This window comes from Azonexus caeni (assembly GCF_048146105.1).
GTDB classification, from domain to species: Bacteria; Pseudomonadota; Gammaproteobacteria; order Burkholderiales; family Rhodocyclaceae; genus Azonexus; species Azonexus aromaticus_B.
In genome coordinates, this window is record NZ_JBKJAD010000013.1 from 1 (window position 1) to 111,358 (window position 111,358).

Annotated in this window: 102 protein-coding genes and 1 pseudogene; 49 read left to right on the forward strand and 54 right to left on the reverse strand. The window is 65.7% G+C overall.

The genetic code is table 11. The features are described from left to right. Positions 1-963 (reverse strand): type VI secretion system Vgr family protein (locus ACLIIZ_RS12890; RefSeq protein WP_416692690.1); only part of this gene is annotated, 963 nt, incomplete at its 3' end. 184 nt (positions 964-1,147) lie between these two features. Between ACLIIZ_RS12890 and ACLIIZ_RS12895 the strand changes: the two genes are divergently transcribed. The 4 genes from ACLIIZ_RS12895 to ACLIIZ_RS12910 all read left to right on the forward strand — a co-directional run bounded on the left by ACLIIZ_RS12895 (position 1,148) and on the right by ACLIIZ_RS12910 (position 7,141). After that, entirely contained in the window at positions 1,148-2,263 is a 1,116-nt protein-coding gene (locus ACLIIZ_RS12895; protein WP_416692692.1) for an efflux RND transporter periplasmic adaptor subunit, read from the forward strand. Then, a complete protein-coding gene (locus tag ACLIIZ_RS12900) occupies positions 2,260-5,331 on the forward strand; it encodes an efflux RND transporter permease subunit (protein ID WP_416692694.1) in 3,072 nt (1,023 codons plus the stop codon). The genes ACLIIZ_RS12895 and ACLIIZ_RS12900 overlap by 4 nt, the downstream gene beginning before the upstream one ends. Then, positions 5,328-6,551: a cation:proton antiporter domain-containing protein gene (locus ACLIIZ_RS12905; RefSeq protein ID WP_416692696.1), complete on the forward strand. Its 1,224-nt coding sequence runs from the start codon at positions 5,328-5,330 to the stop codon at positions 6,549-6,551. Before ACLIIZ_RS12900 ends, ACLIIZ_RS12905 begins: the two co-directional genes overlap by 4 nt. A 107-nt stretch (positions 6,552-6,658) precedes the next feature. Next, positions 6,659-7,141 carry a DUF488 domain-containing protein gene (locus tag ACLIIZ_RS12910; RefSeq protein WP_416692698.1) on the forward strand — a complete coding sequence of 161 codons (483 nt, stop codon included), beginning with the start codon at positions 6,659-6,661 and terminating at the stop codon, positions 7,139-7,141. Here the strand turns inward: ACLIIZ_RS12910 and ACLIIZ_RS12915 are convergent. The 4 genes from ACLIIZ_RS12915 to ACLIIZ_RS12930 all read right to left on the reverse strand — a co-directional run bounded on the left by ACLIIZ_RS12915 (position 7,098) and on the right by ACLIIZ_RS12930 (position 15,445). Further along, a complete protein-coding gene (locus ACLIIZ_RS12915; protein WP_416692700.1) occupies positions 7,098-7,922 on the reverse strand; it encodes a hypothetical protein in 825 nt (274 codons plus the stop codon). The genes ACLIIZ_RS12910 and ACLIIZ_RS12915 overlap by 44 nt on opposite strands. A 99-nt stretch (positions 7,923-8,021) precedes the next feature. Next, positions 8,022-11,660 carry a translocation/assembly module TamB domain-containing protein gene (locus ACLIIZ_RS12920; RefSeq protein ID WP_416692702.1) on the reverse strand — a complete coding sequence of 1,213 codons (3,639 nt, stop codon included), beginning with the start codon at positions 11,658-11,660 and terminating at the stop codon, positions 8,022-8,024. Between the two features lie 2 nt (positions 11,661-11,662). Continuing rightward, a complete protein-coding gene (locus tag ACLIIZ_RS12925) occupies positions 11,663-13,336 on the reverse strand; it encodes an autotransporter assembly complex protein TamA (protein ID WP_416692704.1) in 1,674 nt (557 codons plus the stop codon). A 3-nt stretch (positions 13,337-13,339) separates the two neighbouring features. Next, positions 13,340-15,445 carry a site-specific recombinase gene (locus tag ACLIIZ_RS12930; RefSeq protein ID WP_416692706.1) on the reverse strand — a complete coding sequence of 702 codons (2,106 nt, stop codon included), beginning with the start codon at positions 15,443-15,445 and terminating at the stop codon, positions 13,340-13,342. A 95-nt stretch (positions 15,446-15,540) separates the two neighbouring features. Between ACLIIZ_RS12930 and ACLIIZ_RS12935 the strand changes: the two genes are divergently transcribed. The 5 genes from ACLIIZ_RS12935 to ACLIIZ_RS12955 all read left to right on the forward strand — a co-directional run bounded on the left by ACLIIZ_RS12935 (position 15,541) and on the right by ACLIIZ_RS12955 (position 24,734). Next, positions 15,541-16,203 (forward strand): OmpA family protein, encoded by a 663-nt coding sequence (locus ACLIIZ_RS12935; RefSeq protein WP_416692709.1) that lies wholly within the window; start codon positions 15,541-15,543, stop codon positions 16,201-16,203. Positions 16,204-16,267: 64 nt separating this feature from the next. Continuing rightward, positions 16,268-18,436 carry a patatin-like phospholipase family protein gene (locus tag ACLIIZ_RS12940; protein ID WP_416692711.1) on the forward strand — a complete coding sequence of 723 codons (2,169 nt, stop codon included), beginning with the start codon at positions 16,268-16,270 and terminating at the stop codon, positions 18,434-18,436. After that, positions 18,433-21,093: a PD-(D/E)XK nuclease family protein gene (locus ACLIIZ_RS12945; protein WP_416692713.1), complete on the forward strand. Its 2,661-nt coding sequence runs from the start codon at positions 18,433-18,435 to the stop codon at positions 21,091-21,093. Before ACLIIZ_RS12940 ends, ACLIIZ_RS12945 begins: the two co-directional genes overlap by 4 nt. A gap of 33 nt (positions 21,094-21,126) precedes the next feature. Then, on the forward strand, positions 21,127-22,413 hold the full coding sequence (locus tag ACLIIZ_RS12950) for an ABC transporter substrate-binding protein (RefSeq protein ID WP_416692714.1): 1,287 nt from the start codon (positions 21,127-21,129) through the stop codon (positions 22,411-22,413). Further along, a complete protein-coding gene (locus tag ACLIIZ_RS12955; protein WP_416692716.1) occupies positions 22,410-24,734 on the forward strand; it encodes an ATP-binding protein in 2,325 nt (774 codons plus the stop codon). The genes ACLIIZ_RS12950 and ACLIIZ_RS12955 overlap by 4 nt, the downstream gene beginning before the upstream one ends. Before the next feature lie 56 nt (positions 24,735-24,790). Here the strand turns inward: ACLIIZ_RS12955 and ACLIIZ_RS12960 are convergent, their stop codons facing one another. Both ACLIIZ_RS12960 and ACLIIZ_RS12965 read right to left on the reverse strand, forming a co-directional pair. Beyond that, entirely contained in the window at positions 24,791-25,231 is a 441-nt protein-coding gene (locus ACLIIZ_RS12960) for a hypothetical protein (RefSeq protein WP_416692717.1), read from the reverse strand. After that, a complete protein-coding gene (locus ACLIIZ_RS12965; protein WP_416692719.1) occupies positions 25,232-26,149 on the reverse strand; it encodes a LysR family transcriptional regulator in 918 nt (305 codons plus the stop codon). A gap of 130 nt (positions 26,150-26,279) precedes the next feature. Here ACLIIZ_RS12965 and ACLIIZ_RS12970 point away from each other — a divergent pair, with 130 nt between their 5' ends. Continuing rightward, positions 26,280-26,831: a flavodoxin family protein gene (locus tag ACLIIZ_RS12970; protein ID WP_416692721.1), complete on the forward strand. Its 552-nt coding sequence runs from the start codon at positions 26,280-26,282 to the stop codon at positions 26,829-26,831. 49 nt (positions 26,832-26,880) lie between these two features. Next, complete coding sequence (locus ACLIIZ_RS12975; RefSeq protein ID WP_416692723.1) at positions 26,881-27,681, forward strand: response regulator; 801 nt, start codon at positions 26,881-26,883, stop codon at positions 27,679-27,681. An 18-nt stretch (positions 27,682-27,699) separates the two neighbouring features. Here ACLIIZ_RS12975 and ACLIIZ_RS12980 read toward each other — a convergent pair whose 3' ends face one another. From ACLIIZ_RS12980 to ACLIIZ_RS12995, 4 genes are all read right to left on the reverse strand, one after another. Beyond that, complete coding sequence (locus tag ACLIIZ_RS12980) at positions 27,700-28,221, reverse strand: hypothetical protein (RefSeq protein WP_416692725.1); 522 nt, start codon at positions 28,219-28,221, stop codon at positions 27,700-27,702. A 9-nt stretch (positions 28,222-28,230) separates the two neighbouring features. After that, positions 28,231-28,839, reverse strand: coding sequence for a hypothetical protein (locus ACLIIZ_RS12985; RefSeq protein ID WP_416692727.1), 609 nt, complete (start codon positions 28,837-28,839; stop codon positions 28,231-28,233). A 122-nt stretch (positions 28,840-28,961) separates the two neighbouring features. Then, positions 28,962-29,510 carry a hypothetical protein gene (locus ACLIIZ_RS12990; protein ID WP_416692729.1) on the reverse strand — a complete coding sequence of 183 codons (549 nt, stop codon included), beginning with the start codon at positions 29,508-29,510 and terminating at the stop codon, positions 28,962-28,964. Beyond that, on the reverse strand, positions 29,507-30,640 hold the full coding sequence (locus ACLIIZ_RS12995) for an exo-alpha-sialidase (protein ID WP_416692731.1): 1,134 nt from the start codon (positions 30,638-30,640) through the stop codon (positions 29,507-29,509). The genes ACLIIZ_RS12990 and ACLIIZ_RS12995 overlap by 4 nt, the downstream gene beginning before the upstream one ends. 116 nt (positions 30,641-30,756) lie before the next feature. Between ACLIIZ_RS12995 and ACLIIZ_RS13000 the strand changes: the two genes are divergently transcribed. Further along, positions 30,757-33,315: a putative bifunctional diguanylate cyclase/phosphodiesterase gene (locus ACLIIZ_RS13000; RefSeq protein ID WP_416692733.1), complete on the forward strand. Its 2,559-nt coding sequence runs from the start codon at positions 30,757-30,759 to the stop codon at positions 33,313-33,315. Here the strand turns inward: ACLIIZ_RS13000 and ACLIIZ_RS13005 are convergent, their stop codons facing one another. Further along, the gene (locus tag ACLIIZ_RS13005) at positions 33,316-34,101 is read right to left on the reverse strand and encodes an enoyl-CoA hydratase (protein ID WP_416692736.1); all 786 of its coding nucleotides are present in this window, start codon (positions 34,099-34,101) and stop codon (positions 33,316-33,318) included. A 116-nt stretch (positions 34,102-34,217) separates the two neighbouring features. Here ACLIIZ_RS13005 and ACLIIZ_RS13010 point away from each other — a divergent pair, with 116 nt between their 5' ends. From ACLIIZ_RS13010 to ACLIIZ_RS13020, 3 genes are read left to right on the forward strand one after another with little or no spacing between them, the layout of a single operon-like run. Continuing rightward, the gene (locus ACLIIZ_RS13010; RefSeq protein ID WP_416692737.1) at positions 34,218-35,372 is read left to right on the forward strand and encodes a benzoate/H(+) symporter BenE family transporter; all 1,155 of its coding nucleotides are present in this window, start codon (positions 34,218-34,220) and stop codon (positions 35,370-35,372) included. Positions 35,373-35,397: 25 nt separating this feature from the next. After that, a complete protein-coding gene (gene dnaE / locus ACLIIZ_RS13015; protein WP_416692739.1) occupies positions 35,398-38,844 on the forward strand; it encodes a DNA polymerase III subunit alpha in 3,447 nt (1,148 codons plus the stop codon). After that, entirely contained in the window at positions 38,841-39,323 is a 483-nt protein-coding gene (locus ACLIIZ_RS13020; protein ID WP_416692741.1) for a WbuC family cupin fold metalloprotein, read from the forward strand. The genes dnaE and ACLIIZ_RS13020 overlap by 4 nt, the downstream gene beginning before the upstream one ends. On the opposite strand, the gene ACLIIZ_RS13025 is transcribed toward ACLIIZ_RS13020, so the two are convergent. Next, positions 39,320-40,837, reverse strand: a complete 1,518-nt coding sequence (locus ACLIIZ_RS13025; RefSeq protein WP_416692743.1) for a methyl-accepting chemotaxis protein — start codon at positions 40,835-40,837, stop codon at positions 39,320-39,322. The genes ACLIIZ_RS13020 and ACLIIZ_RS13025 overlap by 4 nt on opposite strands. A gap of 102 nt (positions 40,838-40,939) precedes the next feature. Next, complete coding sequence (locus ACLIIZ_RS13030) at positions 40,940-41,524, reverse strand: response regulator (protein ID WP_416692745.1); 585 nt, start codon at positions 41,522-41,524, stop codon at positions 40,940-40,942. Between the two features lie 161 nt (positions 41,525-41,685). On the opposite strand from ACLIIZ_RS13030, the gene ACLIIZ_RS13035 reads away from it, so the two are divergent. From ACLIIZ_RS13035 to ACLIIZ_RS13060, 6 genes are read left to right on the forward strand one after another with little or no spacing between them, the layout of a single operon-like run. Beyond that, a complete protein-coding gene (locus ACLIIZ_RS13035; RefSeq protein WP_416692746.1) occupies positions 41,686-43,134 on the forward strand; it encodes a complex I subunit 4 family protein in 1,449 nt (482 codons plus the stop codon). 1 nt (position 43,135) lies between these two features. Continuing rightward, positions 43,136-46,108, forward strand: a complete 2,973-nt coding sequence (locus ACLIIZ_RS13040; RefSeq protein WP_416692749.1) for a DUF2309 domain-containing protein — start codon at positions 43,136-43,138, stop codon at positions 46,106-46,108. Continuing rightward, positions 46,105-47,628, forward strand: coding sequence for a proton-conducting transporter transmembrane domain-containing protein (locus ACLIIZ_RS13045; RefSeq protein ID WP_416692750.1), 1,524 nt, complete (start codon positions 46,105-46,107; stop codon positions 47,626-47,628). The genes ACLIIZ_RS13040 and ACLIIZ_RS13045 overlap by 4 nt, the downstream gene beginning before the upstream one ends. Further along, positions 47,628-49,121, forward strand: a complete 1,494-nt coding sequence (locus ACLIIZ_RS13050) for a complex I subunit 4 family protein (RefSeq protein ID WP_416692752.1) — start codon at positions 47,628-47,630, stop codon at positions 49,119-49,121. Before ACLIIZ_RS13045 ends, ACLIIZ_RS13050 begins: the two co-directional genes overlap by 1 nt. Beyond that, entirely contained in the window at positions 49,118-50,587 is a 1,470-nt protein-coding gene (locus tag ACLIIZ_RS13055; protein ID WP_416692754.1) for a complex I subunit 4 family protein, read from the forward strand. Before ACLIIZ_RS13050 ends, ACLIIZ_RS13055 begins: the two co-directional genes overlap by 4 nt. 3 nt (positions 50,588-50,590) lie before the next feature. Continuing rightward, positions 50,591-50,791: a hypothetical protein gene (locus tag ACLIIZ_RS13060; protein ID WP_416692755.1), complete on the forward strand. Its 201-nt coding sequence runs from the start codon at positions 50,591-50,593 to the stop codon at positions 50,789-50,791. Here ACLIIZ_RS13060 and ACLIIZ_RS13065 read toward each other — a convergent pair whose 3' ends face one another. Both ACLIIZ_RS13065 and ACLIIZ_RS13070 read right to left on the reverse strand, forming a co-directional pair. Further along, positions 50,792-51,133, reverse strand: coding sequence for a zinc ribbon domain-containing protein YjdM (locus ACLIIZ_RS13065; RefSeq protein ID WP_416692757.1), 342 nt, complete (start codon positions 51,131-51,133; stop codon positions 50,792-50,794). A 3-nt stretch (positions 51,134-51,136) separates the two neighbouring features. Then, the gene (locus ACLIIZ_RS13070; protein ID WP_416692902.1) at positions 51,137-52,828 is read right to left on the reverse strand and encodes a SulP family inorganic anion transporter; all 1,692 of its coding nucleotides are present in this window, start codon (positions 52,826-52,828) and stop codon (positions 51,137-51,139) included. Positions 52,829-52,938: 110 nt separating this feature from the next. Between ACLIIZ_RS13070 and ACLIIZ_RS13075 the strand changes: the two genes are divergently transcribed. Then, positions 52,939-53,130: a CopG family transcriptional regulator gene (locus ACLIIZ_RS13075; RefSeq protein WP_416692759.1), complete on the forward strand. Its 192-nt coding sequence runs from the start codon at positions 52,939-52,941 to the stop codon at positions 53,128-53,130. Here the strand turns inward: ACLIIZ_RS13075 and ACLIIZ_RS13080 are convergent. Both ACLIIZ_RS13080 and metG read right to left on the reverse strand, forming a co-directional pair. After that, on the reverse strand, positions 53,127-53,381 hold the full coding sequence (locus ACLIIZ_RS13080; protein ID WP_416692761.1) for a hypothetical protein: 255 nt from the start codon (positions 53,379-53,381) through the stop codon (positions 53,127-53,129). The genes ACLIIZ_RS13075 and ACLIIZ_RS13080 overlap by 4 nt on opposite strands. Before the next feature lie 396 nt (positions 53,382-53,777). Further along, the gene (metG, locus tag ACLIIZ_RS13085) at positions 53,778-55,859 is read right to left on the reverse strand and encodes a methionine--tRNA ligase (protein WP_416692762.1); all 2,082 of its coding nucleotides are present in this window, start codon (positions 55,857-55,859) and stop codon (positions 53,778-53,780) included. A gap of 170 nt (positions 55,860-56,029) precedes the next feature. Here metG and ACLIIZ_RS13090 point away from each other — a divergent pair, with 170 nt between their 5' ends. The 4 genes from ACLIIZ_RS13090 (at position 56,030) to ACLIIZ_RS13105 (ending at position 60,817) form a co-directional block, all read left to right on the forward strand. Further along, positions 56,030-56,713, forward strand: a complete 684-nt coding sequence (locus ACLIIZ_RS13090) for a response regulator transcription factor (protein WP_416692764.1) — start codon at positions 56,030-56,032, stop codon at positions 56,711-56,713. Positions 56,714-56,788: 75 nt separating this feature from the next. Beyond that, positions 56,789-57,880 (forward strand): iron-sulfur cluster carrier protein ApbC, encoded by a 1,092-nt coding sequence (gene apbC / locus ACLIIZ_RS13095; protein ID WP_416692766.1) that lies wholly within the window; start codon positions 56,789-56,791, stop codon positions 57,878-57,880. A 74-nt stretch (positions 57,881-57,954) separates the two neighbouring features. Then, positions 57,955-58,521, forward strand: coding sequence for a dCTP deaminase (dcd, locus tag ACLIIZ_RS13100; RefSeq protein ID WP_416692768.1), 567 nt, complete (start codon positions 57,955-57,957; stop codon positions 58,519-58,521). Positions 58,522-58,591: 70 nt separating this feature from the next. Then, the gene (locus ACLIIZ_RS13105) at positions 58,592-60,817 is read left to right on the forward strand and encodes an Orn/Lys/Arg family decarboxylase (protein WP_416692769.1); all 2,226 of its coding nucleotides are present in this window, start codon (positions 58,592-58,594) and stop codon (positions 60,815-60,817) included. Positions 60,818-60,835: 18 nt separating this feature from the next. Here the strand turns inward: ACLIIZ_RS13105 and ACLIIZ_RS13110 are convergent, their stop codons facing one another. From ACLIIZ_RS13110 to ACLIIZ_RS13120, 3 genes are read right to left on the reverse strand one after another with little or no spacing between them, the layout of a single operon-like run. Further along, on the reverse strand, positions 60,836-61,312 hold the full coding sequence (locus tag ACLIIZ_RS13110) for a dihydrofolate reductase (protein WP_416692770.1): 477 nt from the start codon (positions 61,310-61,312) through the stop codon (positions 60,836-60,838). A 1-nt stretch (position 61,313) separates the two neighbouring features. Continuing rightward, the gene (gene pgi / locus ACLIIZ_RS13115; RefSeq protein WP_416692773.1) at positions 61,314-62,906 is read right to left on the reverse strand and encodes a glucose-6-phosphate isomerase; all 1,593 of its coding nucleotides are present in this window, start codon (positions 62,904-62,906) and stop codon (positions 61,314-61,316) included. A 2-nt stretch (positions 62,907-62,908) separates the two neighbouring features. Further along, positions 62,909-63,703, reverse strand: a complete 795-nt coding sequence (locus tag ACLIIZ_RS13120) for a thymidylate synthase (protein WP_416692774.1) — start codon at positions 63,701-63,703, stop codon at positions 62,909-62,911. Between the two features lie 133 nt (positions 63,704-63,836). On the opposite strand from ACLIIZ_RS13120, the gene ACLIIZ_RS13125 reads away from it, so the two are divergent. Beyond that, a complete protein-coding gene (locus tag ACLIIZ_RS13125; RefSeq protein WP_416692776.1) occupies positions 63,837-65,378 on the forward strand; it encodes a hypothetical protein in 1,542 nt (513 codons plus the stop codon). Positions 65,379-65,381: 3 nt separating this feature from the next. Here the strand turns inward: ACLIIZ_RS13125 and mog are convergent, their stop codons facing one another. Both mog and yjgA read right to left on the reverse strand, forming a co-directional pair. Beyond that, positions 65,382-65,972: a molybdopterin adenylyltransferase gene (gene mog / locus ACLIIZ_RS13130; protein WP_416692777.1), complete on the reverse strand. Its 591-nt coding sequence runs from the start codon at positions 65,970-65,972 to the stop codon at positions 65,382-65,384. Continuing rightward, positions 65,959-66,498, reverse strand: a complete 540-nt coding sequence (gene yjgA, locus ACLIIZ_RS13135) for a ribosome biogenesis factor YjgA (protein WP_416692780.1) — start codon at positions 66,496-66,498, stop codon at positions 65,959-65,961. The genes mog and yjgA overlap by 14 nt, the downstream gene beginning before the upstream one ends. A 68-nt stretch (positions 66,499-66,566) precedes the next feature. On the opposite strand from yjgA, the gene pmbA reads away from it, so the two are divergent. Continuing rightward, a complete protein-coding gene (pmbA, locus tag ACLIIZ_RS13140) occupies positions 66,567-67,910 on the forward strand; it encodes a metalloprotease PmbA (RefSeq protein WP_416692782.1) in 1,344 nt (447 codons plus the stop codon). A 77-nt stretch (positions 67,911-67,987) separates the two neighbouring features. Here pmbA and ACLIIZ_RS13145 read toward each other — a convergent pair whose 3' ends face one another. Both ACLIIZ_RS13145 and ACLIIZ_RS13150 read right to left on the reverse strand, forming a co-directional pair. Continuing rightward, entirely contained in the window at positions 67,988-68,416 is a 429-nt protein-coding gene (locus tag ACLIIZ_RS13145; RefSeq protein ID WP_416692784.1) for a group II truncated hemoglobin, read from the reverse strand. A gap of 309 nt (positions 68,417-68,725) precedes the next feature. Next, on the reverse strand, positions 68,726-69,754 hold the full coding sequence (locus ACLIIZ_RS13150; protein ID WP_416692787.1) for a DUF294 nucleotidyltransferase-like domain-containing protein: 1,029 nt from the start codon (positions 69,752-69,754) through the stop codon (positions 68,726-68,728). A gap of 155 nt (positions 69,755-69,909) precedes the next feature. Between ACLIIZ_RS13150 and ACLIIZ_RS13155 the strand changes: the two genes are divergently transcribed. Genes ACLIIZ_RS13155 through ribD form a run of 5 tightly spaced genes read left to right on the forward strand, consistent with a single transcriptional unit; the run spans position 69,910 to position 74,599 of the window. Further along, the gene (locus ACLIIZ_RS13155; protein WP_416692790.1) at positions 69,910-71,085 is read left to right on the forward strand and encodes a TRAP transporter substrate-binding protein; all 1,176 of its coding nucleotides are present in this window, start codon (positions 69,910-69,912) and stop codon (positions 71,083-71,085) included. Position 71,086: 1 nt separating this feature from the next. Next, a complete protein-coding gene (locus tag ACLIIZ_RS13160) occupies positions 71,087-71,746 on the forward strand; it encodes a histidine phosphatase family protein (protein WP_416692791.1) in 660 nt (219 codons plus the stop codon). Between the two features lie 37 nt (positions 71,747-71,783). Next, entirely contained in the window at positions 71,784-73,034 is a 1,251-nt protein-coding gene (gene glyA / locus ACLIIZ_RS13165) for a serine hydroxymethyltransferase (protein ID WP_416692793.1), read from the forward strand. Positions 73,035-73,040: 6 nt separating this feature from the next. Continuing rightward, the gene (nrdR, locus tag ACLIIZ_RS13170; protein ID WP_374327046.1) at positions 73,041-73,505 is read left to right on the forward strand and encodes a transcriptional regulator NrdR; all 465 of its coding nucleotides are present in this window, start codon (positions 73,041-73,043) and stop codon (positions 73,503-73,505) included. Continuing rightward, positions 73,502-74,599, forward strand: a complete 1,098-nt coding sequence (ribD, locus tag ACLIIZ_RS13175) for a bifunctional diaminohydroxyphosphoribosylaminopyrimidine deaminase/5-amino-6-(5-phosphoribosylamino)uracil reductase RibD (RefSeq protein ID WP_416692795.1) — start codon at positions 73,502-73,504, stop codon at positions 74,597-74,599. Before nrdR ends, ribD begins: the two co-directional genes overlap by 4 nt. Before the next feature lie 7 nt (positions 74,600-74,606). On the opposite strand, the gene ACLIIZ_RS13180 is transcribed toward ribD, so the two are convergent. Genes ACLIIZ_RS13180 through ACLIIZ_RS13195 form a run of 4 tightly spaced genes read right to left on the reverse strand, consistent with a single transcriptional unit; the run spans position 74,607 to position 78,465 of the window. After that, positions 74,607-75,362 (reverse strand): HesA/MoeB/ThiF family protein, encoded by a 756-nt coding sequence (locus ACLIIZ_RS13180; RefSeq protein WP_416692797.1) that lies wholly within the window; start codon positions 75,360-75,362, stop codon positions 74,607-74,609. Further along, positions 75,359-75,760, reverse strand: coding sequence for a hypothetical protein (locus ACLIIZ_RS13185; protein ID WP_416692800.1), 402 nt, complete (start codon positions 75,758-75,760; stop codon positions 75,359-75,361). The genes ACLIIZ_RS13180 and ACLIIZ_RS13185 overlap by 4 nt, the downstream gene beginning before the upstream one ends. A 24-nt stretch (positions 75,761-75,784) precedes the next feature. Next, positions 75,785-77,167 (reverse strand): S41 family peptidase, encoded by a 1,383-nt coding sequence (locus ACLIIZ_RS13190; protein WP_416692802.1) that lies wholly within the window; start codon positions 77,165-77,167, stop codon positions 75,785-75,787. Next, complete coding sequence (locus ACLIIZ_RS13195) at positions 77,164-78,465, reverse strand: murein hydrolase activator EnvC family protein (RefSeq protein ID WP_416692804.1); 1,302 nt, start codon at positions 78,463-78,465, stop codon at positions 77,164-77,166. The genes ACLIIZ_RS13190 and ACLIIZ_RS13195 overlap by 4 nt, the downstream gene beginning before the upstream one ends. Before the next feature lie 79 nt (positions 78,466-78,544). Here ACLIIZ_RS13195 and ACLIIZ_RS13200 point away from each other — a divergent pair, with 79 nt between their 5' ends. The 6 genes from ACLIIZ_RS13200 to ACLIIZ_RS13225 are packed head-to-tail and all read left to right on the forward strand — an operon-like array spanning position 78,545 to position 81,468. Then, positions 78,545-78,862 carry an ArsR/SmtB family transcription factor gene (locus ACLIIZ_RS13200; RefSeq protein WP_416692807.1) on the forward strand — a complete coding sequence of 106 codons (318 nt, stop codon included), beginning with the start codon at positions 78,545-78,547 and terminating at the stop codon, positions 78,860-78,862. A 3-nt stretch (positions 78,863-78,865) separates the two neighbouring features. Further along, positions 78,866-79,291, forward strand: coding sequence for a rhodanese-like domain-containing protein (locus tag ACLIIZ_RS13205; protein WP_416692809.1), 426 nt, complete (start codon positions 78,866-78,868; stop codon positions 79,289-79,291). Beyond that, positions 79,288-79,554, forward strand: a complete 267-nt coding sequence (gene grxC / locus ACLIIZ_RS13210) for a glutaredoxin 3 (RefSeq protein WP_416692811.1) — start codon at positions 79,288-79,290, stop codon at positions 79,552-79,554. The genes ACLIIZ_RS13205 and grxC overlap by 4 nt, the downstream gene beginning before the upstream one ends. A 26-nt stretch (positions 79,555-79,580) precedes the next feature. Continuing rightward, a complete protein-coding gene (gene secB, locus ACLIIZ_RS13215) occupies positions 79,581-80,036 on the forward strand; it encodes a protein-export chaperone SecB (protein ID WP_416692813.1) in 456 nt (151 codons plus the stop codon). 8 nt (positions 80,037-80,044) lie between these two features. Further along, positions 80,045-80,482, forward strand: coding sequence for an SH3 domain-containing protein (locus tag ACLIIZ_RS13220; RefSeq protein WP_416692815.1), 438 nt, complete (start codon positions 80,045-80,047; stop codon positions 80,480-80,482). Next, entirely contained in the window at positions 80,479-81,468 is a 990-nt protein-coding gene (locus ACLIIZ_RS13225) for an NAD(P)H-dependent glycerol-3-phosphate dehydrogenase (RefSeq protein WP_416692817.1), read from the forward strand. The genes ACLIIZ_RS13220 and ACLIIZ_RS13225 overlap by 4 nt, the downstream gene beginning before the upstream one ends. A 3-nt stretch (positions 81,469-81,471) precedes the next feature. Here the strand turns inward: ACLIIZ_RS13225 and trmL are convergent, their stop codons facing one another. After that, the gene (trmL, locus tag ACLIIZ_RS13230; protein WP_416692818.1) at positions 81,472-81,936 is read right to left on the reverse strand and encodes a tRNA (uridine(34)/cytosine(34)/5-carboxymethylaminomethyluridine(34)-2'-O)-methyltransferase TrmL; all 465 of its coding nucleotides are present in this window, start codon (positions 81,934-81,936) and stop codon (positions 81,472-81,474) included. Between the two features lie 43 nt (positions 81,937-81,979). Next, positions 81,980-82,792 carry a ComF family protein gene (locus tag ACLIIZ_RS13235; RefSeq protein WP_416692821.1) on the reverse strand — a complete coding sequence of 271 codons (813 nt, stop codon included), beginning with the start codon at positions 82,790-82,792 and terminating at the stop codon, positions 81,980-81,982. On the opposite strand from ACLIIZ_RS13235, the gene bioB reads away from it, so the two are divergent. Further along, on the forward strand, positions 82,776-83,759 hold the full coding sequence (gene bioB / locus ACLIIZ_RS13240) for a biotin synthase BioB (RefSeq protein ID WP_416692823.1): 984 nt from the start codon (positions 82,776-82,778) through the stop codon (positions 83,757-83,759). The two genes, ACLIIZ_RS13235 and bioB, sit on opposite strands and share 17 nt — an antisense overlap. After that, positions 83,756-84,643, forward strand: coding sequence for a methyltransferase domain-containing protein (locus ACLIIZ_RS13245; protein ID WP_416692825.1), 888 nt, complete (start codon positions 83,756-83,758; stop codon positions 84,641-84,643). Before bioB ends, ACLIIZ_RS13245 begins: the two co-directional genes overlap by 4 nt. A gap of 4 nt (positions 84,644-84,647) precedes the next feature. On the opposite strand, the gene ACLIIZ_RS13250 is transcribed toward ACLIIZ_RS13245, so the two are convergent. The 4 genes from ACLIIZ_RS13250 to ACLIIZ_RS13265 form a co-directional block, all read right to left on the reverse strand. Then, on the reverse strand, positions 84,648-85,310 hold the full coding sequence (locus ACLIIZ_RS13250; protein WP_416692828.1) for a protein-methionine-sulfoxide reductase heme-binding subunit MsrQ: 663 nt from the start codon (positions 85,308-85,310) through the stop codon (positions 84,648-84,650). A gap of 18 nt (positions 85,311-85,328) precedes the next feature. Beyond that, entirely contained in the window at positions 85,329-86,177 is an 849-nt protein-coding gene (locus tag ACLIIZ_RS13255; RefSeq protein WP_416692831.1) for an HDOD domain-containing protein, read from the reverse strand. Positions 86,178-86,180: 3 nt separating this feature from the next. Continuing rightward, on the reverse strand, positions 86,181-86,612 hold the full coding sequence (locus ACLIIZ_RS13260; RefSeq protein WP_416692833.1) for a CBS domain-containing protein: 432 nt from the start codon (positions 86,610-86,612) through the stop codon (positions 86,181-86,183). Positions 86,613-86,744: 132 nt separating this feature from the next. Continuing rightward, a complete protein-coding gene (locus ACLIIZ_RS13265) occupies positions 86,745-87,380 on the reverse strand; it encodes a c-type cytochrome (RefSeq protein ID WP_416692836.1) in 636 nt (211 codons plus the stop codon). A gap of 108 nt (positions 87,381-87,488) precedes the next feature. On the opposite strand from ACLIIZ_RS13265, the gene yihA reads away from it, so the two are divergent. Continuing rightward, complete coding sequence (gene yihA / locus ACLIIZ_RS13270) at positions 87,489-88,187, forward strand: ribosome biogenesis GTP-binding protein YihA/YsxC (protein WP_416692839.1); 699 nt, start codon at positions 87,489-87,491, stop codon at positions 88,185-88,187. Positions 88,188-88,291: 104 nt separating this feature from the next. Further along, positions 88,292-89,287: a porphobilinogen synthase gene (gene hemB, locus ACLIIZ_RS13275; protein WP_416692841.1), complete on the forward strand. Its 996-nt coding sequence runs from the start codon at positions 88,292-88,294 to the stop codon at positions 89,285-89,287. Between the two features lie 52 nt (positions 89,288-89,339). Here hemB and slmA read toward each other — a convergent pair whose 3' ends face one another. The 15 genes from slmA to ACLIIZ_RS13350 form a co-directional block, all read right to left on the reverse strand. Further along, entirely contained in the window at positions 89,340-89,942 is a 603-nt protein-coding gene (slmA, locus tag ACLIIZ_RS13280; RefSeq protein WP_416692843.1) for a nucleoid occlusion factor SlmA, read from the reverse strand. A gap of 34 nt (positions 89,943-89,976) precedes the next feature. Further along, on the reverse strand, positions 89,977-90,618 hold the full coding sequence (locus ACLIIZ_RS13285) for a pyrimidine 5'-nucleotidase (RefSeq protein ID WP_416692846.1): 642 nt from the start codon (positions 90,616-90,618) through the stop codon (positions 89,977-89,979). A gap of 3 nt (positions 90,619-90,621) precedes the next feature. Continuing rightward, positions 90,622-91,509 carry an acetylglutamate kinase gene (gene argB, locus ACLIIZ_RS13290; protein ID WP_416692849.1) on the reverse strand — a complete coding sequence of 296 codons (888 nt, stop codon included), beginning with the start codon at positions 91,507-91,509 and terminating at the stop codon, positions 90,622-90,624. A gap of 83 nt (positions 91,510-91,592) precedes the next feature. Then, positions 91,593-92,009: an Hsp20/alpha crystallin family protein gene (locus ACLIIZ_RS13295; protein WP_416692851.1), complete on the reverse strand. Its 417-nt coding sequence runs from the start codon at positions 92,007-92,009 to the stop codon at positions 91,593-91,595. Positions 92,010-92,070: 61 nt separating this feature from the next. Then, positions 92,071-92,532: a dihydroneopterin triphosphate diphosphatase gene (gene nudB / locus ACLIIZ_RS13300; protein ID WP_416692853.1), complete on the reverse strand. Its 462-nt coding sequence runs from the start codon at positions 92,530-92,532 to the stop codon at positions 92,071-92,073. After that, entirely contained in the window at positions 92,517-92,900 is a 384-nt protein-coding gene (locus tag ACLIIZ_RS13305) for a barstar family protein (protein ID WP_416692856.1), read from the reverse strand. Before ACLIIZ_RS13305 ends, nudB begins: the two co-directional genes overlap by 16 nt. Before the next feature lie 3 nt (positions 92,901-92,903). Next, the gene (locus ACLIIZ_RS13310) at positions 92,904-93,260 is read right to left on the reverse strand and encodes a guanyl-specific ribonuclease (protein ID WP_416692858.1); all 357 of its coding nucleotides are present in this window, start codon (positions 93,258-93,260) and stop codon (positions 92,904-92,906) included. Positions 93,261-93,263: 3 nt separating this feature from the next. Next, a complete protein-coding gene (gene aspS / locus ACLIIZ_RS13315) occupies positions 93,264-95,063 on the reverse strand; it encodes an aspartate--tRNA ligase (RefSeq protein ID WP_416692861.1) in 1,800 nt (599 codons plus the stop codon). Positions 95,064-95,082: 19 nt separating this feature from the next. Further along, positions 95,083-95,697, reverse strand: coding sequence for a DUF502 domain-containing protein (locus ACLIIZ_RS13320; protein WP_374327112.1), 615 nt, complete (start codon positions 95,695-95,697; stop codon positions 95,083-95,085). Beyond that, on the reverse strand, positions 95,697-95,945 hold the full coding sequence (locus tag ACLIIZ_RS13325; protein WP_416692864.1) for an FmdB family zinc ribbon protein: 249 nt from the start codon (positions 95,943-95,945) through the stop codon (positions 95,697-95,699). The genes ACLIIZ_RS13320 and ACLIIZ_RS13325 overlap by 1 nt, the downstream gene beginning before the upstream one ends. 70 nt (positions 95,946-96,015) lie before the next feature. After that, on the reverse strand, positions 96,016-96,870 hold the full coding sequence (locus ACLIIZ_RS13330) for a prepilin peptidase (protein ID WP_416692867.1): 855 nt from the start codon (positions 96,868-96,870) through the stop codon (positions 96,016-96,018). Then, positions 96,867-98,099: a type II secretion system F family protein gene (locus ACLIIZ_RS13335; RefSeq protein ID WP_416692870.1), complete on the reverse strand. Its 1,233-nt coding sequence runs from the start codon at positions 98,097-98,099 to the stop codon at positions 96,867-96,869. The genes ACLIIZ_RS13330 and ACLIIZ_RS13335 overlap by 4 nt, the downstream gene beginning before the upstream one ends. Before the next feature lie 16 nt (positions 98,100-98,115). After that, complete coding sequence (pilB, locus tag ACLIIZ_RS13340; RefSeq protein ID WP_416692873.1) at positions 98,116-99,831, reverse strand: type IV-A pilus assembly ATPase PilB; 1,716 nt, start codon at positions 99,829-99,831, stop codon at positions 98,116-98,118. Positions 99,832-99,882: 51 nt separating this feature from the next. Next, a complete protein-coding gene (locus ACLIIZ_RS13345) occupies positions 99,883-101,190 on the reverse strand; it encodes an HlyC/CorC family transporter (RefSeq protein WP_416692875.1) in 1,308 nt (435 codons plus the stop codon). Next, a complete protein-coding gene (locus tag ACLIIZ_RS13350) occupies positions 101,191-102,030 on the reverse strand; it encodes a cytochrome C assembly family protein (RefSeq protein WP_416692877.1) in 840 nt (279 codons plus the stop codon). A gap of 29 nt (positions 102,031-102,059) precedes the next feature. Between ACLIIZ_RS13350 and ffh the strand changes: the two genes are divergently transcribed. Next, a complete protein-coding gene (gene ffh, locus ACLIIZ_RS13355) occupies positions 102,060-103,430 on the forward strand; it encodes a signal recognition particle protein (RefSeq protein WP_416692880.1) in 1,371 nt (456 codons plus the stop codon). Here ffh and ACLIIZ_RS13360 read toward each other — a convergent pair whose 3' ends face one another. Both ACLIIZ_RS13360 and ACLIIZ_RS13365 read right to left on the reverse strand, forming a co-directional pair. Continuing rightward, positions 103,431-104,042, reverse strand: coding sequence for a lytic transglycosylase domain-containing protein (locus tag ACLIIZ_RS13360; RefSeq protein WP_416692882.1), 612 nt, complete (start codon positions 104,040-104,042; stop codon positions 103,431-103,433). Continuing rightward, positions 104,030-105,760, reverse strand: a complete 1,731-nt coding sequence (locus tag ACLIIZ_RS13365) for a proline--tRNA ligase (RefSeq protein WP_416692884.1) — start codon at positions 105,758-105,760, stop codon at positions 104,030-104,032. Before ACLIIZ_RS13365 ends, ACLIIZ_RS13360 begins: the two co-directional genes overlap by 13 nt. 124 nt (positions 105,761-105,884) lie before the next feature. On the opposite strand from ACLIIZ_RS13365, the gene ACLIIZ_RS13370 reads away from it, so the two are divergent. Genes ACLIIZ_RS13370 through coq7 form a run of 3 tightly spaced genes read left to right on the forward strand, consistent with a single transcriptional unit; the run spans position 105,885 to position 107,582 of the window. After that, positions 105,885-106,424: an RNA pyrophosphohydrolase gene (locus ACLIIZ_RS13370; protein WP_416692885.1), complete on the forward strand. Its 540-nt coding sequence runs from the start codon at positions 105,885-105,887 to the stop codon at positions 106,422-106,424. Continuing rightward, positions 106,421-106,954 (forward strand): CNP1-like family protein, encoded by a 534-nt coding sequence (locus ACLIIZ_RS13375; protein WP_416692887.1) that lies wholly within the window; start codon positions 106,421-106,423, stop codon positions 106,952-106,954. Before ACLIIZ_RS13370 ends, ACLIIZ_RS13375 begins: the two co-directional genes overlap by 4 nt. 4 nt (positions 106,955-106,958) lie before the next feature. Beyond that, the gene (gene coq7, locus ACLIIZ_RS13380) at positions 106,959-107,582 is read left to right on the forward strand and encodes a 2-polyprenyl-3-methyl-6-methoxy-1,4-benzoquinone monooxygenase (protein ID WP_416692890.1); all 624 of its coding nucleotides are present in this window, start codon (positions 106,959-106,961) and stop codon (positions 107,580-107,582) included. A 13-nt stretch (positions 107,583-107,595) separates the two neighbouring features. Here the strand turns inward: coq7 and ACLIIZ_RS13385 are convergent, their stop codons facing one another. Then, positions 107,596-108,039: an OsmC family protein gene (locus ACLIIZ_RS13385; RefSeq protein ID WP_416692891.1), complete on the reverse strand. Its 444-nt coding sequence runs from the start codon at positions 108,037-108,039 to the stop codon at positions 107,596-107,598. 546 nt (positions 108,040-108,585) lie between these two features. Continuing rightward, positions 108,586-108,748 (reverse strand): annotated as a pseudogene (locus ACLIIZ_RS13390) (IS3-like element ISAzo10 family transposase); the annotation flags it as partial. 751 nt (positions 108,749-109,499) lie between these two features. Between ACLIIZ_RS13390 and rplM the strand changes: the two are divergent. Beyond that, the gene (gene rplM / locus ACLIIZ_RS13395; protein WP_416692892.1) at positions 109,500-109,928 is read left to right on the forward strand and encodes a 50S ribosomal protein L13; all 429 of its coding nucleotides are present in this window, start codon (positions 109,500-109,502) and stop codon (positions 109,926-109,928) included. Positions 109,929-109,937: 9 nt separating this feature from the next. Then, positions 109,938-110,330, forward strand: coding sequence for a 30S ribosomal protein S9 (gene rpsI, locus ACLIIZ_RS13400; RefSeq protein ID WP_416692894.1), 393 nt, complete (start codon positions 109,938-109,940; stop codon positions 110,328-110,330). Positions 110,331-111,358: the final 1,028 nt, after the last annotated feature.

The following is a 111,358-nucleotide window of genomic DNA, read 5'->3' on the forward strand; positions in this document are numbered from 1 at the left end:
GTTCTGCCCGGCGGCGGCCTGGCGCACCGTGCTGTCGCCGGCGAAGCGGCGGTAGGCGGCTTCCCAGGCGGCCAGGCGCAGATCGGCATGGCGGCGGGCGGCGGCGCCGTCGGTGTAGCGGTAGGGGAGCGACGCGTCATGCACTTCCATGCGCGGCACTTCGCCATTGTCCTGGGTCGATTCGACTTCGGCGCCGGTGGCGAGCAGCGTCTTGTAGTCCCAGCCGGCGATGGTGACGGCGTTGGGCAGGGCGTTGCGGATTTCCTGCCAGGTCTGGACGGTGTCGCTCGCCTCGGTCGCGTTGTTGCGATGAAAACGCAGGACGGGCTGCGCCAGCTCGGGCAGTTCGGTCTCGCGGTCGAAGATTTCCAGGCGGTGACGGGCGTGCGTGGCTTCGTCGCCGGCCACCGCGTTCTGGTCGTGGCTGAAGCGGAAGGACAGGCCTTCCTCGGCGAGCAGGCGGCGGCAGTAGTCGAGGTCGGATTCGCGGTACTGGATGGACAGGCTGTAGCGGCGCAGTTCCTGGGTGACGCCCTGCGCCCAGTTGGCCTGCGGGTGATCGGCGAAGAGCTGGCCGAGGATCTCGAGCACCGTCTTGTCCTGGAACACGTAGCTGTCGCGACGCTCGCGCAGCAGGGCGAGCCAGGGCTCCATGATCAGCCGGTAGCGGGCGAAACCGCCGTCGGCGCCGAGTTGCAGCGATTCGGTGACGTAGCCGTGCCAGGCGCGCTTGCTGCCGTCGGCCTGCAGCAGGCGCAGGGTGATTTCCTCGCCGGTCAGCGCCAGCAGGTCGAGGCCGGCGCTGGTGGAAATGCAGTCGATCTCGAAGCGGAACAGCGCGTTGACCGCTTCCCGCCCGGAGAAACGCTCGACGACCAGCGCCGCTTCCGGCAGTGCCGTGGTGATCTCCAGCAGTCGGGCGTGTTGCGAGAGAAAGGCGGCAAACGGCGACGGGAGGGACATCGGGCTGGGGGGCATGACGAGGGAATGGCGATTGCATCATGACAACGTCACCGTGGTCAATAGAGGTTCTGCATTGATATCTGATGCGTAATATCGCCAGTGGGCGGTCATCGAGGCGTAGTCGAAACGGCTTGTGCTGCAACGCGGTATCATCCGCAAGTTTTCCAGCCCGGGCAGGTTCGGCATGATCGACAGGCAGACTCAGTTTGTATCCCGTTTGGCAGGTTGCCGGCGCGTCGGCGCGCTGGCGCTCGTCTTGCTGCTTGCCGCTTGCGGCAAGGAAGCGGCGCCGCCGCAAGCCGCCGCCAAGCCGGCCTTGAGCGTTGCCGTGGTGGCGCCGCAGACGGTCGATTGGCCGCGCACCCTGAGCGCCAACGGCGACGTCGTCGCCTGGCAGGAAGCGGTGATCGGCGCCGAGCTGTCCGGCCTGCGTATCGTCGAAGTGGCGGTCGATGTCGGTCAGACCGTGCGCAAGGGCCAGGTGCTGGCGCGTCTCGATGCGGCGACGGCGGCCAGCGAGCAGGCCGAGGCGCAGGCGGCGGTGGCCGAGCTTGAGGCCAGTGTCGCCGAGGCGCGCGGCAATGCGGCGCGGGCCAAGGAACTGCAGGCGAAAGGTTTCTACAGCCAGCAGATGAATACCCAGTACCAGACCGCTGAGCAGGCAACGGCCGCCCGCCTGGCAGCAGCACGGGCGCGGCTGGATGCGGCGGCGCTGCGGCTGGCGCGCACCGAGATCAAGGCGCCGGACGACGGCATCGTCTCGGCACGCAGCGCTGCCGTCGGTTCGCTGACGACGGCCGGCCAGGAATTGTTCCGGCTGATCCGCGGCGGCCGTCTCGAATGGCGGGCGGCGGTGCCGTCGGCCGACCTCGGGCGGATCGTCGGCGGCGGCCCGGTGCGCATCACCGGCCCGGGCGGTGCGACGGTCGACGGCAAGGTGCGCCAGGTGGCGCCGGCGGTCGATCCGGCGACCCGCAACGGCACCGTCTTCGTCGATCTGCCGGCTGCCGGCACGATTCGCGCCGGCATGTTCGCGCGCGGCGAGTTCGAACTCGGCAAGGCGCCGGCGCTCAGCGTGCCGCAGGCGGCGGTGGTGCTGCGCGAGGGTTTCGCCTACGTCTTCACGCTGCAGGGCGCCGACCGCGTCGCCCAGACCAAGGTCGGCCTCGGCCGCCGCCAGGGCGAACGGGTCGAGATCGTCGATGGCCTGCCGGCGGCGGCGCGCATCGTCGCCAGCGGCGCCGGCTTCCTGGCCGATGGTGATCTGGTGCAGGTGCTGGCCGCGGGTGGCGGTCAATGAACGTTTCCGCCTGGTCGATCCGCAACCCGATCCCGGCGATCCTGCTCTTCCTGCTGCTGACGCTGGCCGGGCTGGTCGCTTTCAAGGCCATGAAGGTGCAGCAGTTCATGGACGTAGACCTGCCGACGGTGACGGTCAGCGCCAGCCTGCCCGGCGCCGCGCCGGCGCAGATGGAAACCGAGGTGGCGCGCAAGATCGAGAATTCGGTGGCGACGCTGCAGGGCGTCAAGCACATCTATACCAAGGTGCAGGACGGGACGGCGACGATCACCGTCGAGTTCCGCCTGGAAAAGCCCACCCAGGAGGCGGTCGACGACGTGCGCGACGCGCTGTCGCGGATCCGCTCCGACCTCCCGGGCGACCTCAAGGATCCGGTGGTGAGCAAGGTGTCGGTGGCCGGTGCGCCGATCCTGACCTATACCGTCGCCTCGTCGCGGATGGACGAGGAGGCGCTCTCCTGGTTCGTCGACAACACCGTCGCCAAGGCCATCCTCAGCGCCCGCGGCGTCGGCGCCGTGGCCCGCGTCGGCGGCGTCAGCCGCGAACTGCGTGTCGAACTCGACCCGGCCCGCCTGCTCGCGCTCGGCGCCTCGGCCGCCGACATCTCCCGGCAGCTGCGGCAGATCCAGCAGGAAGCCTCGGGCGGGCGCAGCGACATCGGCGGCGTCGAACAGTCGGTGCGCACCATCGGCACCGTGCGCTCGGCGGCGGAACTGGCAGCGATCGACATCCTCCTCGGCGACGGCCGTCATGTCCGGCTCGACCAGATCGCCACGGTCAGCGACGACATCGCCGAACGGCGCAGCGCGGCGCTGCTCAACGGCAAGCCGGTGGTCGGGTTCGAAATCTCGCGCAGCAAGGGCGCCGGCGAAGTCGAGGTGGCGGACTCGGTGGCCGTCGTCCTCGCCCGCCTGCGTGCCGAACACCCGGACATCGAGATCACCGAGGCCTTCAACTTCGTCGACCCGGTGATCGAGAACTACGAAGGTTCGATGTGGCTGCTGATCGAAGGCGCCATCCTCGCCGTCATCGTCGTCTGGCTGTTCCTGCGCGACGGCCGCGCCACCTTCGTCGCCGCCACCGCGCTGCCGCTGTCGATCATTCCGACCTTCGCCGCGATGTACCTGATGGGCTTCACGATCAACGTCGTCAGCCTGCTCTCGCTGTCGCTGGTGGTCGGCATCCTGGTCGACGACGCCATCGTCGAGATCGAGAACATCATGCGCCACCTGGCGATGGGCAAGACGCCTTACCAGGCAGCCATGGAAGCAGCCGACGAGATCGGCCTGGCGGTCATCGCCACCACCTTCACGCTGATCGCGGTGTTCCTGCCGACCGCCTTCATGAGCGGCGTCGCCGGCAAGTTCTTCATCGAGTTCGGGTGGACGGCGGCGATCGCCGTCTTTTTCTCGCTGGTCGTCGCCCGCATGCTGACACCGATGATGGCCGCCTACCTGCTGCGCCCCACTACCGCCCATGCCGAGCCGCGCTGGCTGCGCATCTATGCGGGCTGGGCCGGCTGGTGCCTGCGCCACCGCGTGCTGACGCTGGTCGCCGCCGGCGCCTTCTTCTTCGGCTCCTTCGCGCTGGTGCCGCTGCTGCCGACCGGTTTCCTGCCGCCGGACGACCTGTCGCAGACCCAGGTTCATGTCGAGCTGCCGCCCGGCGCCCGCTTCGCCGAGACGCTGGCGGTGGCCGAGCAGGCGCGGCAGGTGGTGGCCGCCCATCCGCAGGTCCGCCTGGTCTATACCGCGCTCGGCGGCGGTGCCGCCGGCAAGGACCCGTTCATGCCGGGCGGCGCCGCCGAGGTGCGCAAGGCGACGCTGACCGTGAACATGACGCCGCGCGGCGAGCGTTCGGGGATCAGCAAGCAGCAGATCGAGGGCGAACTACGCCAGGCGCTGGCGGCGGTGCCGGGGGCGCGGATCAAGGTCGGCCTCGCCTCGGCCAACGAGAAGTACGTCATCGTCCTGGCCGGCGAGGACGGCGAACTGCTGGCCAGCCACGCCCGCCAGGTCGAGCGCGAGTTGCGCGGCATACCCGGCATCGGCAGCGTCACCACGACGGCCAGCCTGACCCGGCCGGAACTGGTGATCCGCCCCGACTTCGCGCGCATGGCCGACCTCGGCGTGACCTCGGCGGCGATCGCCGATACCCTGCGCATCGCCACCGCTGGCGACTACGACCAGGGGCTGGCCAAGCTCAACCTGCAGCAGCGCCAGGTGCCGATCGTCGTCAAGCTGCCGCCCGCCGCCCGCGCCGACCTCGACCTGCTGCGCCAGCTCACCGTGCCCGGCCGCCACGGCCCGGTGCTGCTGGCCAATGTCGCCAGCGTGGACATCGCCGGCGGACCGGCCGAGATCGACCGCTACGACCGCCTGCGCAACATCAACTTCGAGGTCGAACTGAACGGCCGTGCGCTCGGCGACGTCGAAAAGGCGGCGCTCGCCTTGCCCAGCCTGCAGCAACTGCCGCCTGGCATCATCCAGTCGACGATCGGCGACGCCGAGGCGATGGGCGAGCTGTTCGCCAGCTTCGGCCTGGCGATGGCCACCGGCGTGCTCTGCATCTACATCGTGCTGGTCCTGCTGTTCAAGGATTTCGTGCAGCCGGTGACCATCCTGGCAGCGCTGGTGCTGTCGGTGCCGGGCGCCTTCCTGGCGCTGTTCATCGCCCAGAAGGCGCTGTCGATGCCGTCGATGATCGGCCTCATCATGCTGATGGGGATCGCCACCAAGAACTCGATCCTGCTCATCGACTACGTCATCCTCGCCCGCCGCGAGCACGGGCTCGACCGCTGGCACGCGCTGCTCGACGCCTGCCGCAAGCGGGCGCGGCCGATCGTCATGACGACCATCGCGATGGGCGCCGGCATGCTGCCGATTGCCCTCGGCATCGGCGCCGATCCCAGTTTCCGGGCACCGATGGCGATCGTCGTCATCGGCGGCCTGATCACTTCGACCTTCCTCAGCCTGCTGGTGATCCCGGTCGTCTTCACCTATGTGGACGACGCCATCGCCTGGCTCGGTCGTCGCCGCGCACAACCAGCTTCGGGAGGGACGGCATGAACGTTCATGTTTCGATCCTGTTCGCCTCGGCGATCCTCCTTGTGGCCTTTGCCATCGAACGCGCCGGCCGGCACTACCGGATTCCGCCGGTGATCCTGCTGATCGCTGCCGGCATGCTGACCAAGCCGCTGCTGCACGTCGCCGGCTGGACGCTGGCCGGCCTCGACATGGTGGTGCCGATCATCGGCACCATCGGCCTGGTGCTGATCGTCCTCGAAGGCTCGCTCGACATCTCGCTGTCGCGCGAACGCCTGTACTCGGCGCGGGCGGCGATGTGGATGGCCTGGCTCGGCTTCCTCGCCTGCTTCGTCGTCCTGACGCCACTGATCGAGCTCTACTTCGCCTTCGGTTACTTCAAGGCGGCGGTGATCGCCGTCCCTTTCGCGCTGATCTCCAGCGCTGTCGCCATCCCCAACAGCCAGTTCCTGCCGGCGCACGGGCGCGAATTCGTCGTCTATGAAAGCGCGCTATCCGACATCATCGGCGTCATCGTCTTCTTCGCCCTGGTCCATTCCGACGGCTCCTTCCTTGGCATTGTTCAGGGATTGCTCGGCGGCGGCCTGGTGTCGCTGGTGCTTTCGGTGATCTGTGCCATCGGCCTGGCCCTGATCCTGATGCACAGCCGCGGGCCGATCCGCTTCCTGCCGCTGCTCGCCGGCCTGCTCGGCCTCTACGCGGCGGGCAAGCTGCTCTACCTGTCGCCGCTGATCATGGTCCTGCTGTTCGGCCTGACCATCAACAATCCGCTGTTGATCACCCGGGTGCCGTTGTTCGAGCACTGGATGAGCGACCACTACGACACGACACTCAACGAATTCAAGGCGATCGCCTTCGAACTGACCTTCGCCGTGCGCGGTTTCTTCTTCATCCTGCTCGGCTACTGGACCGATCTCGGCACGCTGGCGATGCCGAAGGCCTGGTTTGGCGCGCTGGTCGTGCTGTTCATCATCTACCTGTCGCGCGCCGCGCTGCTGCGCAGCTTCGGCGGCTCCCTGGCGCCGTCGCTGCTATGGCTGGCGCCGCGCGGCCTGATCACCGTGCTGCTCTACCTCACCGCGCGCATGGTGGTGCCGGTGCCGGAATGGGTTGGCGGCAGCGTGCTGATCGTCGTCATCGTCTCCGCCCTGCTCATCCTGGTCGCCCAGCGCCGCCACGAGATGCCGCCGTTCAAGGCGCCGCTTCCCGCCGCCCCCGGAGCGCCGGCGGAAGACTCCAGGTGAGGGTGTAGAAGAGATCGACCGCGTTGTCGCTGCCGGCACGGCTGTCAGTTGGTGAATTGAGACGGAGAAATTAAACTGACCATCGATCCTTCACTTGGCAAGTATTAATGTCCGTTCCTCTTTATACCTTCGGCTATGAGGGCCTTGATATCGACGCTTTCATCAGTCGGCTGCAAGTGGTTGGGGTCAAGACCATTGTCGATGTTCGTGAATTGCCGTTGTCGAGGAAAAAAGGCTTCTCCAAAACCGCGCTGGCAGAGAGCCTGAAACGTCATGGGATTGCGTATTTCCACGCACCTGCGCTGGGATGTCCCAAGCAGATCCGTAACCGTTATCGGATGGATGGCGACTGGCAGACCTATGCTCGAGATTTTCAGCGCTATCTTGCCACTCAGGACAACATGGTCAGCCAACTGGCAGGAATGGCCCGTAGTTCAATCGTATGCCTGATCTGTTTCGAAGCTGATTTCAACTTCTGTCATCGCAGCTATGTCGCCCGTGCGGCGATGCGCCTTGGCAGCGGGCTATCGGTCAGTCACCTGACCGCTAAAACAGTTCTCCCTGACCAGCCTGTGCGGCTAGTGGCTTAGGCGGATAGATCACGCCGACGATCAGCCATTGCTTCGGAAAGCGATGAATTGTTCCCATCAGAAAAAGCAGGTCCTTGGTCGAGAATTCGACAAGGTACTTTTGCCGGAACAGCTTTTGCCAGTCCTGCTTACGATGAACATTCCAGAACAGCGCGCCGGCTTCCCAGTCGACGAGCTTGTGTTTGTGCGTCGTGACGATGCCATCGGATTCGCAGGCATAGACGTAATGGAAGTCGAACGGTAATTTTTTGAGCAACTTCAGCGATTTCTGTTCGTCATGCTGATCGAAAAGCGACCCTTGGGTCTGCGCTTGCATCAGTTTTGCTTTTTCTTCTGGCGTCCATTCGGGGGTGTCGGCGCTCGTGATTAGCAAGTCGATCAGACGTTGCGGGCGTAGCAAGCCAAGGGAGATTCCCCTTGTCTCCCGGGCCGCATCAAGTGCAGCGAAACTGGTGAAAATTTGGAGCGGGGCAATGGCCTGCCGTCTTTCGCCCCATTCGTTGCGGGGCGACAAGGGTTCGCCGAGAAGTTCGATGGTGTCGACGGAAATGCGGTGGCTTTCCGGACGATTATCTTCCCTGGTCTTGCGGACCCTGGCGGTGATCCACTGCCATTTCCTGAATTGCTGCTCGTCGCTGACCAGTCGAAAAGGAACAGGGAACAGCCGGATCAGTTTTCCCGTATGTTCCATGCCTGCCACACAGGATGTCTCGACGTAGCTTGCGCTGGGCGAAGGGTAGGTCTTGCACAGAATCAGGACTGTTTTACGCTCGGCAAGCATGGCTGATCGCGGAAGCAGCAAGATGGGAGTTTTGAATTATGCCATCGGGCTAATTTTGCTTGGTGCGGTTTTCAACCCGGCGCCGCCACGACCTGGCGCTCAGGGCGCCGCTTCCCGCCGCCCCCGGCGCGCCGGCGGAAGACCCCAGGTGAGGGTGTAGAAGATATCGACGGCGTTGTCGCTACCGGCGCGGCCGATCAGCGTGATGTCGCGGGTCAGCGCCACCGACAGGCGGACCAGGCTGTCGGCGGTGCCCAGCGACTGCTCGTAGCCGAGCGTCGCCTTCTCGGTCAGGCGCTTGCCGATGCTGAGAATCTGCTGGCCGGTGCTGCCGCTGGTGTCCACGCTGCCGCCGGCGATCCGGCTGCCGGCCTGGCGGCCGCTGCCGTCGAGGCTGCCCTGGCGGACGCCGAACTCGTCGATGCCGAAGCTGCGCTTGATCTGCTGCACCAGTTTGCCTGAATCGTTGCCGAGCAGGCCGGCGGCGGCCGAGAGCAGGACGCTGGCGTCGCCGCTGCCGGTGCCTTCCGGGCCGTGGCCGAGGATCAGCCAGGAGAGCTTTTCGGCGTCCGGCAGTTCGGGGTCGGAGACCAGGCGCAGCACCGGTTTCTGCGCCGTGCCGGAAATCTGCACGCCGGCTTCGACGGCCAGCCCCTTGCGCACCGCGCGCACGTCGAGCGCCGGGTTCTCCGGCAGGCCCTGGAAGCGCAGTTCGCCGCGCTCGATCTCAAGTTGCTGGCCGTAGGCGTCGAAACGGCCGTCGCGGGTGCGGATGGTGCCGCTGGCGCGCGGCAGGTCGCGGCCGCTGGCGGTCAGGCGCAGGCTGCCGGCCAGCCGGGTGGACAGCCCGCTGCCGTCGAACAGGAAGTGGCGGCCGAGGCTGATTTCCAGGTCGAGGTCGAGACGCGGCCGGCTGCCGGTGGCGGCTTTCTGCCCCGGGCGCTGGACGATGACGTCGTCCGACAGGCGCGGCGCGCCGGCCGGCGCCATCTGCCACCAGGCGGCATCGACGGCAAGCTGGCCGCGCAGGCCGAGCGCCGCCTGCTGCCAGCTCAGCTTGCCCTGGCCGGAAAGGTTCAGCCACTGGTCCGGACGCTGGCGGACGCCGACGCGCTCCAGATTGACGTCGAGATTGGCCTGGCCGTCGCTGCTCGCCGGGTCGATGGCGATGCTGCCGGTGACTTCCAGCTTGCCCGGCGCGCTCTGGGCCGCCGCCGCGTCGCCCAGGCGCTGGCGCAGCGGGCGCGGCAGCGGCTGGTGCGGGCTGACGAAAACGAAGCGGCGCAGTTGCAGGCGGTTGTCGGCGATGTCGGCGGCGAGTTCGCCCTGTTCGAGGCGCATGCCGCTCTCGCTATCGCTCACCGCCAGCCGGCTGCCGTGCACCGTGCCCGAGAGTTGCGGCTTGGCCGGCGTGCCGGCCAGGCGCAGCGTTGCCGTCAGTTCGCCGGCGCTGCGCCACTGCTCGCCGAGCAGTTCGCCGAGCCAGGCGAGGTCGTTGACGGCGGCCTCGAAGCGGCCCTGCCAGGGGCGGTCGGTGGCAAGCTGCCAGGGGCTGACGAGCATCGCCTCGAGCTGGGCGTCGACCTTGCCGACGCGGCTGCCGCTGGCCTGCAGTTCGCCTTTCAGCCGGCTACCGTCGGCGCTGGCGCTGAGCGTCGCCTGCCAGTCGAGGGGGGCGCCGGCCAGGCGCAGCGGACCGAGCGACCAGGCGTCGCCGGAGAGTTGCACGGCGGCCGGGGCGAGCAGGCGCAGGTTGCGCGCCGCTTCCCCGGCGGCCAGCGTCAGCTTGTCGAGCTGGCCCTGCCAGCGCTTGTCGCCGAGGCCGCCGCTGGCTGCCAGTTGCAGGCGTTCGCCGCCGGCCAGGCGGCTGGTCAGGCGTAGCCGGTGGCTGCGCCGGCTGCCGTCGACGTCGAGTTGCAGGGCTTGCGCCCAGGTCGCGGCGTGGCCGTCGCCGATTGCGTCAAGGCCGAGCCGGATCTTCAGCGGCGCTTCGTCGGCGGCGCCGAGCTGGCCGTCGAGCTTGAGGCCGTGCAGGCGGAAGCTGCCCGGCAGACCGAGCGTCGCCGCCTGCAGGCTGGCGCTCAGGCTGGGCCGGTCGAGCGTGCCGCCGAGTTCGAGGCGGCCGGCGATGCCGCCTTCGCCGCCGAGCGCGGCGAGCTGCGGGGCGTCGATGACGACGTTCAGGCGGTCGTCGGCGCGGCCGAAGGCGCCGTTCGCCTGCAGCCGGTTGCCGGCCAGCGCCAGTTGCAGGTCGACGTTGCTGAGCAGCGGCCAGGCCAGGCGCAGCTTGCCCTGGCCGCTCACCGGCTGGTCGCGGAAGCGGCTGTCGCGCAGCGCGAATTCGCCGTCCACCACTGGTTTGGAGCCGAGGCGGCCGCTCGCCTGCAGCGTCGCGTTCAGCGTCGCCGCCGGCAGCGCGGCGAAACGCGCCGGGTCGAAACGGTCGAGGCGGGCGTCGGCGCGAAAGCTGAGGTCGCCGGTGTGCAGCTCGCCGCTTGCCTGCAAGCGGGCGTCGCCGGCCGCCAGTTCGAGTTGTTCGACGCGCACCGTCGCCGCCGCGTGCTCGACCGCGGCGCGCAGGCGAAAGCGCGGGTCGGCCAGGTCGACGCGGACCTGCTGGGCGTTGGCGCCCAGTTCGGCCTTGATCGTCCCGGCCAGCCGGGTCGGCCGCAATGCGGCGAGCAGGCGGCCGGCGTCGAGGCGGCTGGCGCTCAGTTCGAGCTGCAGGCTGCCGTCCTGTTCGCCCTGCCAGTCGCCGCGCCCTTGCAGTTCGCCGCCGCCAGCGAGCGTCAGGCGCAGTGCCGGCAGTTGCAGGCGGCCGGCCTGCCAGCTGGCGTCGCCGGCCAGCTCGGTGAACGGCAGTGCCTGGCGGTCGAGCGGCCCGGGGCGGGCGTTGCTGAGCTGGAAGCGGGCGCTCACCCCGTCGTCGGTCGGCGCGATATCGATGCGGGCGGCGAGTCGGGCGCTGGGTAGCGAGGCCTGCCAGGCGGCCGGGTCGATCTCCTTGAGGTCGACGTGGGCGCTGGCGAAAGGCTGTTCGGCGAACGGCGTCAGCAGCGCTTCGCCGGCGCCGGCGATGCCGCTTTTCGCCTGCAGGCGCAGCGGCAGTTGGGCGAGCGGGCCGGCGGCGTGAAGGTCGAGGGCGAGCGGGCGCTCGGCCAGTTGGCCGTGCACGGCGAGGTCGGCGCGCAGGGGGAAGGGGGCGAGGCCGTCGATTTCGCCGTCGCCGGCGATGACGACGTCGCCGCTACGCAGGCTGAGCGCGCTCAGGCGATGCTGGCGGCCGTCGCTGGCCAGGCGGGCGCGCAGCTCGCTGGCCAGGGCGCTGCCGTTGTAGTGCACGGCAGCGATTTCCAGCCGGTCGACGGCAAGCGCCAGCGGCAGGCGCAGGTCGGCGGGCGCTGGCGTCGGCGTCTGCTGTGCCGGGCTGTCGATGCGCAGTTCGCCGATTGTCAGCGCGTCGATCTGCAGCCGGCCGTCGCTCAGCGCAGCTGGCGTCCAGGCGAGTTGCAGTTGGCCGATGGTGATGTGTTGCTCGCCGTCCAGCCATTGCACTTCGGCGATCTGTAGCGGGCCGGCGAGGCGGCCGTCGACGCCGGCGAACTGCAGGCGACCGCCGCTGGCCGTGCTGGCGAGGCCGGTCAGCGTGCGCAGGCCGCTGCCGGTGCCGGCCAGCCAGGCGAGACCGGCCAGTGGCAGGGCAATAAGCAAGGCGAGGGCGGCAAGGCGGCGTTTCATGATCAGAACGGGATCGCCAGCGAGAAATGCAGTTGCACGGCGCGCTCGCGTTCGCCGTAGCCGAGGTCGGCGCCGATCGGCCCGGCCGGGCTGCGCCAGCGCACGCCGAGCCCGTAGCCGACGGCGAGGCGGGCGTCGGCGAGGGCATCGACGGCGTCGCCGGCGTCGATGAAGGCGGCGACGCCCCAGTCGTCGTTCAGCCAGTGCGTGTACTCGGCGCTGGCGACGGCCATGTAGCGGCCGCCGACGGTCGCCGTGCCTTCGCGGATGCCGAGGCTCTGGTAGGCGTAGCCGCGTACCGAGCCGGTGCCGCCGGTGCGGAACAGGTAATCCTGCGGCACGTGCAGGCGGCTGTCGGCGAAGGTGCGGCCAAGTTCGCCGCGTAGCGCCAGGGTGTCGCGCCTGCCGACGGGCAGGTAGTACTGGACGCGACCGTGCGTGCGCACGAAATTGGCGTCGGAAAACAGGGCGCGGGCGGCACCGCCGAGGCTCAACTGGACTACCAGGCCGGCGCGCGGGTCGAGCGGGTTGTCGACGGCGCGCCAGGTCCACGTGGCGTTGGCGACCAGCGCCCGGCTGGTGACGCTGTCGGCGCCGTCCGGCGAGCGCCGCTCGCGCTGCCAGTTGAGCGACAGCCGCTGCTCGACGCTGCCGCGCTGCTGGATGCTCTGCACGCCGAAGGCGTGACGTTCGGTGCGCAGGTCCTCGATGTCGCTGGTTTCCTGCGCGAAGCCGAAGCCGTGCCGGCGCTGGCTGGCGTCCGGCGGCAGGAAGACGTCGCCGTAGAGGGTCTGCCGCTTTTGTTCGAGGCGCAGGCCGCCGGTGAATTCCCAGGCCTGGTTGAGGAAGTTCGGCGTCTGGTAGTTGGCTTCGACGCGGGCGCCGGTGTTCGAACTGAAACCGGCGCCGAAACCGGCGCGGTGACCGGGCCGTTCGCGCAGCCGCAGGTCGACCGGGACCGTCGCGTTGCCGTCGCCGTCGATGCTGGCGGCGTCCATGTCGAGTTCGGCGCGGGCGCTGGCGAAGTAGGGCGTCGCCTGCAACTGGCTGGCGAGCAGGTGCAGGTCCTCGGCGCGGTAGGGGCGGCCGACCCGCACCTGGCGGTTGTAGCGGGCGACCAGTTCGGGTGGGAAGCGGTGCAGGCCGTCGATGCGCAGTTCGCCGTAGCGGTAGCGCGGGCCGGCGTCGTAATGGGCGCGCAGCGTCGCCCGTTGCGTCGCGGCGTCGATCGTCGCCGCGCTGTCGTCGAGGCGGGCGGCGGCGTGGTCGACGGCGAGCAGTTCGGCCAGCACCTGCTGCTTGGCGTCGTTCCAGTCGGCCTGGCGGAAGGGCTGGCCGACCGGCAGCCGCCAGCCGGCGAGCAGCGCTTCGCGGCGTGCCGGGTCGAGCGGGCCGGCGATGGCGAGGTCGACTTCGGCAATGTGGGTGCGCGGGCCGGGGTCGATCTTCAGTGTCAGCCCGTCATCGCCGTCGGCGATTTCGATCTGCGGCGTGAAATAACCTTCGGTGGCGAGGATTTCCTCGCCCAGCGCGCGTGCCCCCTGGCGCCCGGTGTGTTCGGTGAGGAAGGGCGAGATGCGGCCGGCCAGCTCGTCGGGCGCCGCAACCTGCCACTCGGCGGCGGCGGGCAGCGCGCAGCAGAGGAACAGGGCGGGCAGGCCGGCGCGGCGCCGCATCGTTCAGGCGGCGGGCGGCCGCGGCGGGCGCAGGAAGCTGCCCGGCTGGCTGCGCAGGCGGCGGCCGATGGCGCCAAGCAGCGGCCCCCAGTGGGCGAACTCGATGCGCCGGGCGCGCATCGCCGTGCGTAGCGCCAGCGCGAAGCTGACGCCGAGGTTGGTGAGGCCGATCAGGGCGACGCCGAGGACGCCGAGCAGCAGCGCCTGCCAGGCGATCGCGTAATCGAGGCCGCCCAGCGCGTAGCCGAGGTTGGCCGAGGAGAAGGCGATGTGGCGGATGTCGAGCGGCAGGCCGAGCATGGCGCCGAGCATGCCGGTCGAGCCGAGCATGCAGCCGAACAGGAAATTCCCCATGATGCCGCCCAGGCGGTCCTCGATGTAACAGCCGATGCGCTCGGCGCGGGCGCGCCCGGCGAGGGCGCGCAGCCAGCGCAGGTGGCCGATGCGGCGGCCGATGTCGGCGTAGGCGGCGCGGTTGTCGAAGTAGCCGCTGATCAGTCCGGACAGGAAGAGGTAGAAACCGGCGATGGCGGCGTGCGGGATCGCCCACGACAGCGGGTCGAGGTCGCCCAGCAGGTGGAGCGCCTTGTCCGGGCCGACCGCCTCGCCGCCGAGCAGGGTGAAGGCGAGGCCGACCAGCAGGGCGACCGGGAAAGCGACCACGACGTTGCCGAAGATCGCCGCCAACTGGCTGCGGCTGACCGCGGCGGCGACGTCGGCGACGCGTTCGAGTTCGGCGCTGCGGTTCGGTTTCAGTTCGCCGAGCAGGCCGGCCAGCGTCTGCGCGGTCATCGCCGGCTGCTTGGTGGCGACGGTGAGGCCGAGCAGGTAGATGAGCACGAAGCCGAGCCCGTAGATCATGCTGAACAGGAAAGCCTCGACGAAGGGGGGCGCGTGCAGCGTCGCCGCCTTGATCTTGAGCAGCGCCATGACGCCGATCAGGGCGCCGGCGCCGGCCGCCGAACGCCACATCTTGCGGTAGTCGGCCGGCGTGTCGCAGATGTAATGTTCGCCGGAGCGGGCGGCGTTCTCGGTGACGCGCACGGCAAGCACGCCGGACAGTTGGCCGAGGTAGTGGCGCAGGCTGTGGCGGCGGTTTTCGGCGAGGAAGACGGCGCGCGCGAAGGCCGCCCACTGGCTGATTGCCGCCTCGTGCGGCACCTGGCGCAGGCCGGCGGTGAGGATGGCGACGAGTTCCGCCAGGCGCTGCAGGCTTTGCTCGCCGCGCGTCAGCAGGTAGGAAAGGTGCAGGCTGGTGCCGATGGTGAGCGCTCGCTTGCGGATGCGCTTCAGGGTGTCCTGACACTGGTCGACGATGACCTGCAACTGGTCGCCGTTGTCGAAGCGCTCGGCGTCGCCGTCGAGACCGGCGCGGAAGGCGCTGACGAATTCCAGCGCTTCCGCCGAAAGGGCGATGAAGCGCGGCGCGTCGTCGTCGAGGTTGGGCGAGGCGCGCATCAGCTCGTCCTCGACGCCGAGGCCGCTGACGCGGTGGGCGAGGAGCAGGATGGCGTCGAGCATCTGTTCCTGGACGCCGCGCCGGTCGAGGTCGCGGAAATCCTCGGCCGGCGCCAGCACCGTCCAGAAGCGCTGCGCCAGCGGTGCCGGGATGGCTTCCAGCCAGCGCCAGTCGTCGCGCCGTTCGAAGATCAGTTGCAGGCAATCGCGCATCCGCCGTTCGTCCGGCGCCTCCGGCAGCAGTCGGTTGCCGAGGATGCGCCACCATTCGGAGAAGAAGCCGGTGCCGGGCAGGATGCCGCTGTCGGTGAAGAAGGTCAGCAGCCGGCGGCTGCCGATGAAGGTGAGGACGTGGTGACGGAAGGCGGCGGCGAGCGTGGCGTCCTGTTCGAGGCATTCGAGGAGCAGCGCGTAGCGCGCCGGTGTCCCTTCGTCGCCGGCATGCGCCGGGCGTAGCGCGGCGATCAGGCGGCGCAGCAGGCTGAGTGCGTCGGCCTGTTCGTTGCGGAAAGCCGCCAGGGTATCGAGCAGGCGCTGGTCGGAGGCGGCGGCGCGCGGACGCAGGCGACGGAGCAGTTGGGTCAGCGATTTGAGCAAAGGCAGATGGCGGGGCGACCGCAGCGTTGCAAGAATGCCATGATATCGCGTCAAGTCGGTTTATCCCGTGCTTCCCGCTTGGCGCCTTGGTGACGATTCGTAATAGAATGTCCCGCACCTCCTAACAACAACTTTTCCTCGGGAAAATCATGAACCTCGTTAAGAAATCCATCGCTGTTGCCCTGCTCGCGGGTATCGGTTTCTCGGCTGTCGCCCAGGAACGTGTCTATGTCATCGACCAGCGCGACGTCGTCGCCAAGAGCGGTTTCGGCCTCTGCTGGCGCACCGGCTACTGGACGCCGGCCGCCGCCGCCGCCGACAAGGCCGGTTGCGAATGCGACCGCGACCTGCTGCCGAAGGCCGCCTGCGAAGGCAAGCCGGTCGCGCCGGCCGCTGCTGCCGCAGCCGCCGTCGCCGGCGTCAAGCCGACTGGCGAAAAGGTCACCGTCGCCGCTGACGCGCTGTTCGACTTCAACAAGGCCGTGCTGCGTCCGGAAGGCAAGGCCAAGCTCGACGAACTGGTTGCCAAGGCCGGTCAGATCAAGCTCGAAGTGATCCTCGCCGTCGGCCACACCGACCGCATCGGCGGTGCCGCCTACAACCAGAAGCTGTCCGAGAAGCGCGCTGCCGCGGTCAAGGAATACCTGGTTGCCAAGGGTATCGAAGCCAACCGCGTCTACACCGAAGGCAAGGGCGAAACCCAGCCGGTCACCGGCGACAAGTGCGGCAAGAGCGAGAAGAAGTCGAAGTCGCTGATCGAGTGCCTGCAGGCCGATCGCCGCGTCGACATCGAAGTCATCGGCACCAAGTAATCCTGCCGCTCTTGCGGTAAAAGAAAGGCCCTGCCCCGGCAGGGCTTTTTCACATCTGGACAACATGAACCGTCGCCTGCTTTCCTGTTGCTTGCTCCTCCTTGCCCTGGGCGCTGTTCCTGCCCAGGCGGCGGAACGGCCGCGGGTCGGGCTGGTGCTCGGCGGCGGCGGGGCGCGCGGCGCCGCCCACCTGGGCATCCTGGAGGCGCTCGAAGAACAGCGCATCGCGGTCGATTGCGTTGCCGGCACCAGCATGGGGGCCCTCTTCGCCGGTGCCTGGGCGGCCGGCGTGACGCCGGCGGCGATGCGCCGCGAACTGGAGCGGGTCGATTGGCGCGACATCTTCATCGACAACCCGGAATACGCCGAGATGAGTTACCGCAACCGGCTGATCGCTCGCACCTACCCGCCGGGCTCAGAGGGCGGCGTCGGCGACAAGGGGGTGCGTTACCAGGGCGGCGTCGTCGCCGGCCAGAAGATCAAGCTCTTCCTCAACCGCCTGGTCGGCACCGTGCGCCAGATTGAAAGCCTGCCGCTGCCGCTGTCGATCGTCGCCACCGACATCGGCAACGGCCAGCGGGTGGTCTTCCGCGACGGCACGCTGAGCACGGCGATGCGCGCCAGCATGTCGGTGCCCGGTCTGCTGGCGCCGGTCGAGACGGGCGGGCGCAAGCTGGTCGATGGCGGCCTGGTCGACAACCTGCCGGTCGCCGAGGTGCGCGAGCGCTGCCGGGCCGACGTCGTGATCGCCGTCGATGTCGGGACGCCCCTGCTGAAAAGCGAGGAGATCGGTTCGCTGCTGACCGTCTCGGCGCAGATGATCGGCATCCTCACCCAGCAGAACGTCGAGCGCTCACTGGCCCTGCTCGGGCCGCGCGACATCCTGATCCGCCCCGACCTCGGCGACATCACGGCGGTCGATTTCCCGCGTCACGAGGAGGCCGCCGAACGCGGACGGCGCGCCGCGCAGGCGCTGGCCGAACGCCTGGCGGGGCTGCGCCTGAGCCCGGCGGACTATGCCGCGTGGCAGCAGGCGATGACGGTCGAGCCGCAGCCGCAACTGCGCGTTGATGCGGTCGAAGTGGCCGGTCTGCACCGGGTCAACCCGCAGGCGGTCGAGCGCCTGCTCGACATCGCGCCGGGCGAGGAAGTCGACGCGCTGCGTATCGACAACAACCTGCTGCGCATCTATGGCGACGGCCACTACGAGAGCGTCGATTACGCGCTGAGCAACGAAGCCGGGCGCAACCTGCTGCGCGTGATGCCGGTCGAGAAGTCCTGGGGGCCGGACTACCTGCGTTTCGGCCTGACGCTGCAGGCGGACGACGGCGACGGCGCCTCCTTCGGCCTGCGCGGCGCCTATCATCAGACCTGGCTCAACGCCTTGGGCGGCGAACTGCTCTATCACGCCGAACTGGGCTCGCGCGACCGCCTCGGCGTCAATTACTACCAGCCGCTCGATCCCGGGCAGCGCGTTTTCTTCGAGGCGCTGGCCGGCGTCGAACAGGAGGACATCAACATTTACCGGGACGATCGGCGCCTCGCCCAGTACCGGGCCAGGCAGGGACTGCTCGGGGTCTGGCTGGGACACAACCTCGGGGTCTATGGCAGCGTCCGTCTCGGCTGGTTGCATCGCGACCGCCGTTACCGCCTGGATACCGGTCAACCGGTGATTCCCAGCGCCAATACCGAATTCGGCGGCTGGCAGGCCGGGATCGATCTCGATCGCTTCGACCGGATGTACTTCCCGACCCGGGGCTGGGCCGCGAAAGTCGACTACTTCAACTCGCCGAAGCTTGACTACGCCCGCCTCGATGTCGATCTGCGGGCGGCGTTCTCGGTTGCCGACAACGTGTTCAATGCCCGTCTCGCCTACACCGGTTCGCCGCGCGGCGAACTGCCCGCGTTCGATGCGGCGCGCCTGGGCGGTTTTCTCAACATGACCGCGTTCAGCCGCGACCAGTTGCAGGGCGACAGCGCGCGCTACGTCGGCTTGCGCACCGAACACATCATCAGTCGCATGCCGCTCGGCCTGCGCGGCGACCTGCGCCTCGGCCTGGCCGTCGAAGCGGCGCGCCTGGGCGGCCAACTGAGCGGGACGCGGCGCCGCGACTGGATCGATTCGACCGCCCTCTACCTGGGCGGCGAGACGCCGCTCGGTCCCGCCTATCTCGGCCTGGGCCGCTCTTCCACCGGCGCGGCGAACCTCTTCCTGTTCATCGGCACGCCATGAGTCAGACGCTTTACCTGTGCGCCACTTCGCGCCTCGCCCAGACGCTGCGCCAGGCGGTGCCGGCGGCGGGCGCCGTGTGGCGGACGCCGCAGGCGCTGACGCTCGGCCAGTGGCTGGCGCAATTGGCCGACGCCGCGCTGCTCGCCGGCGAGGCGGTGCCGATCGCGCTCGACGCCGACGCCGAGCGCCTGCTCTGGGAACAAGTGGTCGCCGAAGCGCTCGCCGGCGGGGTCGCCGGCGCCGCCCTGTTCGATCTCGCCGGCCTCGCCGCCAGCGCCCAGGAAGCGCACGCGCTGTGCCGGGAATGGGAGCTGACGGCGGGCGGCGATGGCGACGAGTCGCGCCTGTTCGCCGACTGGCAGGCGCGTTTCGTGAAGCGCTGCCGCAACGCCGGCTGGATCGACGGTGGCGGCCTGCAGCGCTGGCTGATCGAGCGCCTGAATGAAGGCGCCTGCGCCTTGCCCGAGCGCGTCGTGGTCGCCGGTTTCGACCGGCCGACGCCGCTTGAGCGCCAGTTGTTCGCAGCGCTGGCCGGGCGCGGCGTGGTCGTCGAGATGCAGCCGCTGGCGGCCGTGGCCAGCCAGATCGAGGTACGCAGCGGTGCCGATGCCGCCGCCGAATGCCACGCCGTCGCCGCCTGGGTCGGCGAACGCCTGGCGGCCGATCCGCAGGCCCGCCTCGGCATCGTTGCCCCCGACCTGGCCGGCGTCCGCGATCGCCTCGCCGGCCTGCTCGACGAAGTCCTGCTGCCGGCGGCGCTACGTCCCGACGCCGCCGGCCTGCCACGGCCCTACAACATCTCGCTCGGCCGGCCGCTCGCCGAGCAGCCGCCGGTGCGCAGCGCGCTCGAACTGCTGGCGGTCGCCGGCAGCCGCGGCAGCGTCGAGCAGACCCGGCTGTCGGCGCTGCTCCTCGGCGGCTTCTGGGCCGGTGCCGACAGTGAGGCCGACGCGCGCGCCCGGCTCGACGCCGCGCAGCGCCGCCGCCTCGGCTTCCTGACCACGCCGACGGCCCTGCTGCGCCTCGGCGAACGGCTGGAGCTGCCTTGTCCGGGCACGCTCGCCGCGCTCGCCGAGGGCAGCGGACTGGCCGCGGCGGCGCCGCGCAGCCAGCGCCCGGCGGCCTGGGGCCGGCATTTCCGGCAGATGCTGGCGGCGCTCGGCTGGCCCGGCGAACGCTCGCTGTCCAGCCACGAATTCCAGGCCCGGCGCGCCTTCCTCGAACTGCTCGACGGTTTCGGCCGGCTCGACGGCGTGCTCGGCAGCATCGGTGCGTCTACCGCCCTGGCTCGCCTGCGCGATCTCTGCCGGCACCGCGTGTTCCAGCCGGAAACCCGCGGCCGGCCGGCGGTGCAGGTGCTCGGCGTGCTGGAGAGTGCCGGCCTCGAGTTCGACGCGCTGTGGGTGATGGGGATGAACGACGACCGCTGGCCGCCGCCGCCGCGTCCCAACCCGCTGCTGCCGGCCGCCGCGCAGCGGGCGGCGGGCAGCGCCCACGCCAGCGCCGAGGTCGAACTCGACTTCGCCCGCCGCGTCCAGGCCCGCCTGCTGCGCTCGGCGCCGCAACTGATCTTTTCCTTCGCCCAGGCCGACGGCAACCGCCTGCTGCGGCCGAGCCCGCTGCTCGCCGAACTGCCGCCGGCGCAGCCCTTGACGGCGCGGGTGGCGACGCTGGCCAGCCGGCTGGCGCTGGCCGATCAGCGCGTCGCGCTGGCCGACGCCCTGGCGCCGCCGCTGGCCCCGGGCGAAGCGGTGCCCGGCGGTAGCTGGCTGCTGCGCGCCCAGGCGATCTGCCCGGCCTGGGCCTTCTACCGTTTCCGGCTCGCCGCCCAGGCGCTCGAAGCGCCGGTCGACGGGCTCGATCCGGCCGCCCGTGGCACCCTGGTGCACGCCGCGCTCGAAGCCTTCTGGCGCGCTTGCGGCGGCAGTGCGGCGCTCGCCGCGCAGGACGCCGCTGCCCGGACGGCGGCCATCGCCGCCGCCGTCGCTACGGCGCTGGCGCGCTTCGAACAGACGCTGGGCGGCAGCCTGCCGGCGCGCTTCCGGCAACTCGAAGGCGGCCGCCTGATGCGCCTGCTCGAGCGCTGGCTGGCGCTCGAGGCGAGCCGGCCGCAGCCATTCACGGTCGCCGCCTGCGAGCAGGCGCAGGAAGTCGCGATCGAAGGCATCCGGGTCAAGGTGGTGGCCGACCGCATCGACCGCCTGGAAGATGGCCGCCAACTGATCATCGACTACAAGACCGGTGCCAGCATCGACGTCCGCAACTGGGCGAGCGAGCGCTTGAGCGAGCCGCAACTGCCGATCTACGCGGCGCTGGTGGCGGACGAGGTGGCCGGCGTCGCCTTCGCCAAGGTGCTCGCCGACAAGCCCGCGTTCACCGGCGTCGCCGACGGCGGCGACCTGCTCCCCGGCGTTGCCGGACTGGCCGACGGCCGCCAGAAGCTGTTCGACCCGGCGCGCTTCCCGGACTGGCAGGCGGTGCTCGAACACTGGCGTGGGCGGCTGCAGGCAGTCGCCCGCGAGGTCGGCGCCGGCGTCGCTGGCGTCGTCTTCGCCGACGAGGCGGAACTGCGTTATTGCGAGGTGCTGCCGCTGCTCCGTCTACCCGAGCGGCGACGCCTGCTGGCGGCTGCGCCGCCGGAGGGTGAGTCGGGATAAGATGGAGACTGGCATGCAACGGGGAGAGAGGCGATGACGGTCAAGGGCTGGCGGTTGCTCGGCGCTCTCGTCCTCGCTTTGCTTGCGGCCTGCGGCAAGGAACCAGCGCCGGCTGCGCCGCCGCGCAGCACGGTGACCTTCCTGCATTACTTCACGGATTCCCTGAGTGGCGGCGTCGGCGAGACCGCCCAGGCGTTCAATGCGCAGAACGCCAGCCATGAGCTGAAGGCGGTTTCCCTCGATCACGAGGCCTTCAAGAGCAGCATCCGCGACACCCTGCAGGCGGGCAATCCGCCCGACCTCTATTCCAACTGGGCGGGCGCCCGCACGGCGGCGATCGTCGATCAGTTGCAGCCGATCGACGACGTCTGGGCGAGCGCCGGACTAGATCGCGTCTTCCCGCCGGCGGTGACCCAGGCGGCGAGCGAATACGCCGGCCACAAGTATCTGCTGCCGCTGACCCAGCACTACATCGCCTTCTTCTACAACAAGCGCCTGTTTGCCGAACACGGCCTGCAGCCGCCGGCCACCTGGGAGGAGTTCCTGGTCGTCTGCCAGCGTCTCAAGGCGGCCGGCGTGACGCCGATCGCCCTCGGCGCGCGCGACAAGTGGCCGGCGCAGTTCTGGTTCGATTTCCTGCTCCTGCGCAGCGCCCCTTATGCTTTCCGCCAGCGCCTGCTGAACGGCGAGGAGCGCTTCGACGATCCGCGCGTGCTGGCCGTCTTCGCCCGCTGGAAGCGCCTGCTCGACGCCGGCTACTTCAATCGGAGCCCGCACCCGAACAGCCTGGCCTGGGACAGCGGTGCCAACGAGATGGTCTACCGCGGCGAGGCGGCGATGACCCTGATGGGGACCTGGAACATCGGCTATTTCACCAATGCCGCGCACGGCTGGGTGGCCGGCCGCGATTTCGACTTCTTCCCCTTCCCGGTGATCGATCCGCAACTGCCGCGCGTGGCGATGGGACCGATCGACGGCCTGGTGCTGCCGCGGCAGGCGGCCAATCCGGCCGGCGCTCGCGCCGTCCTCGCCTATTTCGCCGGTGCCGCCGCGCAGCAGGCCTTCAGTCGCGGCTCCGGGGCGCTGGCCCCGAACCGCCAGGTGCCGGCCAGCGCCTACAGCGAACTGCAGCAGCGGGTAGGCGATGAAATCAATCGCAGCCCGATCTTCACTTTCGCCTTCGATCTGGCGGCGCCGCCGGCGGTCGCCAGCCTCGGCCTCGATGCCTTCGCCGATTTTCTCGCCTTCCCGCAGAGCTATCCGGAAATCGTCCGCCAACTGGCGGCCCGCGCCGCGGTTCCAGGGAAGACGCGGCAGTGAAATGGCTTGAGCGCCTCGCTTTCCGCCAGAAGATCCAGCTCAGTTTTGCCGCGCTGGTGCTTCTGGTCGCCGCCAACGCTTTGGTCGGCATCTACGCCGCTGTCTCGATCAGCCGCCAGGTCGGCGAGCAGGAAGTGCTGGCCGGGATCATCGGCGACATCATGCAGTTGCGCGACGCCACCGAGCGCTTTTCCCGGCAGCGCGCGCGTCAGGCCGAAGCGCAGGCGCTCGCCACACTGGCTGGACTGGAGCGGCGGATCGCCGCGGCGCCGGCGCAGGACGCCGCCTACGCGGCGCTGCGCCCGCTGCTCGACGATTACCGCCGGCAATTCCAGAAATACACGGTCGAGGTCGATCAGCGGGCGGCGCTGGAAAGCCGCGCCCAGCAACTCGGGCAGCGGCTGCCGGCGGCATTGGCCGACACCCGCCTGCGCTTCGCGTCGCTCGGCGACCGTGAAAGCTTCGACAAGCTGATGCTGCGCCTGCTCAGCCTGCAATGGCAGGAGCGGGAGTTGCAGGAAGGTCCGGGGGGCAGCGAGCCGCATCTGCTCGCCGACCTGCGCGCCAGCCTCGATCAGTTGCGGACGAGCACGCCGGGCCCGGACTCCGAGGCGCAGCGCCACGTCTATCGCATCCTCCAGGACGCTGGCGACTACGTCAGCAGTTTCAGCGCCTACCTGCGCATCCGCGCCCGCAGCGAACACAGTGAGCAGCGGCTGGCCGGGATCATCGGCGAATTGAACACGGCGGCGCTCGCCCTCAACGAACGGGCGCGGCAGTCGATCGAAGCGCAGTTGCCGACCTCGATCGGCCTGGCGGGGCTGGTCTTCCTCTGCATCCTGCTGCTCGCCGCGTCGTTCTCCGCCCGCCTCAGTCGCAGCATCCTGCAGCCGGTCAACCGCTTGATCGGCACCACCCGGCAAATCGCCGCCGGCCAGCTCGACGCCCGGGCGGCGGCCGATGTCGACGACGAGATCGGCGAACTTGCCCGTTCCTTCAACCACATGACCGACAGCCTGCGCACCCTGCAGCTCGGGTTGGAGCAGCGGGTCGCCGAACGCACCGCCCAACTGGCCGAAGCCAACGCTGCGCTGCGCGACTACCAGGGACATCTCGAAGCCATGGTCGAGGCGCGGACCAGCGAACTGCTCACCGCCAAGGAAGCGGCGGAGGCCGCCAACCGGGCGAAGACCAGCTTCCTCGCCAACATGAGCCACGAACTGCGGACGCCGATGAATGGCATCCTCGGGATGATCGCACTCGCCCAGAAACAGGTCGGCGACCCGCGACCGCACGAGCAACTGGACAAGGCGCGGCGCTCCGCCGAACGCCTGCTCGCCATCCTCAACGACATCCTCGACCTGTCGCGCATCGAGGCCGACCGCCTGCACCTCGAACAGGCGCCCTTCCGCCTGGCCAGCGTGTTCGACAACATCGACATCCTGTTCGCCCAGCGCGCCGCCGAAAAAGGCCTGCGCCTGCGTTGCGAGATGCCGCCGGCGCTGGCCAAGGTGAGCTTGCTCGGTGACGCGCTGCGCCTCGGGCAGATCCTGATCAACCTGGTCGGCAACGCGATCAAGTTCAGCGCGCAAGGCGACGTCGTGCTACGCGTCAGCCGCCGCGATGCCGGCGACGGCCCGGCCGAACTGCGTTTCGAGGTCGAAGACAGCGGCATCGGCATCAGCGACGCCGATCAGCAACGCATCTTCGCCGCCTTCGAACAGGCCGACGGTTCGATGACCCGCAAGTACGGCGGCAGCGGCCTCGGCCTCGCCATCTGCCGGCAACTGGCGCAATTGATGGGCGGCGACATCGGCGTTGTCAGCACGCCCGGCCAGGGCAGCGTCTTCTGGTTCGTCGTCCGCCTGTCCGAAGTGGCGGCTGGCGAGCCTGTCCCGTCAGCCGCGTCGAACGCCCTGGAAAACGAGGCCGCGCTGCGCGCCGGATTCGAGGGGCGCCGCATCCTGCTCGCCGACGACGAACCGATCAGCCGCGAAGTCGGCGAAATCCTCCTCGCCGGCGCCGGCCTCCAGGTCGACACCGCCGAAGACGGCGAACAGGCGCTGGCGCTCGCCCGCCAGCAAACCTACGACCTGATCCTGATGGACATGCAGATGCCCAGGTGCAACGGCATCGACGCTACCCGCGCCATCCGCGCCGACTCTCTGAACCAGCGCACGCCGATCCTGGCGATGACCGCCAACGTCTTCAACAGCGACCGCGACGCCTGCCTCGCCGCCGGCATGAACGATCACCTGGCCAAGCCGCTGACCCCGGAGGCGCTGTTCGCGGCGGTGCATCGCTGGTTGCGCGCGGGCTAAGGCGCTGTGGCGGGCGCGTCGTCCGTCGCCCAAGCGGCAGCTTTCGTTTTCTTCGCTCAGGCCGGATTGCTCTGGGGGAATGGTGGAGGAAGGAGAGATGCTTCTGGCGAGGGGATTTGCTCCCATGTGATGACTCGGCCATTCGCAAGGCGCGCGTTTTCTCCCGTGCGTATGCTCTGGACAAAGGCCGTGACGACTTCGGCGTTCAGGTTTCGACAGAGTATTTCTTGTTCGTTGTACGCGCGATACCAAATGCCGCCCAAGTGCTCCCATTTGTCTTTTTTTACGTGCTGCGGATAGAAGGCACCTATGGGACGGGCTTGGTCTTGAGCGCGACTTCCATATACACGATGAATGGCAGCGGTCAGGTGAACAATGACGCTCGGAATCTTGCGGTGTTCGGAGCTTGGTCGGTAAGGCATGTCGATATGGCGAATGAAAGGGCGGAAATAGCTTTGCTTCGCCACGGTAGCATATGCAAGATCAGAAGGCTCCATTCAGCTCGTTCCCAGCCCCTCGCTCAACATGGCCAGTGTCACCGGTTTGGCCAGTTCGTCGAGGAACCAGCGCAGCGCCTTGCCGATCTGCCGGTTGCGCCAGGCGATTTGCGATTGCAGCGGCGGTCGCGGGTCGGCGAGCTGCAGTTCGACGAGGCGGCCGGCGGCGATTTCCGGGTCGGCCAGCCAGGCCGGCAGGTGGCCGACGCCGAGGCCAGCCAGTTGGGCCTGGGCCTTGGCGCGCATGTCGGGGACGCGCAGCGCGTCCTGGCCTTCGATCAGGCCGATGCTGCGGGCGGTCAGCTCGCGCGAGGTGTCGGCGATGACGATGGCGCGGTGGCGCATCAGTTCGGCGCTGGGCAGCGCTCCCTGCCAACTGGCCAGCGGGTGGCCGGCGGCGACCACCAGGCGCATCACCGTCCGGCACAGCAGGCGGCTGCTGATGCCGCCGCGCGCCGGCGGGTCGCCGGGGGCGCCGAGCACGAGGTCGGCGCGGTCGGCAGCGAGGGCGTCCCAGGTGCCGCCGAGGACTTCGTTGCTCAGGCTGATCCGGGTCTGGTGACCGGCATCGTAGAACTGGCGGATCAACGGGAAGATGCGTTCGCTCGGGATGATGGCGTCGATGGCGATGCGCAGCTCGGCTTCCCAGCCGGTGGCGATGCGCTGTACCCGGCGTTCCAGTTCGTGGGCGGCGCGCAGCAGGTGGCGGCCGTCGGCGAGCAGGGTGCGGCCGGCGTCGTTGAGGATGGCGCGGCGGCCTTCGCGGATGAAGAGCGGCGTGCCGAGGTCGCTTTCCAGTTTGGCGACGGCGTGCGACAGCGCCGACGGTACCCGGTGCAGCACGGCGGCGGCGGCGGTGAAGCTGCCGTGGTGGTCGATGGCGTCGAGAACCTGAAGCTGGTCGAGGGTGATCTTCATGTGAAAAATAATGAATGGATTGACCGAAATTGTTCGCTGTTTTCCGTTGAACTCTAGGCTTACCATGGCGCCAAAGCAATATATTCATTCAACACGATTCATCATGAATTCATCCCCGAAAGGAAACACCATGAGCCAAGTTGTCGTCGTCTATCACTCCGGTTATGGCCACACCCAGCGCGTTGCCGAAACCGTCGCCGCCGCTGCCGGCGCCGAACTGCTCGCCATCGACGCCGAAGGCAACCTGCCCGAAGGCGCCTGGGACAAGCTCGCCGCGGCCAGCGCCATCGTCTTCGGCACGCCGACCTACATGGGCGGCCCGAGCTGGCAATTCAAGAAGTTTGCCGATGCCTCGTCCAAGGCCTGGTTCACCCGCGCCTGGCAGGACAAGCTGTTCGCCGGCTTCAGTTGCAGCGCCAGCCCGATCGGCGACAAGGGCTCGACGCTGGCCTACCTGCAGACGCTGGCCTCGCAACACGGCGGCCTGTGGGTGTCGCTCGGCATGTTGCCGAGCAACAGCAAGGCGGCGACGCGCAACGACGTCAATAGCCTGGGCGGTTCGGTCGGCCTGATGGTGCAATGCCCGTCCGATGCCCCGGCCGCCGAAATCCCCGCCGGCGACATCGAGACCGCCCGCCGCTTCGGCGAGCGCGTTGCCGCCGTCGCCAGCCGCTTCAAGTAAGCGCCGCGCTGCTATAGTGAGGGCCATCGTCGTTTCCGGAGAGCACCGCATGGCCCTGACTTCCTCGCTGGCCGAACTCGTCGTCCTGCTGGTCGAGCCGTCGCAGATGCAGGCCAACCTCGTCACGCGCATGCTCGAACACCAGGGCATCCGGCGGGTGACCGCAGTGACCTCGGCGCGCGCGGCGCTTGCCGCGCTGAACGACCCCGATTCCGGGCAGGTGGTGATCAGCAGCCTCTACCTGCCGGACATGCCGGGCACCGAACTGGTGATGGCGATGCGTGCCGAGCCGATGCTGGAAACCATTCCCTTCATCCTGGTCTCCAGCGAAACCCGGCCGCAACTGCTCGAACCGATCCGCCAGTCCGGCGCCTGCGCCATCGTCGCCAAGCCCTTCACCGAGCAGCAACTGGCGCGTGCCCTGTATGCCGCCGTGGACAACCTCAACCCGCCGGAAGAACTCGACGTCGCCGACATCGAGGCCCTGCGCGTGCTGGTCGTTGATGACAGTCTGGCTTCCCGCCATTACCTGCGGCGCTTGCTAGAAGAACTGGGGATCTCGCGCATCAGCGAATGCGTTAACGGCCGCGAGGCGGTCGAGGTATTGCAGGAGAACATGTTCGACCTCGTCATCACCGACTACAACATGCCGGAAATGGACGGCCGCGAACTCACCGAATACATCCGCACCCAAAGCTGGCAGGCCGACGTGCCGGTGCTGATGGTGACCAGCGAGCAGAACATGGGGCGCCTAGCCGCGGTCGAGCGGGCCGGCGTTTCCGCCATCTGCGACAAGCCGTTCGAGGCGTCCAGCGTGCGCACCCTGATCAACGACGCGCTGCGCTCCTGAAACGGCCGGGGCGGCGCGCTACTGCGTCGGGAAGCCCCGACGGATCTCGGCGAACAGCGCCGCGTTGGCCTCTCCCCCGGCGGCGGAAGAAATCATGATGATCAGGCTGTCGTCGACCAGGAAATACGCGTAGACCGTGTTGGCTTCGCTGCGCAGTTTTCGTCCGCGCACGCCATCCAGCGCGCTGGCAAGCTTTTGCAGCTCGTCTGGCGACGAGGTCCGGAAACGCTCCACCGTGAAATAGCTTTCGCCGTTGATCAGCTTGACCAGCTCGTAGCCGGTCAGACGCCTGAGGTGGTCGCGGCCCACCGTCCGCGAGATTGCCCGGGCGGTTTCCCTGGCGTGCCGGCAGGGCGCGTCGTCCGCCTGTGCCACGAGCGCGGGATGCTGGCGCAGCAGCGTAGCAACGGCCTGGCCGAGACGCTCGTCGGCGATCGGCGCCAATTTCTGCGTACATGTTTGAATCTGGGCCCAGGCGTCACCGGGGATCGCTGAAATCGCCAGTAGACAGGCGGTGATCGCGGCAGCGAAGGTTTTCATGCTGGCCTTTCAGTCGTGAACCAGGCGGGTCTGGTTGTTCCGGATGTCCGGCACCTTGGCGCCCTGAATGACGACGCTCAGCTTGCCGGCGGCAACCAGCGCCTGGATGGCGCTGTCGGAGGAGGCGGTCGGCAGGCCGGACAATTCGGCGATGGCATTCTTGAAATCGTCGTAGTTCCCGATGATCTCGATGCAGCCGGCGGAACCGAAGCCCCAGTCGCTCAGCGTGGCTGGCCCGGCGTGGATGTAGAAGGTGCTGCGCAGGACAATGGCGCCTCGGCCGGGCGAATATCGGTTGTGAACCGCGTAATCCTGCTTGTAGCGGGAAACCTTGATCTTGTTGGCCGACGACAGTCCGGCGTTGGCCCATCCCTTGACCCCGTAATGCGGGTCGGGATGCTCTGGGTCGTTGAAGTAGGGCATGAAGCGGGGAGCCATGAACTCGAAGCTACTTGCAGCGTCGGCCGCGTTCTTGCCGCGGACCAGGATGCGATGCACGGGTACCTTGTAGAGCGGGTAATAGCCAGCCTCGTCGGTCTGCTGGTCGGGGTAGGAGCGCGCTTCGTAATGGGCTACGACGGTGTTCGTTACGACGATTTCCACGTTTTTCGATGCCATCGATTTTCCTCGCAAATGGATGCTGTCGACCAGATTGGTGAATAATGCAGCGGCATAATTATATGGAATATTCGTGGCGATGGCAGCGGCTTTCCTGGAGGGGCGGATGTTCCGCCTGTCGTTCAGCGTCGCCGGGCGACGATCAGGCGGATCGCCAGTCCGCGCAGGACGACACCGAGCGCGAGCAGGACCAGCAGCGGGTCGAGCAGGGCATCCCAGAGGTTGGCGAAGAGACCGCCGGCGTAGGCGGCGAGGCCGGCGGCGAGGATCAGCAGCCAGGCGTTGTTGCCGCGCCAGCAGAGGACAAGACCGAGCGGCGCCAGCGCTGCCAGCAAGGGCAAGGGCTGGTAGCCGAGGGCGTAGGGATCGAAGCTGCCCCAGCCGAGCGCGGCCGGGTAGAAGAGGGCGGCGATACCGACGACGACCAGCGCCGCCGGATAGGTCAGCGGTACCAGCGGCCGCTGCTGCAGGTGGAGCAGCGCCAGGAGCAGCAGGGTCAGCGAGGGCGGTCCGAACAGCGCGTGCAGTGCCGGCGCGATGCCGGCCAGCAGGGCGACCGTGGTTCCCGCCAGCGCCGCGTGCGGACGCAGCACGCCGAGCGGCAGCAGGCTGACCAGGCCGCCGAAGATCAGGCCGTGGGCGAGCAGGCCATAGGCGGCAAGCAGGTTCATGGCTGGTCTCCGGCGAGCCAGGCCTCGTTGAAGGCGAGGTGGCGGATGCCCTGGCGGCGCCAGGCATAAACGAGGTGGATGCGGCCGTCGGCGGCCTGCAGTAGCGCTGGCTCGGAGAAGTCGGCGGTGGCGTCGGCGGCGTCCTCGACGCGGCGCGCCAGGTGCCATTCCCTGCCTTGCGGGTCGCTCAGCCAGAGCGCCAGGCGGCCGCGACCAGTGCCCTCGTTGCCGGCCAGCAGCAGGCGACCGCTGGTCAGGCGCAGCAGCGCCAGCGGCGTGCCGGGGTTGGCGACGGTCGGCGCGGGCGCCGCTTGCCAGCTCTCGCCGCCGTCGATGCTGCGCGCGGCGGCCAGATCGGGCTCCGTGGAAGTCGTCAGTAAGGCCATGGCGCGGGCGTCGTCGCTGGCGGCGATTGCCGGGTTGGCGTTGCCGACCGGCAAACGGCGCTGGTCGACGATGCGTCCGGCCTGGTCGACGCGTAGCCAAGCACCGTGCGGGCGCAGGCCGGACTGGCTGAGCGGCAGGCCGAAGCCGCCGTCGGCCAGCGGCAGCGGCGCTTGCGCCAGCGGGGCGCGGGTGGCGAGCGGTGTGGTGCGGCGCAGGGCGGGTCGCTGCCAGTAGTGGCCGCCGTCGTCCGACGCGCTGTACAGCAGGAAGCCGCCGAGACCGCCGGTGCCGCTGGCGCTGTACCAGAGTTGCAGGCGCTCGCCGGCGGCGGCGAGCACCGGCTGGGCGAGGCGGTCGATATGGGCGAAGACGGCGCCCGCCGTGTCCTCCCGCGTGGTCAGCGGCAGCGGCTCCTGCCATTGGCCGTCGACCAGGCGGCTGAACCAGATCGCGTCCTGCGCGTACTTGCCGCCGGCACTGCCGACCCAGGCGGTGACCAGCGTGCCGTCGGCAAGCCGGGCCAGGCTCGGGCTGGCGGCGGCGGAACCGGTGCCAGGCAGCATCCGCGCCTGGTAGAGCGGTGGCGCAGGCGGGGCGGGGCGGGCGGCCGGCACGACGAAACCGGTCGCCGCGGCGCGCGGTGCCTGGACGGCGGCAGCGGCGAGGGCGGCGAGGAAAAGGCCGGGCGCCAGCCAGCGCAGATGGCGTAGCAGTAGCGGGGAGAGGGCCGGGAGGGGCAACATGGGCCGGATTGTAACCCTGGCGGTCGGTCGGACGGCCGGCGTGACATACTTGCGGCATTCGCCTCTGGCGATGGATCGGGCGGATTTGGTGATACTCTCTGCGCGGGGAGAACGCTATGCGCATCAACAGTTTCATACTGGCGACCTCGGCCGTGGTCGCCGCCTTGTTTTTCGGGGGCGCCTACTGGTCGCTCGACCGGGTATTCGACAACATCGTGCGGACCAACGCCGCGCGCGCGTCCGACGCCGCCACCCGGATCACCTTCGCTTCGATGTACCAGTTGATGAGCCAGGGCTGGAGCCGCAAGCAGGCTGACGATTTCCTGCGCGAAATGGCTGGTTCCGGGGCAGGCAGCAGCATGCAGGTGCAGATTTACCGCGGTCAGCCGGTGGTCGACCTGTACGGCGAGATCGCCCAGCCGCCGATCGACGCGCCGCTCGCCGAAGCCCTGCGCAGCGGCCGCGCGGCCCGGATCGACAGCAAGGAAGAAGCGCGTCATATCTATCCGCTGCTCGCCGACGAGCGCTGCCTGAAATGCCATACCAACGTCCAGCCCGGCGTCGCCCTGGGGGCGATCGAAGTCCGCCAGGAGTACGCCGGTCTGCTCGCCGATGCCCGCCATGAACTGTTATTGGCTTTTGCCCTGCTGGTGCCGCTGGCGGCGGTCCTCGCCGGCGCTGCCGTGTGGTGGGTCGGGCGGCGCATCGAGGGGGCGGTCGAAAGCCTGCAGCAGGAGTTCGACCAGGTCGGCGCGGTGGGCGATCTGAAGGCGCTGGCGGTGACCGAGCGCGATTTCGTCTTCGTCGAACTCAACCGGATCGACCAGGCCTTGCGCGCCCTGCTCGACAAGGTGCGCGGCATTGCCGTGGACAAGGACATCCTCAGTTTCGAAATCGGCCTGCTCGAGAAATTCGTCATCACCGCCGATGTCGTCCGCGACTGGCGCGAATACGTCAGCCGGCTGCTGATCGACATCAACACCATCCTGCCGGCGCACACGCTGTTCTCGATCTTCAAGATCGACGACGAGATGTTCGACCTCGAAGTTTTCTGGTACGGCCCGGTGTCCTCCGACACCAAACGGCGGATGGAGCACTACATCCACGAAGAACTGATGCGCACGGCGACCTTCTCGGACTGCGGCAGCTTCGCGGTGCATCACCATGTCGCCAACAGCGACGGGCCGGTGGTCGAGCTGAGCGATGCCGAAGTGTCCTTGCGCGCCAAGTCCTTCTTCGTCGACAAGCCGAAGATCGGCGGCATCGTCGGCATCGGCGTCCATGCCGGGGTGCTCGACGACGAGACGCGCTACCTGGTGGTCGAGAGCGTGCTGTCGACGCTGCTCAACGTCGTCGGCTCGGTCAAGGCGATCTACAAGTACACGCGCGACCTGGAGTATTACGCAACGCGCGACCCGCTGACCGACCTCTTCAACCAGCGCGTCTTCTGGGAACTCTCGTCCTACGAGATCGGCCGCGCCCAGCGCAACGGCTACAGCTTCGGCCTGCTGCTGATCGACCTCGACAACTTCAAGCTGGTCAACGACAACCACGGCCATACCGTCGGCGACACCTACCTGCAGCGCTTCGCGCGCCAGGTCCAGGGGGCGCTGCGCGACGGCGACATCCTGGTCCGCTACGGCGGCGACGAGTTCGTCGCCGTGCTGCCGGAAGCGACGCAGGAGTCGGTGGTCGTGGTGGCGCAGCGGGTGCGCAGCGCCGTCGAGCAGCTCGAGGTGATCACGCCGGAAGGCGTGCGCCTGCGCGGCACGGCGTCGATCGGCATGGCGGTCTATCCGGATCACGCGGACAGCACCAAGGACCTGCTGATGTTCGCCGACAACATGATGTACCGGGCCAAGGCGGCGGGTAAGGACCAGGTGGCGATCCCGACCCCGGACGACGTCGTCGAAATTTTCCGCGACATTTCGCAGAAGAGCCTGATGGTCGTCGAGGCGATCGAGAACCAGCGCATCGTTCCCTACTTCCAGCCCATCCTCGACGTGGCGACGCGCCAGGTCGTCGCCTACGAGGTGCTGTCGCGCATCGATCTGCAGGGCGAGATGATCCGCGCCGACGAGTTCGTCGAGATCGCCGAGAAGATCGGTGTCATCCATCGTCTCGACATGCTGGTGCTGGAGCGGGCGTTGCACTCGCTGACGCAGCAGGGGCACGACGGCGAAATCTTCGTCAACCTGTCGCCGCGCGCCCTGGTGTTCAGCGAGTTCGCCCGCGACCTGCGCCGCATCATCGCCGCCAGCGGCGTCGAGCCGGATCGCATCGTGTTCGAGATCACCGAGCGCGACACGGTGAAGAACCTGGCCCTGCTCGAACGTTTCCTGATCGACCTCAAGGCCGACGGCTTCAAGCTGGCGATCGACGATTTCGGTTCCGGTTTCTCGTCCTTCCACTACCTGCGGCGCTTCCCGATCGACTACCTGAAGATCGAGGGCGACTTCATTGCCAACATGCTGGTCAACAACAAGGACCGCACCTTCGTCACCAGCATCCGTTCGCTGGCGCGGGAAATGGGCATTGCGGTGGTTGCCGAGTACGTCGAGTCGCCGGATGTGCTGCGCGAACTCGAACGCATGGAAATCCACCGCGCCCAGGGCTACTACATCGGCCGCCCGGCCCCGGTCATCCTGCCCCGGGACTGGCTGCCGCCGGCCTGATCAGCAGCCCTTGTAGGCGGGCTTGCGTTTCTGCATGAAAGCGTCGATGCCTTCGCCGGCATCCTCGCTCATCATGTTGCAGGCCATCACCTCGCCAGCGTAGTCGTAGGCGTCGGCGAGGCCCATTTCCAGCTGCTTGTAGAACATCCCCTTGCCCATGCGCACGGCGACGGCGCTCTTGGCGAGGATGGAGCCGGCCAGGCGTTCGACTTCGGCATCCAGCGCATCGGCCGGGACGACGCGGTTGACCAGGCCCTTGGCGCGGGCTTCCATGGCGTCGATGAAGTCGCCGGTGAGCAGCATTTCCAGCGCCGCCTTGCGCCCCAGGTTGCGCGCCAGGCCGACTGCCGGCGTCGAGCAGAAGAGGCCGACGTTGATGCCGGAGACGGCGAACTTGGCCACGTCGGCGGCCACCGCCAGGTCGCACATCGACACCAGCTGGCAGCCGGCGGCGGTGGCGATGCCGTGCACGCGGGCGATCACCGGCTGCGGCAGGCGGGTGATGGTGAGCATCAGTTCGCCGCACTGACGGAACAGCGCCTGCATGAATTCCTTGCTGTGGTTGGCGCGCATTTCCTTGAGATCGTGGCCGGCGCAGAAGGCCTTGCCGGCCCCGGCGATGACGACGACGCGGACTGTCTCGTCGGCGGCGATGGCGTCGAGTTCGCTCTGCAGCGCCGTCAGCATCTCACGCGACAGCGAGTTGAACTGGCCGGGCCGGTTCAGGGTCAGCGTGGTCAGGCCGTCGCCACGGTCGTCGCGCAACAGGCAGGATTCTTCATTCATGCGGGTCTCCTCTATCGGTTTTGTTGGTGAGTTGCGACTGTAACCGAGAAGCCGGGCGGGCTCCAGCCGTCGGCCGCCTGCTATGATGCCGGGCTGTTTTTCCGGATGTTGCCGCCATGCGCCGCCTGTTTTCCGTCTCCCACCTGACCGCCGGGTTCATCGCCGTCCTCGTCGGCTACACCAGTTCGGCAGCGATCGTCTTCCAGGCGGCGAGCGCTGCCGGGGCTGGGGCAGAAATGATCGGCTCGTGGTTGTGGGCGCTCGGCATCGGCATGTTTGCCACCTCGGTCGGCTTGTCGCTGTGGTTCAAGGCGCCGGTGCTGACCGCCTGGTCGACGCCGGGGGCGGCGCTGCTCGCCGTTGGTCTCACCGGCGTGCCGATGAGCGAGGCGATCGGCGCCTTCCTGTTTGCTTCGGCGCTGATCGTCGTCTGCGGCGTCTTCGGGCTGTTCGAGGCGATCATGCGCCACGTTCCGAAATCGCTGGCGGCGGCGCTGCTGGCCGGCGTCCTGGTGCGTTTCGGGATGGCGCTGTTCACCTCGCTGGGTAGCGAGTTGCTGCTGGTCGGGGCGATGTTCGCCGTCTATTTCGCCGGCCGCCGCTGGCTGCCGCGCTACGCGGTGCCGCTCGCCTTCCTCGTCGGCCTGCTGCTCGCCGCGGCCGGCGGCATGATCCACGGCGAGGCGGTGAGCCTGACGCTGGCGCTGCCGGTGTGGACGACGCCGACGTTTTCGCTGACCACGCTGATCGGTGTCGGCCTGCCGCTGTTCATCGTCACCATGGCCAGCCAGAACGTTCCCGGCCTGGCGGTGTTGCGCGCCAACGGCTATCCGACGCCGGCCTCGCCGCTGATCACCTGGACCGGCGTCACTGGCCTGCTGCTGGCGCCCTTCGGCGGCTTCGCCTTCAACCTGGCGGCGATCACCGCCGCCATCTGCATGAGCCCGGCGGCCGATCCCGATCCGGCGCAGCGCTACCGGGCGTCGGTCTGGGCCGGCGTCTTCTACCTGTTCACCGGCCTCTTCGGCGCCACCGTCGCCGCGCTGTTCGGCGCGCTGCCGGCGGCGCTGATCGCGGCGATTGCCGGGCTGGCACTGCTCGGCACGATCGGCAACAGCCTCGGCGCGGCGCTCGCCGACGAGCGCGAGCGGGAAGCGGCGCTGGTCACCTTCCTGGCCACCGCCTCGGGGATGTCGCTGTTCGGCATCGGCAGCGCCTTCTGGGGATTGTTGCTGGGACTCCTGGTTCTCAAACTGGTGCCGCCGCGATGAGGTCGGGCGAGGTAAAATCCCGGCGATGAATTCGCCGCGCTACGTTCATCTTCGTCTCCATTCGGAATATTCGGTCACCGACGGCATCGTCCGCATCGGCGACGCGGTCAAGCGGGCAGCCGGCGACGGCATGCCGGCGCTGGCGCTGACCGACCTCGGCAACCTGTTCGGCCTCGTCAAGTTCTATACCGGTGCCCGCGGCAAGGGCGTCAAGCCGGTGGCCGGCGCCGATGTCTGGATCGCCAACCCGGAAGCGCCGGACGCTCCCAGCCGCCTGCTGCTGCTGGTGCGCAACCGCCAGGGCTACCAGCAGTTGTGCGAACTGCTGACCCGCGCTTACACCACCGAGGGCCGGCGCGACCGCGCCGAGATCCGCCGCGAATGGTTCGCCGAAATCGGTTGCGACGGCCTGATCGCCCTTTCCGGCGCGCATCTCGGCGATGTCGGCGAAGCGCTGCTGAACGGCAATTTCGACCTGGCGACCGAACGTGCGCAGGCCTGGGAGGCAATCTTTCCCGATGCCTTCTACCTCGAAGTGCAGCGCTACGGCCAGCCGCAGCAGGAAGCGATCGTCCAGCAGACCGCCGACCTGGCCGGCGAAACCGGCATCCCGCTGGTCGCCACGCACCCGATCCAGTTCATGAACCGCGACGACTTCCGCGCCCACGAGGCGCGCGTCTGCATCGCCGAAGGTTACGTGCTGGGCGACCACCGGCGGCCGAAGATCTACACCGAGGAGCAGTACTTCAAGTCGCAGGACGAAATGTGCGAGCTGTTCGCCGACCTGCCGGAAGCGCTGGAAAACACGCTGGAAATCGCCCGCCGCTGCAACATCGAGATGACGCTGGGCAAGAACTTCCTGCCCAACTTCCCGATCCCGCCCGGCATGACGATCGACGAATTCCTCGTCGACGAGGCGAAGAAAGGCCTCGAAGTCCGTCTTGCCGAACTCTATCCTGACCCGGAAGTCCGCCAGCAACGCCGCCCGGAATACGACGAGCGGCTCGCCTTCGAGTGCAATACCATCGTCCAGATGGGCTTCCCCGGCTACTTCCTGATCGTTGCCGACTTCATCAACTGGGCCAAGCAGAACGGCGTGCCGGTCGGCCCCGGGCGGGGTTCCGGCGCCGGTTCGCTGGTCGCCTACAGCCTGCGCATCACCGACCTCGACCCGCTCGCCTACGCCCTGCTGTTCGAGCGCTTCCTCAACCCGGAGCGGGTCTCGATGCCCGACTTCGACGTCGACTTCTGCCAGGACAACCGCTGGCGCGTCATCGAGTACGTGCGCGAGCACTACGGCGCCGACGCGGTGAGCCAGATCGCCACCTTCGGCACCATGTCGTCGAAGGCGGTGATCCGCGACGTCGGCCGCGTCTTCGGCCTGCCTTATTCGATGTGCGACCGCATCTCGAAGCTGATCCCCATCGTCCAGAACAAGCCGGTGTCGCTGGCCGAGGCGCTGGAGCAGGAGCCGCAGCTACGCGAGATGATGGAGGGCGACGGCGACGGCGAAACCATCCGCGAACTGTTCGACCTGGCCAGCCGTCTCGAGGATTTGACGCGTAACGTCGGCATGCACGCCGGCGGCGTGCTGATCGCGCCGGGCAAGATCACCGAGTTCTGCCCGATCTACCAGGCCACCGGCGCCGACGCCTCGCCGGTCTCGCAGTTCGACAAGGACGACGTCGAGAAGGCCGGTCTGGTCAAGTTCGACTTCCTCGGCCTGCGCAACCTGACGATTATCGAACTGGCGCTCAAGTACATCGAGCGCATGACCGGCGAGAAGCTCGACCTGATGTCGCTCGGCTTCGAAGACCCGGGGGCCTACCAGATCCTGAAGGATGCCAACACGACGGCGATCTTCCAGGTCGAATCGGAAGGCATGAAGAAGCTGCTGAAAAAGCTGGCACCCGACCGTTTCGAAGACATCATCGCCGTGCTCGCGCTCTATCGTCCCGGCCCGCTCGGCTCCGGGATGGTGGACGACTTCATCCTGCGCAAGAAGGGCCAGCAGGCGATCGACTATTTCCACCCCGACCTGACCGCCTGCCTGGCGCCGACTTACGGCGTCATCGTGTACCAGGAACAGGTCATGCAGATCTCGCAGATCATCGGCGGCTACACGCTCGGTGGCGCCGACATGCTGCGCCGGGCGATGGGCAAGAAAAAGCCCGAGGAAATGGCCAAGCACCGCGAGACGATTGCCGCCGGCGCGAAGGAAAAGGGCTACGATCCGGCGCTCGCCGAGCAGTTGTTCGACCTGATGACCAAGTTCGCGGAATACGGCTTCAACAAGTCGCACACCGCCGCCTACGCCGTCGTCACCTATCACACCGCCTGGCTGAAGAAGTACCACTGCGCGGCCTTCATGGCGGCGACCATGTCGTCCGACATGGACAACACCGACACGGTCAAGATCTTCTACGAGGACACCGTCGCCAACAAGGTCAAGGTCCTCGGTCCCGACGTCAATGCTTCGGCCTACCGTTTCGAGCCGGTCGATCGCTCGACCATTCGCTACGGCCTCGGTGCGGTCAAGGGCACCGGCGAGCAGGCGGTCAATGACATCCTGCGCGCGCGCGAGGCCGGCGGTCCGTTCAAGGACCTGTTTGATTTCTGCCAGCGCTGCGACAAGCGCATGGTCAACCGCCGCACCATCGAGGCGCTGATCAAGGCCGGCGCCTTCGACAGCATCGACGCCGACCGCCACAAGCTGCTCGCCTCGGTCGGCATCGCCATGGAGTTTGCCGAACAGGCCGAGCGCAACGCGATGCAGACCAGCCTGTTCGACCTCGGCGATGTCGGCGAGGCGCACGCGCCGCAGTACCTGACGGTCAAGCCCTGGGACGAGAAGACGCAGTTGATGGAGGAGAAGACGGCGCTCGGCTTCTTCTTCTCGGGTCACCCGTACAACAGCTACAAGAAGGAACTGGGGCGCTTCGTCCGGCGCCCGTTGAACCGGCTCGAACCGTCCAAGGAGTTCCAGGTGCTGGCCGGCGTCGTGGTCGGCGTGCGCACGCAGATGACGCGCCGCGGCAAGATGCTCTTCGTCCAGCTCGACGACGGGACGACGATGGTCGAAGTCTCGGTGTTCAACGAGTTGTTCGAGGCCGAACGCGGCAAGATCGTCACCGACGAAATCCTGCTCGTCGAAGGCAAGGTCCGTTACGACGACTTCTCCGGCGGCAACGCCGTCGCCGCCGAACGCCTGATGACCCTTGGCGAAGCGCGGGCGCGCTTTGCCAAGCACCTGCTGCTGAAGATGAACGGCACGGCGGATGCCAGCCGCCTGCGCGCGCTGCTGCAACCCTTCGCGCCGGGGCCGGCGGCGGTCCGGGTGCGCTACCGCAACAGCAGCGCCCAGTGCGACCTGCTGCTCGGTCAGGCCTTGCAGGTCCGTCTCGACGATGCGCTGCTCGAAGCCTTGTCCGAATGGCTGCAGCCGGAGAACGTCGAGATCGTTTATTCATGACGATCCGCATCGATCGCGCGATGCTCGACGCGCTGGTCGATGCGGCGCGCGGGTCGGCGCGTCGTCGCCTGCATCGCAATCTGCATCAGGATGCCGCCGAACCCGTGCAGCGCCTGCTCATCGCGATCGAGCCGGATTCCTATGTCGTGCCGCATCGCCATTCCGCCCCGGGCAAGCGGGAGACGTTGACCCTGCTGCGCGGTCGCCTGGGGCTGATCCTGTTCGACAATGGCGGTCGGGTGCAGGAAACCTGCCTGCTGGAAGCGGGGGGTGAGGTGCTCGGCGTCGAGCTGGCCGCCGGCGTCTATCACAGCGTCGTCGCGCTCGACACCGGAACCGTCATCTTCGAGGTCAAGGCCGGCCCCTATAATCCGGCGCTCGATGTCGAGCGCGCGGCCTGGGCGCCGGCCGAGTCGGCGCCCGCGGGGCGTGACTACCTGGCCGGCCTGCACGCCCTCTTTGCCGCCAACCAGGCTTAAGCGACCAGTTCGCTCTTGAAGCCGATGCGCACGGCGCCCCAGTGGCGGCCGTTGATGCTGATCGGCATCGACAGGTCGTTGAGGATTTCGCCGGTGTCGCGGACATAGGTCTGGAACAGCGAGGATTTCTGGTTGCGCGCCAGCTTGATGCCGACCGGGTCGTTGAACAGGCGCTTGTGCCGGCACTTCGCCAGGTCCACCGCGGGGTCGCCGCTGGGCGGGTGAGAGAAGTTGCCGTTGTGGGCCGGCGCGTAGCCGTTGCTGTCGACGGCCAGCGAATAGACGAGGCCGGGCAGTTCGCCGAGCAGGCGGTCGTAGAGGCTGGTCAGTTCCTTGTCGCACTGGGCGTCGTAGACGGTCGTGTAGCGCTTCGGGTTGGAGCCGGGGATTTCCTTGTAGGCCTGGTCGAAGACATCGACGCCGCGCTCGGCGAGGCGCTGCAGGATGGCGGCGACGGCGTCGCGGAAGCCGATGCAGCGGTCGTGCAGGGTATCGAACATGCTGTTGCCGGTGCGGAAGTCGGCGAGCGTGCATTGCAGATCTTCGGTCGATTCGCGCAGCGTCTTCGCCGAATCCTGACACTGTTTCATGCGTCCGGAGATGTCGACCGAATGGTTGCGGATTTCCTCGACCTCGCGGTGGATCGCCTGGTTGCTCTCGCGCAGCTTGTAGATCGCGCTGGCGATCGTCGACAACTGCTCGGTGGTGCGCTTGAAGTCGCCGACCATGCTGCCGAGGTCGCGTGCCGAAGTACCGATATGGTCGTTGGCGCGGGTGACTTCGCCGACGATGGTTTGCGTCCGGGTCGAGGTGTCGGCGACCAGGTCGATCATCGACTGCGTGTTCTGGCCGATCACCAGGGTCGCCGTCTTGACCTTCTCGGCCAGCTTGCGCACCTCGTCGGCGACGACGGCGAAGCCGCGGCCGGCCTCGCCGGCGCGGGCGGCCTCGATCGCCGCGTTGAGGGCGAGCAGGTTGGTCTGGTCGGAAATGTCGTTGATCAGCGAGACGATCTCGTTGATCTTCATCGAACTGCTATGCAGTTCGACGACCGTCGTCGAGAAGTGCTCGATGTGCTCGTTGGTCGAGCGCATCGTGTTGGCGACCGATTCCATCTGGCTCAGCGAGCGTTGCGCCATTTCCAGATTGTTCTGCGTCGACGCCTGGATCGCGTCGGCGTTGCTGGCGACGTCGCCGACCGCCTGGTTGACCCGGTTGCTCGAGGCGAAGATGTCCTCGGCCAGCACTTCCTGGCGGCGTACCGCGTCGCCGGTCAGTTGCACCAGGTGGTTCATGCGCGCCGCGTCGGCGGCGATGCTGACGCTGCTGTTGCGGGCATGCGTGATCAGGCCGCGGATGCGGGTGAAGAAGCGGTTGAGATTGCCGGCGATGCGTCCGGCGACATCGCCGCCGCCGCTGCCGACCGGCTGGGCAAGATCGGCGGTGCCATCGGCAATCGCCGCGATGTCCCGATCAACCTTTTCCAGCGATGCCGAATTGCCAAACCAGCCCATTGATGTCTCCTCCTCCGATTTGCCTTGCTCTCCGTAGGGAATGCCTCTCGTGGGCCTTCCTGTCACCCTTGTGGGCGATCTATTCCGGAATGGTGTGTCGCGTCAGGTGCGCTGCCGCGCCGCCAGCCGGCCGAGCAGGAAACCCTTGATTTCGTGGAAGGGAATCGGTTTGCCGAAGACAGTGACGTCCTGGGGCATTTCCTTCTGACGGATTTCCTGGGCGTCGATGGCGCTGACGACGATGATGTCCATCGGGCTCAGTTCGGGCATCGCGCGCAGGCGGCGGATCATTTCGAAACCGTCCATGCCCGGCATCATCAGATCGGCGATCAGGATGTCCGGCATGCGCTGCCCGACCTGCAGCAGGCCTTCAAAGCCGTCGCCGACGATGCGCAGGGTCACCGGCAGCTTCCAGCTGTCGAAAGTCATCCGGTAGAGCTTCTGCAAGGTCGGATCGTCTTCGGCGATCAGGATGTCGAGCTGGCCGGCGGCGTCGCCGTTGCGGGCGATCTGCTTGCGCCGCTTGGCGAGCAGGGCATCCACCGAGCTGGCCGGAATCCGGCGATGACCGCCGGCCGTCTTCCAGGCATCGAGGACGCCGTTTTCAACCATGTTCTGGACCGTGCCCAGGGAGACGCCCAAACGTTGCGCGGCCTGACGGGTGCTGAGAAATTCGTTGTCTGCCATTGTTGTCGCCAAAATTGCAAATTTGCCAAATTGTAACCGAAAGCCGTTACCTTTGTGTAAAGAATCTCAGGCAGCCGGATTTTCCGATTTTGCCAAAGCCGCCGAGGAGACTGGCATAATCCGCGCATCAAAAATTCATAATCACGGGAGCGGGTACGGGGGTGCTCAAGCTGCTGGTTTTCCTGCCGGTTGTCGGCGCTGCCCTGCTGGCCGTGGCGCCGGCACGGGCGCAACTGCAATGGCGGCTGGCGTTGCTGGCGGCGCTGCTGGCGCTGCTGCTGGTCGGCGGCCTGCTGCTGCGCTTCGATCCGGCCGGCGCTGCCGTCCAGATGTACGAGAGCCAGGCCTGGAACGTCCGCCTCGGTTCCTACTTCGCGCTCGGCGTCGATGGCATCTCGCTCGCCATGCTGACGCTGAGCGCCGTCCTGACGCTGGTCGCGGTGATCGTCTCGCGCGGCATCCCGGGCGGCGGCAAGCTCTATTACTGCCTGCTGTTGCTGCTCGAATCGGCGATGTTCGGCGTGTTCACCGCGCGCGACTGGTCGCTCTTCTACGTCTTCTGGGAAGCGACGCTGATTCCGCTGTTCTTCATGATCGACCGTCTCGGCGGCGACAACCGGCAACGCGCGGCACTCAACTTCTTTCTGTATACCCTGGGCGGCTCGGTGTTCATGCTGGTGGCGCTGCTTTTCCTCTATGACGCGGCGCCCGGCCACAGTTTCGCCATGCACGACATGGCGCAGGGCGGGCGCAGCCTGCCGCTGCCACTGCAACTGCTGATCTTTGCCGGGCTGTTCATTGGTTTCGCGGTCAAGATGCCGGTCGTTCCGCTGCACGGCTGGTTGCCGCTGGCCCACGTCGAGGCGCCGAGCCCGGTGTCCATCCTGCTTTCCGGCGTGCTGCTGAAAATGGGCGCCTACGGCCTGCTGCGCGCCGCCGAGACCTTGCCCGCCGCCTTCCAGGCGATGCAGTCCTGGCTGCTGCTGCTGGCGCTGGGCAGCCTGCTCTACGGCGCGCTGCTCGCCTGGCGCCAGCAGGACCTGAAGGGGATGGTCGCCTACTCGTCGATTTCGCACATGGGCGTCGTCCTGCTCGGCATCGCCGCGCTCAACCCCGCCGGCTTCAATGGCGCCGTGCTACAGATGGTTGCGCACGGGCTGGCGGCGGCGCTGCTGTTCCTGATCGTCGGTCTCCTCTACCGGCGCACGCACCGCCGCGACCTCGCCGACTACGGCGGTCTGTACGGGCTGGCGCCACGCTTCGCCTTCTTCATCGCTTTCGGCCTGCTGGCGGCGATTGGTCTGCCGGGCAGTGCCGGTTTCGTCGCCGAACTGCACGTCCTGTACGGCGCCTACGGGCGCTGGGGGTTTGCCGTGGTGGCGCTGGGCATTGCCATGCTGGTCGCGGCGGCCTACGGCCTGCGGGTGATCGGCCGTTTCTGCCAGCCGGCGCCGGCGGGGGCGACGCTGGCCGACCTGACGCGCAGCGAGACGGTTGCCGCCAGCTTGCTGGCGCTGGCGATCGTCTTCCTCGGGGTGTGGCCGACGCCGCTGCTGACCTTGGTCGGCGGCAGTACGGCACGCCTTGCCGCCCTGTTCGCGGGGAGCTGAGATGACGGCGACGCCTCCGTCCTCCCGCGACGAGCGCCTGCGGCACTGGCTGGCCGAACTGGAGCACATCCTGCCGGCGCAGGCGCCGATCCGCGATTTCGTCCACCACAACACCCTGCATGGCTTTCAGCACCTGCCGTTCGCCGAGGCGCTGGCGGCGGCGCAGGCGGTGACCGGGGCGCGCTGCTACTGGCCGCTGGCGCGTTTCCGGGAAGCCTACGCCAGTGGCCGGATCAGTCGCGACGACCTGCTCGCCGCGCTGGCCGATGCCGGCATCGACGATCTCGAAGTGCCGCTATGTGGCGGGCTCCGCCGCCGCGACGTCTGGCTGGCGGCGCTCCTGGTCGACGATACCGCGCCGCCCGCCGCCGCCCGCCTGGCGGCCTGTCGGCAACTGCTGCCGGCGCCGCCGGCCGTGGACTGGCGGGAATTCGCCGCCCGTCGCTGGGCCGCGCTGGCCGCCGGGGTCGGCCGCCAGCACAGCCTGCGCGACCTGTTCGCCCGGCTCAGCGGCGAGGACGTGCTGGCCTCGGTGCGCGGCATCCTGCAACGCCACCTGGCGGCGCATCTCGATCTGGGCATGGCGGCCTGGCGCAACCCGGCCCACGGCCAGGGCTTCTACGCCGCCTGGAAAGCCAGCGCCGGCCGCGACCTCGCCTGGGAACTCGACGAACTGCCCGATATCCGCGACGAGATCCAGCACCTGCCGGACGACGCCGTCGTCCTGCTCGAGGCGGAACTGCGCGAGCTGCAGCCGGACGAGGCGGGCTGGTACGACACCCTGCTGCGTTTGGCGCTGGAAATGCCCGGCTGGTCCGGCATGTTCCTGCGCCGCGACCGGCATCCGCTGGCCGACGCCGGGGTGCCGGTGGCGATGGTCGATTACCTGGCCGTCCGCGTCTTCCTCGAACGCCGCCTGTGCGGCGAACTGCTGCGCCGGCTGATCGGCAGTCCGGGCGGGCTGGCCGAACTCGACGCCTATTACCGGGCGCATCCGGCCGAATTCCTGGTCCGCGACGCCTGGCACCTTGGCAGCCTGCCGGAAGACCTGCTGGCGGCCGCCGGCCGGCTGTGCGCTGTGCCGCCGGCCGCTATGCTGGCCAATGCGGCGGCCTGGGAAGGGCTGGTGCCGGCGGTCGCCGCCCATTTTGCCGACGCTGCGGCGGCAGCCGAGGCGCGTGCCCTGGCCGGGCTGCTTGAACAATTGGGAGAGGCGGCGCCGAGCGGCCTCGACGAGAGCGGAGCGCGGGCGCTGCTCGACGAACTGGCGCGACTGACGCCGGAATTGCGCGGCCAGCTCTGGCTGGAGGCCTACGAAGGGCATTACCGCGAGCAGTTGTTCGGCGCCCTGGCCGCCAACGCCGGTCGCCGCCAGGTCGCGCCGGCGCCGACGGCGCAGGTGGTGATGTGCATGGATGACCGCGAGGAAGGCACGCGCCGCCACCTCGAGGAGATCGCACCGGACATCGAGACCTTCGGCGCCGCCGGCTTCTTCGGCCTGCCGATGTACTGGCAGGGGCTGGACGACGCGCAGCCGATCGCCCTCTGCCCGGTGGTCGTGACACCCGACCGCCTGGTGCGCGAGCAGCCCCTGGCTGGCAGCGAGGCCGCCGGCGCCCGCCATGCCCGCCGGCGCGAGTTGCGCCTGCGCTGGCGCGAGCGCCTCTACCAGGACACCCGGCGCGCCCCTCTGGCCGGACCCCTGCTGACCGCCGCCGCCGGCTTGCCGGCGCTCGCCGCGTTGACCGCGACGACGCTGGCGCCAGCCTGGCTGGCGCGGGCGACCCGGCGCTGGCGCGAAAGATTTGACGGCCGGGTCGCCAGCGAACCGGTGCTGACGCGCGCGGCCAGCGACGATTCCGGCCGGCTGCCGGTATTCAGCGACGAGGAACAGGTCGAGCGGGTCGAGGATTTCCTACGCACCATCGGCCTCACCGACGGTTTCGCGCCGCTCGTGCTGATGTTCGGTCACGCTTCCGGCAGTCGCAACAACCCGCACCTCTCGGCCTACGATTGCGGCGCCTGCTCTGGCCGGCACGGCGGGCCGAACGCCCGCGTCTTCGCCGCCATGGCCAACCGCCCCGAAGTCCGGGCCGGGCTGGCCGGGCGCGGCATCGTCATTCCGTCCACCTGCCATTTCGTCGCCGCCGAACACCATACCGGCGACGACAGCATCGAGTGGTACGACCTCGACCGCCTGCCGGCAAGCCACCAGGCGGATTTCGACCAGTTGCTGGCGAAGCTCTCGGAAGCCTGCCGCTGGCACGCCGTCGAACGTTGCCGCCGGCTCGCCTCGGCGCCGCCGCGGCCGAACCCGTGGCAGGCGATGCGCCACGTCGCCGGCCGCGTCGCCGATCCGGCGCAGGCCCGCCCGGAACTCGGCCACGCCACCAACGCCGCCGCTTTCATCGGCCGGCGGACGATGAGCCGCGGTCTCTTCCTCGACCGCCGGGTGTTCCTGATTTCCTACGACCCCGAGGCCGACAGCGACGGTGCCATCGTCGAGCGCATCCTGCTCGCCGCCGGCCCGGTCGGTGCCGGCATCGCCCTCGAATACTACTTTTCCACCGTCGACAACGAGGCCTGGGGCTGCGGCTCCAAGGTCACCCACAACCTGACCGGCTTGTTCGGGGTCATGGAAGGTGCCGAGTCCGATCTGCGCACCGGCCTGCCCTGGCAGATGGTCGAAATCCACGAGCCGATGCGCCTGCTCGTCGTCGTCGAACAGAAACCCGAAGTGCTGTCCGCCATCGTCGCCCGTCAGCCGGCTCTGCAGGAACTGGTCGGCAATGCCTGGATCAATCTCGGCGCGCGCGACCCGACGAGCGGCGCGCTGCACCGCTACTGCCCGCGCCGCGGCTGGCTGCCCTGGGCGGGGAGCCGCGTGCTGCCGCAGGTGGCGCGTTCGCACGACTGGTTCGCCGGCGAATCCGGGCCGCTGGCGCCGGCCGTGCTGCTGGGAGGCGTGACATGATCGAACTCTTGCGCAACGTCGCCGACGGCGTCTGGCTGGTGCCCTTGCTGCCGCTGTTCGCCGCCATGGTGGTTGGTCTGCGCGTGCTGCTCGGGCGCTGCGCCGGCGATGCCGGCGAAGTGCCGACGGCGCGCTTGAGCGAACTGGCGGCGCTCGGCAGCCTGCTTCTGCTGCTGCTGATCGACCTTGCCGTGTACTGGCACGGCTGGCCCGGCCAGCGGGTGTTCGCCACGTGGTTTGCCGCCGCCCACTGGCGCGGCCAGATTTCCTTCCTGCTCGACGCCTTGTCGCTGCCGGTGGCGACGCTGAGTGCGCTGATCGGCTGGCTGGTGGTGCGTTTCTCGGCCGCCTACCTGCATCGCGAGGCGGGCTTCAATCGCTACTTCATCGTCCTCGGTCTCTTCCTTTCCGGGCTGCAGGCGCTGCTGCTGGCCGGCAACGGGCTGCTGCTCTTCCTCGGTTGGGAAATGTGCGGGGTCGCTTCCTTCCTGCTCATCGGCTACGCCTGGCAGCGCCCGCTGGCGACCGGCAACGCGCTGTTCGCCTTCGTCAGCAACCGCGTCGGCGACGCCGGCCTGCTCTTCTCGCTTGGGCTGGCCGCCTACTGGGCCGGCAGTTTCGAGTGGCCGGCGCTGTTCGACGCCCAGTTGTCGCTGGTCGACCTGCGCGTGCTGGTGCTCGGCTTCGCCGTCGCCGCCCTGGCCAAGTCGGCGCAACTGCCGTTCACGCCGTGGATCGCCCGGGCGCTGGAGGGACCGACGCCGTCGTCGGCGATCTTCTACGGCGCGCTGCTGGTCCATGCCGGCGTCTTCCTGATGCTGCGCCTGTCGCCGCTGCTCGCCCAGTTGCCCGACGTGCAGGTGGCGCTGGTCGTGATCGGCGCGCTGACCGCGCTCTATGCCTGGCTGTGTGGCCTGGTGCAGAGCGACGTCAAGTCGGCGCTGATCTTCGCCACGGTCTTCCAGGTCGGCCTGATGTTCGTTGCCATCGGCCTCGGCTGGACGACGCTGGCCACCTGGCACCTCTGCCTGCACGCTGCCTGGCGCGCCTGGCAGTTCCTGCTGGCGCCGTCCTGGCTGCAGCTGACCCGCGGCCGCCCGGCGCCGCCGCCGGGCTGGCTGGTGCGCAGCCAGACGCTGTACACGGCGGCGCTGCAGCGCTTCTGGCTCGACCGCCTGGGCATCATCCTGCTCGCCGCGCCGACCGCGGCAATCGCCCGCGACGTGCGGGCGCTGGAAGAAAACTTCATCGACCGCGTTATCGGCGAGCCCGGGCGCGGTCGGGCGGTCGCGCCGGAGCGCCCGCTGGTCCAGGCCGACGGCTTGCCCGGCCGGCTGCTGGCGCTGCTCGCCGATTTCCTGCAACGCATCGAGAACCGCCTCCTTCTGCGCGGCCGCGGCGGTGCCGCCGAGCGCCTGCTGCGCGAAGCCGGCCGCTGGCTGGTGACGCTGGAGGGGCTGCTCGAACAACCGCGTTACCTGATGATGGCGGTGATGGCGACTTTCGTGGTGATCCTCTGATGCCGAGCGAGACTTTCTGGTTCCAGCAGGCGGCGCTGCCGCTGCTCGCCCTCCTGCAACTGCTGCCGCTGGCCGGCGCGGCGCTGGTCTATGCGCTCGGCGAACGGCCGGCGGCGGTACTCGGCGGCAAGCTGTGCGCGCTGGCCGTCCTTCTTTTCGCCGGCTACGTCGCCGCCCAGGTCGACCCGACGCGGGCCGGTCTGCAACTGGCGGAACGCGGGGCGCTGCTCGGCTACCACGTCGCGGTCGACGGCATTGCCATCGTTTTCCTGCTGCTGGCGGCGCTGCTGACGCTGCTGATGACGCTGTACGGGATGAGCCGCGGCATGATCTCGCCGGGCCGCCTGTTCTCGGTGCTGCTGCTGGCCGAGGCGGGGCTGGTCGGCATGCTGGTCACGGTCAATATCGCCTGGTTCGCCTTCTTCTCGGCGCTGGAACTGTGGGCGGTGGTTTATCTGCTGCGGCGCTGGGCGTCGTCGCGCGCCGAGACCCAGGCGCTGGCGCGCTTCATCCAGTACCAGGGTTTCGGGCTGGCGCTCTTCGTCGCCGGCTGCTTCGTGCTCGGCTGGGGCTATGCCGAAAACACCGGCGGGCGCTGGAGCTTCGACCTCTTCGACCTGAGCGGCACGCTGCCCGCCGGCAAGTTCCAGACCGCCGCCTTCTACCTGCTGTTCTACGGTCTGGCGGTTCGCACACCGCTCTTCCCGCTGCACGGCTGGCTGCCCAACATGGCGCAGCACGGGCTGATCGCGGTGGCGCCGGCGCTGATGGTCGGGGTCAAGGTCGGCATCTACGGCATGGCCCGCTTCGTCCTGCCGCTGACGCCGGACGCTGTCCTCGCCTGGCAGCCCTACGTCGTCGGCTTCGCCATGGCCGGCGTCTTCTTCACCGCCGCGCTCGCCTTCCTGCAGAGCAACCTGCGCCGGCTGCTCGCCTTTGCCGTGGTCAGCCATACCAGCCTGCTGGTGATCGGCCTGTTCAGCCTGCACAGCGCCGGCATCCAGGGGGCGGTGCTGCTCGCCGCCAACTTCGGGTTGGCGGTGACCGGCATGTGGTTCATCGTCGGTTTCGTCTTCCGGCGCACCGGGACTACCGAACTGGGCGAACTGTCCGGCCTGTTCGAGCGCATTCCCTTCCTCGCCGTCGCCTTCCTGACCTGTGGTCTGGCCATCGTCGGCATGCCCGGCACGCCCGGTTTTGACGCCGCCCACCTGGTGCTGGAGGCGGCGATCGACCGCTTCGGCGCGCTGTCCACGGTCGCTACCGCGCTCGGCAACGTGGCCGCCGCCGGCTTCCTGCTCTGGGCCTTCCAGAAGGCCTTCCTGTCGCAGGAGAAGACGGCGGGGCGCGACGTGGACCGGACGCTGGCGATGGAATACGCGGTCTGCGGCATCGCCCTGGCGGCGCTGCTGGCGATCGGCTTCTTCACCGAACCCTGGCTGCGCCTGACCGATACCGCCAGCCAGGCGCTGGCCGCGAGGTTCGTCCAATGAGCCCGCTGTTTCCTGAACTGCCCGTGCTCTCGCTGCTGGTGTTGCTGCCGGTTGCCGCCGCCGGGCTGCTCTGGCTGTTGCCGGCCCGCCTGGCGCGGCCGGCGACTTTCGTCGCGCTGGCGGCGGTGCTGGCGCTGGCGACGCTGGCGCTGTTTTCCTATCGTCCGGAGACGGCCGGTTTCCAGCTCATGGAACGCTGGCCGTGGCTGACCGGGCTCGGCGTCGACTGGCTGCTCGCGGTGGATGGGCTGTCGGTGCTCTTCCTGCCGGCGACCGCATTGCTCTTCCTCGGCGCGCTGACTGTCGCCGGCGACGCCGGCGCCAACGCGCCGCGCCTCTTCCACAGCCTGCTCCTGCTTCTGCTGGCGGCGACGCTGGGCATCTTCTGTGCGATCGACCTGATCGTCTTCTTCGTCTTCTGGGAATTCAGCCTGGTTCCGGTCTATTTCCTGCTGGCGCGCTGGGGCGCCACCGCCGGGGCGCCGCAGGTCGCCGCGCGCTACGTGCTGATCATGCTCGCCGGCGGCTTTCCGCTGCTGCTGGCCTTTGTCGTCGTCGGCAGCGGCGGCGGCAGTTTCGACCTGACGGTCTTGCTCGGCCATCCGCTGCCGCTGCGCGAGCAGCGCATCGTCCTCGTCCTGATGCTGATCGGCTTCGGCCTCAAGCTGCCGCTGGTGCCGCTGCATACCTGGCTACCGCAGTTCGCGCTGGCGGCGCCGGCCAGCCTGAGCGCGCTGCTGCTCGGGCTGAAGGTCGGCGCCTACGGGCTGGTCAGGTTCGCCATTCCGTTGGCGCCGCAGGCGGCGCAGGACTGGCACTGGCTGCTCGCCGGGTTCGGCACGGTGACGCTGATCTACGGCGCGGTCGGCGTCCTGGCGCACAGCAACCTGCGCGTCGGCATGGCCTACGCCAGCATCTGCCACGTCGGGCTGGCAACACTCGGTCTGTCGACGCTCTCCGGGCAGGGCGCGCAGGGGGCGATCTCGTTGCTGCTCAGCTTCACGGTGGCGAGCGGCGGCGGCATGCTGCTGCTCGAATGCCTGCGCCAGCGCACCGGGTCGACCGACGTCCAGGCGCTGGGCGGGGCGGCCCGGACCATGCCGTTGCTCGCCAGCGGGGTGCTGATGTGCGGCCTGGCCGGCGTCGGCATGCCGGGGACGAGCAGCTTTCCGGCTGAGTTCCTGCTCATCCTGGCGACGCTGGATCGCTACACCGGGGCCGGCATGGCGGCGCTGTTCGGGTTGGCGATCGCCGCCGGCGCCTTTCTCGCCCTCTACCGCAAGGCCTTCTTCGGGCCGCTGACGCAGCCGGCGGTGGCCAGCGCCAGCGATCTGCGGCCAGCAGAGTGGTGGGTCCTGCTGGCGCTGATCGCGATGATCGTCGGCATCGGCGTCTATCCGGCGCCCTGGCTGGATATCGTGCGCCCGTCGGCGGAGGCCTGGGCGGCCGGGCTGCAGCGGGGCTAGGCGATGGCAGCGACCTCTGCACAGGCGCCGGAGCGGCCGCGTTGCCGCGGCTGCCGCCACTACTACATCACCTTCGACGCCGATTTTCCCTACGGCTGCCGCCAGCTCGGCTTCAAGAGCGCGCGCGAGCCGATGCGCGACGTCATCGCGTCGTCGGGGCAGCCCTGCCTCTATTTCACGCCGGGCAAGCCGGCGCCCGGCTGATCAGGCCTTCTTGACGAATTCCGACTTCAACTGCATGGCGCCGATGCCGTCGATCTTGCAGTCGATGTCGTGGTCGCCGTCGATCAGGCGAATGTTCTTGACCTTGGTGCCGACCTTGACCACCGACGACGAGCCCTTGATCTTCAGGTCCTTGATCACGGTGACGCTGTCGCCGTCCTTGAGTTCGTTGCCGTTGGCGTCACGCCAGACCTTGGCTTCTTCTTCGGCGACGGCCGGGCCGTCCTTCGGCCACTCATGGGCGCATTCGGGGCAGATGTAGAGCGGGCCGTCCTCGTAGGTGAAGGCGGAGTTGCATTGCGGGCAGTTGGGCAGGGCGCTCATGGTTCAGTATTCTTCCTGGTGGCCGCCCATCAGGTTGGGCAGCAGGCGGTGGGCACGCGCGATGGCGTGCGGGAGGTCGGCGCAGACGTTGTCGTCGCCGACGGCGTCGATGAAGCCGGCGCGGTAGAGCAGCGAGCCGGGTTGCGAATTGAGGCCGCACAGGAGCAGCGTGCAGCCGCGCTTGGCCAGCTTGTCGCGCAGGTTTTCCAGGCCTTCGAGGCCGGTGGTGTCGAGCTGGACCAGGCGGGTGGTGTCGAGGATCACAACCTCGGGGTGGCCGGCGCGCGGATCGAGCAGTTCTTCGAGCTTGTTCACGGCGCCGAAGAACAGCGAACCGTACAACTGCCAGGCGGCGACGCGCAGCGTGCCGTCGGGGTAGAGCAGGTGCGGCTCCTGCGCTTCATCGTCGAGCGGCAGGCGCTCGATGCGGGTCAGTTCGGACATGCGGTAGATGAAGAACAGGCTGGCCAGCACCATGCCAAGTTCGACGGCGATGGTCAGGTCGAAGAGCACGGTGACCAGGAAAACGCTGACCAGGATCAGGCGGTAGTTCCACGAATAGCGGTGCAGTTCCTTGAACTCGTGCCATTCGCCCATGTTGATGGCGACCACCATGACGATCGCCGACAGCGTCGCCAGCGGCACGTAGGCGGCGAGCGGCGCGGCGACCAGGACGACGGCGAGCAGCGTCAGCGCGTGGATGATGCCGGCGATCGGCGTGCGTCCGCCGGACTTGACGTTGGTCGAGGTGCGGGCGATCGCGCCGGTTGCCGCGAAGCCGCCGCAGAGCGGGGCGACGATGTTGGCCAGGCCCTGGGCGACGAGTTCCTGGTTGGGGTCGTGGCGGTCGTCGATCTGGCTGTCGGCGACGCGCGCCGAGAGCAGCGATTCGATGGCGCCGAGCAGGGCAATGGTGATCGCCGGCGAGATCAGCTTGCCGAAGTCGTGGATCGACATGGCGGGCAAACCGAAAGCCGGCAGTTCCTGTGGAATGCCGTTGAAGCGGCTGCCGATGGTTTCGACCGGCAGGTCGAGCGCCCAGGCGGCGACGGTGCCGACGACCAGCACGGCGAGCGGGCCGGGCGCCCGGCGCAGCGGCGCGAAACGTTGTGCCAGCCGGTTGTAGAAAAGCAGGAAGATCAAGCAGGCGATCGACAGCGCCAGTGTCGGCAGGTCGACGGTATGCGCGTGTGCCGCCAGCACCTTGATCCGGGCGAAGAACTCGGCCGGCAGGCTGGCGATGGTGAGGCCGAAGAAATCCTTGATCTGGGCGAGGAAGATGACGACGGCGATGCCGTTGGTGAAGCCGATGACGACGGTCACCGGGATGAAGCGGATCAACTGGCCCATGCGCGTCAGGCCCATGGCCAGCAGCATGACGCCGGCGAGCATGGTGGCGCCGAGCAGGTTGGCGAAGCCGTGGGCAGCGACGATGCCGTAGATGATGGGGATGAAGGCGCCGGTCGGGCCGCCGATCTGCACCCGCGAACCGCCGAGCAGCGAAATGATCAGGCCGGCGACGATGGCGGTCCAGATGCCGGCAGTCGGCGACACCCCGGAGGCAATAGCGAAGGCCATCGCCAACGGCAGCGCGAGAACGCCGACGGTGATCCCGGCGCCGAGGTCCTTGCCGAACTGGGCCCGGTCGTAAGTCGGCAGGCAATCCAGCAGCTTGGGACGGAAGGCGATCTTCATCATGACGCGCACTCGGGGAGAGAAGCGTTGCATTATATGAGTATGCTATTAATCGTCAATGTTAATCGTATGTTAATATCACGACGAAGGAATACGACTAGAGAAGACTCATGGAGAAACGCACTGCCCGCCTGACGCTGTTGATCGACCCGAGGAAGAAGCAGATCTTCGAGGAAATTTGTGCCGCGCAGGATCTGACGCCGTCGCAGGTCGTGCGCCGGCTGATCCGTCAGTACATCATTGACAATGCCGGCGAACGCGAATTGCCGGACTGGCTGCGCGCTTCGGTACGCGGCGATTAATCGCCATCCGCGCGGGGCGGCGCCAGGCGTCCGAGTTCGCGCAGGATGCGGCCGATCGCCCAGACCATGACGACCAGCCCGCCGCCAGCGCTGGCTAGCGCTTCCGCGGTGCTGCGCGGAAAACTGTCGAGGATCACGCCAGTGCCGCCAGCGAACCAGGCGACGCCGAGGGCGAGGCAAAGGAAACCGAACAGGTCGGCCAGCAGGTAGCCGAGCAGGCGGGAGCGAAGGTGGCGGGGCTGGGCTTTCATTGCGCCATTCTGACAAAAAAATGCGTTTCGGGCTTGACAAGCGGCTTTGTCAAGCTTGGTTATGCACAGCGCCGGATTTTCATCGCGGCCGGCTTTGTGCGGTCGCTGGTGAATTTGACAGATTCGACTGTCTGCCAATTAGTTGCGTGAAATCAGTGGCTTATGGATTTGCGCAAGTTTTGCGCAGGGTAAGGAAAAGCCTTGTGGGGCGGTCACTTAGCGATGTATCCCGCAAATAACCAACAGACTTATCCACAGGTTTTGTGGATAGATCGAAAACCTCTATGCCGGGGTGGCTATTGACCGCCAAACTTAAAGTAACGCTTTAAGAGTTGGGCGAAAATGCTGCGGTGCAAAAGAATTGGGCCGCTGTCGCGGCCCGGGTTTTTCTTGCTCTTACTTGACCCGCATGCCGGGTTGCGCCCCGCTGTCGGGCGCCAGCAGATAGAGCCCCGGCGTCTTGCCGTCGAGGTCGGAAGCGGCGAGCACCATGCCTTCGGAGAGGCCGAACTTCATCTTGCGCGGCGCCAGGTTGGCGACCATCACGGTCAGCCGGCCGACCAGTTGCGCCGGGTCGTAGGCCGCCTTGATGCCGGCGAAGACGTTGCGCGTCTTTTCTTCGCCGAGGTCCAGGGTCAGGCGCACCAGCTTGTCGGCGCCGTCGACGTGCTCGGCATTGACGATTTTCGCGATGCGCAGGTCGACCTTCATGAAGTCGTCGATGCTGCACAGGCCGTCGCTGCTGGCCGGGGCTTCCTTCTTTTCGACTGCCTTGGCGGCCGGCTTGGCCGGCGCTTCGGCGGTGGCCGGGGCCAGCGACTGCTTGTTGGCCTCGATCAGCGCTTCGATCTGCTTGGCGTCGACGCGCGTCATGAGGTGGCTGTAGGCGTTGATCGCGTGGCCGCCGGCGAGCAGCGTGCCGGCGTCGGCCCAGGTCAGCGGCGCCAGGTTCATGAAGGCCTCGACCTTGGCGGCGGTGGCCGGCAGCACCGGCTTCAGGAGCACGGTGAGCAGGCGGAACAGGTTGAGCGCGTTCGAGCAGGCGGCGTGCAGTTCGCTGTCCTTGCCTTCCTGCTTGGCCAGTTCCCAGGGCTTGACGCTGTCGACGTACTGGTTGGCGCCGTCGGTCAGGGCCATGATCTCGCGGATCGCCTTGCTGAATTCGCGTGCTTCGAACAGTTCGGCGATACGCGGCGCCGCATCGCGGATGGCGCGGATCGCCGGCAGGCTGTCGTCGGCCGGCGCCAGTTGGCCGTTGAAACGCTTGGCGATGAAGCCGGCGGCGCGGCTGGCGATGTTGACGTACTTGCCGACCAGGTCCGAATTCACGCGGGCGACGAAGTCGTCGAAGCTGAGGTCGATGTCTTCCATCGTGTTCGACAGCTTGGCGGCGAAGTAGTAGCGCAGCCATTCCGGGTTCATGCCGCTGTTCAGGAAGCTCTCGGCGGTGATGAAGGTGCCGCGCGACTTCGACATCTTGGCGCCGTCGACGGTGAGGAAGCCGTGCGCGAAGATCTTGGTCGGCGTGCGGTAGCCGGCGTGCTGCAGCTCGGCCGGCCAGAACAGCGCGTGGAAGTAGAGGATGTCCTTGCCGATGAAGTGGTAGAGCTCGGTTGCCGAGTCCTTGCGGAAATATTCGTCGAAATCGAGGCCCCGCTTGGCGCACAGGTTGCGGAACGAGCCCATGTAGCCGATCGGCGCGTCGAGCCAGACGTAGAAGTACTTGCCCGGCGCGTCGGGAATCTCGAAGCCGAAGTAGGGCGCGTCGCGCGAGATGTCCCAGTCGGACAGCTTGTTGTCGCCGGGGGCGCCCAGCCATTCCTGCATCTTGTTGGCGGCTTCCGCCTGGAGCACGCCACTGCTGGTGTATTCGCGCAGGAAGGCTTCGCAGCGCGGGTCGGAGAGCTTGAAGAAATAGTGGTCGGAGTGACGCAGTTCCGGCTTGGCGCCGGAGACGGCCGAGAACGGCTCGATCAGGTCGGTCGGCGCGTAGGCGGCGCCGCAGACTTCGCAGTTGTCGCCGTACTGGTCCTTGGCGTGGCACTTCGGGCATTCGCCCTTGATGAAGCGGTCGGGCAGGAACATCTGCTTGACCGGGTCGTAGTACTGCTCGATCGAACGAACCTCGATCAGGCCGGCGGCCTTGAGCTTGCCGTAGATGTCATTGGCGCAGTCGCGGGTCTCCGGCGAGTGGGTGCTGTAATAGTTGTCGAAGCCGACCAGGAAGCCGGCGAAGTCGCGCGAGTGCTCACCATGGACGCGGGCGATCAGTTGTTCCGGCGTGATCCCCTCTTTTTCGGCGCGCAACATGATCGGCGTGCCGTGCGTGTCGTCGGCGCAGACGTACCAGCATTCGTTGCCGGACATCTTCTGGAAGCGCACCCAGATGTCGGTCTGGATGTATTCGACGAGGTGGCCGAGGTGGATGGCGCCGTTGGCGTAGGGCAGGGCGGAGGTGACGAGGATCTTGCGCGACATGGGGCGACGGAGTTGAGCAAAACCCGGATTCTACCGCGCTCTGGCCCAAAGCCGAGGGAGGGCTTGTTGCGGCGCGGGAGAAAGCTGGATGTCGCAAGCGTGGATTGATACATTTATCAGTTGATCCGGCGGCCAGTGCTGGGCAGAATTCGTCCTATCCAGGAGGGATTATGAATTTTGCCGTTATCGAGGACAGCCGTAGTCAGGCCGAAGTGCTGAAGGCTTTGTTGAAGAGCGAGGGCTATCAGGTCGAGGTGTTTGCCGACGGGCAGTCCTTTCTCGACGTGCTGGCCACGCGCAGCTTCGATTTCTACGTCGTGGACTGGGTTCTGCCCGATATCGGCGGCGACGTGCTGGTCGGCAAGATCCGCGAGCGTTACGGCTGGGATGTGCCGATCGTCGTTTGTACCGCGCGCACGGAGGAAGAGCACGCCTCCGACATCCTGCGCCTGGGCGCCGACGATTACGTGCCGAAGCCGGTCCGCTACATGGAATTCCTCGCCCGCGTCGATGCGCTGCTGCGCCGGCGCCGGGCCAAACAGCCGGATCTGCTGCGCGTCGGCAACATCGAAGTCGATATCGAGGGCCGGCGGGTTCGTCTGGCGGGCCAGGAAGTTGACCTGACGCAGCGCGAGTTCGACCTCGCCGCCGTCTTCCTGAAGAACATCGGCCGGGTGCTGCCGCGTGAGGAACTGCTGGCCGCCGTCTGGGCGCGCGAGACCGACGTCGATACGCGTACCGTCGATACCCACGCCAGCCGCTTGCGCAAGAAGCTCGGCCTGTCCGGCGAAAGCGGCCTGATGCTGACCTCGGTCTACGGCCAGGGTTATCGCCTGGATACCGTCTCCGGCTGATTTGCGGCGCGGCTTTGGGCTATACTCTACGAAATCAGTCGGGTATTGTCCGACGCCAGCCCAAGCGGAGTGTCCATGAGCCTTACCGAACAGCAGGTCAGAAATGTCCTGGCCGAAACCATCGATCCCAATACCGGGAAGAGCTATCTTGCCGGCAAGTGCCTGAAGAATCTGCGCCTTGATGCCGACGGGGTCGCCTTCGACATCGAACTCGGCTACCCGGCGAACAGCCAGCACGAGATCATCCGCCAGCAGATCGTCGATGCGCTGGCCGCGTTGCCGGGCGCCGGCAGGATTGCTGTCCGCGTCTCCAGCAACATCGTCGCCCACGCCGTCCAGCTCGGCGTCAAGCTGCTGCCGGGGGTGCGCAACATCATCGCCGTCGCCTCCGGCAAGGGCGGCGTCGGCAAGAGTACGACGGCGGTCAACCTGGCGTTGGCGCTGGCTCAGGAAGGCGCCCGGGTCGGCTTGCTCGACGCCGATATCTACGGCCCGTCGCAGCCGCAGATGCTGGGGTTGGCCGGTCGCCAGCCGGAATCGCTCGACGGCAAGCGGATGGAGCCGCTCGAGGCTTACGGCGTGCAGGCGATGTCGATCGGTTTCATGGTCGATGTCGAGACGCCGATGGTCTGGCGCGGGCCGATGGTGGCGCAGGCACTCGACCAGTTGCTCAACGAGACGCACTGGCAGGACGTCGATTACCTGATCGTCGACATGCCGCCGGGTACCGGCGACACGCAATTGTCGCTGGCGCAGAAAGTGCCGGTGACCGGCGCGGTGATCGTCACCACGCCGCAGGACATCGCCCTGATCGACGCGCGCAAGGGGCTGAAGATGTTCGAGAAGGTGAACATCCCGATCCTCGGCATCGTCGAGAACATGAGCATCCACGTCTGTTCGAACTGCGGTCACGCCGAGCACATCTTCGGTGAAGGCGGCGGCGAGCAGATGTGCAAGGACTACGACGTCGAGTTCCTGGGCAGCCTGCCGCTGGAAATGAGCATCCGCCAGATGGCCGACGGCGGCAAGCCGACGGTGGTTGGCGCGCCGGATTCGCCGGCCGCCGAAATCTATCGTCGCATCGCCCGCCGGGTGGCGGTCAAGGTCGCCGAAAAGGCCAAGGACATGAGTTCGAAGTTCCCCAACATCGTCGTCCAGAACACCTGATTTTTTTACACATTGCAGCGAATAAAGGCGGGTAAAATCCCGCCTTTATTTTTGGTTGACCGCAGGATTCCCGTATGGCCATCAAATCGGACAAGTGGATACGCCGCATGGCGCAGGAACACGGCATGATCGAGCCGTTCGCGCCGGAACTGGTGCGCGAGGCGAACGGCCAGAAGATCGTCTCCTACGGTACCTCGAGCTACGGCTACGACATCCGCTGCGCGCGCGAATTCAAGGTGTTTACCAACATCAATTCGACCGTTGTCGATCCCAAGAACTTCGACCCGAAGTCCTTCGTCGAGATCGAATCCGACGTCTGCATCATTCCGCCGAACTCCTTCGCGCTGGCGCGCACCATGGAATACTTCCGCATCCCGCGCTCGGTGCTCACCGTCTGCCTCGGCAAATCGACCTATGCGCGCTGCGGCATCATCGTCAACGTGACGCCTTTCGAGCCGGAATGGGAAGGCCATGTCACGCTCGAATTCTCGAACACCACGCCGCTGCCGGCCAAGATCTACGCCGGCGAAGGCTGCGCCCAGGTGCTGTTCTTCGAGTCCGACGAAGTCTGCGAGACCTCGTACAAGGATCGCGGTGGCAAGTACCAGGGGCAGGAAGGCGTCACCCTGCCCAAGATCTGACCGCATTCCGTAACGTAAACCGCTTATTCTCCGACCCGCTGCGGCGGGTCGCCGCTTTTGGGGATACACCATGCGCTTCCATTTTCCGGTCATCATCATCGATGAAGACTTCCGTTCCGAAAACGCCTCCGGGCTGGGGATCCGCGCCCTGGCCGACGCCTTGCAGAGCGAGGGGCTGGAAGTGCTGGGCGTCACCAGCTATGGCGACCTGACCTCGTTCGCCCAGCAGCAGAGCCGGGCGTCGGCCTTCATCCTGTCGATCGACGACGAGGAACTGGCGCTCGAACCGGAGGAGACGCTCGCCGAACTGCGCGCCTTCGTCGGCGAAATCCGCCACAAGAACGCCGAGATCCCGATCTTCCTGCACGGCGAGACGCGCACCAGCCGTCACATCCCGAACGACATCCTGCGCGAACTGCACGGCTTCATCCACATGCACGAGGACACGCCGGAATTCATCGCCCGCAACATCAAGCGCGAGGCGCACGCCTACCTCGACAGCCTGCCGCCGCCCTTCTTCCGCGCGCTGACCCACTACGCCGCCGACGGCTCCTACTCCTGGCACTGCCCCGGCCACTCGGGCGGCGTCGCCTTCCTGAAGAGCCCGGTCGGCCAGATGTTCCACCAGTTCTTCGGCGAGAACATGCTGCGCGCCGACGTGTGCAACGCCGTGGAAGAGCTCGGCCAGCTGCTCGACCACACCGGCCCGGTTGCCGCCTCCGAGCGCAACGCCGCGCGCATCTTCAACTGCGACCACCTCTACTTCGTCACCAACGGCACCTCGACCTCGAACAAGATCGTCTGGAACTCGACCGTGGCGCCGGGCGACATCGTCGTCGTCGACCGCAACTGCCACAAGTCGATCCTGCACTCGATCATCATGACCGGCGCCATCCCGGTGTTCCTGATGCCGACGCGCAACAACTTCGGCATCATCGGGCCGATCCCGAAGAGCGAATTCGCCTGGGAAAACATCCAGAAGAAGATTGATGCCAACCCCTTCATCGAGGACAAGACGGCGAAGCCGCGCGTGCTGACGATCACCCAGTCGACCTACGACGGCGTGCTCTACAACGTCGAGGACATCAAGGAGATGCTCGACGGCAAGATCGACACCCTGCATTTCGACGAGGCCTGGCTGCCGCACGCCGCCTTCCATGATTTCTACGGCGATTATCACGCCATCGGCGCCGACCGCCAGCGTTGCAAGGAATCGATGATCTTCGCCACGCAATCGACGCACAAGCTGCTCGCCGGCCTTTCGCAAGCCTCGCAGATCCTCGTCCAGGACTGCGAGGAACGCCACCTCGACCGCGATGCCTTCAACGAGGCCTACCTGATGCATACCTCGACCTCGCCGCAGTACTCGATCATCGCCTCGTGCGACGTCGCCGCGGCGATGATGGAAGCGCCGGGCGGCACCGCCCTGGTCGAGGAATCGATCGCCGAGGCGCTCGACTTCCGCCGCGCCATGCGCAAGGTCGACGAGGAATGGGGCACCGGTTGGTGGTTCAAGGTCTGGGGGCCGGACGACCTGTCCGAGGAAGGCATCGAGGAGCGCGATGCCTGGATGTTGAAGCCCGGCCACCGCTGGCACGGCTTTGGCAAACTCGCCGAAGGCTTCAACATGCTCGACCCGATCAAAGCGACGATCATCACCCCCGGCCTTGACGTCGATGGCGACTTCGGCGAGCGCGGCATCCCGGCAGCGATCGTCACCAAGTACCTCGCCGAACACGGGGTCATCGTCGAGAAGTGCGGCCTCTACAGCTTCTTCATCATGTTCACCATCGGCATCACCAAGGGCCGCTGGAACACGCTGGTTACCGCGCTGCAGCAGTTCAAGGACGATTACGACAAGAACCAGCCGCTGTGGAAGGTGCTGCCCGAGTTCGTGCAGAAGCACCCGCGCTACGAGCGCATGGGCCTCAAGGACCTGTGCAAGCAGATCCACGCGGTGTACAAGGAAAACGACGTCGCTCGCCTGACCACCGAGATGTACCTCTCGGACATGGTGCCGGCGATGCGTCCGGCCGACGCCTGGGCGCGCATGGCGCACCGCGAGATCGAGCGTGTCCGCCTCGACGAACTCGAAGACCGCATCACCTCGGTGCTGCTGACGCCCTACCCGCCGGGCATCCCGCTACTGATTCCGGGTGAGCGCTTCAACGCCACCATCGTCCGTTACCTGAAGTTCGCGCGCGACTTCAACGCCCGCTTCCCCGGCTTCGAGACCGACATCCACGGCCTGGTCAAGCGCGAGGACGGCGAGTACTACGTCGATTGCGTGCGCTGACCCCGCTTGTCGGCGGCCTCAGCGCCGCCGGTAGCTGACGAAGGCGCAGCCGGGACCGGCGCTGCGTGCGCTTTCCTGCCAGTCGGCAGCGGAGATTTCCGGGAACCAGGCGTCGCCCTCCGGCGCCAGCTCGACTTCGGTGATTTCCAGGCGGTCGGCGAGCACCATCGCCTGTTCGTAGATCTCGGCGCCGCCGATGACGAACAGCTTCTCCGCGTCCGCCGCCAGGGCGATGCCGTCGGTCAGCGCGTGGGCCAGTTCGGCGCCTGGCGCGTTGTAATCCCGTTGTCGGCTGATCACGATGTTGCGTCGGCCGGGCAGCGGCCGGAAGCGCTCGGGCAGCGACTCCCAGGTCTTGCGTCCCATCAGCACCGCGTGGCCGGCGGTCAGGCGCTTGAAATGCGCCATGTCCTCGGGAATGTTCCAGAGCAGCCGGTTGTCCTTGCCGATCACGCGGTTGCGAGCGACGGCGACGATCAGGATGATTTCGGGCATGTCAGTAGCGCACTTTGCGGAGGTAGTCGATCAGGCCGCGGGTCGAGGCATCGAGTTCAGGTGCGACGCCTTCGCCGCGAATCACCGGCAGGAGGCGGCCGGCCAGTTGTTTGCCGAGTTCGACGCCCCACTGGTCAAAGGAATTGAGGTGCCACAACACGCCCTGGCAGAAGACCTTGTGTTCATACAGGGCGATTAGCTGGCCCAGACTGAACGGCGTCAGCGCCGGCAGGATCAGGGTGCTCGATGGCTGGTTGCCGGGGAAACTGCGATAGGCGACCAGAGACTCATCGATGCCGGCAGCGCGTGCTTCCTCCGCGGTCTGGCCGAAAGCCAGCGCCGCCGCCTGGGCCAGGCAACTGGCGAGCAGGCCGCTATGGTGGCCGGGCAGGGGGAAATCCGGGCGGGCCACGGCAATGAAGTCGCTGGCCACCAGTTCGCTACCCTGGTGCAGCAACTGGAAAAAGGAGTGCTGGCCGTTGGTGCCGGCGACGCCCCAGACGATCGGGTTGGTCTGGTAATCGACGGCGAAGCGGTCGCGGTCGACGCGCTTGCCGTTGCTTTCCATTTCCAACTGCTGAAGATGGCTCGGCAAGAGGCGCAGCGAGTGGCTGTAGGGAAAGATGGCGTGACTGTGGGCGCCGAGGAAGTTGCGGTTCCAGATGCCGATCAGGGCCAGGGTCAGCGGCAGGTTGCTGGCGGCGGGGGCGGTAAAGAAGTGCTCGTCGAGGTCGTGGGCGCCGGCCAGCAATTGCTCGAAATTACGGAAGCCGATGGCCAATGCAACCGGCAGGCCGATCGACGACCACAAAGAGAAGCGACCGCCGACCCATTCGGCGAACGGGAAGACGTTTTCCGGGGCAATGCCGAAGGCGGCCGCCGCCGCCTGATTGCTGGAAGCGGCGACGAAATGGCGGGCAACCGCTGCTTCGTTCCCGGCCGCGTGCAGCAGCCAGGCGCGGGCGGTGCTGGCATTGACCGTGGTCTCCAGCGTGGTGAAGGTCTTGCTGGCGACGATGAACAGGGTGCGGCGCGGATCGAGTCGGGAGAGCTGGCTGGCCAGGTCGGCGCCATCGAGGTTGGCGACGAAATGGACGCGCAGGTCGGGGTGCTGGCTGGCCGCCAGCGCCTGGACGGCCATGCGTGGTCCGAGGTCGGAACCACCAATGCCGAGATGAACGACGTCGCTGATCCGCTCGCCGGTGTAACCCCGCCATTCACCACTGTGGACGCTCTCACAGAAAGCCGCCAGACGGCTGAGGGAGGCGCGTACATCTTCCGGTGCGTTGACGCCTGCACGCAGCCAGTGATGGCCGACGGCGCGCTGCTCGGTATGGTTGATCGCCTCGCCGTTGCGCATCCGTTCCCGCCACTGTCGCCAGTTCGTCTGTTCGGCGAGTTCGCGCAGCAAGGCCAGTGTGGCGGTGCTCAGGCGCTGTTTGGAAAAATCGAGCAGCAGCCCGTTGTGCTGCAGCGAAAGCTCGGCGAAGCGCTGCTGGTCGGCGGCAAACAGGTCGCGCAGATGATGCTGGCGCATTTCCCCGGCGTGTCGCGCCAGGGCCTGCCAGGCCGGAGTCGCGGTCAGTCGGCTCATGCTCAGACGGCGACCGGCGCCGCGATGTGCGGGTGCGGGTCGTAGCCTTCGAGGCGGAAATCCTCGAAGCGGAAGGCGAAGATGTCCCGCACCTCGGGATTGATCCACATTGTCGGCAAGGCGCGGGGCTGGCGCGCCAACTGCAGGCGGGCCTGCTCGAAATGGTTGGCGTAGAGGTGGGCGTCGCCGAAGGTATGGACGAAATCGCCCGGGCGATAGCCGCAGACCTGCGCCAGCATCATCGTCAGCAGCGCGTAGGAGGCGATGTTGAAGGGCACGCCGAGGAAGATGTCGGCGCTGCGCTGGTAGAGCTGGCAGGACAGCTTGCCGTCGGCAACGTAGAACTGGAACAGGCAGTGGCAGGGTGGCAGCGCCATGCTGTCGACATCGCCGGGGTTCCAGGCGGAAACGATATGGCGGCGCGAATCCGGGTTGTGCTTGAGGCTGTGCACCAGTTGCGCGATCTGGTCGACCAGGCGGCCGTCCGGGGTTTCCCAGCGCCGCCATTGCTTGCCATAGACCGGGCCGAGGTCGCCGTTCTCGTCGGCCCATTCGTCCCAGATACGGACGCCGTTTTCCTTGAGATAGGCGATGTTGGTGTCGCCCTGCAGGAACCACAACAGCTCATGGATGATCGACTTCAAATGCAGCTTCTTCGTGGTCAGGGCGGGGAAGCCGGCTGCCAGGTCGAAACGCATCTGCCAGCCGAACACCGAGCGGGTGCCGGTGCCGGTGCGGTCGCTCTTGTCCTGGCCGTGTTCCAGCACCTGGCGCATCAGGTTGAGGTATTGCTGCATCGGGGTCGTGTCTTGTGCGGGAATGAACGTCCCGATTCTACCGTGTTCATCGTGTTTCCGTAGCCCATGGCGACGGATTAGAATGCGGGCATGTCGTCGTCCACAGGCGGCGTGTTGACGCGAGGAGGGCGAAGTGCTGAACAAGATGGGAAATCTGGGGGGGCTGTTCGACCGCAAGAACGGTCATCCGTTGGCCAACCCGCGCGAACTGCAGCAGATCGTCAGCGAACTGCCGCGCGACAATGCTTTCAAGTCGCTCGATGAAATCGGCGGCTGGCTGGAATCGCTGGCGGTCGCCGAGGGCTTTCCCGCTGATCGGCTGTTCGTCGCCGCCAGCCAGCTCGAGGATGCGGCGACCCCGCATCTGCGGCGCCTGTCGCGCGAGTACCTGCATACCATCCGCTTGTCGAAGGCTGAAGAGCGTCGGTTGTGGGCGATCAATGCCGGTTTCTGGCGGCAACTGGCGGAGGTCTATGAAAAGGCGCTGCTCGGCCTGATCGCCGCCGGGCCGACACCGGAGGCGCTACGTCTCCACCTGCCCGGCTTGTGCGCCCGCCTGATCGCCGCGTTGCGCGCCCAGCTCAAATGGGAGCAGTTCCACTACGGGCCGACGCCGCCGACGCTCTGGGCGCGCCTGGGGGCGGCCATGCAGCGGGCGGAGGAGTGTGGCGTGGCGACCCGCCTGAGCAATCTCGGCGGTCTGATCGGCAGCACCTCGCCGCTCGCCGAGTATCGCAAGGCGATGGTCTTCCATGCCGCCTCGATGGACAGCCTGTTGCCGCTGGAAATCGAGCTGGCCGAACGTTTCATCGCGCATTACCTGATGGCTTTCGATTTTCCGCAGCACGGCGAGCACGATTGCGTCTATTGGGTCGATCTGGCGCTCGCCCAGCCGCCGCTACGCCTGGCGCGGATGCCGGCGGAGGCGACGCCGACCCTGCGCTTCTTCCGCCCCGGTCGGGCGCACCGCGAAATGGCCGAACTGTTGCAGTTACTCGAGCGCGGCAGCGATGTCCCGGCCGACATCATGCTCGGTGGTCAATATCCGGCGAAAACCCTGATCCCGGTGTTGCGCCATCTCTGCGCCTATCTGGCGCCGATTCCGCCGCAGCGCCGGCACGACCGGCATCGGGTCAAGCACCGACTATCGGTGATGAGCGGGCTGGTCAATGCCTACGTCGTCTTTTCCGGCGAGTTCGGTGGCCGCCCGGCCGGTCTGCAGATTGAAAGCTGGGTGGTCGAGAACGTCAGCCGCGGCGGTTTCGGCGCCTACGTCAACAGCATTCCCGGGGAGTGGCTGAAGGTCGGCGCGCTGCTCGCCCTGCAGCCGGAGGGCGGCGAGAACTGGGTGCTCGGTTGCGTCCGCCGCTATCACCGGGAGAGCGAGGACGAGGCGCGGGTCGGCATCGAGACCCTGGCGCGGTCGGTGGTTGCGGTCGAACTGAAGCCGAAGATGGCGTCCAGTTATGCCGCGGTCGGCGGCATTCCAGCCTTGCTGCTGGAGGAGGGGAATGCGCCGGGCGAGCTGCGCGTCGTGCTGCCGCCCTACACCTTCGATCCGCGCGAAGCCCTTGAATTCGTCCGCGACGGTAAGCCCGGCCTGCTCGAACCGCTGCTCGTCATCGAGCAGACCAACGATTACGAACTGGCGCGCTACCGCGTCCTGCCCGGCTGAGGGTCAGCGCGGGCGGAGCGCCGATTTCGGGCGGAAAGCCTGGATCACCTGCGGGTCGGTTTCGGCGTAGGGGCCGCCGATCAGGTCGATGCAGTAGGGAATGGCGGCGAAGATGCCGACGTGGCGGACGCTGCCGTCGGCGGCGCGGACGCCTTCGAGCGTTTCGCGGATCGATTTCGGTTGCCCGGGCAGATTGACGATCAGCGCCTGCTTGCGGATCACCGCCACCTGCCGCGACAGGATCGCGGTCGGCACGAAGTTCAGGCTGATGCGCCGCATTTCCTCGCCGAAGCCGGGCATTTCCTTGTCGGCGACGGCGAGCGTCGCTTCCGGCGTGACGTCGCGCGGCGCCGGGCCGGTGCCGCCGGTGGTCAGTACCAGGTGGCAGCCGCAATCATCGACCAGCTCGATCAGCGTCGCCTCGATTCCCGGCCGGTCGTCGGCGATCAGCCGGGTTTCGGCGCGCCACGGCGTGGTCAGCGCGCTGCCCAGCCATTCCTGCAGCGCCGGGATGCCCTTGTCTTCGTAGATGCCGGTCGAGGCACGGTCGCTGATCGAGACCAGGCCGACCACCAGGGTGTCAGGCGTCGTCATGCTCGGTCTCCGCGCTGCCGGCCGGGGTGGCGTCGAGGTCCTTGAGGAACTGGAAGATGGCACGGTAGCTCTTCGGCGGCTTGCCGGCTTCCTGTTCCTTCAGCGCATTGCGGCGCAGCTGGCGCAATTGCTGGAGGTCGGCGCCGGGCCACTGGTTGGCGATCTCGGTCAGCGTCGATTCCTCTTCCAGCAGGCGCGTGCGGAAGCGTTCCAGGCGGTGCAGGCGCGCCGTTTCCGCCGCCGATTCGCCGCGCAGCAGCGCCAGGCCGGCGCGGATCGGTTCCTCGTCCACGCCGCGCATGATTTTGCCGATGTACTGCATCTGGCGGCGGCGGGCGCCGTGGGCGGTGATCTTCTGGCAGTCGCGCACCGCTGCCAGCAGGGTTTCCGGCAAATCGATGCGCTTCAACTGGCCGACCGAGAGTTCGACCAGCTCGGCGCCGAGGTCGCGCAGCGCGTGCATCGCCTCCTTCTGCTTGGTCTTCGAGGGGCGAACGAGGTCTTCGGGGTAGGTATCGTCTTGCATGGCAGCATCCGGAACGGCAACGGCGGGCTGCTATGATAGCGACTTTTCCCCGCCAGGACGCCGTCCACATGTCCGAGACCGCCGCTTTTTCCCACGCCTTCGCCGACCTCCAGCAACTCGCCGAGGATGTCCTCAGGCATGCCCGCGCGCACGGTGCCAGCGCCTGCGAAGTCGATGTCTCGGAGGGTTTCGGGCAGTCGGTGACGGTGCGCTGCGACGAGGTCGAGACCATCGAGTTCAACCGTGACAAGGGCATCGGCGTCACCGTCTATGCCGGGCAGCGCAAGGGCTACGCGAGCACTTCCGACTTTTCCGCACAGGCCCTGCGCGATACCGTCGAGGCGGCGCTCAACATTGCCCGCTTCACCGCCGAAGACGATTGCGCCGGCCTTGCCGACGCCGCGCTGATGGCCCGCGATTGCCCGGATCTCGATCTCTACCACCCGTGGCGCCTGAGCGTCGAGGAGGCGATCGAGGTCGCCCGCCGTTGCGAGCAGGCGGCCTTCGACGCCAGCCCGCTGATCGACAACTCGGAAGGGGCGACGGTGTCGACGCAGCAGGCGCACTTCGTTTCCGCCAACAGCCACGGCTTCATGGGCGGCTACCCGACCTCGCGCCACTACATCTCCGCTTCGGTGATCGCCGGCGAGCGCGAGCAGATGCAGCGTGACGACTGGTATACGACGCACCGCGACGGCCAACGCCTGGAAAGCCCGGAAAGCGTCGGTCGCATCGCCGCCGAGCGGGCGGTGGCGCGGCTCGGCGGGCGCAAGCTGAAGACCGGCGACTACCCGGTGCTATTCGAAGCGCCGCTCGCCGCCGGTCTGCTCGGCAGCCTGGTGCATGCGGCCAGCGGCGGCGCCCTCTACCGCAAGGCCTCCTTCCTGCTCGACCACCTCGGCAAGCGGCTGATGCCCGACTTCGTCAATATCGTCGAGCGGCCGCACCTGCCCTGCGGGCTGGCCAGCGCCAGCTTCGACAGCGACGGCGTGGCGACGCGCGACAGCGACGTGGTCAGCGCCGGCATCCTGCAACGCTATTTCCTCTCCGCCTACACGGCGCGCAAGCTCGGCCTGCAGACCACAGCCAACGCCGGCGGCAGCCACAACCTGATCATCGAATCCGGCAGCCTCGACCGCGCCGGCCTGCTGCAGAAGATGGGGCACGGCCTGCTGCTGACCGAAGTGCTCGGCCACGGCATCAACTACGTCACCGGCGACTACTCGCGCGGCGCTGCCGGTTTTTGGGTCGAGGACGGCAAGATCGCCTATCCGGTCGAGGAAATCACCATCGCCGGCAACCTGCGCGACATGTTCGCCGGCATCGTCGCCGTCGGCAACGACGTTCTGGCGCGCGGCAGCAAGCAGAGCGGCTCGATCCTGATCGACCGGATGACGATCGCCGGCGAGTAGGGCATACGCCGCAACGCGGATTTCCTTACGGTTTCAGCCCTTTTCCCGGCTTCTCGCGGCCGGCATGCCTCGCTTGCTCAGTGCCCGCAGCCGCAGGAGGCAAGGTTTTCGCCCCGGTTGCGCATGAATTCGCCGATGTGGACGAATTGCTCGTACAAGGCGCTGCGCAGGCGGACGTCGGAGACGGTTTCTTCCAGTGCAAGTTGCATGCACATCAGCCATTGGTCGCGTTCTTCCGGACCGATCGCGTAGGGCATGTGGCGGCGACGCAGCATGGGCGGGCCGTATTTTTCGACGTAGAGCTGCGGACCGCCGAGCCAGCCGGAGAGGTAGTCGACAAACTTGTTGCCGGATTCGCTGAGGTCCTGCGGGTGAATCTTGCGCGCGCTGTAGGCTTCCGGCAGTTCGTCCATGATCTGGTAGAAGCGATCAACGAGCTTGCGGATGGCGTCGGCGCCGCCGATGCGTTGATAGGGGGTTGCGGTGCTGGGATCGAGGGTTTCCATGTCGCTTTCTCAATTGTTGCGCCAGGTCGCACTCGGCGCCTTCCTCGAGTGCGTGGCTTGGGGCTTGGCTCAGCAACATGCGTGCCGGGCGCTAATCCGCGCCTAACCCCGGTCAAATGCTGTGAAATGCCGACGGGAAACGGGAAGTCGGGTTCGCTCCTTGCATTGCTGCGACATCGTTGGCACGTGGCCTGTCAAAACTGGCAGCGGATATGGCCTTCGCCAGTCTGGCGACGGGAGCGAAAAATCGGCCGCGACGGCGTCGCCAAAACCGGAAGAACTGGCCGGTCGGCTGGGCTGCCAAGTGTTTCAGCGCAGCGGGACATCCGGATAGATCAGGCGTAGCGCCGCGCGCTGCTGTTCGATGCGGGCCAGCGCGCTGCTTAGCTGTTGTTTTTCCTCGCGGCCTAGCGTGTCGGGATCGATCCGCGGGTCGCCGTCCGTTGCGTCGGCGATGGCGAGCTGGCGTTGCTGGAGTTCGCGCAGCAGGCGCCAGTCGTGGCGCAGTTCGTCGGCACCGCGCCGGCTCAGCCAGCGCTTGCCGGCGGCCGCCGCCAGGCGGGCGTCGGTGCCGACGGCGTCGATGCCGGCGGCCAGGGCGTGGATGCGGGCGAGTTCGACGATGGGGATGAGCGCGTTGCGTTTGAGGTCGAAGCGGCCATCGGCGTCCCGGCGCAGGCGCTGGAACAGGCCGAGGGCCGGCGGGGCGGCGGCGGCGTTGGCGATCCAGCGGCCGAGCAGGGCATCGGCGCCCGGGCAGCGGTCGATGATCAGTGCGCGGAGTGGGGCAACCAGTGCGTTCGCGCCGGCAATCCAGCGCAGGTCGAAGAGGTTGCTCGCCAGGCGGGCCTGGTGGATGTCGCAAGCCTGCAGCCAGCCGCTGAACAGATGTTGCCAGTCGCTCAGGCTGGCGCGCCAGTCCGGACGGCTCGCCATCATCCCGCCAGGGCAGTGCACAAAGCCGCAGGCGGCGAGGCCATCGCAGACGGTGTCGGCAAGCACCGCGAAGTAAGCGGCGTGCGCCGCCGGCGCGAAATCGTCGGCGAGGATCAGCGCATTGTCCTGGTCCGAGCGGCGGGTCATCTCGCGGCGGCCCTGCGAGCCGTGGGCGATCCAGGCGTAGGCGACGGGGGGCGGGCCCTGGTCGCGTTCGGCCAGGGCAAGCAGGCGACGGGTCAGGGCATCGGCAAGGTCGGAGAACAGGTTTGCGCTGCCGGTTTCGGCCGGCGTGGAAGTGTTCGACAACTGCGCCCGGGCGGCGAGGGCGAGGCGGCTCAGCTCGGCGGGCGAGCCGGCGGCGGCAAGAAGCTTGTGCAGGCGATCGGGCAGTTGGGACACGTTGAGTTTTCCGGAACGGCGGCGCTCCCCGAGTTTACGACGACGGTTGGCGGCGGGGGGCGAATTTCGGTTTTTGCTCGCCAAGTCGCGCGCTTTACGGAAGAATGCATGCCATTGGATACAGCAAAATCCCGCCCGAGCGGGAGGAGACAGGCATGCAACGTAGAGATTTTCTGGCCATGGCGGCGGCTGGCGCAGCGGCTTCGCTTGCCGCTTGCGGCAAGGATGAAACGCCGCCGCCGGTCGTTGAGCCGGCGCCGCCGAAGAAGTCGGTGGCCCCGCCCAGCGAGGCGGCGCCGAAGCCGGTCGAGGCAGCCGCCGTGCAGAGTGCCTACCCGGCGGTGCGCTGGCGCCTGACCTCGAGTTTTCCGCGCAGTCTGGACACCATTTTCGGTGGCGCCGAGGTTCTCGCCGACCGGCTGCGGGCGATGACCGGCGGCCGTTTCGACATCCGCGTCTTCCAGGGTGGCGAGATCGTTCCCGGCCTGCAGGCGCTCGATGCGGTCGAGCAGGGCACGGTCGAGATGGCGCATACCTGTTCCTACTATTACGTCGGCAAGGACAAGAGCTTCGGTTTCGGCACCTCGATGCCCTTTGGCATGAACGCGCGGCAGATGAACGCCTGGGTCTATTACGGTGGCGGCCAGGAACTGCTCGACGATTTCTACGGCAATTTCAACGTCCTCTCCTTCGCCGGTGGCAACACCGGGACGCAGATGGGCGGCTGGTGGCGGAAGAAGGTGAGCGCGGTCGACGACCTCAAGGGGATCAAGATGCGCATCGCCGGCCTCGGCGGCGCGGTCTTTTCCGAACTCGGCGTCGTCCCGCAGCAGATCGCCGGCGGCGACATCTACCCGGCACTCGAGCGCGGCACCATCGACGCCGCCGAATGGGTCGGTCCCTACGACGACGAGCGCCTGGGTTTCTACAAGGTGGCGAAGAACTACTACTACCCGGGCTGGTGGGAGCCGGGGCCGATGATCCATTTCTTCGTCAATCGCAACGAATGGGAGAAGCTGCCGCGCGAATACCAGGAGGCGTTCCGGGCGGCGGCTTTCGAAGCCAACGTGACGATGATGGCGCGCTACGACCACCAGAACCCGATCGCGCTGAAGAAGCTGCTGCAGAGCGGCGTCAAGCTGCAGGAGTTCTCGCGGCCGATTCTCGAGGCGGCGTACAAGGCGGCGCAGCAGCTTTACGCCGACGAGGCGAAGAAGAACCCGGCATTCAAGAAGATTCTCAAGGCCTACGACAAGTACCGGCGTAGCGAGAACGCCTGGTTCAGCGTTGCCGAGAACCGTATGGACGATTTCCTCCAGTCGCAGGCCTGAGATGCGTTTTGTTGAAGAATCGCCGCGCCCGACGCGGCTTTGCGTGGTCCGCCACGGCGAGACCGAGTGGAATGCCGAACGGCGCATCCAGGGGCAGATCGATATCGGCCTCAATGCGACCGGCCAGCGTCAGGCGCATGCCGCCGGGCGCTGGCTGAAGACCGCTGGAATCAGCGCGCTTTACGCCAGCGACCTGCGCAGGGCCTGGGATACGGCGCTGGCGATCGGCGCCGCGCTGCAGTTGCTGCCGGTGGCGACGCCCGAGTTGCGGGAACGCCGCTACGGCGTCTTCGAAGGCCTGACCTACGCGGAGGCAGCAACGCGCTTTCCCGAGGGCTATGCCGCCTTCGAGGGGCGCAACGCCGATTACGCCTTCGAGAACGGCGAGAGCCTGAAAGTCATGTACGCCCGCGTTACCGGCAAGCTGCGCGAAATCGCTGCCCTGCATCCCGGCCAGAATGTCGTCGTCGTCGTCCATGGCGGCGTGCTTGATGTGATCAACCGCTTCGTGCGCGGCAATCCGCTCGAGATGGCGCGCGACTTCCTGATCCCGAACGCCGGCATCAACTGGATCGCCACGCTCGATGGCCGGTGGACGCTGGAAAGCTGGGGCGAAACCGGGCATCTGGCGGGCGACGCGTTGGACGAACTGCCTTCGTGATAAAATCGCGGCCTTTTCAACGGCTTGAGGCATCCCCATGTTTTCCGCGAAAGACACCCTGGCGAAAGTTGACCCTGAACTGTGGCAGGCCATCACGGCCGAGAACCAGCGTCAGGAAGATCACATCGAACTGATCGCATCCGAGAACTACGTCAGCAAGGCGGTCATGGAAGCCCAGGGCTCGCAACTGACCAACAAGTACGCCGAAGGCTACCCGGGCAAGCGCTACTACGGTGGTTGCGAACACGTCGACGTTGCCGAGCAGATCGCCATCGACCGCATCAAGGCGCTGTTCGGCGCCGATGCCGCCAACGTCCAGCCGAACTCCGGTTCGCAGGCCAACCAGGCTGTGCTGATGGCCTTCTGCAAGCCGGGCGACACGATCATGGGCATGAGCCTGGCCGAAGGCGGTCACCTCACCCACGGCATGCCGCTGAACATGTCCGGCAAGTGGTTCAACGTCGTCTCCTACGGCCTCAACGAAAAGGAAGAGATCGACTACGACAGGATGGAAGCGCTGGCCCGCGAACACAAGCCGCGCCTGATCGTCGCCGGTGCCTCGGCCTACGCGTTGCGCATCGATTTCGAGCGCTTCGCCAAGATCGCCAAGGAAGTCGGCGCCATTTTCTGGGTCGACATGGCGCATTACGCCGGCTTGATCGCCGCCGGTTTCTACCCGAACCCGGTGCCGTTCGCCGATGTCGTCACCACGACCACGCACAAGACCCTGCGCGGTCCGCGCGGTGGCGTCGTGCTGATGAAGGCCGAGCATGAAAAGGCGATCAACTCCGCCATCTTCCCCGGCCTGCAGGGCGGTCCGCTGATGCACGTGATCGCCGCCAAGGCCGTCGCCTTCAAGGAAGCCGCTTCGCCTGAGTTCCGCAATTACCAGGAACAGGTGATCAACAACGCCCGTGTCATGGCCCGTGTGCTCGGCGAAGAGCGCGGCCTGCGCATCGTTTCCGGCCGTACCGAGAGCCACGTCTTCCTGGTCGATCTGCGTTCCAAGAACATCACCGGCAAGGAAGCCGAGGCGGCGCTGGGCAATGCCCACATCACCGTCAACAAGAACGGCATCCCCAACGACCCGCAGAAGCCGATGGTCACCTCCGGCATCCGCATTGGTTCGCCGGCGATGACGACGCGCGGTTTCACCGAGATCGAAGCCGAGCAGGTCGCTCACCTGATCGCCGACGTGCTCGACGCGCCGAACGACGAAGCCGTCGCCGCTACCGTCCGCGAGAAGGTGGCGGCCTTGTGCAAGCGCTTCCCGGTCTACGGCGCCTAAGCAAGCATGAAGTGCCCTTTCTGCGGCAATGACGAAACCGGGGTGGTCGACACCCGGGTTTCCGAAGAGGGCGACATCGTCCGTCGCCGCAGGAAGTGCGCTGCCTGCGACAAGCGTTTCACCACCTACGAACGGGCCGAGATCCAGTTGCCGCAGGTGGTCAAGAAGAACGGCCTGCGCGCCGACTTCAGCCGTGCCAAGCTGCGCGCCAGCCTCGAGCTGGCGCTGCGCAAGCGGCCGGTCTCGATCGAATCGGTCGATGCGGCGATCGCCGACATCGAGGAAAAGCTCCTGACCGCCGGCGAGCGCGAGGTCAGCACGCAGCAACTGGGCGAACTGGTGATGCGCGAGCTGAAGAAGCTCGACAAGGTCGCCTACATCCGTTTCGCCTCCGTCTATCGCAATTTCGAGGACGTCGACGCCTTCTCCAAGGCGATCAAGGAAGTCTCGCCGTCGTCACGCAAGAAATGAGTTTTTCCGCCGCCGACAGCAGCATGATGGCGCGGGCGCTGCAACTGGCCGAGCGCGGCCTATGGACGACCTCGCCCAATCCGCGCGTTGGCTGCGTGCTGGTCCGTGACGGCCAGATCGTCGGCGACGGCTGGCACGAAAAGGCCGGCGAGCCGCATGCCGAAGTCCATGCCCTGCGCACCGCCGGCGAGCGGGCGCGCGGTGCCACCGCCTACGTCACGCTCGAACCCTGCAGCCACCACGGGCGCACGCCGCCCTGCGCTGAAGCGCTGATTGCTGCCGGCGTCAGCCGCGTCGTCGCGGCCATGGAAGACCCCAATCCGCTGGTTGCCGGCCGTGGCCTCGCCTTGCTGCGGGCGGCCGGTATCGAAACGGCGAGCGGCCTGCTGGAGAACGAGGCGCGCGAACTGAACCTCGGTTTCGTCTCGCGCATGACCCGCGGTCGTCCCTGGCTGCGCCTGAAGGTGGCGGCCAGCCTGGATGGCAAGACGGCCTTGAACAACGGCAGCAGCCAGTGGATCACCGGCCCCGACGCCCGCCGCGACGGCCACCGCTGGCGGGCCCGCGCCTGCGCCATCTTGACCGGCATCGGCACGGTGCGCGACGACGATCCGAGCCTGACCGTGCGCGACGTCGCCACCCCGCGCCAGCCGCTGCGGGTGATCGTCGACAGCCGCCTGGAGACGCCGCCGACGGCGAAGATCCTGGCCGGGGGCGGGGTGCTGGTCGCCGCCGCGGTCGAGGCGCCGGAACGCGCCGCCGCCTTGCGCGCTGCCGGGGCCGAGATTGTTTTGCTGGCCAACGCCCAGGGCAAGGTCGATCTTGCCGCCCTGTTGCAGGAACTGGGGCGGCGCGGCATCAACGAGTTGCACGTCGAGGCCGGCCACAAGTTGAACGGCTCGCTATTGCGCGAAGGCCTGGTCGACGAATTCCTGTTCTATCTGGCGCCCTGCCTGATCGGCGACGATGCTGCCGGGCTGTTCAGTCTGCCGGCGCTGAGCGCGCTGGCCGACAAGCGCTCGCTGCAGATTGTCGATCTGCGCCAGGTCGGGCCGGATATCCGCCTGCTTGCCCGGACGCTAAACGGTCGTTAAACGGTCGTTAAACGGTTCGGACGCCGCACACGGCGCAGTCGGGGTCGCGGCGGAACTTCACCGTGCGCCACTCCATGTTCAGGGCGTCGAGCAGCAGCAGCCGACCATTGAGCGATTCGCCGATGCCGGCAACCAGCTTCAATGCTTCCGCCGCCTGCATGGTACCGACGATGCCGGTCAGCGGCGCGAACACTCCCATCACCGCGCAGCGCACTTCCTCGACGTCCTCGGCTTCCGGGAACAGGCAGTGGTAGCACGGCGCGTCGTCGCGGGCGAGATCGTAGACGCTGACCTGGCCGTCGAAGCGGATGGCGGCGCCCGAGACCAGCGGTTTGCGGTGCTGCACGCAGGCGCGGTTGATGGCGTGGCGGGTGGCGAAGTTGTCGCTGCAGTCGAGGACGATGTCGGCGGCGGCGACCCGGGCGTCGAGCTCGGCGCCGGCCAGCCGGCTTTGCAGCGGCACCACTTCGACCGCGGGATTCAGTGCGGCTAGCGCCAGACGGCCGGATTCGGCCTTGGCCATGCCGACGCGCGCTTCGGTGTGGAGTATCTGTCGCTGCAGGTTGGTCAGGTCGACGACGTCGTCGTCCACCAGGGTGATCCGGCCGATGCCTGCCGAGGCGAGATAGAGCGCCGCCGGCGAGCCGAGACCGCCGGCGCCGACGATCAGCGCGTGGCTGTCGAGGATGCGTTGCTGGCCTTCGATACCGAGCGCGTCAAGGAGGATGTGCCGGCTGTAGCGGAGAAGCTGCTCGTCGGTCACTTGTACTCGCGCCACTCCGGCGGGGTGTCGTCGTGGTCACCGTGCGGCCGGTGTTCCCAGGCCTTGACGTAGGCTTCCTCGGGCGAGGGCTTGAGCCGCTTCTCGGGGGAGGCCATGTTGTGCAACTGGGTTTCCTCGACGTAGTGGATCAGCGCTCGCGTCAGCTTGCTCATCAGCGTGCTGTCGAGGTGGTAGCCGTGGTCGACCAGGCGGTCCTCGAGTTCGGCCAGGGTGTGCTGCTGCAGGTCGTAAGCAACGCCGAGCGCCCGCTTTTCATAGCGGGGCTCGACATCGACCTCTTCCACCTTCTTGAGGTCGTCGGCGGCTTCCGGTACCTGTCCTGGCGGAAACTTGGCGAACAGGATTTCCCGTTTCTTCCTGAGGTCCGTGCTGCTCATCATCCCTCCCGCGCGGTGATCGGCTTACTGCTTACCCTGCATGAACTGTACGCCCTTCAGGATATTCAGCGCCTGCTGGAACTGGTAGTCGCTCTTGCTGGCATATTCAAGACGGGCCGGCATCGCTTCGTCGTCGTGTTCTTCCTTGGCGGCGGGCTTGCTCGGCTGGGGTTTGGCGTCTTCCTTCTTCGCCGCATCCTGCTTGTCTTCGAGATGGCGTTCGAGGTCGGCTTCGCGCAGGCGGGCCGGACCGTTGCCGTTCGGGGTCTCGTCGACAACGATGTCGGGGGTGATGCCCTTGGCCTGGATCGAGCGCCCGCTGGGCGTGAAGTAGCGAGCCGTGGTCAGCTTGATCGCCGTGTTGCCGGGGAGCGGCAGCACCGACTGCACCGAGCCCTTGCCGAAGGACTGGGTGCCGACGATGGCGGCGCGCTTATGGTCCTGCAGGGCGCCGGCGACGATTTCCGACGCCGAGGCCGAACCGCCGTTGACCAGCACCACCATCGGCACCTTCTTGACCGCCACCGGCAGGCTGCGCAGCGGGTCTTCACCGGTGCCGCGCAGGTAGTCGCGCGGCCGGGCGAGGAATTCCTGCTTGGCGTCCTCGGTGCGGCCGTCGGTCGATACGACCTTGACTTCCGGCGGCAGGAAGGCGGCGGAGACGCCGATGGCGCCGTTGAGCAGGCCGCCCGGATCGTTGCGCAGGTCGAGGACGAGGCCCTTGAGTTCGCCTTCCTTGTACAGCTTGCCGAGGTGCTTGGCGAGGTCGGCGACCGTGGTTTCCTGGAACTGGGTGATGCGGACCCAGGCGTAGCCCGGTTCGATGAGCTTGGACTTGACGCTCTGCACCTTGATCACTTCGCGGACCAGCGTGATTTCCAGCGGCTTGGCCTCGCCCTTGCGCAGGATGCCGAGGCGGATCGAGGTCTTCGGCTTGCCGCGCATCTTCTTGACCGCGTCGGACAGGCTGAGGCCCTTGACCGGGGTGTCGTCGAGCTTGAAGATCAGGTCGCCGGCCTTGACCCCGGCACGGTAGGCCGGCGTGTCCTCGATCGGCGAGACGACCTTGACCAGACCGTCTTCCATGCCGACTTCGATGCCGAGGCCGCCGAACTCGCCTTGGGTGCCGACCTGCAGATCCTTGAACGAATCGGCGTCGAGGTAGGCGGAGTGGGGGTCGAGATTGCCGAGCATGCCGGCGATGGCATTGGCGATCATCTTCTTGTCTTCGACCGGTTCGACGTAGCCCTGCTTGATCGCGCTGTAAACCTCGGCGAAGGTGCGCAGATCCTCGATCGGTAGTCCGATCTTTGCGTCCTTCTCGGCGAAGGCGGGCAACTGCAGGGTGATCAGTGCGCCGGCAACGAAGCCGCCGACGGCGAGGCTCAAGGTCTTGATTTTGCTCATTTCAGGCTGGCCCAGGACAAGGGGTCGATCGGATTACCTTTATGACGGATTTCGAAGTATAAACCGGATTCTGGATTGCCCCCGGTGTTGCCGACCGTGGCGATGGTTTCACCCCCGTCGACGGCCTGGCCGACCTGCTTGAGCAGCGAGTCGTTGTTGCCGTAGATCGACAGGTAGGCGTCGCCATGGTCGACGATCAGCAGGTTGCCAAAACCGCGCATCCACTCCGAAAACACCACTCGGCCGGAGGCGATCGCCTTGACCGGGCTGCCACTGTCACTGCGGATGAACAGGCCGCGCCATTGCCCGCCGCCTTCGCGCGCCTTGCCGAAGCGGCCGATTACCGCGCCGCGCACCGGCAGGCGCAGCTTGCCGCGCAGTTTGGCGAAGCGGCCATCGTTGGGTACCGGGTCGTAGCGGTTTTCCTTGCCCGGGCTTTCGCGTGGCGCCGCCGGTTCGCGGCTGTTACCGGCATTGGCGGGCGGTGGCGGCGGTTTGCGGCGGGCTTCTTCCGCCGCCCGGGCCGCCTGCTGGGCGAGTATCCGCGACAGTCGGTCGATCAGCCGGGTCATCCGTTTCTCGTCGCGCTGCAGCGAGCCGATCTCCCGCCGTTGTGCGCGGATCTTGCTCGACAGTTCGGCGTGCAGTGCCTGGCGTTCGCGACGTTGCTGCTCGAGTTCGGTGTGGTGCCGACGCTGTTCGTTTTCGACTTCAGCCAGTTCGGCGGTGCGTTCGCGGGTGTCCTCGGCGAGCGCCTTCTTCTGCCGGATGGTGGCCTGGATTTCGCTCATCAGTTCAGCCTTGGCACCGGCGATGGCGGACAGATAATAAAGATCGCGCGCCAGCTGGCTCGGGTTGTCGCCGTTGAGCAGCAACTGTAGCGAATCGGGCGAGCCTTTCAGGTACTGGCGATAGAGCAGGTTTTCCAGCTGCTGTTGCTGCAGGGTCAGCGTGCCGCCCAGTTCGCGTGACTGGGTTTCCAGGTTTTCCAGCCGGCTCTGCAATTGCTCGCGTTGCCCGCCCAGTTCGTGCAGCTTGCGTTGCAGGCGGGAAATCTGCCGCTCCGATTCACGTAGCCGGTCGGCGGCGTCGGCGCGGGAGTCTTCGCTGCTCGACAGGTCCTTGCGCAGGTCCTCGATGCGGTTGCGTAATTCCTCGAGGTCGGCGCGTTTGGCCGCCACTTCCGGCGCGCTGGCCTTCTTCTGGGCTGTGGCGGGAGAGATCAGGGAGAGCGCCAGCAGAAGCGCGAGCGAGCAGGCGGAAAAAGCGGAGCGCAGGCCGGCGCGGGCGGAAAGCATGGGGAAATCGTGATTGGGTTCTAGGTTTGGCAAGGCTTATTCTATAATCAACCGTTCAACCAAACTGAGGTTTTATATCTTGGACCTTATTTCCTCCGCTCTGATCGACAAACAGGAGCATATCGAGACGGCGGCGAAAGCCTTGAAGGCGATCGCGCATCCCCTGCGCCTGAAGATTCTGTGCGTTGTCGGCGATCAGGAAGCCTGCGTGCAGGATATCGTCGAAGCCGTCGGCACTTCGCAAAGCAACATCTCACAGCATCTCGCGATCCTGCGCGAGAAGGGGGTCCTGCTGACGCGCAAGGATGCCAACCGGGTGTTCTACCGTGTCGGCGATCAGCGCACCCTGCAGCTTGTCGGCATGATGCGCGAAGTTTTTTGTGGTGTGGAGAATTAAGTAATGCCGATGGATTTCATCAACCAGAACATCCTGCTCATCGGGATCGTTGTCGTTTCCGGTCTCGGGCTGCTCTGGCCGCTCGTCTTCCGGTCGCAGGGCAAGGCCGTCAATCCAGGCGAGGCGACGCTGATGATCAACCGCCAGGACGCCAAGGTGATCGATGTGCGTCAGGCGAGCGAGTTTGCCGCCGGACACATTCCGGATGCGGTTCACATTCCGGAAGCGCAGCTCGGTGAGCGCCTGGCGGAGCTGGAAAAATTCAAGGCGCAGCCGCTGATCCTGTGCTGTGCTTCCGGCCTGCGTTCCGACCGGGCCTGCAAGGCACTGAAGCAGCATGGCTTCGAACAGCTGTTCAACCTCGGCGGCGGGGTCGATGCCTGGGTCGCGGCGGGCTATCCGCTGCACAAGGGAGGACGCAAGAAATGACGCAGCCGGTTCTGATGTACACCACGGCGGTCTGCCCGTACTGCATGCGCGCCAAGCAGTTGCTGAAGGCGCGCGGGGTGGCGGCGATCGAGGAGGTCCGTGTCGATCTCGACCCCGAACGGCGCGACGAAATGATGCAGAAAACCGGGCGGCGCACCGTGCCGCAGATTTTCATCGGTACCACCCATGTCGGCGGCTGCGACGACCTCTACGCCCTCGACGCCGCCGGCGGTCTGCTGCCCTTGTTGGCGGCGGACGCCTGAACTGATCAACTACCAGAAAGAGAAACATGGAACAGAACGAACAGCCGGTTTTCGGCATCGAAAAGCTTTACGTCAGGGACCTTTCGCTCGAAGTGCCGAATGCCCCGGAAGTCTTTCTTGAACAGGAAGCACCGCAAGTCACCGTGCAACTCAACTCCACCGGCCGTGGCGTTGGTGATGGGGTCTTCGAAGTCGTGCTGACGGTGACGGTGACCGCCGCCGTTGCCGAAAAGACCGTGTTCCTGGTCGAAGTGGCGCAAGCCGGTGTCTTCCGCATCCAGAATGTCCCCGAAGACCAGCTTGAGCCGCTGATCGCCATCGCCTGCCCGAACGTGCTTTTCCCTTACGCCCGCGAAACGGTCTCGGACGCGGTGACCCGCGCCGGCTTCCAGGCCATCCTGCTGCAGCCGGTCAATTTCGAGGCGATGTACGTGCAGCGTCTGCAGGAAATGCAGGCCGCGGCTGAAGCCCAGATCCAGTAAACGCCGTCATGCGCCGCCTGCTGACAGCCTTCTGCTGCCTCGCCACGGCCTTGCCGGCCCTGGCGCTGGATTTCCGTTCGGTCGTCGTGCCGGCGGCGGTGCTCTATGATGCGCCTTCGCTCAAGGCCAAGAAGCTCTACCTGATCCGCGCCCAGACGCCGGTCGAGGTGGTCGTCCGCCTCGAGGGCTGGGTCAAGGTTCGTGACGCCGAGGGCGGCCTGGCCTGGATCGAAGCCAGTCAGGTGGGCGAACGGCGCACCGTCATCGTCACCGCTGCCGACACCGAGCTTCGGGAGGCAGCGGCAGACAACGCGCCGGTCAGCGCCAGTTTGGCCAAATGGCTGGTGCTTGACTACGTCGGTACCCCGGCGCCCGGCTGGGTTGCGGTCAAGCATCGCGATGGGCTGAGCGGCGTGGTCCGCGCGACGCAGGTCTGGGGACTATGAGAGTTTCCCTGCTTGGGGGCGGTGCCTGGGGCACCGCGCTGGCCATCGCTTTCGCCGAGGCGCACGCGGTGACTTTGTGGACACGCGAAAGCGATGTTGCCGCCGAACTCCTTTCCTGCCGTGAAAACCGCCGCTTCCTGCCGGGCTACCGTTTGCCGGCGTCAGTCGCGGTGGCGACCGATTTTGCCGCGGCGGTTGGTGATGCAGAATTGCTGGTCGTCGCGACGCCGATTGCCGGTCTGCGGCCGACGGCGGAAAAATTGCGCGAATTGCCCTGCACGGTGCCGCTACTCTGGGTATGCAAGGGTTTCGAAGCCGGTAGCGGCAAGTTGCCGCACCAGGTGGTGGCAGACGTACTTGGCCCCGCCGCGCTTTGCGGCGCCCTGTCCGGGCCGAGCTTCGCCGAGGAAGTCGCCGCCGGACAGCCGACGGCGATAACGCTGGCGTCCCGCGATGCCGCCTTTGCGCGCGAGACCGCGCGACAGTTGCACGGCGGCAGTCTGCGGATCTACGCCAACGACGATCTGGTCGGTGTCGAGGTCGGCGGCGCGGTCAAGAACGTGCTGGCGATCGCCACCGGCGTCTGCGACGGCCTCGGCCTCGGTCTCAATTCACGGGCCGCGCTGATGACCCGTGGCCTTGCCGAAATTGCCCGTCTCGGCGTTGCACGGGGCGCCCAGCGCGAGACTTTCATGGGCTTGGCCGGCATGGGCGACCTGATTCTGACCTGCACCGGCGATCTCTCGCGCAACCGTCGGGTCGGCCTCGGGCTGGCGCAGGGCAAGTCGCTGGCAGAGGTGCTCGACGAACTCGGCCATGTCGCCGAAGGGGTCTATACCGCCCGCGAGACGGCGCGCCTGGCGGCCGAACTCGGTGTCGAGATGCCGATCAGTACGGCGGTGGCCGCCGTTCTTGATGGTCGCTTGACCGCGCCGGCCGCGGTCGAGCAACTGATGGCGCGCGATCCCAAGGAAGAGATCGCCTGAGTCTCACACGGCGTCGCTGAAGCCGCACTGTCGCCACGCCTCGAAGACGGTGACGGCGGCGGCGTTCGACAGGTTGAGGCTGCGCTGCCCGGCGCGCATCGGCAGACGCAGGCGGCGGTCTTCCGGGAAGCTGTCGCGGATCGCCGGCGGCAGGCCGGCGGTTTCGCTGCCGAAGACGAAGACATCGTCCGCTTCCATTGCCACTGAGTACAGGTTGCGGCTGCCGCGGGTGGTCATCGCGAACATCCGGCGCGGCGCCAGCGCGGCCAGGCAGCTCGGCCAGTCCGGGTGACGGACGAGCCTGGCGAATTCGTGGTAATCGAGGCCGGCCCGGCGCAGGTGCTTGTCGCTGAGGTCGAAGCCGAGCGGCTCGACGAGATGCAGTTCGGCGCCGGTATTGGCGCACATGCGGATGATGTTGCCGGTATTGGGCGGAATTTCCGGATGGACGAGGACGACGGCGAACACGGGACTGTCGGTGAGCGGCAAAGGCGCCGATTAAATCACGAATTCAGCTATTGAGGGTGCGGGCGACGACCGCTACATGGACCTCGAGCGCGCCGTGTTCGATCAAGCTGCGGGCGGCTTCATCCGCGGTGGCGCCGCTGGTCAGCACATCGTCGACCAGAAGAAGGCGCTGGCCGCTGCAATCCGCATGGCAGGCGAAGGCGCCGCGCACGTTGCGCTGCCTGGCCTTGCGGTCGAGGCCGGCTTGTGACGCGGTGGCGCGTTGGCGTTGCAGGAGGTCGCGGGCGAGCGGGAGTTGCCGCAGCCCGGCAATCGTGCGCGCAATTTCCAGCGACTGGTTGAAGCCACGTTCGCGCAAACGCTGCGGGTGCAGTGGAAGCGGAATGATGGCAGTGAAGTCGGGCCCGACGAGGAGCTCGGCGAGTCGCTTGCCGAACCAGTCCGCCAACGCCAGTTGGTGGCCGTACTTCAGCGCATGAACCAGACGGTCGACCGGAAAATCATAGCGATACAGGGCGCTGACGCCGGAAAAGGCGGGAGGGTTCTGCAAGCAGCTGCCGCAGTGTTCTCCGTAGGTGGTTGTTTCGCCGCAGCGCGGGCAGCGGTGCACAGGTAGCGGCGGGAGGTCGCCGAGGCAAGCGCAGCAAAGCAGCTCGTTGCCACTATCGGCGCCACAGAGCAGGCAACTTTCCGGCGGCACCAGGTGGCTGCGGGCCAAGGCGGTGAAACGGTGGCGGACGGCCTGGGGTAAAATGCCGGAAACGCTTGACCGTCCCGGTAATCCATAATTACCATTGCCGTTTGCCCTTGATTTTTCGACGATTTTCTTAAGGTATTCCATGCCAGCCAGTGCCACCGCCGTGACTCCTTCCTGTTCCCAGACCGCAGCGTTTTCCCGCTGGACCCTCGAGCAAGTGCTGGCGCTCTACGAGTTGCCGTTGATGGATTTGCTGTTCCGGGCGCAGACCGTGCATCGCGAGAATTTTGATGCCAATGCCATTCAACGCTCGACCCTGCTTTCCGTCAAGACCGGTGGTTGCTCCGAGGATTGCAGCTATTGTTCGCAGTCGGCGCGTTACGATACCGATCTCGAACGCGAGCGCCTGATGCCGCTCGGCGAGGTGGTCGCCGCTGCCCAGGCAGCCAAGGACAAGGGCGCTTCGCGCTTCTGCATGGGCGCCGCCTGGCGTGGCCCGAAGGACAACGACCTCGACCAGGTGCTGGCGATGGTGCGCGAGGTCAAGGCGCTCGGCATGCAGACCTGCGTCACGCTGGGCATGCTCAAGGAAGGTCAGGCCGAGAAACTGAAAGCGGCCGGGCTTGACTACTACAACCACAATCTCGATACCGACAAGGATTTCTACGGCCAGGTGATCCGCACGCACACCCACGACGATCGTCTCGATACGCTCGATCAGGTGCGCGACGCCGGCATCAATGTCTGCTCCGGAGGCATCATCGGCATGGGCGAGTCGCGCAAGAACCGCGCCGCGCTGCTGGTCCAGTTGGCCAACCTGCCGACGCCGCCGGAATCGGTGCCGATCAACAACCTGGTGCCGATTCCCGGCACGCCGCTGGCCGCGCAGCCGCGTCTCGATCCCTTCGAGTTCGTGCGTACCGTTGCCGCCGCCCGCATCACCATGCCTGCTTCCTGGGTTCGCTTGTCGGCCGGGCGGCAGGAAATGAGCGACGAGCTGCAGGCGCTCTGTTTCATGGCCGGCGCTAATTCGATGTTCTACGGCGACGCTCTGCTGACCACCGGCAATCCCGATGTTGACCGCGACGACGCCCTGTTCGCCCGCCTTGGCCTGCGCGCGGTGTGAGCCAGACTGAAGCTGTCGCTTTCGTCGACCGTCGCGCTGTCGCGTGCCGTTTCGCGCGCGCGGCAGCGGATTATGCGCAGCACGATTTCCTGGTTCGGGAGATCGACCGGCGCATGCTCGAGCGTCTCGACTATGTCCGTCTGCAGCCGCAGCGCATCCTTGATCTGGGATGCAGCAGCGGTGGGAGTTTTCCCGGCTTGCTCGAGCGCTATCCGCAGGCCCGCCTGCTCGGCGTCGATATCGCCCGGCCGATGCTTGCCGCAGCGCGGCCGGCCAGGTCCGGCTGGCGGCGCTGGTTCGGGCTCGATGGCACGGCGCCAGATTGCCTGCAGGCGGCGGCGGAGTCGCTGCCGCTGACTGGGGCCTCGGTTTCCCTGGTGTGGTCGAATCTGCTGCTGCACTGGCTCGACCATCCCTTGCCGGCGCTGGCTGAAGCCCATCGCGTGCTCGAGGTCGGTGGGCTGTTGATGTTCTCGACGCTGGGGCCGGATACGCTGCAGGAGTTGCGCGCTGCCTTCGCCGATGGCTATGCGCATACGCAGCGCTTCACCGACATGCACGATCTCGGCGACATGCTGGTCGAAAGCGGTTACGCCGATCCGGTGATGGACATGGAAGTGTTGACCCTGACCTACGATGACATCGACAGCCTGTTCGCGGAGCTGCGCGGCGCCGGTTCGGCCTGCGCGATGCACGCCAGGCGCCACGGCCTGACCGGCAAGGGGCGCCTGCAGGCGGTGCGCGAGGCCTATGAACGGATGCGCAGCGCTGGCCGCTTGCCGGCCAGTTTCGAGATCATTTACGGCCACGCCTGGAAGGCGGCGCCAAAGAAAACCGCCGACGGTCGCGCGATCATCCGCTTCGAACGCGGCGCTCGTCCCTGAGTCGCTAATCCGGGCGCTTGCGGTAGAACTTCACCGCCTGTACCCGCTGGTCGGGCATCGGCGTTGCCTTGCGCCGCCGCTCCTGGACCCGCCACCACAGCAGCAGGCCGAGGAAAACCGCGTAGCTCAGCGTGGCCGGGAGCTCTTCCGGCTTGCTCTGCCATAGCAGGTGCACGCATCCCAGAATGGCGATCAGGTAGATGTTGCGGTGCAGTTCCTGCCACTTGCGCCCACCCAGGCGGCGGATGGCTGTTGCGTTCGAGGTGGCGGCTAGCGGAACCATCAGCAGCAGGGCGGCGAGGCCGACAGCGATGAAGGGGCGCTTGAGCACGTCGCGGGCGATCGCGGTGAGGTCGAAGCCATGGTCGTAGCCGATGAAACTGAAGAGGTGTAGAAGAGCGTAGGCAAAGGCGAACAAGCCAAGCATCCGGCGCAGGCGCAGCAGCCAATGTTGGCCGGTGAGGGCGCGTGCCGGAGAGATGCACAGCGTGAGTAACAGGAAATTCAGCGTCCAGGTACCGGTGAGGGCTTGCAAGGTTTCGCTGGGCTCCGGGCCAAGCCCGTTATGGCGTAGTTGCCAGCCGATCCAGGCGGCCGGCAGCAGGCTGGCAACGAAGAGGAGTGCCTTGAAAGCGTTGACGGGAATACGCGCGCTGCTAGTGCTCATCTTGGGTCCTGCGGAGGATTACTGACGGATGCCGAGTGCCGACCGCAACTCATGGATATCGTCCTCGGCTTCCAGAACGAGGTCCTGGTAACGAGCCCGGTCGGCGTCGCGCAATTCCTGGGCGTCCGTGTCGTTGTATTCCCCCATCCATTCCCGGTCGCCGCCGGCCAGCAGGTTGGCAAAATAGAGGACGTCGCGCACGTTGCAAGGGGTTTCGACGTTGTACAGGCGGTCGTGGTCGCTGATCGCTTCGATGATTCGCTCGGGGACTCCAAGCGCATGGAGGAGGCTCTCGCCAATGCCTTCGTGCCAGCCGCAGAGCAACTCCATCATTGCGTCCGGGTTGCTGCGGTATTCCGGATACTCGGCAGCCCGATACAGCAGGTAGAAGACACCGATGTCGTGTACCAGGCCGGCCATCATGGCGTCTTCTGGATTGATGCGGCCGATCCGCCTTGCCAGTACCCGGGCGATTGCAGCGACATCGAGCGAATGGGCCCAGGCGCGATGCGCGATCGGCTCGTAAGCGGCGAGATTGCGTGACTTGAGCAATTGATCCATGGCTACTGCCAGCGAGATCGTGCGTACCGAGTCGAAGCCGATGCGTCCGATGGCAGTGCCCAGGTCGCTGATCGTCTTGCCGGCGGGGTTGTAGGCAATCGAGTTGGCGAGACGAAGCAACTTGCTGGAGATCAGGGGCTCGATGCTGACCACCCGGACAACCCGGTCGATGTTGGCGAAAGGGTCCTTCAAGGTATTGCGCACGAGCAGTGCGGCATCCATGCAGGTCGGAAAATTGATGTCGCCGGAAAGCTCGTGGGCGATGTCCTCGAGAATGCGGAAATGCAGGCTGTCGTGCGCGCTCATGACTCAACTGGCGATGTAACGCTCGAGTTCCTCGATCAGGAATTGCTGGGAGCTGATGATTTCCTTGACCATGTCGCCGATCGAGAGAATGCCGAGCACCTGCTGTTGATCGTCGAGCACCGGCAGATGCCGGAAACGTTTTTCGGTCATCAGTGTCATGCATTCTTCCAGGGTGCTGTCGAGACTGACGTAGGCAACTCGGGAACTCATCATTTCGCGAACCGGCGTTTCCTTGGGCGAGAGGTTGTTCCTGATCTGCTTCCTGGCGTAGTCGCGCTCGGAAAAGATGCCGACCAGACGCCCGTCCTCGAGCACCAGCAAGGCGCCGACATTGTGTTCGGCCATGACGCAAAGGGCATGGAAAACGCTGTCGTCGGGGGCGACAGCGGCAAGGACCTGGGATTTGCCAGCCAGCAGTTGCTTGAGCGTCTTCATGGTCAGTCTCCGCGTTGTTGTTTGTGGTGCGGACAGTCTAATCCCGGCGGCAATGCGCGACAAGAAAGCTTCTTGGGTCGCGCAAAAACAAAGGGCAGCCCGCAGGCTGCCCCGAATCGATGCCTTGCCGGATCAACGCAGGCCGGCAGCGTAGTCGGCGACAGCCTTGATTTCCGCATCCGAGAGCTTGGCGGCGATGGTGCGCATCATGCTTTCCGGATCGTTGGCGCGGGTGCCGGCGCGGAAAGCCACCAGTTGCGCTTCGGTGTATTCGGCAAACTGGCCAGCCAGGCGCGGATACTGGGCCGGCATGCCGGAGCCGGCCGGGCCGTGGCAACCGGCGCAGGCGGGAACGCCCTTGCGGAAGTCGCCCTGACGCCAGATTTTCTTGCCCAGCGCGAGGCTGGCTTCGTTCTTCGCCGATTCCGGCTTCAGTTTCTGGCTGGCGAACCAAGCGGCGACATTCTTCATGTCTTCTTCGGTCAGCGCCGCGGCCATGCCGGCCATGATGGCGTTGTCGCGCAGCGCGGGGTTGCCGTCGACTGTCTTGAAGTTGGACAACTGCTTGTAAATGTATTGTTCGATCTGGCCGGCCAGATGCGGGTTGGCGGAACTCATGCTGTTGCCGTCGGCACCGTGGCAGGCGACGCAGATGGTTTCGGCGACGATTTTTCCTTTGGCAGGATCGGCCTTGGCCGTTGCTTGCTCGGAAGCGTGGGTGACAAAACTGGTGGCAAACAGGATTGCCATTGCCGCAGAACGGATCATTTTCGAACTCCTAGTGCGCATGATGGGGCGCTTTGGCCGGAACGGAAGTTACAAACCTGTTATTCTATATTAGTTTCCCTTCAACTAGGCGGGTCTTCCGCGTTTTTTATGCCTCTTTTCCAGAACGCGGTTTTTCATACGACCGTAGCCAATCTGCGCGACCTGCCAGTCGATGCCACTTGCGAAGTGGCGTTTGCCGGACGCTCGAATGCCGGCAAGTCGTCAGCGATCAACACCCTGGCGGGACGGGTGCGTCTTGCCTTCGTCAGCAAGACGCCGGGGCGTACCCAGCACCTCAATTACTTCACGCTGGCACCGGGAAAGTATTTCGTTGACCTGCCTGGCTATGGTTTCGCCAAAGCGCCCGAAGATATCCGGGCGCAGTGGGAAGGACTGATCGGCCCCTATCTCAGCCGGCGCGGGCCGCTGGTCGGCTTGGTGGTGATCATGGATTGCCGGCGACCATTCACCGACCTCGACCGCAACCTGATCGAGTGGTTCAAGCCCACCGGGCGGCCGATTCATCTCCTGCTGTCGAAGGCCGACAAATTGTCGCGGCAGGAGCAGACCAAGGTACTGCGTGCGGTGAAGGCGGAAATCGCTAGCTGGGTGGGCGGAACCTATAGCGCCCAGCTCTTTTCCAGTCTGAAGAAGACCGGGATCGAGGAGGCGGAAGCCGTTCTTGCCGGCTGGTTGGGCATCGAGTCGCCGAAAAAGGCTGTGACGGAAAACAAAGGGCCCCCGGACAAGGGGAATCCGGGGGCCAAAATGCCTCAACAGTGTCAAGGCACCCGCTCAGGGAGGTGAAGCGGGAGACGGCGCGAGCCATCGTGCCTTTCTGACCGCAGGGTTTGAAAAAAGGTTCCGCGCGGGTTTAAATTTTTATCTTTATTTTTTGCAGGGATGTCGACATGGCTGGCAGTTTTCCCGGAATCCGGATGCGCCGGATGCGGCGCGACGATTTTTCGCGTCGCCTGATGCGCGAATCGGTACTGACCCCGGACGATTTCATTTACCCGGTCTTCGTTCTCGAAGGCGGGGGCCGTACAGAGAAGGTGGTTTCGATGCCCGGCGTCGAGCGGCAATCGCTCGATGTCCTGTTGCGTACCGCGGAGCGCACGGTCAAGCTGGGTATTCCGGCGCTGGCGCTGTTTCCGGTGATCGATGCGCCGCTGAAAACGCTCGGCGCGGAGGAAGCCTACAACCCGGAAGGTTTGGTGCCGCGTACGGTACGCGCGCTCAAGCGCGAGTTTCCTGAGTTGGGCGTGATCACCGACGTCGCTCTTGATCCCTACACCAGCCATGGTCAGGACGGCCTGATCGACGACACCGGCTATGTGCTCAATGACGAGACGCTCGACGTTCTGGTTCGCCAGGCGCTGTGCCATGCCGAAGCCGGTGCCGACGTGGTGGCGCCGTCGGACATGATGGATGGACGGATCGGCCGCATCCGCGAAACGCTGGAACGCAACGGCCAGATTTACACGCGCATCCTGGCCTATTCGGCCAAGTACGCTTCCGCCTTCTACGGCCCCTTCCGCGACGCGGTCGGCTCGGCCGGCAACCTTGGCAAAGGCAACAAGTACACCTACCAGATGGACCCGGCCAACGGCGACGAGGCGCTGCGTGAAGTGGCGCAGGATATCGAGGAAGGTGCCGACATGGTCATGGTCAAGCCGGGCATGCCGTATCTGGATATCGTCCGCCGGGTCAAGGACGAGTTCGGCGTGCCGACCTATGCCTACCAGGTCAGCGGCGAGTACGCGATGCTCAAGGCGGCGGCATTGAACGGCTGGCTTGACGAGCGGGCGGTGGTGCTGGAGAGCCTGCTGGCGTTCAAGCGCGCCGGCGCCGACGGCATCCTGACCTATTTCGCGCTCGATGCGGCGGAATACCTGAGGGGCTGATCAGGATTTTAAAAGCAAGCTAAAAGGGCGGCTGGTGGGCCGCCCTTGGCGTTTAAGCCTCGCCGGCCTGCGACAGGCAGGCGAAGTAAAGCATCGGCCACTGCTGCGGCCATTGCGCCAGTGGTTCGCGGCTGAAGCCGGAGCGGGCGTATTGCTCCCAGCGGCCGACGACGTAGCAGCGCAAGAGGTTGGCCAGCGCCCCGAAATCGGCGTCGGCCTTGAACTTCTCCTGCGTCGCGGCGATGCGCAGGGCCTGCTTGAGCGCCGCCTCGACCTTGTCGAGCAGCGCGTTGATGCGCAGTTGCAGACGTTCGTTTTCATTGACCAGCGCGTCGCCGATCAGCACCCGGGTCATGCCGCGGTTCTTCTGGGCAAAATTGAGCAGCAAGCCGAGGATCAGTTCGATCTGGCGGAAACCGCGGGGCTCTTCGCCGGTGATCTGGTTGATGACGCCGAACAGGCTCTGTTCGATGAACTCGATCAGCCCCTCGAACATCTGCGCCTTGCTGGCGAAGTGACGGTAGAGCGCGGCTTCTGAGCATTCCAGCTTGCCGGCCAGGGCGGCGGTGGTGATCTTTTCCCCTTTCGGGGTTTCCAGCATTTCAGCCAGGGTTTGCAGGATCTGCAGGCGGCGTTCGCCCGGTTTGGTCGCCATCGATGTTGTCCCTCGAAGAATTTTTGTGCCCGGATTATAGACGAGCGCAGCGTTGCGGCAATTGCAGGACCGACGAAACCTGGACGTCGACGTAGGGCGAGCGGCGAGAGCCAGCGCTCACCCACACGGTTTTCATGCCGAGCTTGCGGGCGGTGACGAGGTTGGCCAGGCTGTCCTCGACCATGATGCAGCGGCGCGGGTCGAGGCGCTCGGCGTGCAGCAGGGTGCGGAAGCCCTGCGGCATCGGCTTGGGCCGGAATTTCAGGCTTTCGACGGAATACACCGCGGCGAAGTGGCGATCCAGCCCGGTCAGTTCGAGCACCGCCTCGGCGTAGGCGCGCGGCGCGTTGGAGAACAGGATCTTGCGTCCGGGCAGGCGCTTGAGCGCATGCAGCAGCGGTTTCTCGAACACCAGCATGCGGGCGAGATCGGGAAACTGATGGGTTTCGTGCAGGAAATGATGCGGGTCGATCGCGTGGTGGCGGATCAGGCCGAGCAGGGTTGCGCCGTAGCGCTGCCAGTAGTCCTGGCGCAGCCGGTTGGCGGCGTTTTCGTCGAGGCCGAGGTGGCGCTCGATGTACTCGCGCATCGCCCGGTTGATGTGCGGGAAGATGTGCGGGGAAGCGTTGTGCAGCGTGTTGTCGAGGTCGAACAACCAGACGCGTTCCCCGCGCATGGTTCAGTGCGACTTGATCATCGTGCCGACGCCGTGGTCGGTCAGGATTTCGAGCAGCAGTGCGTGTTCGACGCGACCGTCGATGATATGCACGCCCTTGACGCCGTTGCGGGCAGCATCGAGCGCCGAGCCGATCTTCGGCAGCATGCCGCCGGATAGCGTGCCGTCGGCGACCATCTCGTCGATCTCCTTGGGCGTGATGCCGGTGATCAGGTTGCCGGCCTTGTCGAGCACGCCCGGCGTGTTGGTCAGCAGGACGAGCTTCTCGGCCTTGAGCACTTCGGCGATCTTGCCGGCGACGACGTCGGCGTTGATGTTGTAGGTCTCGCCGTCTTCGCCGACGCCGATCGGGGCAATCACCGGGATGAAGGACGCCTTGTCGAGGTGGTCGATCAGCGACGGGTCGATCTTGGTGATCTGGCCGACCTGGCCGACGTCGATCAGGTCGCCCGGGTTGTCCTTGTCTTCCAGCATCAGCTTCTTGGCGCGGATGCAGTTGCCGTCCTTGCCGGTCAGGCCGACGGCCTTGCCGCCGTGCTGGTTGATCAGGTTGACGATGTCCTTGTTGACCTGACCGCCGAGCACCATTTCGACGACTTCCATGGTTTCCGCGTCGGTGACGCGCATGCCCTGGATGAACTCGCCCTTCTTGCCCACCCGGCTGAGCAGGTTCTCGATCTGCGGACCGCCGCCGTGCACGACGACGATGTTGAAGCCGATCAGTTCGAGCAACACGACGTCGCGGGCGAAGCAGCTTTTCAGGTGCTCGTCGGTCATCGCGTTGCCGCCGTACTTGACGACGATGGTCTTGCCATGGAAACGCTTGATGTAGGGCAGGGCTTCGGCCAGGACGGCGGCCTTGGTGCCGGGGGCGAGGTTTTTGGTGGGCATGAGGGGCTCCTGATGGACTCGCCGCGGATTGTACAAAGAAAGCGGCCGGCTTGGGGGCCGGCCGGCGCGAGGGGCGAGGCTGCCTATTCGATGGTCAGGCGCTTGCTCGGGCTGGCAGTGCGTTTGGGCAGGGTCAGTTCAAGTACGCCATCGGCGAAGCGGGCGACCGAGCGGGTGTCGTCGAGATCCTGTTGCAACTGGAAGGAACGCGAGACCTTGCCGAAATAGCGTTCCGAGCGAAGCGTGCGCTCGCCTTCCTTGACTTCCTTTTCCTGGCGGACCTCGGCGCTGATGGATACTTGGTTGCCGTCGACCACGACGTGAATGTCTTCCTTCTTCACGCCGGGCAGTTCGGCGTGGACGAGGTAGGCGTCGCCTTGTTCCCTGACGTCCATCTTGATCGAGGGGGCTTGCTGGGGCTGCCCGTTGAAATCGACAGGGCGGACGAAGAAGCCGCGGAACAGATCGTCAAAGGGGTCGACACGGGTGATGTTGGCCATATTGGTTCTCCTTTCCGGTGAGTTTTCATGCAAAACCAATATAGGTCTGTTCGTTCCCTTTTCAAGTCCACGGTTGCGGGGCGGCGAGCAGCTGGATCGCGTCCCGGTTGCTCCACGAGAAGCAGCGCCCGGCGGCTTCCTCGCGCGGCAGCCAGAGCCAGGCGCGATGCTCCTCGGGCGCGATTCTGACCGCGACGCGTTCCGGCAGGCAGAGGCCGAACACCCGCTCGGTGTTGCTGTCGACGCCGGGCGCGTAGCGGTGGCGCCAGGCCGGGTGAATCGTGTAGTGGTTTTCGATGCGCCAGTCGGTGAGCCGGTAAAGCCGGCTGTCGATGCCGGTTTCCTCGAGCACCTCGCGGTGGGCCGTGACTGCCGGCGGCTCGTTGCCTTCGCGGCTGCCGGTCACCGACTGCCAGAAGCCGGGATGGCGGGCGCGCTCGAGCAGCAGGACTTCACCGGCCAGGGTATGGATGACCACCAGTACCGAATGCGGCTGCTTGTAGGCGCTCATGCCGCCAGCCATGGGGACAGGGTTTCCGGTCCGTCTTCGAGGATGACGGCAAGCGGCGCGCCCTGTTCGCTGCGCGCCTGGCAGGCGGCGTCGAGTACGGCGAGCAGTATCGCGTAGTCGCCCGGCGACTGCTGCGAGAAACGGGTCAGCCCGCTCAGCCGGATGAGGGTGGCAGCGCCGTCGCGCCAGTCGGGGTCGGAGAGGCAATCAGCCAGGGCATCGAAATTACTTCCGTACCAGTCGGGAAAATCCAGGGTGGTGCCGAGTCGATCGAGGACTTGCCTGGCCTCACGGCAGGCGCCGAGGTCGACCGTGATGTCGGCATCAATGGGGTGGTCGGCATGCTGGCGATAGACGCCACTGGGGGCGAATTCATTCATTGGCTATTCCCGGATGCGCCGGAAGGAGCGGTAGTGGTCTTCCGTGTAGTAATACTCGGCGGCCTTGCCGGCAACGATGCGGCGTGGGCCGCGATCCCTGCGGCCGGGTGTCTTCACCGTGTACTCGCGGTAATAGCCGCGCGGTTGCAGCGGTAGCAGCTTTTCGAAATTGTTGAAGACGATGCCGTCGCGCTTGTAGGGGAAAGGGCCGCCCTGCTTGATCAGGACCAGCGTTTCGCGGGCTTCGGGCGGCAGGCGGGCGACATCGATCGTCTGCCGGTCGCCGCCGCCACTCCAGAAAGCAAAAGCGCTTCCGATCGCCAGCAGCAGGACGATCAGGAAGCGCATCAGCTGGCGCATGGTTTAGCCCTGGGCAACTTCGACCTGGGTTTCGACCTTCTGCCGCAGGCGGACGTGCAGCTCGCGCAACTGCTTCTCGTCGACCGCCGACGGGGCGTCGGTGAGCAGGCACTGGGCGCGCTGGGTCTTCGGGAAGGCGATCACGTCGCGGATCGACTCGGCGCCGGTCATCATGGTGACGATGCGATCCAGGCCGAAGGCCAGGCCGCCGTGCGGTGGGGCGCCGTACTTCAGGGCGTCGAGCAGGAAGCCGAACTTGGCCTGCTGTTCTTCCGGACCGATGTTGAGCGCGGCGAAGACCTTCTCCTGCACGTCGGCGCGGTGGATACGGACGGAGCCACCGCCGAGTTCCCAGCCGTTCAGCGCCAGGTCATAGGCCTTGGCTAGGCACTTGCCCGGATCGGTGGCGAGGAATTCGAGGTGCTCGTCCTTCGGGCTGGTGAACGGGTGATGGCAGGCGGTCCAGCGCTTGGACTCGTCGTCGTATTCGAACATCGGGAAGTCGATGACCCACAGCGGCGCCCACTTGGCCCCGGTGACGAAGCCCTTCTCGTGGCCGATCTTGATGCGCAGTGCGCCGAGGGCGTCGCTGACGATCTTGGCCTTGTCGGCACCGAAGAAGATCAGGTCGCCGGACTGCGCGCCGGTGCGTTCGAGCACGGTGCGCAGCGAGGCTTCGGAGAGGTTCTTGACGATCGGCGACTGCAGGCCGGTTTCATTGACCTGGCTGACGTCGTTGACCTTGATGTAAGCCAGGCCTTTGGCGCCGTAGATGCCGACGAACTTGGTGTACTCGTCGATCTCGCCGCGGGTCAGCGAAGCGCCGCCCGGAATGCGCATGGCAGCGATGCGGCCGCCTTCGCTGTTGGCGATGTTGGCGAAGACCTTGAACGCAACGTCCTTGAAGGCGTCGGCGACATCGACCAGTTCGAGGGTGACGCGCAGGTCCGGCTTGTCCGAGCCGAAACGACGCATGGCTTCGGCGTAGGTCATGCGCGGGAATTCCGGCAGCTCGACGTCGATCGCTTCCTTGAAGACGCGGCGGATCAGTTGTTCCATCAGGGCGGTGATTTCAGCCTCGCTCATGAACGAGGTCTCGATATCGACCTGGGTGAATTCGGGCTGGCGGTCGGCGCGCAGGTCTTCGTCGCGGAAGCACTTGGTGATCTGGTAGTAGCGGTCGAAACCGGCGACCATCAGCAGTTGCTTGAACAGCTGCGGCGATTGCGGCAGGGCGAAGAACTGGCCGGGATGGACGCGCGACGGAACCAGATAGTCGCGCGCGCCTTCCGGTGTGGATTTGGTCAGCATCGGCGTTTCGACGTCGATGAAGCCGTTGTCGTCGAGGAAACGGCGGAAGGCACGGGCCGTCTTGTAGCGCAGCATCAGGTTGTTCTGCATCTGCGGGCGGCGCAGGTCGATGACGCGGTGCGTCAGACGGACGTTCTCGGAGAGGTTGTCGTCGTCGAGCTGGAACGGCGGCGTCACCGATGGATTCAGGACTTCGATTTCATGGCAGAGGATTTCGATCTCGCCGGAGGCCAGGTTGGCGTTGGTCGTGCCGGCCGGACGCGGGCGCACCTTGCCGGTGATTTTCAGGCAGAATTCATTGCGTACCGATTCGGCGATTTTGAAAGAGTCGGCACGATCCGGGTCGCAGACGACCTGGGCCAGGCCTTCGCGGTCCCGCAGGTCGATGAAGATGACGCCGCCGTGGTCGCGGCGGCGGTGGGCCCAGCCGCAAAGGGTGACGATCTGGCCGTCGAGGCCGGCATTGAGTTGTCCGCAGTAATGGGTACGCATGAAAAATCCGTGGGGTTGCTTAAGTGTGGGTGACGACGCGGGCGTGCGCTGGCGGGGCGACGACGCCCATCGAGATGATGTACTTGAGGGCTTCGTCGACCGTCATGTCGAGTTCGACGACGTCGTTTCTCGGCATCATCAGGAAAAAACCGGAGGTCGGGTTGGGGGTGGTCGGGACGTAGACACTGACGTAGTCCCCGCGCAGATGATTGCGAATATCGCCGCCGGGTATTCCCGTCAGAAAGGCGATGGTCCACGCGCCCTGCCGCGGGTACTGGACCAGCAAGGCCTTGCGAAAGGCATTGCCATTGGGGGCGAACAGGGTGTCGGATACCTGCTTGACCGCCTTATAAACCGAATTGACGACGGGAATTCGCGACAACAGCTTGTCCCACCAGCCGACCAGCTTCTGGCCGATGAAGTTGGCAGCCAGGAGGCCGGTGAACAGGATCATGGCCAGCGTCAACAAGGCGCCGACGCCGGGGATCGCGAAACCGAAGAGATTCTTCGGGTGTACGGCCTCGGGCAGAAGTTGCAGCGACTGGTCAAGCGTGTTGACGATCAGCGACAGCACCCAGACGGTGATGACCAGCGGCACCCAGATCAGGAGCCCGGTGATGAAATAGCGTTTGATCAACTGGCCGCGCACGACGAACAGCTTCCTTCCCCTGTCTGGCAGGGGGGGGGCGAGGCGGGCTTGCTACCCTTGAAATCGGTGGCATACCAGCCATTGCCCTTCAACTGGAAACCGGCGGCAGACAGTTGCTTGGCATAGCTGTCCTTGCCGCAGCTCGGGCAGGTGGTGAGTGGTGCATCTGCCATCTTTTGCAGATGTTCCTTCTGAAAACCGCAGGATTCACAGCGATATTCGTAGATCGGCATGGGGCCCTCCAAAACCTTGAATTGTAACCGAAAGCACGGACTCCGAATATTGGTGTCGGTGGCCGGTTTTTCAATAGGCCAGGCCGAGATAGGTGCTGGTCAGCGTTTGACCCCAGAACAGGGCAATGATGCCGGCGCTCGCCAGATAGGGGCCGAAGGGAATCGGGATGTTGCGACCATGACGGGCAAACACGATCAGGGCGATGCCAACCGCCGCGCCGACAACCGAGGATAGCAGGATGATCGCCGGTAGCATCTGCCAGCCCAGCCAGGCGCCCAAGGCTCCAAGGAGCTTGAAATCGCCGTAGCCCATGCCCTCCTTGCCGGTCAGTAGCTTGAATCCCCAGTAAATGCTCCACAGAATCAGGTAGCCAGCCATGGCCCCCACCACTGCGGATGGCAGGTCCGTATAAACCTGCGCGAGGTTGAAGGCGAGACCAAGCCAGAGCAGGGGCAGGGTGATGCTGTCGGGGAGAAGTTGCGTATCGAAATCGATGAAGGTCAGCGCCAGCAAGGCCCAGATCAGCAGCAGTCCGCCTGCTGCAGCGTAGGTGTCGCCAAAGTGCCAGACGGTGAATGCCGAAAGCAGTCCGGTTAGCGCCTCAATCAGCGGGTAGCGTAGCGAAATCGGCTTACCGCAACCGGAGCATTTACCGCGCAGGATTACGAAGTAGCTCAGCAGCGGGATATTTTCGTGGGCACGAATCGCATGGCCGCAATGCGGGCATCGCGAGCGCGGGTGGGACAGGCTCAGCGGTGAAGTGTCCGCGGGCAGTTCTCCTCCCACAAGCTCCGCGCTTTGCGCCAGCCATTCGCGCTCGATGATTTTCGGCAAGCGATGGATGACGACATTGAGGAAGCTGCCGACACAGAGTCCGAGCAAGCCGCCGAAGACTGTCAGCAGCGACAAAGGAAGGCCCGTCATCCTCCCACCACGGCGCCAAGCTTGAACAATGGCAGGTACATCGCGATGACCATGCCGCCGATCAGGGTGCCAAGAACCACCATGATCATGGGTTCCATCAGGCTCGACATGGCCTCCACCGAGTCATCGACCTCCTGCTCGAAGAAGTCGGCGACCTTGCCCAGCATGGAATCGAGGGCGCCGGATTCTTCGCCGATGGCAACCATCTGCGTCACCATGTTGGGGAAGACGGTCGCGTCCTGCATCGCGTTGGTCAGACTGGTGCCGGTTGATACATCGCTCTGGATCTGGCGGGTTGCCATCTTGTAGATGTAATTGCCGGAAGCGCCGCCTACCGATTCAAGGGATTCGACCAGAGGGACGCCGGCGGCGAACATGGTTGACAAGGTTCTGGTCCAGCGGGCGATCACCGCCTTGCGGATGATGTCGCCGAAAATCGGCAGGCGCAGCAGGAAACGGTCCATGATCATCTGTACCTTTTCTGAGCGCTTCCAGGCAGCAAAGAAAGCGTACAAGCCGCCGCCTATCGCGCCAAAGATCAGCCACCACCATTCGACGAAGAAGTCTGAGATGGCGATGACGAACAGGGTCGGGGCCGGCAGATCGGCGCCGAAACTGCTGAATACCTCCTTGAACGCCGGAATGACAAAGATCATGATCACGGCGGTGATGATGAAGGCGACAACCAGTACGGCGATCGGGTAAAACAGGGCTTTCTTGATCTTGCCCTTGATCGCCAGGATTTTTTCCTTGTAGGTTGCCAGGCGGTCGAGCAGAGAGTCCAGAATCCCCGCCTGTTCGCCGGCGCCGACCAGGTTGCAGTAAAGCGCGTCGAAATAGAGGGGGTACTTGCGAAAGGCCTGTGACAGCGAACTTCCGGTTTCGACTTCGGACTTGATGTCGAGCAATAACTTGCCGACTGCTGGATTGCTATGGCCGCGGCCAACGATGTCGAAAGTCTGCAGCAAAGGAACGCCGGACTTCATCATGGTGGCCAACTGCCGGGTGAATAGGGTGATGTCCTTTTCGGAGATGCTGCCGCCGGATTTGAAGCGTATTTTTTTGATCTTGGTGCTACTGATGCCCTGGCGACGCAGGGTGGTCTGAACGACTGTCTCGGTCGCGGCGCGCATTTCGCCACGGACGGTTTTCCCCTCCCGGTTGCGACCTTCCCACTGAAAGGTGCTTTCCTTGACATCAACGCTTCTTGATTTTGCTGCAGTTGCCATTGCCTGGTCCTTCAGCTTAGATATTGGTTGTACTTAAAACTTCTTCGAGCGAAGTCAGGCCTTGTTTGACCTTGAGCAAGCCCGATTCGCGTAGATCGCGGACCCCTTCCTGCTTGGCTTGTTCGGCGAGATCAAGCGACGTGGCACCACTCATGATCAGGCGTTGCATGGCTTCGCTGATCGGCATGACCTGGTAGATACCGACCCGTCCCTTGTAGCCCGTGCCTTTGCAGCGTTCGCAACTGCCTGGACCATATAGTGTCCAGCTGCCATCGAGGTCTTCGGCCTTGAAGCCCGCGTCAAGCAAGGCCTGTTCCGGAACCTTGATTGCCTGTTTGCAGGTGCAGAGGCGACGGGCCAGGCGTTGTGCCGTGATCAGCAGGATGCTGGAGGCGATGTTGAAGGTCGGCACCCCCATGTTCATCAGGCGGGTCAGGGTCTGCGGTGCGTCATTGGTGTGCAGGGTCGATAGCACCATGTGGCCTGTCTGGGCTGCCTTGATGGCGATTTCAGCGGTTTCCAGGTCGCGGATTTCACCCACCATGATGATGTCGGGATCCTGGCGCAGGAATGCTTTCAGCGCTACGGGGAAGGTCAGGCCGGCGCGGTCATCGACGTTGACCTGGTTGATTCCGGGGAGGTTGATTTCAGCCGGATCCTCGGCAGTGGCGATGTTGACGCCATCCTTGTTGAGGATGTTGAGGCAGGTGTAGAGGGAAACGGTTTTCCCGGAGCCGGTTGGGCCGGTGACCAGAACCATGCCATAGGGGCGGTTGATGGCGTCGAGCAGGATGGCTTTCTGGTCGGGTTCATAGCCCAGCGCTTCGATTCCCAGCGTTGCCGAGGTCGGGTCAAGAATACGCAGCACGATCTTCTCGCCTTGCAGAGTGGGCAAGGTACTGACACGGAAGTCAATGGCGCGTGATTTGGAGATGACCAGCTTCATTCGGCCATCTTGGGGGACGCGCTTTTCGGCGATGTTGAGGCGAGAGATGACCTTGATCCGCGAGGCGATCTTTTCCTTGATCGCCAGCGGCGGGGTGGCAACCTCGCGGAGCATGCCGTCAACGCGAAATCGTATCCGGTAATATTTTTCGTAGGGCTCGAAGTGAATGTCCGAAGCACCGTCGTTGATGGCGTCGAGCAGAATCTTCTGGATGAACTTGACTACCGGAGCATCGTCGATGTCCTGGGCGGCGGCTTCGTCTGCCTTGCTGGGGGTTTCTTCGTCGAGGAAATCAAGGTTGATTTCTTCGTCATTGAAGCTCTTCAGCGCGTCGGTGGCGGATTCCGAGTACTTCGCGACCAGCGGGAGCAGCTTGGGTTGCTCGACGACGATGGGGTCAACGCTCAGGCCGCTTTGGAAACGGATTTCGTCAAGAGCCCGCAGGTTGGTCGGGTCGGCTATGGCAATCGACAGGCGGTTTCCTCTTTTGTTCAGAGGAATGACCTTGTGCGTTGCAATCAGCTTCCGATCAATGGCGTCCTGCGGGATGTGGCGCTCGTCCAGCGCGTCGAGATCAAATAATGGATAACCGAAGGTCTCTGCGGAAAAGCGCGCGATCTCGATGGCGCTGGCCTTGTTGCTGCTGATCAACTGCTCGATGAGCGAGGTCTTTGTCGCTGTGGCCTGACGTGACACTTCTTCCGCCTCGGCTTCCTTCAGGCGTCCAGCCTGGACGAGCGCACGTGCCAGGCCGCTGAGCGGGGAGTTTTGTGGAGTCGCTGCCATCAGATCGGGTGTGTGCGGATGCTTAGATGCCGTATGGATCGCCCGATGATGCTACGGGGGAGGGGCTTTGTAAAGACTGGCCGGCATTTCTGTCGGGCGCGGCCGGTAAATCCGGGCGGTAACGATGCTGCGATCTCGGGTCTGCAGGATTTCCACGGCGATGTCATTGAGCTTGAGCCCGACATCCGCTTCCGGGATATCCTGGAAATGCTCGAGGATCAGACCGTTGAGTGTCTTGGGGCCGTCGAGCGGAAAATCGAGTCCGAGCATGCGGTTGATGTCGCGGATTTGCCGGGTGCCGTCAATCACGACACTGCCGTCCTCGTTCCAGGTCAGGTCGGTGTCTACCCCCGGTGTCGTGGTGGTGAAGTCGCCAACGATTTCTTCGATGATGTCCTCGAGTGTGAGCAAACCGAGAATGTCGCCATATTCGTCGACGACGAAGCCGATCCGCTGCCGGTTTTCCTGGAAGAAACTCAGTTGGGAAAAGACCGCGGTTCCCGCCGGGATGTAATAGGGGGGCTGAAGCTGTTCAAGCAGGGCGGTTTCGTTGAAGTCTGCTTCCGAAAGCGCTGAAAGCAGGCGCCGTACGGGCAGGATGCCGAGCAGGTGGTCGAGCGATCCATGGCAGACCGGCAAACGACTATGGTGGCTGGTCAGCAATTGCTGCTTGGCGGCCATCCACTCCTGATCGAGATCGAGAATCTCGATGCTGCTGCGTGGGGTCATCATGTGTTCGACGGTGATTTCATTGAGATCGAACAGGCTGTTGAGAATGGCCTGGTGCTTTTTCGGGATGACGTTCGACGATTCGAGCACCAGGCTGCGCAGCTCTTCCGGAGAGAGCCGGTTGGTATCGTCATTGGGGTGAAGGGATAATCCCATGATGCGCAACAAGGCTGCGGCAAACAGGTTGACGAACCAGACGACCGGATAGCAGAGGCGTAGCAGCGGGGTCAGCAGGTAGGCAATGATCACTGACATCCTGTCGGCGTAGGTGGCGCCGATAATTTTTGGGGTGATCTCCGAAAAGACCAGGATGGCAAAAGTGATGATCAGGGTGCTGGCACCGAGTGCCCATTTTTCTTCGCCGAACATCTGCAGGGCAATCACGCTCACCAGTGTGGCGGCGGCGGTATTGACCAGATTATTGCCAAGCAGGATGACCCCCAGCATCTTGTCGGTCTGGTCCAGCAGGGCAATCGCCTTGCGGGCGCCGCGGTGGCCATTCTGGGCGAGGTGGCGAAGACGGAATCGGTTGGCTGCCATCATCGCCGTTTCGCTCATGGAAAAGATCGCCGACAGGGCGAGAAGTCCAATCAGTGCGCCAAGCTGGAAAGATAGGGGGATGTTGTCCAATTACAGGCGGCCGAGAATGATCTCGATGACGAAACGGCTGCCGAAATAAGCCAGGATCAGCAGTCCAAAACCGGCAAGGGTCAGCCGCAGGGCGCGCTTGCCGCGCCAGCCCCAGACATGGCGGCCGAACAGCAGGGTGGCGAAGATGGCCCAGGAAGCGATGGCAAACACCGTCTTGTGATCGAAGGCGAGCGGCTTGCCGAAGATGTGCTCGGAGAAGAAGACGCCGCTGCCCACCGCTAGGGTCAGCAGGATGAAGCCCAGCATCAGCATGCGGAACAGAAGCGATTCCATGGAGAGGAGCGAGGGCAGGCTGGTCAGGCTGCGCTTGACGATGCGCCGATGCAGGGCGTTTTCGGTGAAGCCCATGAATACGGCGTGCAGCGCGGCCAGCGTCAGCAGGCTGTAGGCCAGCATGGCGGTCAGGAAGTGGAACTGGAAGCCGGTGGCGTCGGCGTGGGCGACCAGATGGTCGGCGGAAAATATCGCCGGTAGCACGGTACAGGCGGCGGCCAGCGGCAGGACCATCGGCTGCATGCCTTCCATGCGGGCCATGAAGCTCTCCAGCCAGTAGATCAGGACGGCCAGCCACATCATCAGCGAGAGGGCGAGGGCAACCGAAAAATGCATGCCGTCCTGGTTGAGCAGGGTGCCGAACAGCCCGTAGCCGTGGACGATCAGTGTCAGGCCGATGGCGCCGCGTTCCCAGGGCAGCATCGGGCAGGCGACGCATTGGCCTTCGTGGTCGCGCCAGCGGGTGTTCCAGAAATGAAAACCGAGCGCGCCATAAATCAGCGCGGCGAGGATATGCATGGAAAGCTGAATTACAATGTCGGCCATCCGCGAATTCTACTAGAAGCCCATCTGACATGCTCGATAACCTGACTACCCGCCTTGCTCGCGTCATGAAGACCTTGAAGGGCGAGGCGCGCCTGACCGAATCCAACATTGCCGATGCCCTGCGCGAGGTACGCATGGCACTGCTCGAGGCCGACGTCGCCCTGCCGGTGGTCAAGGATTTCATCGCTGCGGTCAAGGAGAAGGCGGTCGGTCAGGAGGTGATCGGCTCGCTCAACCCTGGTCAGGCGCTGATCGGAGTCGTCCATGGCGAACTGACCAAGATCATGGGCGACGCCCACGAAGGGATCAACTTCAATACCCAGCCCCCGGCCATCGTCTTGATGGCGGGTCTGCAGGGTGCCGGCAAGACGACGACGGTGGGCAAGCTGGCCAAGTTCCTCAAGGAAAACCACAAGAAGAAGGTGTTGGTGGTTTCCTGTGACGTTTACCGGCCGGCGGCAATCGAGCAGTTGAAGTCGGTGGCCGGTCAGGCCGGGGTGGATTTCTTCCCGTCGGCGGTCGGCGAGAAGCCGGAAGCGATCGCTGTCGCGGCGATCGATTGGGCGAAGCGCCACTATCACGACGTGCTGCTGGTCGATACCGCCGGGCGTCTCGCCATCGACGAAGAGATGATGGCGGAAATCAAGCGCCTGCACGCGGCGATCAAGCCGATCGAAACGCTGTTCGTGGTCGATGCCATGCTCGGCCAGGATGCAGTCAATACGGCGCGCGCCTTCAACGAGGCGTTGCCGCTGACCGGTGTCGTGCTGACCAAGCTTGACGGCGATGCGCGTGGCGGTGCCGCGCTGTCGGTACGCCACATCACCGGCAAGCCGATCAAGTTTGCTGGGGTCGGCGAGAAGCTCACCGGCCTCGAAGCTTTCCATCCCGAGCGGATGGCGTCGCGTATCCTCGGCATGGGCGACGTCCTGTCGCTGATCGAAGAGGCCAAGAAAGGCATCGACGAAGAGAAGGCGGTGGCTTTCGCCAAGAAGCTCAAGGCCGGCAAGGGCTTTGATCTCAACGACTTCAAGGAGCAGATCGGCCAGATGCGGGCGATGGGTGGCCTGACTTCGCTGATGGACAAGTTGCCGGCCCAGTTCGCGCAGGCTGCCGGTCAGTTGCCGGCGGGGGCGGAAAACAAGATGGTCGGCCGGGTCGAGGGCATCATCAATTCGATGACGCCGCAGGAGCGCGCCAAACCGGAACTGATCAAGGCCAGCCGCAAGCGCCGGATTGCTGCCGGGGCCGGTGTGCAGGTGCAGGAAGTCAATCGTCTGCTCAACCAGTTCGAGCAGACGCAGAAGATGATGAAGCAGTTTTCCAAGGGCGGCATCGGCAAGCTGATGCGCGGCATGAAAGGAATGATGCCCGGCGGTATGGGCGGTTTCGGCCGCTGATCAGCGGGCGTTGGCGGCCAGCCCGGCTGGGCTGGCGTAGCTCCAGTTGCTCTGCCAGGCGCCGCGCACCAGGTTCGGGTATTCCGGCTTGCCCAGGCTGCCGTTGTAGCGCCCGAGGGCGCGGTAAAGGTCGCCCTTCTCGATGTCCAGATAATGGCGCAGGATGGTGCAGCCGTAACGCAGGTTGGTCCTCATGTCGAAGAGGTTGTCCTCCGGCCGGCCAATCACTTTCAGCCAGAACGGCATGACCTGCATGTAGCCGCGGGCACCGACGGTGGATACGGCGTACTTGCGGAAGGCCGATTCGACCTGGATCAGACCGAGGACCAAGTGCGGGTCGAGGCCGGCACGGGTTGCCTCGTAGTGGATGCTGCGCAGCAGGTCGATCCGGTAGTTGCGGTCGGGAATGCGGCGGGCCAGCCGACCCGACATCTCGGTCAACCAGTTGGTGGCTTCCAGCGGCGACTTGAACGAGCTGACCTGTGGCCGGCTGTCCGAGACCGCTTCATGTAGCGCTGCCCGCACGCTGGCGGCGAGCGGTTCATACTTCTGCGCACCGGCGTTGACCGCCGATGCGCAGCACAGCCAGGCGATGCCGATCAGGCGCCGCACAGTTTTCCTTGCAGCAGGCCGACGATCTCGCCCTGGGCGACCATCGTCGCTTCCGCCTCGGTGCGGCCCTTGTACTCGAACTGACCGTCCTTCAGGCCGCGTTCGCCGATCACCACGCGGTGCGGAATGCCGATCAGCTCCATGTCGGCGAACATGACGCCGGGGCGCTCGTTGCGGTCGTCCAGCACGACATCGATGCCAAGCTTTTTCAGGTCGGCGTAGAGCTGGTCGGCGGCGGCCTTGACCGCTTCGCTCTTGTGGTAACCCATCGGCACGATGCAGACGGCGAAGGGGGCGATGGTCGGCGGCAGGATGATGCCCTTGTCGTCGTTGCCCTGCTCGATGGCGGCGCCGACGATGCGCGAGACGCCGATGCCGTAGCAGCCCATCTCCATGATCTGGCTCTTGCCGTTCTCGTCGAGGAAGGCGCAGTTCAGGGCCTTGGCGTACTTGCTGCGCAACTGGAAGATGTGGCCGACTTCGATGCCGCGGCAGATGCCGAGCACGCCCTTGCCGTCAGGCGAGGGGTCGCCGGCGACGACGTTGCGGATGTCGAAGACTGCCGGTTCGGGCAGGTCGCGGCCGAAGTTGACGCCGCTGAGGTGGAAGCCGGCCTCGTTGGCGCCGCACACGAAGTCGCTCATCGCGGCGACCGTACGGTCGGCAAAGACCGTCACCTTGCCGGCGTCGACGCCGACCGGGCCGATATAGCCCGGAACGCAGCCGAGATACTCCTGGACTTCGCTGTCAGAGGCGAAGCGGAAAGCGCCGAGCGTCGGGATCTTCGCTGCCTTGATCTCGTTCAGTTCGTGGTCGGCGCGCAGCAGCAGCAGGGCAAACTGCTTGTCGCCGTCCTCGCGCTCGGCGACGACGGCGATCGATTTGACGATCTGCTTTGGCTCGATCGCCAGGAAGGTGGCGACGTCGGCGCAGGCCATCTTGCCCGGCGTTGCGATCTTCTCCAGCGCCTTGCCGGCGGCGGCACGCGGCGTTGCCGGGGCGACGGCCTCGGCCAGCTCGACGTTGGCCGCGTAATCGGAGTCCGGGCAGAAGGCGATGTCGTCCTCGCCGGAGTCGGCCAGGACGTGGAATTCATGCGAGCCGTCGCCGCCGATGGCGCCGGTGTCGGCCGCCACGGCGCGGAACTTCAGGCCGAGCCGGGTGAAGATGCGGCTGTAGGTGGCGTACATGTTGCCGTACTCGCGGACCAGGTCGTCGAACGAGGTGTGGAAGGAGTAGCCGTCCTTCATCAGGAATTCGCGGCCGCGCATGACGCCGAAGCGCGGGCGGATCTCGTCGCGGAACTTGGTCTGGATCTGGTAGAGGTGGATTGGCAACTGGCGGTAGCTCTTGACGTCGCGGCGGACGACATCGGTGATGACTTCCTCGTGCGTCGGGCCGATCACGAAATCGCGCTGGTGACGGTCCTTGAAGCGCAGCAGTTCCGGACCGTAGGCCGGGCCGCGGCCCGATTCTTCCCAGAGTTCGAAGGGCTGCACGGCCGGCATCAGCAGTTCCAGAGCACCGGCCGCGTTCATTTCCTCGCGGACGATGTTCTCGACCTTACGCAGCACGCGCAGGCCGAGCGGCATCCAGGTATAGATGCCGGCCGCCGAACGCTTGATGTAGCCGGCGCGCAGCATCAGTTTCTGGCTGACGACTTCGGCGTCGGCCGGGGCTTCCTTGAGGGTGGTGAAGAAGAACTGCGAGGTACGCATGGAATGCTCTTGAATTCGTGGAAAAAAGCGGATTTTACACGGAGCGTGTTCTTTGCCGCTTTTTTGCGTATCGACGCCCTTTGTGAAAGAATCCAGGTAACCCAATATTTTTAGCAGGTTTTCTATGCTCGACCGCGAAGGCTTTCGCCCGAACGTCGGCATCATTCTTTGCAACGCCAAAAACGAGGTCTTCTGGGGCAAGCGTATACGTGAACATTCCTGGCAGTTTCCACAAGGTGGCATCAAGCGGGGCGAAACCCCCGAAGAAGCGATGTACCGGGAACTGCACGAAGAAGTCGGGCTACGTCCCGAGCACGTGCGCATACTCGGGCGGACCAAGGGGTGGCTGCGCTACGAAGTGCCGAATCAATGGATCAAGCGCGAATGGCGCGGATCTTACAAAGGCCAGAAGCAGATCTGGTTCCTCCTTCGTCTGGTCGGCCGCGACAGCGACGTCAGCTTGCGGGCGACCGCCAAGCCGGAGTTCGACGCCTGGCGCTGGAACGATTACTGGGTGCCCTTGGAGGCCGTGATCGAGTTCAAGCGTGGGGTCTATCAGCAGGCTTTGAATGAGTTAGTGCGTTTTCTCGATCAGGATCGTCGCCCTTTCCGGCAATCTCGTGCGGGAGAGGTCATTTCAACAGACAGTGAGGATAGGGGATGAGTATTTGTCCGCTTTGTCGTGCACTTGTCATTTTTCTGATTGCTCTTTGGGGCTTGCCCTGTGGGTATGCAGCTAGTCTTTTCGGCTTGGCAGAGGATGAGTCCAAGTGGCAGGAGCAGGAAGTTAGTTTTCCTGAACTTCCCAAGAATGACTCATGGTTTGCCTTTGATGCTCGTTCACTCTCGGCCCACCGTTTTTTTGTAGACCTCGCGTCACTGAGCGTTGGTAGCGACGGTGTTGTCCGTTACGTCTTGCTGTTGGAGGCTCAGGGCGGTGCTCGCAACATCCGTTTTGAAGGGATGCGTTGTTCGACCCGAGAGTGGCGACTCTATGCCACAGCTAGAAGTGACGGCACTTGGGTGAAGTCGCGGAACGAGAACTGGGAAAAACTGCGTGATGGGGTCGCTGGCCGACATCGCGTCACTCTGTTTGCCGATTATTTTTGTCCTGGCGGTGTGATTGCGCGGGATGCCGGCGAGGTGGAAGGGGCTTTGCGCAAAGGCGGGCATCCGGATAACCATCTGTGGTGAAGCCATGACTATCGATGATTTGGTACTCGAGATTGATCGCTGTCTGCGTACCTTGGCAGCTCCCGCGCGTTCGCGGCGGCCGGTTCCAGGTGATGCCCTTCCGGAGGCTTCGTTGGGTGAGGCTGAGCGTCTCCATGCGCTGGGTCTGATGCGGGTGAATCACAGCGGCGAGGTTTGTGCTCAGGCTCTTTATCAGGGGCAGGCCTTGACTAGCCGCCGCAGTGAGGTGCGCGACGCACTTCAGCAGGCTGCCGACGAGGAGGTTGAGCATCTCGCCTGGACCGAGCAACGGATTCGCGAGCTTGGTGGGCGGGTCAGTCTGCTCAACCCGTTTTGGTACATGGGGGCGCTGTCGCTGGGTGTGTTGGCTGGAGTCGTGGGTGACAAATGGAATCTGGGATTTCTGGCGGAAACCGAGCGTCAGGTTGAGTCTCACCTTGATGGGCATTTGCGGCGCTTGCCTGTCGAGGATGTTCGGTCCCGGGAAATCGTCGAACAGATGCGTGTTGATGAACGGGGACACGCCGAAATGGCGGTGCGGTTTGGCGCAGAAGAGCTGCCTTTGCCAGTTCGCCAGGGGATGAAGGCGATGGCCCGGGTGATGACCGGGCTCGCCTATCGCTTATGACTGTAGGACCTCATCAAGAAGGGGTGCTTGCCGTTTCTTCGATGATTTCATAGCTGGTCGTGATTGCGGCCGTTTGAGCCAGCATGATCGAAGCGGAGCAATATTTTTCCTTGGATAGGCCGATTGCCCGTTCCACCGCTTCAGGTTTGAGGCTTCTGCCTTTTAAGCGATAGTGGAAGTTGATGCGTGTGAATACTTTGGGATCGGTTTCGGCGCGCTCGGCGTTCAAAGTCACGTCGCAGGCGGTGATTGCTTGGCGGCCTTTCTTCAGGATCATTACAACATCGAAGGCGGTGCAGCCACCTGCGCCGGCCAGCAACATTTCCATTGGTCGCGGTGCTAGATTGCGTCCCCCCGCCTCCGGTGCTCCATCCATCACTACCGCGTGTCCGCTGCCGGTTTCCGCGAGGAAGGACATCCCCGCGTCGCTTCCTGTCCATCTGACTGTGCAGTCCATTCAGTTCTTCCTGTTTGAGAGGTGGTGTGGTGCGAGATTTTACTCGCTAAGTTCCGCCTGCCTTGTTGCAATGCAACATAATCACCTTGGCTGGAAAGAAATCATCGTCACGCGCGGTGTGTTATTTATTGGTTCATGAGTTTATTTTCTGCTATATAAAGAACAAAAAAACAACAAGTTATGTTCTATAAATTAAAGCGATTTAAATATAAGCCAATGGATGGTGCAGCGCACAAATATTTCTTGCGATAGGGGGGCTGTTTGGGCAGAATGGGAACCGTTGGAACTGTGGTGCGGTAATGGTCCTCAGTTCAGATTTGTCTCCTCCACCCTCCTCCTTTGGTGTGGATTTAACGCGGCTCAGCGAGCCGCGTTTTTTTTTGTTGGTGCGTCCCCGGGGCGCGCTTGCTTGGAGGTGAAAGTCCCCCGCGTGTCTGGCAAGGGGGGGGGGCGTGGGTGACTGCGAGTCCGGAGGGCATGCGAAGCAAAGCGCTGGCCTGACAAACAGGAAGTGGGTATGGGTGCTACGGCGAGTTGAGGCGGCCGATAGAGGTTCCTGATCAGATACGGGTAGAGCCACTGCCCTTGTTCCTGAGGTGGCAAGTAAGTCATGTCTCCGCGCCACACTTGGCCGGGTGGGGGGGGCAATGTGTGTGGTCGGCGTTCGCGCCGGCTGTGGCCCTCGGTGGCGGTACGACCCCGTCGTTCGGGGCAATGAGTGCGCTGGATGGCTCGACTTGCTGCGTCAGATCAACCGCGAGAGCCTCAGAGGCAAGGCGCTGCATCTGGTCTGCGGCAACTACGCCCCTTTTCGCAGGCATTCCAAGGTCACGGAATGCTTGGGGGGCATCCGCGTCTCCATATGCACTTCACGCCAAACCCCGCTTCCTGGCTCGACATGGCCGAACGGTTCTTCCGCGGTGTCTCCACGGGGGGGGCTGGTGCGCGGTGTCTTCCACGGCGTGCCTCCAGAAAGCCTTCCGCGCCAATCGGTAGTTTGGTTCGAAGAAAAGCGAAGCGCTACACTAGTAATGCCGTAGAAGCAGAAATTTCTGGGCTACAGCCCGGCCTGGCACAAAGCCCTGAAACTCCGGATTGCGCCGAGCGGCTTGCAACGGCTGGAGGGTAAGGTTCTGGAGGTGCTCAAAGTCGCAGGAGGGCGCGGCCCGGGCGACGCCGTCGCGGAACAGAACTCCGCCCGGCATGGCTGAGCGGCCTGCCGAAACCAAGTGGGCGCTGGAAGACGTGGATGGCTGGCTCAGGCTGTATTCTGTGGTGACAGTGGAGATGTCCTTGCGTGCGGGGCAAGATGCCTATGCAGGCGGGGCGAGGGGGGCAGTCGTCTCTCTGTTCTTACAAAACGAACTTGATAAGGCAAGATTGATTGACAGGAGTGTTGCGTGCGGTTATAGTCTGCAGCTTTCTCAATTCTGCGCCCCATTTTTCAGGACGGCACACACATGAAAACGTTTTCCGCCAAGCCACATGAGGTGAAGCGCGAGTGGTTTGTGGTAGACGCCACAGACAAGGTGCTCGGCCGCCTCGCTACCGAAATTGCCCGTCGTCTGCGTGGCAAGCACAAGGCTATCTATACGCCGCACGTCGATACCGGTGACTTCATTGTTGTTACCAATGTCGAAAAAATTGCTGTTACTGGCAATAAGGCTGAGGCCAAAAAGTATTTCCGTCATTCGGGTTATCCGGGTGGGATTTACGAAACCAATTTCAAGAAGATGCAGCAACGTTTCCCCGGGCGTGCCTTGGAAAAGGCGGTCAAGGGTATGCTGCCGAAAGGGCCGCTGGGTTACGCTATGCTGAAGAAGCTGAAGTGCTATGCTGGCGATCAACATCCTCATACTGCTCAGCAGCCCAAGGCGCTGGAAATTTAAGGGACAATCATGGCAGAGGCATATTTCTACGGTACTGGCCGCCGCAAAAGCGCAGTGGCTCGCGTTTTCATGAAGCGCGGTTCCGGTGTGATCGTTGTTAACGGAAAACCCGTTGATCAGTTCTTCTCTCGGGAAACCGGGCGCATGATCGTTCGTCAGCCGCTTGCTCTGGTCGAGCAGCTCTCGGGTTTCGACATCAAAGTGAATGTTACCGGTGGCGGTGAATCGGGGCAGGCGGGTGCGGTTCGTCACGGCATCACGCGTGCGCTGATCGAATTTGATGCAGCTCTGAAGCCGGCTCTCTCTAAGGCTGGGTTCGTTACTCGTGATGCTCGAGAGGTTGAGCGGAAGAAAGTGGGTTTCCACAAGGCCCGTCGTCGCAAGCAATTCTCCAAGCGCTAGACCTTGTTTCGAAAGCCGCCTTCGGGCGGCTTTTTCTTGGGGCGTCCGGCAGTGAGGTTTCCTCGGTTTTTCGTCTGCCAAAGGGGGGCATGCTGCTTGTTTTTCATGGCATTGCCGGCTGAGCTAATCCATCAGAAACTGCATAGGTGATTTTTGGCCGAGGGTCGGATACTGTCTTCCTGTTGTCGAAGACCTCGGTGTATTCGAAGCTGGCAGCCTTCATGTCGGCACGAGGGGTATGACGAATCCCATGTGCCCTCTCATGTTTGAAGTTGTTGAAAAGTTCTCTGGCGGCGCGTTATCTCAACATTCTTCCTTGCGACTCATCGACCAGGCCATGCCGTATTCCTTGGGCTCGTTGTGAAACGCATGGCTGGCGTAGTGGCTGCCCCGCTAGAAGTGGTGCGACAACCAGCGGCGCTGGTTTCTTGCGAAATCAGGCCATGCTTAGGGCATCCGTCACAATGTCCGACATCCACACTTGATTCGGCGCGGTCGGAGTAGCGTTTCTGGTGAGCAGCTTTTCCGCTGCGGGTAAGTCCGTGCTTCGAGTCGGTGGTAACCTTGTGGCGCTGCTTCTCTTGTAACGGGCGTAGATTTTGTTCTTGCGCATCAGTCGTTCCACCCGTTCCTGGCAGGCAGAGAGGTCTCGTGTGTGCCGCGAAGCATTCGCAGGCTAGGCCCTTTTGAGTACGGCGCGGATGAGCGAGCATCTGCCTGACAGGCGCTTGCGATCCGGCTTGCCGCCTCGCTTCCTGTCCCGATAACCACCGATGCTGATGTCGAGGGTGTCACATTTCGGCGAGTCCAAACGGATTTCCTCGCTTTGCAATCCAGGCGTACTTCACAGAACAGCCCTTGCGAACTATGTCGCCGCATTTTTGCGATTCCAAGCTCCCGCTTGGGCCGGATGTTCTCGGTTCGCCGCCGCGATAACTCCATTTCTTCTGGCGTCATCACCTCGCCGCCAGACCAATGAGCTTGCCCTCAGTCGCCGTCCTGGCCCGGTTGCGAAGGGGCGGGTGGCT

Excerpts from the sequence above, each read along its gene's own strand:
- ACLIIZ_RS12895 (WP_416692692.1), top strand. The coding sequence starts at position 1,148 with ATGATCGACAGGCAGACTCAGTTTGTATCCCGTTTGGCAGGTTGCCGG.
- ACLIIZ_RS12900 (WP_416692694.1), top strand. The coding sequence starts at position 2,260 with ATGAACGTTTCCGCCTGGTCGATCCGCAACCCGATCCCGGCGATCCTG.
- ACLIIZ_RS12905 (WP_416692696.1), top strand. The coding sequence starts at position 5,328 with ATGAACGTTCATGTTTCGATCCTGTTCGCCTCGGCGATCCTCCTTGTG.
- ACLIIZ_RS12910 (WP_416692698.1), top strand. The coding sequence starts at position 6,659 with ATGTCCGTTCCTCTTTATACCTTCGGCTATGAGGGCCTTGATATCGAC.
- ACLIIZ_RS12915 (WP_416692700.1), bottom strand. The coding sequence starts at position 7,922 with ATGCTTGCCGAGCGTAAAACAGTCCTGATTCTGTGCAAGACCTACCCT.
- ACLIIZ_RS12920 (WP_416692702.1), bottom strand. The coding sequence starts at position 11,660 with ATGAAACGCCGCCTTGCCGCCCTCGCCTTGCTTATTGCCCTGCCACTG.
- ACLIIZ_RS12925 (WP_416692704.1), bottom strand. The coding sequence starts at position 13,336 with ATGCGGCGCCGCGCCGGCCTGCCCGCCCTGTTCCTCTGCTGCGCGCTG.
- ACLIIZ_RS12935 (WP_416692709.1), top strand. The coding sequence starts at position 15,541 with ATGAACCTCGTTAAGAAATCCATCGCTGTTGCCCTGCTCGCGGGTATC.
- ACLIIZ_RS12940 (WP_416692711.1), top strand. The coding sequence starts at position 16,268 with ATGAACCGTCGCCTGCTTTCCTGTTGCTTGCTCCTCCTTGCCCTGGGC.
- ACLIIZ_RS12945 (WP_416692713.1), top strand. The coding sequence starts at position 18,433 with ATGAGTCAGACGCTTTACCTGTGCGCCACTTCGCGCCTCGCCCAGACG.
- ACLIIZ_RS12950 (WP_416692714.1), top strand. The coding sequence starts at position 21,127 with ATGACGGTCAAGGGCTGGCGGTTGCTCGGCGCTCTCGTCCTCGCTTTG.
- ACLIIZ_RS12960 (WP_416692717.1), bottom strand. The coding sequence starts at position 25,231 with ATGGAGCCTTCTGATCTTGCATATGCTACCGTGGCGAAGCAAAGCTAT.
- ACLIIZ_RS12965 (WP_416692719.1), bottom strand. The coding sequence starts at position 26,149 with ATGAAGATCACCCTCGACCAGCTTCAGGTTCTCGACGCCATCGACCAC.
- ACLIIZ_RS12970 (WP_416692721.1), top strand. The coding sequence starts at position 26,280 with ATGAGCCAAGTTGTCGTCGTCTATCACTCCGGTTATGGCCACACCCAG.
- ACLIIZ_RS12975 (WP_416692723.1), top strand. The coding sequence starts at position 26,881 with ATGGCCCTGACTTCCTCGCTGGCCGAACTCGTCGTCCTGCTGGTCGAG.
- ACLIIZ_RS12980 (WP_416692725.1), bottom strand. The coding sequence starts at position 28,221 with ATGAAAACCTTCGCTGCCGCGATCACCGCCTGTCTACTGGCGATTTCA.
- ACLIIZ_RS12985 (WP_416692727.1), bottom strand. The coding sequence starts at position 28,839 with ATGGCATCGAAAAACGTGGAAATCGTCGTAACGAACACCGTCGTAGCC.
- ACLIIZ_RS12990 (WP_416692729.1), bottom strand. The coding sequence starts at position 29,510 with ATGAACCTGCTTGCCGCCTATGGCCTGCTCGCCCACGGCCTGATCTTC.
- ACLIIZ_RS12995 (WP_416692731.1), bottom strand. The coding sequence starts at position 30,640 with ATGTTGCCCCTCCCGGCCCTCTCCCCGCTACTGCTACGCCATCTGCGC.
- ACLIIZ_RS13000 (WP_416692733.1), top strand. The coding sequence starts at position 30,757 with ATGCGCATCAACAGTTTCATACTGGCGACCTCGGCCGTGGTCGCCGCC.
- ACLIIZ_RS13005 (WP_416692736.1), bottom strand. The coding sequence starts at position 34,101 with ATGAATGAAGAATCCTGCCTGTTGCGCGACGACCGTGGCGACGGCCTG.
- ACLIIZ_RS13010 (WP_416692737.1), top strand. The coding sequence starts at position 34,218 with ATGCGCCGCCTGTTTTCCGTCTCCCACCTGACCGCCGGGTTCATCGCC.
- dnaE (WP_416692739.1), top strand. The coding sequence starts at position 35,398 with ATGAATTCGCCGCGCTACGTTCATCTTCGTCTCCATTCGGAATATTCG.
- ACLIIZ_RS13020 (WP_416692741.1), top strand. The coding sequence starts at position 38,841 with ATGACGATCCGCATCGATCGCGCGATGCTCGACGCGCTGGTCGATGCG.
- ACLIIZ_RS13025 (WP_416692743.1), bottom strand. The coding sequence starts at position 40,837 with ATGGGCTGGTTTGGCAATTCGGCATCGCTGGAAAAGGTTGATCGGGAC.
- ACLIIZ_RS13030 (WP_416692745.1), bottom strand. The coding sequence starts at position 41,524 with ATGGCAGACAACGAATTTCTCAGCACCCGTCAGGCCGCGCAACGTTTG.
- ACLIIZ_RS13040 (WP_416692749.1), top strand. The coding sequence starts at position 43,136 with ATGACGGCGACGCCTCCGTCCTCCCGCGACGAGCGCCTGCGGCACTGG.
- ACLIIZ_RS13045 (WP_416692750.1), top strand. The coding sequence starts at position 46,105 with ATGATCGAACTCTTGCGCAACGTCGCCGACGGCGTCTGGCTGGTGCCC.
- ACLIIZ_RS13050 (WP_416692752.1), top strand. The coding sequence starts at position 47,628 with ATGCCGAGCGAGACTTTCTGGTTCCAGCAGGCGGCGCTGCCGCTGCTC.
- ACLIIZ_RS13055 (WP_416692754.1), top strand. The coding sequence starts at position 49,118 with ATGAGCCCGCTGTTTCCTGAACTGCCCGTGCTCTCGCTGCTGGTGTTG.
- ACLIIZ_RS13060 (WP_416692755.1), top strand. The coding sequence starts at position 50,591 with ATGGCAGCGACCTCTGCACAGGCGCCGGAGCGGCCGCGTTGCCGCGGC.
- ACLIIZ_RS13065 (WP_416692757.1), bottom strand. The coding sequence starts at position 51,133 with ATGAGCGCCCTGCCCAACTGCCCGCAATGCAACTCCGCCTTCACCTAC.
- ACLIIZ_RS13070 (WP_416692902.1), bottom strand. The coding sequence starts at position 52,828 with ATGAAGATCGCCTTCCGTCCCAAGCTGCTGGATTGCCTGCCGACTTAC.
- ACLIIZ_RS13075 (WP_416692759.1), top strand. The coding sequence starts at position 52,939 with ATGGAGAAACGCACTGCCCGCCTGACGCTGTTGATCGACCCGAGGAAG.
- ACLIIZ_RS13080 (WP_416692761.1), bottom strand. The coding sequence starts at position 53,381 with ATGAAAGCCCAGCCCCGCCACCTTCGCTCCCGCCTGCTCGGCTACCTG.
- metG (WP_416692762.1), bottom strand. The coding sequence starts at position 55,859 with ATGTCGCGCAAGATCCTCGTCACCTCCGCCCTGCCCTACGCCAACGGC.
- ACLIIZ_RS13090 (WP_416692764.1), top strand. The coding sequence starts at position 56,030 with ATGAATTTTGCCGTTATCGAGGACAGCCGTAGTCAGGCCGAAGTGCTG.
- apbC (WP_416692766.1), top strand. The coding sequence starts at position 56,789 with ATGAGCCTTACCGAACAGCAGGTCAGAAATGTCCTGGCCGAAACCATC.
- dcd (WP_416692768.1), top strand. The coding sequence starts at position 57,955 with ATGGCCATCAAATCGGACAAGTGGATACGCCGCATGGCGCAGGAACAC.
- ACLIIZ_RS13105 (WP_416692769.1), top strand. The coding sequence starts at position 58,592 with ATGCGCTTCCATTTTCCGGTCATCATCATCGATGAAGACTTCCGTTCC.
- ACLIIZ_RS13110 (WP_416692770.1), bottom strand. The coding sequence starts at position 61,312 with ATGCCCGAAATCATCCTGATCGTCGCCGTCGCTCGCAACCGCGTGATC.
- pgi (WP_416692773.1), bottom strand. The coding sequence starts at position 62,906 with ATGAGCCGACTGACCGCGACTCCGGCCTGGCAGGCCCTGGCGCGACAC.
- ACLIIZ_RS13120 (WP_416692774.1), bottom strand. The coding sequence starts at position 63,703 with ATGCAGCAATACCTCAACCTGATGCGCCAGGTGCTGGAACACGGCCAG.
- mog (WP_416692777.1), bottom strand. The coding sequence starts at position 65,972 with ATGACGACGCCTGACACCCTGGTGGTCGGCCTGGTCTCGATCAGCGAC.
- yjgA (WP_416692780.1), bottom strand. The coding sequence starts at position 66,498 with ATGCAAGACGATACCTACCCCGAAGACCTCGTTCGCCCCTCGAAGACC.
- pmbA (WP_416692782.1), top strand. The coding sequence starts at position 66,567 with ATGTCCGAGACCGCCGCTTTTTCCCACGCCTTCGCCGACCTCCAGCAA.
- ACLIIZ_RS13145 (WP_416692784.1), bottom strand. The coding sequence starts at position 68,416 with ATGGAAACCCTCGATCCCAGCACCGCAACCCCCTATCAACGCATCGGC.
- ACLIIZ_RS13155 (WP_416692790.1), top strand. The coding sequence starts at position 69,910 with ATGCAACGTAGAGATTTTCTGGCCATGGCGGCGGCTGGCGCAGCGGCT.
- ACLIIZ_RS13160 (WP_416692791.1), top strand. The coding sequence starts at position 71,087 with ATGCGTTTTGTTGAAGAATCGCCGCGCCCGACGCGGCTTTGCGTGGTC.
- glyA (WP_416692793.1), top strand. The coding sequence starts at position 71,784 with ATGTTTTCCGCGAAAGACACCCTGGCGAAAGTTGACCCTGAACTGTGG.
- nrdR (WP_374327046.1), top strand. The coding sequence starts at position 73,041 with ATGAAGTGCCCTTTCTGCGGCAATGACGAAACCGGGGTGGTCGACACC.
- ribD (WP_416692795.1), top strand. The coding sequence starts at position 73,502 with ATGAGTTTTTCCGCCGCCGACAGCAGCATGATGGCGCGGGCGCTGCAA.
- ACLIIZ_RS13185 (WP_416692800.1), bottom strand. The coding sequence starts at position 75,760 with ATGAGCAGCACGGACCTCAGGAAGAAACGGGAAATCCTGTTCGCCAAG.
- ACLIIZ_RS13190 (WP_416692802.1), bottom strand. The coding sequence starts at position 77,167 with ATGAGCAAAATCAAGACCTTGAGCCTCGCCGTCGGCGGCTTCGTTGCC.
- ACLIIZ_RS13195 (WP_416692804.1), bottom strand. The coding sequence starts at position 78,465 with ATGCTTTCCGCCCGCGCCGGCCTGCGCTCCGCTTTTTCCGCCTGCTCG.
- ACLIIZ_RS13205 (WP_416692809.1), top strand. The coding sequence starts at position 78,866 with ATGCCGATGGATTTCATCAACCAGAACATCCTGCTCATCGGGATCGTT.
- grxC (WP_416692811.1), top strand. The coding sequence starts at position 79,288 with ATGACGCAGCCGGTTCTGATGTACACCACGGCGGTCTGCCCGTACTGC.
- secB (WP_416692813.1), top strand. The coding sequence starts at position 79,581 with ATGGAACAGAACGAACAGCCGGTTTTCGGCATCGAAAAGCTTTACGTC.
- ACLIIZ_RS13220 (WP_416692815.1), top strand. The coding sequence starts at position 80,045 with ATGCGCCGCCTGCTGACAGCCTTCTGCTGCCTCGCCACGGCCTTGCCG.
- ACLIIZ_RS13225 (WP_416692817.1), top strand. The coding sequence starts at position 80,479 with ATGAGAGTTTCCCTGCTTGGGGGCGGTGCCTGGGGCACCGCGCTGGCC.
- bioB (WP_416692823.1), top strand. The coding sequence starts at position 82,776 with ATGCCAGCCAGTGCCACCGCCGTGACTCCTTCCTGTTCCCAGACCGCA.
- ACLIIZ_RS13250 (WP_416692828.1), bottom strand. The coding sequence starts at position 85,310 with ATGAGCACTAGCAGCGCGCGTATTCCCGTCAACGCTTTCAAGGCACTC.
- ACLIIZ_RS13255 (WP_416692831.1), bottom strand. The coding sequence starts at position 86,177 with ATGAGCGCGCACGACAGCCTGCATTTCCGCATTCTCGAGGACATCGCC.
- ACLIIZ_RS13260 (WP_416692833.1), bottom strand. The coding sequence starts at position 86,612 with ATGAAGACGCTCAAGCAACTGCTGGCTGGCAAATCCCAGGTCCTTGCC.
- ACLIIZ_RS13265 (WP_416692836.1), bottom strand. The coding sequence starts at position 87,380 with ATGATCCGTTCTGCGGCAATGGCAATCCTGTTTGCCACCAGTTTTGTC.
- yihA (WP_416692839.1), top strand. The coding sequence starts at position 87,489 with ATGCCTCTTTTCCAGAACGCGGTTTTTCATACGACCGTAGCCAATCTG.
- hemB (WP_416692841.1), top strand. The coding sequence starts at position 88,292 with ATGGCTGGCAGTTTTCCCGGAATCCGGATGCGCCGGATGCGGCGCGAC.
- slmA (WP_416692843.1), bottom strand. The coding sequence starts at position 89,942 with ATGGCGACCAAACCGGGCGAACGCCGCCTGCAGATCCTGCAAACCCTG.
- ACLIIZ_RS13285 (WP_416692846.1), bottom strand. The coding sequence starts at position 90,618 with ATGCGCGGGGAACGCGTCTGGTTGTTCGACCTCGACAACACGCTGCAC.
- argB (WP_416692849.1), bottom strand. The coding sequence starts at position 91,509 with ATGCCCACCAAAAACCTCGCCCCCGGCACCAAGGCCGCCGTCCTGGCC.
- ACLIIZ_RS13295 (WP_416692851.1), bottom strand. The coding sequence starts at position 92,009 with ATGGCCAACATCACCCGTGTCGACCCCTTTGACGATCTGTTCCGCGGC.
- nudB (WP_416692853.1), bottom strand. The coding sequence starts at position 92,532 with ATGGCTGGCGGCATGAGCGCCTACAAGCAGCCGCATTCGGTACTGGTG.
- ACLIIZ_RS13305 (WP_416692856.1), bottom strand. The coding sequence starts at position 92,900 with ATGAATGAATTCGCCCCCAGTGGCGTCTATCGCCAGCATGCCGACCAC.
- ACLIIZ_RS13310 (WP_416692858.1), bottom strand. The coding sequence starts at position 93,260 with ATGCGCCAGCTGATGCGCTTCCTGATCGTCCTGCTGCTGGCGATCGGA.
- aspS (WP_416692861.1), bottom strand. The coding sequence starts at position 95,063 with ATGCGTACCCATTACTGCGGACAACTCAATGCCGGCCTCGACGGCCAG.
- ACLIIZ_RS13325 (WP_416692864.1), bottom strand. The coding sequence starts at position 95,945 with ATGCCGATCTACGAATATCGCTGTGAATCCTGCGGTTTTCAGAAGGAA.
- ACLIIZ_RS13330 (WP_416692867.1), bottom strand. The coding sequence starts at position 96,870 with ATGACGGGCCTTCCTTTGTCGCTGCTGACAGTCTTCGGCGGCTTGCTC.
- ACLIIZ_RS13335 (WP_416692870.1), bottom strand. The coding sequence starts at position 98,099 with ATGGCAACTGCAGCAAAATCAAGAAGCGTTGATGTCAAGGAAAGCACC.
- pilB (WP_416692873.1), bottom strand. The coding sequence starts at position 99,831 with ATGGCAGCGACTCCACAAAACTCCCCGCTCAGCGGCCTGGCACGTGCG.
- ACLIIZ_RS13350 (WP_416692877.1), bottom strand. The coding sequence starts at position 102,030 with ATGGCCGACATTGTAATTCAGCTTTCCATGCATATCCTCGCCGCGCTG.
- ffh (WP_416692880.1), top strand. The coding sequence starts at position 102,060 with ATGCTCGATAACCTGACTACCCGCCTTGCTCGCGTCATGAAGACCTTG.
- ACLIIZ_RS13365 (WP_416692884.1), bottom strand. The coding sequence starts at position 105,760 with ATGCGTACCTCGCAGTTCTTCTTCACCACCCTCAAGGAAGCCCCGGCC.
- ACLIIZ_RS13370 (WP_416692885.1), top strand. The coding sequence starts at position 105,885 with ATGCTCGACCGCGAAGGCTTTCGCCCGAACGTCGGCATCATTCTTTGC.
- ACLIIZ_RS13375 (WP_416692887.1), top strand. The coding sequence starts at position 106,421 with ATGAGTATTTGTCCGCTTTGTCGTGCACTTGTCATTTTTCTGATTGCT.
- coq7 (WP_416692890.1), top strand. The coding sequence starts at position 106,959 with ATGACTATCGATGATTTGGTACTCGAGATTGATCGCTGTCTGCGTACC.
- ACLIIZ_RS13385 (WP_416692891.1), bottom strand. The coding sequence starts at position 108,039 with ATGGACTGCACAGTCAGATGGACAGGAAGCGACGCGGGGATGTCCTTC.
- rplM (WP_416692892.1), top strand. The coding sequence starts at position 109,500 with ATGAAAACGTTTTCCGCCAAGCCACATGAGGTGAAGCGCGAGTGGTTT.
- rpsI (WP_416692894.1), top strand. The coding sequence starts at position 109,938 with ATGGCAGAGGCATATTTCTACGGTACTGGCCGCCGCAAAAGCGCAGTG.